We start from the raw sequence: 115,343 nt of genomic DNA, 5'->3' as shown, positions 1-115,343 counted from the left end.
TCCATTTGACCACTAGTAACGTTTAAACTACCGGGAGTGAAGCTCCAATCTATTTTATTCTTGTCAAAATTATAACTACGTGATTGTGCTTCAAACAAAACTTCACTCAAGTACTGATTAATTAAGTTAACTGCATCACCCGAATTCCTGAACCTGTTAAGCTGCGGATGATTTTTATAACCTTTAGTTCTTCCCTCCAAAACATGCTTGGCAAGCAATGCTTCTCTCCACAAAGCAACAAGTCCTTTTGTATCTAAGTATTTTGGGTGTAATGACCATAGTCTCATAAAAGTATGTTTTTACAAAGTTATCTTTTTTCTAAATAATATACTAATCAGCCATCTGTCGTCCTTTATTTAATTTACATTAATTTGAATTTAGTGTAAATCTATTGAAGGACTATTCAAGGGGATTTATAATACATAAGCAATACTTAGTCCAAAGATCGCTTATAGATCACTTATACATGGCTTATATATAGATAAGCCATGTATAAGCGATCTTCATACCAAGTATATGCTAAATAAGAAATAAGTCTCATTTATATCGCCGGAGATAATATTGTGATTTTCAATGCATTGTAAATGCTTGAAATAGAGTTTATAGAGTGTTATGATAGAAAATATATTCAATTTTATAAACATTTTCCAATTTGTTTTGTCTACTTTAGCAGATTAGTTATGATAAAAACAAAGATATTTAACGAACAGAGTAAACCTACAGAGAGAGAAAAAAGTGAAGTTGTCGATTTCTTATTCGATAATCTTCAGCAGTATGGCGACCCAAAAAATCAGATTGAAAGAGCAATAGATTATTCCACAAAAGAGTTTACTTCTTTTGGCGGATTTACTATGGTTCTGAAGGAGGAAGAAGAAATCAGAGCTGCAGTAGTGGTTAACAGGACAGGTATGGATGGTTATATCCCAGAGAATATCCTGGTGTATATAGCTACTGATAAAAACCATCGTGGTAAAGGAATCGGAAAAATGCTTATTGAACTCACTATTGAAAAAACGGACGGAGATATCGCGCTACATGTTGATGCTGATAATCCTGCTAAAAAATTGTATGAGAAATTTGGTTTTACTAATCCTTATCTCGAAATGAGGTTAAAAAAATAATTATGGCTGAACTGGTAATACAGACAGAGAAGATAAAAGAAAATATAAAGAGTTTAAGCGATTTTTTTGAAAAATATAATATACAGTGGAGCCTTGTAACTAAGGTGTTTTCGGGAGATAAAGAGTTTCTGAAACATATACTTACAGATGATGTAATTGAAAAAATAAACTCAGTAGGTGATTCACGATTAACCAGCCTGAGAAATCTAAGAGCAGTTAATCCAAATATGAGAACAATCTACATAAAACCACCTGCTGAGGTTTATGCAGATGAGGTTGTAGAGTATGCCGACATTTCATTGAACTCATCGCTAAGTACGATTATGGCTCTTAATGAAGCAGCCGGAAAACAAGGAAAAATTCACCAGGTTATCATAATGATTGAGCTGGGAGAACTGCGCGAAGGAGTTAATAGAGAAAACTTGATGTCGTTCTATGAAAAAGTGTTCGACCTCCCAAATATTGATGTAATCGGACTGGGTTCTAATCTTGGTTGCATGTATGGCATTGAGCCCAATTACGACAAACTGCTTCAATTATCAATATATAAAGAGTTGATTTCATCACGATTCAATAAAGATTTGAAATTCATATCAGGTGGGTCATCAATTACGCTCCCACTTATTAACCAGGGCACAGTACCCAAAAACATCAACCATTTTAGGATAGGAGAAGCTGCATTCTTTGGGGTCAGCCCTCTTAAGAATGAACAGTTTATGAATCTTCACACCGATACTTTTGAATTTAGAGCAAATATTATTGAGCTGGAGAAGAAAAAGATTGTACCCGAAGGTGTTTTAAGTGATGCTAACATAGGACACACAGCCGATTTTAGCGAAACCGACCGTCACGAAACAACAGTTAAGGCAATACTCGATTTCGGCATGCTTGATGTGGATGACGGAGACCTGACGGCACTTGACTGTGATATAAAATTTGTAGGTATAACCTCCGATATGATGGTTGTGGATTTAGGCTCAAATAAAACCAAAGATGGTAAAAAGAAATATCATGTAGGCGATGAAATAGTATTCAAAACCAACTACATGGCAGTTGCCAGATTACTGAACTCTAAGTTTATCGATAAGAGGTTTGTGTGAGGTGTTCTATACAAACACGACCTGACAGTACACATTTTACAATTGTTTTTCTATTAACTTGAACAATCGGATATCCTGCTTAAATATATTATATTGTGATTTCCATTTAAAATGTCCTATTTTTGTTATGATCTTATTGGAGGATTATTATGAAAGAACTTGAACAGAAACTATTAGACAGGGATATTAAACCAACTGCAGTGAGACTATTGATATTTAAGGCAATGGTGGAGTATCCGCAGGCATTTAGCTTATCAGATCTTGAAGCTGTATTAGAGACTGTTGATAAATCAACAATCTCCAGAACTATTACTCTGTTCCATAACCATCTGGTAATTCACAGTATTGACGATGGCTCAGGCTCAATGAAGTACTCGGTTTGTAATGATGATTGTCAATGCGAATTAAATGAACTCCATGTACATTTTAATTGCACTCATTGTCATAAAACATACTGCCTTGAAAGTGTTTCAATTCCTCCGGTTCAGTTGCCTGAAAAATTCTTGCTTGAGAACATCAATTTTGTTATGAAAGGTCTCTGCGATAAATGCTCCGAATCTTAAGTCAGAGCACAGCATTAGCAATTTGCAACTTGGTTGCGTAATTATCAATTTAACTTTGCTATGTAAATTGATAATTATATGGCACTAGATATCGCTAAAAATATTGAAACCAATTGTAACAATGATGCAGGGCGTTGTTGCGGAGATTTAAATAGAGAATCCTTAGAAAGCAATTCTGATTGGAAAACCTATATACCAATTACAATTACAGTTGTCATTTTCCTTTTTGGAATTGTTCTCGATTACTTTAAAACAGACTTCTTTAAAGGCAATATGCGTCTACTTTGGTATATTGTTGCCTATTTACCTGTTGCTCTGCCATCCTTTAAAAATGCCGGCACCGCTTTAGCTCAGAAGGACTTTTTTAATGAATTTACTCTGATGATAGTTGCCACACTGGGTGCATTCCTTATTGGAGAGTATCCGGAGGCTGTTGCTGTTATGTTGTTCTACACAATTGGTGAGATGTTTCAGAATTCTGCTGTACAGAAAGCCAGAAAGAATATTAAATCTTTACTTGATGTTAGGCCCGATAGTGCATCAGTTATCAGAAACGGATCAATATCAGTAGTTAATCCTGAATCAGTTGCTATAGGTGAATTTGTCCAGGTTAAAGCAGGAGAGAAGATTCCTTTGGATGGTAAAATGTTGACTGCTAAAGGAAGTTTTAATACATCTGCACTAACTGGCGAAAGTGTCCCAAGAACAATACGTGAGGGCGAACCGGTATTGGCAGGGATGGTTAATCTTAACAGTGTTATTGATTTACGGGTGGAGAAAAAATATGAAGATAGCTCACTTGCACGGGTACTCGAAATGGTACAAGAGGCATCGTCACGCAAGTCTAAGACTGAACTTTTCATACGCAGGTTTGCACGAATATATACTCCAATTGTTTTTGCTCTTGCACTTGCAATAACTATTATACCTTCGTTTATTGTCTCTGATTATCTTTTTTCCGACTGGCTATATCGTGCACTGGTGTTCCTGGTAATTTCTTGTCCCTGTGCACTAGTTATATCTATTCCATTAAGTTATTTTGGAGGTATAGGTGCAGCATCACATAATGGAATTCTGTTTAAAGGAGCAAATTACCTCGACTTAATTGCCAAAGTTAATACTGTGGTGATTGACAAGACAGGAACATTAACCGAAGGAGTATTTCAGGTACAGAAAATTGAATCTGTTTATCCTGATAAGGAAAAAATGATTGAGTATGCTGTAGCTCTTGAATCGAAATCGAATCATCCGATTGCTAAAGCCATGTTAGAATACCATCCTGATATTTTACCATATGACTTTAACATAGAGAATGTGGAAGAAATTGCCGGACATGGGATGAAAGGTTTGGTTAATGGGAAAGATGTATTGGCAGGAAATACTAAATTGATGAAACTTCACAAGATCAAATACGAACAGAAAATAGATGATATAAAGGAGACAGTAGTTATTGTTGCCATAAATAAAGAATATGCCGGATTTTTTGTAATTTCTGATAAAGTGAAGAAAGACTCTTGGAATGCAATATCGCGACTGAAGAAATTAGGTATAAAAACTACAGTGATGCTGAGTGGTGATAAAAAGTCGATTGTTGATGATTTAGCAAATGAGTTGAATATTGACTTTTCTTACGGTGATCTACTGCCTGAAGATAAGGTTTATCATATTGAGAAATTGAAGAAAGATTCTGATAACATAGTAGCATTTGTAGGTGATGGAATTAATGATGCACCTGCTTTAGCTATTAGTGATGTGGGGATTGCTATGGGTGGTATGGGTTCTGATGCAGCAGTAGAAATTTCAGATGTTGTGATCCAGACCGATCATCCATCTAAAATTGCCACGGCTATACAGATTGCACGTTCTACTCGTGCAATAGTTATTCAGAATATTGTGTTTGCTTTGGGTGTAAAGTCTCTAATAATGATATTAGGAGCCTTTGGAATAGCTTCAATGTGGGAAGCCGTGTTTGCCGATGTAGGCGTTTCTCTGATTGCTATACTCAACTCAATCAGAATATTAAGAAAAGATTTTAAATAATTTAAACTAACCTCATCACTTTGTCAACAGCATCATCAACCTGATCGATTGACTCTAATCCTAATGTCATGCAGTGCGTGTTGCCGGTGGTTAAGGCATATTTGATAGACTCCTCTCTTTCGTTATCTTTAACATGTCTACCTTCACCAAATATTTTCATGCCAATCACACCAATCCCTTTCGCTTTTGCTTTCCCAAGGAGTTCACTCACCATATAGGGGGTATTGTCCATATGGCTTTGGAATGGATTTATACGTGCTAAAATAATATCAACCCATGGATTATCTACAGCTTCTACCATTGCTTCCCAATTGTGGCATGAGACGCCAACTGCTTTTACGATACCATCTTCTTTTGCCTTGGCTAATCCTTCCATATAATGCTTACGGTTATTGCTCCATCCTGGCTGTATCAGGCAGTGCATTAAGAGAATATCAATATACTCAGTGCCTATTTCTTTGCGATAACGGTCGAGAGATTCACGTACAGGAGCATTCCTATCAGAACCATCTTCATATGTCCATATCTTTGTGAGAAGGGTTATTTTCTCGCGTGGCATGGATTTGATGGCATGCCCTACAAATGGGTGGGATCCATACGAATCAGCCATATCAAAGAATGTGATACCTCTGTCATATGCGTGATGTGCCATAGAAGCAAACTTATCCATTCCCAGTCGAGTCTGATTGGATGATTTGGAGCCACCAACCGATCCTGTGCCTAATGCTATTCTTGAAACAGTGAGTCCGCTGTTACCTAATTTAACTTTATCTATTTTGACTTCGGGTTTTAGATCGATATTAAATGAACCTTTCCCGGCAACCGTGAGACCTGCAAAACCTGCAAACCCGGTGTGAATAAAACTACGGCGAGATATCTTTTTCATTTAATTACAGATTTTTAATTAGAACTATTTTAACAGGACATACTCAAAAGTAGAAAATAATTTCTATAAATCAAGTAGTTGGGTGAAAATTATCCATTTTCATATTTACAATTTAAGTAATTCCTACTTCAACTTATTCACTTCAATCTTAAATTTTATAATTCTTTCAATTAAATCATAAGGAATAGGACATTTAAGAGGAAATTGTACAGATCCTTTGCCTTGTTTATATCCAGATAGTTTCTCTTTAAATTCATCATGTGCTTCAGGTGTAGCATACAAGCCTATGTAATTCTTATATGCTGCAAAGTAGATAAGAGGTCTTTTGTTAGTCTTATATCCAGGCATACCGTAAGCCATTTTTTCTTCTGCACCAGGAGCTAATTCTTTAACCATCCCTCATATTTTGTATAGAATTTCCTGGATTTCATCGGGGAAACTTTGTATGTATTTGTCTATCTCATTCATGTCTTCAAAAGTAGAAAATAATTTCTATAAATCAAGTAGTTGAAGAAAAATATGATATTGATTACCAATCATAATATATTAAGTATTTTCCAGAGGAATAATGTCTTATCTTTGTTGCATGAATATAGAGAATCAACAATCAACTATTTTATCTAATCTGGGTATTAATGCATTGAATAAGATGCAGTTTGAAGCTCAGAGAACGATAATGAATAAGAAAAATATTATACTGCTTTCTCCTACAGGTTCAGGAAAGACACTTGCATTTTTACTGCCGATACTGCAACTGCTTGACGAGAATATAAAAGGAGTGCAGTGCTTGATAATTGCTCCATCACGCGAACTTGCTATGCAAATAGAACAGGTGTGGAAGAAGATGTCGACAAAGTTTAAGGTAAATGTTTGCTATGGAGGGCATTCTATCGAAACGGAGCTAAACAACCTAAGTAATCCTCCGGCTCTGCTTATTGGTACTCCGGGACGACTTACAGACCATTTAGAAAGGGAGTCGTTTGATACGGGCAATATTAGAATATTGGTGCTGGATGAGTTTGATAAGTCACTTCAGCTGGGCTTTTTGGAGGAGATGAATGCTATTTTAAGTAAGTTGTCAAATCTTGAAAAAAGAGTTTTGCTATCTGCTACTTCCGATGTAGAGATACCAGAATTTGTTGGTATGGACTTTCCTGTAACTCTTGATTTTGTACATGAGGTGCAAAATGAGACTCTTTCACTTAAACTGGTAGTATCTCCCGAAAAGGATAAAATAGATACACTTTTTAAATTGCTTTGCAATATAAATTCTGAGGCTGCGCTAATATTTTGTAATCATAGAGAATCAGCAGAAAGAATCAGCAGCGTGTTAGTTTCCAAAGGTATAAATTGCGGATATTATCATGGGGGAATGGATCAGGATGACAGGGAAAGAGTATTAATACAATTCAGAAATGGTAGTCTTAATTTTCTTGTTACAACTGATCTTGGGGCAAGGGGGTTGGATATTCCGGAAATGAAACATGTGATCCATTATCATTTACCGGCAAAAGATGTAGATTTTACTCACCGTAATGGACGTACAGCACGTATGAATGCTTCCGGTACAGCATATATTGTTATATATAAAGAAGAGGCTTTGCCCGAATATATCCCGCAAGGTTTAGATATACTGCAACTGAAAGATGGTGGTCCATTGCCACAGCAACCGGAATACCAGACAATATATATTAGTGGAGGTAAGAAAAACAAAGTTAATAAAGGTGATATTGTGGGATTCTTTCTGCAAAAAGGAAGATTGGATATGTCTGATTTGGGTCTGATTGAAGTGAAAGACTTTGTATCCTTTGCCGCTGTCAGAGCGTCTATGGTTAAAACGCTTTTGAATAACATTAGAAACCAAAAGTTGAAAGGTAAGAAATATAAGATTGAGGTTGCCAGACAGGTAACTATATAAACAAAAAACACCTGCCGAAATATCGATAGGTGTTTTAATTTTTTTTGTGGGCGATGACGGATTCGAACCGCCGACATCCTGCTTGTAAGGCAGGCGCTCTGAACCAGCTGAGCTAATCGCCCTTTTTTTAATAACTGCTTTTCTTAATTTCTCATCTCTTTGAGTAGTTGTTTTCCTGAAAAGCGATGCAAAGATATACTCTTTTTTGAATGTGACAAAATTATTTCAATTATTTTTATCAAAATTTTTAAGACTCTATTATTATCACTATTTTTGTATATCGAAAAGAGGTATATAATATAATGAACATAAACCGACTGACAGCTATTTCACCAATTGATGGTAGATACAGAGATAAAACAGAAGCTTTATTTCCGTTTTTTTCTGAATATGCCCTCATAAAATACCGAGTACAGGTAGAAATCGAATATTTTATTGCTCTCTGCGAAGCGGGTATAAATTCTTTGCAGAATGTTGATGAGAATCAATTTGATCTGCTGAGAGCTATTTACAAAGGTTTCGACGAGGATGATGCTCAAGATATTAAAGAGATTGAAAAGATCACTAATCACGATGTGAAGGCAGTGGAGTATTTCCTTAAAGAGAAATTTGACAAGCTCCACCTTTCTGAACAAAAGGAATTTATTCATTTTGGTCTTACTTCTCAGGATATAAATAATACTGCCACACCTATGATGTGGCGTGATGCTTTGGAAACTGTTTACATCCCAGAGATGGAGCAGTTGATTTCGTTGATTGATGCTTTGGCGGAGGAGTGGAAAGATATTCCTATGCTAGCCAGAACTCATGGTCAGCCAGCATCTCCAACCCGTCTGGGAAAAGAGGTGAAGGTGTTTTCATACAGATTGACTAATCAATTGGAAGTGCTTAAACATATTCCTGCCAAAGCTAAATTTGGTGGAGCAACAGGAAACTTTAATGCTCACCATGTGGCTTATCCCGAGATAGATTGGAAAAAGTTTGGTAATGAATTCCTGTTCGAAAAGTTGAACCTGATCAGGGAGGAATATACTACTCAAATTTCTAATTATGATGCATTCGCTGCATCCTTTGATGCAATGAAACGAATTAATACTATCCTGATTGATTTCAACAGGGATGTATGGCAATATATCTCTATGGAGTATTTCAAGCAAAAAATCAAAGAGGGTGAAGTGGGTTCATCAGCTATGCCACATAAGGTAAATCCTATTGATTTTGAAAATGCTGAAGGTAATCTTGGTATTGCTAATGCACTTCTTGAACATCTGGCGGCTAAATTGCCTGTGTCAAGATTACAAAGAGACTTAACAGACTCAACTGTGATACGAAATATTGGAGTACCTATGGCACATGAGATAATTGCAATTAAAAGTACAACAAAAGGACTTCATAAGTTGTTATTAAACCGTGAGGCGATAGATAGAGATATGGACAATAACTGGGCAGTGGTTGCCGAAGGAATACAGACTATATTGAGACGTGAAGGGTATCCAAAACCATATGAGGCATTAAAAGAACTGACTCGCACAAATAATCATATTACTAAAGATAGTATCGCAGAGTTTATTGATAGATTGGAGGTGAGTGACAGTATCAAAAATGAACTTAAGGGAATTACACCTCAATCCTATACAGGAATTTAAAAAAGAGCAATTATTATTTATTGAATGTAATGTAAATACAAATTAAGGAAAATCCAATGCCGGTTGTTCCATTACATGATGGCCGGTACTGTTTTATTAAAATTGAAAAAAACCGTGAGGTTTAATAATTAAGACAAAACTAAATGCAACAATGACAACAAACAACGAAGAATCGCGCCCTAAAAGAAGTTTCTATAGTGCGCACAATGAGAGACACGCTTCCCCTAACAGAAATAATCAGGGTAATGAGCGAAGAACACAACAGGAGGGGTATCATTCTGAAAGATCCTATAACCAAAACAGAGGAGAACGCCCACAAGGTGGTTCATATGGTAATAGTGAGGGAGGCAATGTAAGAAAAAGACGCCCAAGAGTTGGTGAAAGGGTACAGGCTCAACAAAGAGGCCAAGGTGGTGGCGGTTATGGTAATCGCAGCTGGGGCAATCAATCACAGAGTTCAAATTATAAAACGACTACTAGCTCCACTGGTAAGAAACTTAAAAAGAAAAAACCGTTTAAGCAGATTAAATATAAGGAGAATGCAGATCCAAATGCTCCTATACGTCTTAATAAATTTATTGCTAATGCAGGTATCTGCTCACGTCGTGAGGCTGACGAGTTTATACAGGCTGGTGTGGTAACAGTGAACGGTGTAGTGGTAACTGAACTTGGAACAAAAATTACTCGTTCTGATGAAGTTAAATTCCATAATCAACCTGTTCAGCTTGAAAGTAAGGTATATGTTCTACTTAATAAGCCTAAAGGCTTTGTTACTACAACTGATGATCCTGAGAACCGTAAAACAGTGATGGAATTGGTGAAAAGTGCAGCATCAGAAAGGATTTATCCTGTTGGAAGACTTGATAGGGCTACTACAGGTGTTTTACTCCTTACAAATGATGGCGACTTAGCTTCCAAATTAACACATCCTAAATACGAGAAGAGAAAAATCTATCAGGTTTGGCTTGATAAACCGGTTGCAATGGAGCATATGCAGGCTATTGCAGATGGAATTGAGCTAGAGGATGGAGAGATACATGCTGATGCTATAAGTTACGTTACAGAAGAAGATCTTACTCAGGTGGGTATTGAGATTCATTCAGGTAAAAATCGTATCGTTCGCAGAATTTTTGAAAAACTGGGATATCGCGTATTAAAGCTTGACAGAGTATATTTTGCAGGTTTGACGAAAAAGAAATTATCTCGTGGTAAATGGCGTTATCTTTCAGAACAAGAGGTTAATATGCTCAGAATGGGAGCTTTTGACTAAATATTAATTTATAAATAATAACATTAAAATTTTCTGTCTATTACTGCAGAGATAAAAAATATTTTGCAACAAAATCTCTAATGGGAGATTAATCGTTGATTATGAAACAGATTAAGAGGACAAAAATATCGGAAGCTTTAAAGCTTACCAGTTTCGGAGAAGAGATAAATGTAAAAGGATGGGTTCGTACCCGCAGAGGAAATAAGAACGTAGGATTTGTTGCGTTGAATGATGGATCTACCATTCATAATATACAGATTGTTATAGATATAGCGCAGTTTGGTGAAGAGTTTCTTAAGCCAATCACAACAGGTGCATGTATTAATGTAAATGGCAAGCTGGTTGAGTCGCAGGGAAAAGGACAGTCGGTTGAGGTTCAGGCAACTGAAGTGGAAATTTACGGGCCGGCTGATCCTACTACATATCCATTGCAAAAGAAAGGACACTCTCTGGAGTTTTTGCGTGAAATAGCACATTTACGCCCACGTACAAACACCTTTGGAGCGATCTTCAGAATGCGTCACCACATGTCATTTGCAATTCATAAATATTTTAATGACAGAGGTTTTTACTACTTCCATACACCCATTATTACAGCTTCAGATGCTGAGGGTGCAGGTTCTATGTTTGAAGTAACCACTCTGGATTTTAATAATATTCCCAGGGATCAAGAGGGTAAAGTTGATTATTCACAGGACTTTTTCGGGATGCAGACCAACCTGACTGTTTCGGGACAATTGGAAGGTGAACTTGGTGCAATGGCACTTGGTGGAATTTATACTTTCGGTCCGACATTCCGTGCTGAGAATTCAAATACACCACGTCACCTTGCAGAGTTCTGGATGATTGAACCTGAAGTAGCATTCTATGATATCAACGACAATATGGATCTGGCTGAAGATTTTCTGAAGTACCTGATCCGATATGCACTTGATAACTGCAGGGATGATATAGAATTCCTTGCAAGCATGTATGACAAAGAGCTGGTGGATAGATTGCTATTTGTTGTTGAAAACGATTTCGTGAGACTAACATATACTGAAGGTATAAAAATACTTGAGGAGTCAGGTCATAAATTTGAATTTCCTGTTTTCTGGGGAGCAGACTTGCAATCAGAACATGAGCGTTACTTGGTAGAAAAACATTTTAAACGTCCTGTAATTCTTACTGACTATCCAAAAGAGATAAAATCATTCTATATGAAGCAGAATGATGATGGAAAAACTGTTCGTGCAATGGATGTTTTATTCCCTAAGATCGGTGAAATTATAGGTGGTTCTGAACGTGAAGCAGACTATGATAAGCTGATGAATCATGTCAATAACCTTGGTATGAACACAAATCCAATCTGGTGGTATCTGGAAACCCGTAAGTTTGGTACAGCTCCTCATTCCGGATTTGGTTTGGGTTTTGAGAGGTTAATGCTGTTCATTACAGGAATGACAAATATTCGTGACGTAATCCCATTCCCAAGAACTCCTAATAATGCAGATTTTTAATAATAGATGAAGAATATAAGAAACTTTTGTATCATAGCTCATATTGATCATGGAAAGAGTACTCTGGCAGATCGTCTGCTGGAGTTTACCAAAACTGTTGAAGGTAAAGATCTTCAAGCACAGGTACTTGACAGCATGGATCTTGAGCGTGAACGAGGCATTACGATTAAGAGCCACGCTATACAGATGGACTATGTATATGAGGGTGAGAAATATATATTGAATCTTATTGACACACCCGGACACGTTGACTTTTCGTATGAAGTGTCGCGTTCGATTGCAGCCTGTGAAGGTGCTTTACTCATTGTTGATGCTGCTCAGGGAATTCAGGCTCAGACTATCTCTAATGTTTATATGGCAATTGAGCATGATTTGGAGATTATTCCGGTTATTAATAAAATCGACCTGGATAGTGCAATGCCAGATGAAGTAGAAGATCAGATAGTTGAGCTTTTAGGTACACCCAGAGAAGATATCATTCGGGCAAGTGGCAAAACGGGTATAGGAATTGAAGAGATATTAAAAGCTATAATCAATAGGGTGCCTGCTCCGATTGGAGATTCTGAAGCTCCTCTGCAGGCACTTATTTTTGATTCCGTTTTTAACTCTTTCCGTGGTATTATTGCATATTTCAAGATTGTTAATGGTGTTATCAGAAAGGGTGATTCAGTTAAGTTTATAAATACAGGCAAGGAGTACGACGCTGATGAAGTGGGTATTCTGCGCTTAGGAATGGAGCCAAGAGATGAAGTAAGATGTGGTGATGTAGGGTATATAATTTCTGGTATTAAAACTTCGAAAGAGGTTAAGGTAGGAGATACCATTACTCATGTTAAACGTCCGGCAGATAAAGCGATTGAGGGTTTTGAAGAGGTGAAACCTATGGTTTTTGCCGGTGTATACCCAATCGATAGTGAGGATTTTGAAGATCTGAGATCCTCATTGGAAAAACTTCAGTTAAACGATGCATCTCTGACTTTTCAACCTGAATCATCTGTAGCTCTTGGTTTTGGATTCAGATGCGGCTTCCTTGGATTACTCCATATGGAAATTGTTCAGGAGCGTCTTGAGCGTGAGTTTAACATGGATGTGATAACCACTGTTCCTAATGTTTCATATAATGTTTATGATAAGAAGGGGAACAAAAAAGAGGTACACAATCCGGGTGGACTGCCTGATGTTACTCTGATTGACAGAATCGAAGAGCCCTACATACGCGCATCTGTGATCACATTTACTGAATATATTGGTCCTATAATGACCCTTTGTCTCGGAAAAAGAGGCGAGTTGATAAAACAGAACTACATTTCAGGTAATCGAATCGAGATAATATATGATATGCCACTTGGAGAGATAGTTATTGACTTTTATGATAAATTGAAAAGTATCTCTAAAGGGTATGCATCTTTTGACTATCATATGCATGATTACAGGCCTTCTAAGCTTGTGAAAATGGATATTTTGCTCAATGGCGAACCTGTTGATGCTCTTTCCACTCTTACGCATTTTGACAACGCACAGACCTTTGGTCGCAGGATGTGTGAAAAACTTAAAGAGTTAATTCCACGTCAGCAGTTTGATATAGCCATACAGGCAGCAATAGGTGCGAAGATTATTGCTCGTGAGACGGTAAAGGCAGTTAGAAAAGATGTTACTGCAAAATGTTATGGTGGTGATATATCTCGTAAGCGTAAACTGCTGGAGAAACAGAAAGAGGGTAAAAAGCGCATGAAGAAGGTAGGTAATGTGGAAGTTCCGCAAAAAGCCTTCCTGGCAGTATTGAAGCTTGATTAATTGGGTTTGCCATTATCTGGTTTCAGTAAAATAACTCATGAGTAATCACTGCACTTGAAGATGTTGTTTACTTTTTAATGTAGTTTATAATAATTTGATGTTAGAATCACTTCTGCAAAATTCATATTTTTCAGTTTTCGTAATTATAGCACTCGGTTTTTTACTTGGAAATGTTAAGATAAAGGGTGTTTCACTGGATTCCTCGGCAGTTCTTTTTGTGGCACTGCTGTTTGGTCACTTTGGTGTTGAAATTCCTAAAGTACTGGGCAATTTTGGCCTGGTACTTTTTATTTTTACTATTGGAATTCAGTCGGGTCCCGGTTTCTTTGATTCATTTAAAAAGAACGGGAAAAATATATTTATACTTTCAGTACTTATCATTGCCAGTTCCGGTGCAGCTGGTATAGGATTAGGTTATCTGTTTAATATTGATACAGAGGGCGTTCTTGGTCTGATTTCAGGAGCATTGAGCAGTACTCCTGCTTTGGCTACAGCAACTGATCTTACTGATTCTCCTCTGGTTTCAATCGCATATGGTATTACTTATCCATTTAGTGTAATCGGAATTATTTTATTTGTGAAGTTATTTCCCAGAATATTCAGAGTGGATCTGGCTAAAGAGGCTAAAAAAATTGAAGAGGTAAATAAAGAATTTTATCCTGAAGTTAAACAGGCAGTGTTTAAGGTGAAGAATCCAACTGTGTTTGGTAAAACACTTGCAAAGCTTCAGGTACGTTCTATGACAGGTGCTGTTATTTCGCGTTACTCTCATGAAGGTGTCATTTCTTTAGCAAAAGCTAGAACCAAACTGTATGAGGGGGATCTTATTAAGGCAGTTGGTACAGAAAACTCGTTAAGCCAGCTGGAGCTTTTAATCGGAGAAAAGACAGATATGAAACTGCCTGTAGGAAATAATCAGGTATCGGAATCACTGCTTGTAACTAACAAAAATATAGTGGACCAAACTCTTGGATCATTAAATCTCACTTCTGTTTATAGTTGCAATGTAACTTATATTAGACGTAGTGGGGTAATGCTTTCTCCTTCGCCTGATATTAAAATTAAATTCGGTGACAAGTTGGTTGTAGTAGGAGAGCAGGAGAATGTTAAAGAGGTAGGTATGCTTTTAGGTAATGATGAAAAGAAGCTTTCAAGTACCGACTTTTTTCCTATTGCCTTGGGTATTATTTTGGGTATTCTGGCAGGACAAATACAGCTCTCTTTTTCTGACTCATTCACTTTCTCACTTGGTTTAACGGGGGGTGTTCTTATTGTTGCACTTTTACTAAGTAAGGCAGGAAAAACAGGGAGTATTTTGTGGACTATGTCCGACACTTCAAATCAGTTGTTAAGACAGCTGGGGTTGTTGCTCTTTCTTGCAGAGGTTGGTACAACGGCAGGGGCAACGCTAATTGCCACTTTCCAGACATTTGGTTTACTTTACTTTTTTATTGGAATAGTAATCACACTGGTACCTATGATTCTGTCTGGCATTGTTGGTAAGTATGTACTGAAGTTAAACGCTTTGGAGTTGCTGGGTACAATAATTGGAGGAATGACAAGTACACCCGGTCTGGCAGCTGTGGGTTCAATGACCGATAGTAATGTGCCAAATCTGACTTACGCTTCGGCCTACCCACTAGCAATGGTGTTACTAATAATAATGCTGCAGGTAATTGGATTTATTGCACTATAGAATAAAATAAAAAAAGGCACGCCAATCACTTGGAATGCCTTCTCTTCAAAATAATAAATAAAGTAAATAGGCTGTACACACGCGAGTGTACAGCTTTTTTTATTAGTTAAAAGCTACAGCAGTTGGAATTAATCCTATTGCAGCTATTTTATTTTTTAATTTACCTTCTTTTGTGAAACAGTAAACTGTGCCCGGTGTCTGGTAATCGGTTTCCATGATGATAACATCTCCGGTCTCTTTGTTCACATCAATCCCATGAATTATGCCAACTTCCGTTCCGTCTGTTATGAAATTATCTGATATTACTTGTTCAGTGAGACAGTCATATACTAATACACTGTAAGGATTGCCGTAACTACCCTGAATGATGTATGCTTTATTTTCAAAGATTACGAATTTTCCGGGTGATGTGATCTCTTCAATTGTTGTAACTCTTCCATCTGTAGTAATTTTCTGAAATGAAGCATCTATATCTGTGTAGTTACCAAGTGCTGATATATATATGTTACCTCTGTTGTCTTTACCAATATTTGTTGGGTTTACTGCGACTTCAATCTCTTTTTCTACTGTAAAGCTGGAAATATCTATAATTGAGAGTGTGTTATTATATCCATCTAAAAAGTTTAGTCCTCCTGAATTTGCAACATATATTTTGTTGTTGATTATTTCAATACCATCTGGATCGAGACCTACTTTAACTGTAGCATCTATATCCAGGGAAACTGTATCAATTCGAGTAACAGTATCATCGAATGAGGTTACATATACTTTTCCTTCGTGTGCTATTAGCTGACGAGGCTGTTTGCTGCTCCCATCTTCCATCTTCATTGAAATCTGACGAATTGATTTACCGGTTGAAGCATCTGCAATCTCAATGGTTCCCGACACATTCATAACGATGTATAGCTTTGAACCATATTTTATCATATCATTTCCTACATCACCCAAACCACGCATATTTACTTCACGAAAGAAATCTTTTATGATCGAACCGGTTTCTATATCATACTTAGCTAAAGTGCTGTTGTTTTGATTAAAATTTCCCTCATTAAGTATAAGAATAGTGTTATTATTAATTGGTTTCTGTTCAATTGGATTATTGTTGTCAGAACAAGAAACAAGAATGATTAATCCTGTTAGCGTGAGTGTAAGGAGTAAGTTTTTTCTTTTCATAATTGTATATTTTTATTGTAAGTATGTTTAAAAATTATATGAGATATTCCATCTATATGATCGTCCCGGCATTGGGTAATTTAGTATTATCTCATAGTTATTGTTAGCAAGGTTTAGTATCTCAAAACTTAGGTTGATACTATCTTTTCCTGCTTTTATAATTTTAGATAAAGAAATAGAGTGATCAGTGTATCCATTAACTCGGAATTCTTTACTGTTATATGCGTTTGAATATCTTTGTCCGGACCAGATAAGTGTATATGAAATATCAAGCCATGGGAGGTTTATCAATGCCCTGGATGATCCTGAATGTTTTGGTGTATAAGGAATCTGATGATTCCAGGTGATCTTATTACGGTCAGTTTTATCTATTGCATCTTGGTATGAATATGATAACCCCAACAATAGATCAGCGATATTTGTAATATTTATATTGCTTTCAGCTGAAAAATCAATTCCATTTATATGTACTTTTCCCATATTTAACATTGTCCATTGATGTAGATTACCACTGGGATATGCTATTATTTTATTGTTTACTCGGTTATGATATGCATCCAAGGTAATAGAACCATTTGATTTACCATATGTTACTCCTAAATTGAACTGATGTGCACTCTCAGGCTGAAGATCTCTAAAACCTACTAATGGATAATAGAGGTCGTTGAAGGTTGGCAGTCTGAAACTCTCCTTATAAAAAGCTCTTACTCTAAAATTATTATCGATGAAGGGTTTAGCAGATACACTTAAGTGAGTAGTGAGTTTTCTCCTGTTGCTGGCTGGATCTCCGATATTTACTGACTCAAATGTTTGTGTGTATAGCAGGCTTGATGTTGCCATAATTTGTTCACCAACCCATTTAGCTGCAATAACCGAATGTGATGTTAAGCGTGATGGAGCAGCAAATGATTTCCGGTTGGAAAACATATTAGCATGGGTGATATCACTCGATAAAGAGAAGGAGATATTCTCGAATGCTCTGTATAGTGCCGAAGCTGATCCATATACTTCATTTTGAGTGAAGATATCTTCTATCTTACCATCACCACCCAGGAAAGTGGGGTCGAGATATTTTAAATATCCATTGTTATATTTAGCATTAATCTGAAACAGGAGTTTATTTGAATGTGAGTGCTCGAAATGACCTTGTGTGAAGAAAGTGTTATCCCATAAACGCTGTTTTGAAAAACTATCTGTATTATAGAAAATAGTTGCTCCCGGCAGTCCTCGTTCTGACTGATAATAATATATATTTATATTGGCCTTTGATCTGGGAGAGAAATCTGCAAACAGACCTGTTTCAAGTCGGAAGTTCTTTACATCACTGTTTTCACGATGCTCTACAGATGAACTATCATTACCTGCATCTCCATAATATAAAGTATAAGGGTATTTACCTTTTGCCAATGTTAATTCACTGCTGAAGGTAGCTGCAATTTTATCTGAAAATTTAATGCTGCTATTCATTGCCGGGTTAAATAGACCGAAGGAGCCACCTTTTACAGAAAGACTACCATTTAATTTTTCTTTGTTTTTGAATTCCGGCGTTTTACTATTTATATTTATTCCTGAGGCTGATGCAAAAGCTTTAGCTGGTAGGAAGATATTGTCGTTTTGACCGTTATTAAGTGTTACACTTTCTATATTATCTAGTGAAAAACGACCAATATCTATTTGCCCTGACTGTAAATCTGTTACTTCCAATCCATTGTAGCTTATACCAGTATGACTTGCTCCGAGTCCACGGACAGAGATAGTCTTCAATCCTCCTATTCCACCATAATCTTTCACAGTTACACCTGAAAAATGCTTTACTGCATCGGAAAGCTGTAAAGCATTCAGAGCTTGTATTCTATCATTGGATAGTATCTGAAATGGAGTAGTTGAGCGTATTTCTCTGTCTGCAGTTTTCTCTGTAATTACTATTTCAGGCAGATAGAGTGAGTCAGCAATATTCTGTGCAAATAAATTGTTGATTGACACAATTGCTGTAAATACAAATTGAAATGTAAGTTTTAATAATTTCATCTATACCGAATTAATTTCGGTAAAGCATAATGAAAATGAATCACGTAATAAATAGAGTTTTCGTGTCGTTTTCATGCTTTATTCCCCGAAAGCCATGTAACTATTTTTAAATTATGGGCAGGTCTTCTGACTTACTCCGGTGTCTGAACGCCTTCCCGAACAGTATGTTCAGTGGCAAAAGGTGATATGTTCAGCACGCAAGCGGAGCTTACAGCAGCGGGTCTGTTCAGGATTTACACCTGATTCCCTTTTCATTACCGGTTTCGAAGCCATTTTGAAACAGGTAACACCAATAATTCGGAGGCAAAGTTAGTAATTTTATGACAGTTTACAAGAAAAGCCGATTTTTAATTTTTTTTGCTTTCCAGGTAACGTATTAATACCTCACTTTTTTCTTTTTCAAGTTTTAGTTGCTCGATGCTTAACAGTAGATTTGATAATTCAAAAGATTGTGAAATTCCTTGCTTGGCATCATTTGGTAATGTAGTTGTTATGGTTCTATTTCCGATGAAGTTAACGGTAATTGGTTTATCCCGATTTGTATATATAAACTGTGCCAGGCCATTCTCGTCGTTTCCACTGTATCTAACTATTTCGTATGATTTATCTAATGTGTTAAAACGGTAGTTAAGTCCATCGGAAGTTACAACTCCTGTTTCTGCAAAGGTGTTATCGATAGATATTGCTCTTATTTGATTATGTTTTATAGTAGTTCCGGAAAGAATGCTTTCGATAAATAATAATCCCTTTTCACTTACACCAGATCGAAGGCCATTTCGGTTTAATGAAGCATTATGAGGATAAATCTTTGGATAATATTCTCCAAATTCCTGGTAGCGATCGTCACGTATAAAATCGAACATGGTCAGCATTTCGTTTAACTGCTTATAGTTTTCGCTTAGCATAGAATCGCAAAACTGAATATTCCTTTTATTCTCGGCCATACGTACTTCCTGCATTAAAGAAAACCCTGAATTTATCTCATCAAAAGATTTAGGAAATAGGATTTTTATGCTGTCTATCTTCAACTTAGCCAATTGATAATTACCCTCTTTATATGCTGTCTCAGCTTCTGAAAGATAATCTTTAGCACTTCTGTTACTTCCAAAACATGAAGGTAACATAACGGCTAATAGCATTAAAATTATGGTCTGAACAGAGTATCGCATTATTTATAACATTATACAATTACACAAACTTACGAAATTTATTTATCATAAAAAGCTGTTTTAAGGCTCAATTATTGTAATTTTGCAATTCGTAACAGTAAAATAATTTGTGAATTATGGATATATCTCAAGAAGAGATACGATCGAATTTAAATAAAGATATTTTTAGGTTAATATCACAGACCGCTGATGAAATGAACTTAGAGTGTTATCTCATTGGAGGATATGTTAGAGACTTTTTTCTTTACCGCCGTTCAAATGATATAGATGTTGTGACTGTAGGTAAGGGTATAGAGCTTGCTGAAGCTGTTGCAAAAAGATTGGGTAGAAACACACGAATCAATGTTTTTAAAACTTTTGGTACCGCACAGATTAAATATAAAAATTACGATATAGAGTTTGTAGGTGCAAGAAAAGAATCTTATAGATTTGATTCTCGCAAACCTGTTGTGGAGGATGGTACATTAGAAGATGATCAGAAAAGAAGAGATTTCACCATTAATGCAATGGCATTTTGCCTCAATAAAGAGAGATATGGTGAACTGATTGATCCATTCAATGGGATGCAGGATCTTAAAGATTTAATTATTAGAACTCCACTGGATCCGGATATAACTTTCAGTGATGATCCTTTGAGAATGATGAGAGCGATACGCTTTGCTTCTCAACTTGGATTTGACTTGTATCCCGATACTTTTGATGCTCTGGCACGCAATAAGGAGCGAATTAAGATAGTTTCGAGGGAGCGTGTAGCTGATGAGCTTAACAAAATAATTATGTCTCCTAAGCCATCCATAGGGTTTAAATTGTTGGAAATTACTGGACTTCTTGAAATAATCTTTCCTGAGTTAACTGCTTTGAAAGGGGCTGAAACAAAAGATGGAGTAGGGCATAAAGATAATTTTTATCATACTCTTATTGTATTGGATAATATCTCCAAAGAAACTGATAATATCTGGTTGAGATGGTCAGCTCTTCTTCATGATATAGCAAAACCTGTTACTAAAAGATGGGACCCAAAATTGGGATGGACATTCTATAATCACAACTACATTGGTGAGAAAATGATACCTAAAATATTCCGAAGGATGAAACTTCCTCAGAATGAAAAAATGAAGTATGTGCAAAAAATGGTATCACTACATATGCGACCAATGCAGCTGGTGGAAGAGGAGGTTACCGATTCTGCAGTTCGCAGGCTTCTTTTTGATGCAGGTGATGATATTGAAGATCTGATGACTCTCTGTGAAGCAGATATAACTTCTAAGAATCCTGTAAAAGTAAGACGTTTCATTAATAACTTCGCTATTGTAAGAAGAAAACTTAAGGAAATAGAAGAGAAAGATCGTGTTCGGAATTTTCAACCACCGATTGATGGAAATGAAATTATGGAAATATTCGATCTTCCCCAGGGAAGAGAGGTGGGAATACTTAAAGCAGCTATTAAAGAGGCCATACTTGATGGTATTATTCCTAACGAACATGATGCCGCATATAAATTTATGCTTGAGAAAGCTAAGGAAATGAATCTAAAGACAAGATGAACTTTTCGTTCTGGGCTGTGTTAGATTTCTGTTTTTAATTTCAATAACTTAATATTTTATAATGGAAACTAGTTCCGTTTTTTGGATAGGATTCTTAATCCTAATTGTAGTACTATTAATTCTTGATATGTTTGTTTTTCATAAGAAAGGAGAAATAGTAAGTGTTAAAAAAGCTCTTTGGCTTAGTCTTTTCTGGATTTCTTTAGCATTGATATTCAATGTGATAGTCTATTTTATAATGGGAAAAGAGCTCGCTTTTGAATTTCTGACTGCATATGTGATTGAGAAATCATTGAGTGTAGATAATCTTTTTGTGTTTATCCTTATATTCTCATCATTTAAAATAGATCCAAAGTATCAACATGATGTTCTTTTCTGGGGTATACTTGGAGCTCTTGTGTTCAGAGCTATTTTTATTTTTGCTGGTATTGCCCTGATTGAGAGATTTGCATGGATAATGTATGTTTTTGGAGGTTTTCTTGTAATTACGGGGATTAAGATGGTACTCGATAATTTTAAGGAAAATAAACAGGAGGAGAATGAATCAGCAAAAGATTTAAATCAGAATTTCTTTGTCAGATTAATTAGAAAATATTTTCCAACTACAGATGATATGTCGGATGGAAAGTTTTTCAAAAAAATAAATGGCAGACACTTTGCAACTCCTCTTTTTATGTCATTAATAGTAATTGAACTTACTGACCTGGTTTTTGCTGTAGATTCAATTCCTGCAGTGCTGGCCATTTCTACTAATATGTTTATAGTGTATACATCTAATATATTTGCTATACTGGGACTAAGATCTCTTTACTTTGCTCTCAGGGGAGTAATGGACTATTTCCATTATTTGAAATATGCACTTAGCATAATCTTGGTTTTTATTGGAAGTAAAATGATGATTAACCATTTTGCACATACGCAAAACAGTGAATTTTATATTCCAACCTTAACTTCTTTATTTATCATAATTGCTTTGATAACTGTTTCTATAATAGCATCTGTAATAAGAAGTAAAAAGATGGAGAAAAAGGTGATTGCAGAGCCTATAATAAATACATCAGAGAGAAAAGAGATTTAGGAAAGAGGGAATTTAAGTTTTTTTCCTATAATTATTCACATTTAGCCTGTTTTTATGCAATAAATTTTATTACTTTGCAGATTGTTTGGAAATAGGCTTAGTTCACTTCAACTGTATGTCCGTAAAGAAAAAAGTATCCACCGCCAGGTTTTTAAATGCAAAGATTACATCTACTATCAGCATCTCATTGGTTTTGGTGTTGTTAGGATTAACAATTTTGATACTCTTCATGGGTAACGGTATGTCGAAGTATATCAAGGAGAATATGAGTTTTAGTGTTATGCTTTCTCCCGATATATCTGACACTGAAATTGCAAATATCAGAAAGGATTTGGATTCCAGACCATTTGTGAAATCGTCAAGGTTTATCAGCAAAATAGAAGCCAAGGAGCAGCTTATTAAAGACTTGGGAGAAGATCCTGAAGAGCTTTTAGGTTTTAATCCGGCTCAAGATTGTATCGAGATTTTTTTAAACTCCGATTATGCTAATAATGATAGTATTGCGGTAATAAGTAAACTAATCAGGAGTGATAATAATGTAACAGATTTACTATATCAGCAGGAAGCAATTGATCTGATAAATAATAACCTTTCGAAGGTAATGACTGTTTTGCTTATACTTGCTGTGGTGTTGATGTTTATATCATTCACTCTTATAAGAAATACAATAAGACTAAGTATATATTCTAAAAGGTTTATAATTAACACAATGAAGCTCGTTGGTGCTACTGGTGGTTTTATAAGAAGACCTTTTATTAGAAACAATATTTTTACTGGTGTGATTTCAGGTATATTGGCAAATGGGATAATATTTCTGATGCTTACTTATTTCAGCAGAGAATATGTTGAAATTAAGCCGCTGATTTCTACTACAGACATGATTATGATTTTTGCAATTGTGATCTTACTGGGGGTAGCAATTTCAACAGCTGCTACAGCATTTGCAGTTAACAGGTATGTTAAAATGAAATCGGATCAACTTTACTATGTATAAAAATTAATATTAAGATATGTCTCAAAAAAACATCGCTTTAAGCAAAACAAACTTGATAATTTGTAGTATTGCAGTTATTATTATCATCTTGGGGTTTTTATTAATGACAGGACCTTCAACTACATTTGAAAGTGGATTTGAACAGGATATATTCAGTGCCAGACGTATAAAACTTGCACCTATAGTTTGTTTAATCGGGTTTGTTTTAATGGTTTTTGGTATATTATACCCATCTAAAGAGAAAGAGATAAAAGAAGTAAAAGTAGAAAAATAGTGAAAAGGAATACTTTTAATAAAAATATAATATGAGTGTTCCTGAGGCTATTATACTTGGTATATTACAAGGACTGACAGAATATCTTCCTGTTAGCAGTAGTGGACATCTTACTATTGGATCAGCGCTTTTTGGGATTCACCCAGAAGATAATTTAGTGTTTACAGTGATGGTGCATGTTGCAACTGTGCTGAGTACTTTAGTTATCTTATGGAAAGAGATTGCATGGATTGTTAAGGGTTTGTTTAAATTTGAAATGAATGCCGAAACAAAGTACTCAATCAATATCCTAATTTCTATGATTCCAATAGCTATTATTGGGTTCTTTTTCAAGGATAGTGTAGAGTCAATCTTCAGTTCAGGCGTTCTGATTGTAGGTATTATGTTACTTATAACTGCAGCATTACTTACAATGACTCATTACTATAAACCAAGACAGAAAGAAAATATAAATCATAAGGATGCTTTCATTATTGGTTTGTCTCAAGCAGTAGCTGTAATACCGGGCTTATCTCGTTCAGGCACTACTATAGCAACAGGACTATTATTGGGAAATAAAAAAGCCAATTTAGCACAGTTCTCTTTTTTAATGGTTATTCCACCTATATTAGGAGAGGCTATGCTTGATATATTAAAGTTTAGTCAGGGAGTTGATGTCACTGGTACTATCTCTAATGTTGCTTTAATTTCAGGATTTATCGCCGCTTTTGTTTCTGGATGTATTGCCTGTAAGTGGATGATAAACATTGTTAGAAGAGGTAAATTAATTTATTTTGCAATATATTGTTCAATAGTTGGTTTAGCAACAATACTATTCACTTTATTAGCTTAAATATAATTTAAATGGATTTTATCGAAGGAGAGATATTGCATATCGATAAACCATTACATTGGACATCGTTCCGTGTAGTGAGTGTTGTTAGAGCAAAACTTTGTCGAAGATTGAAAATCAAGAAGCTTAAAGTGGGCCATGCGGGTACCTTAGATCCTTTGGCAACTGGAGTAATGACAATTTGTACTGGTAAAAAAACAAAATCTATTGAAGAGCTTCAATTGCAGACTAAAGAATATGTTGCAGATATAATGCTGGGTGCTACAACTCCATCATTTGACAAAGAAACAGAAATTAATGAGGTATTCCCCACAGAGCACATAACCAGAGAGTTGATAGAGGACAAATTAAAGCTTTTTGTGGGAGAAATTGATCAGGTGCCACCTGTTTATTCTGCTGTAATGGTAGATGGAAAAAGAGCTTATGAATATGCGCGAAAAAATGAAAATATTGAACTAAAACCAAAAAAATTGGTTATAGATAGTATTGAATTGATTTCTTGCAATATCCCGAACATAACAATTAGAGTGGTATGTAGCAAAGGTACATATATCAGAGCGCTTGCCAGAGATATTGGTGAAGCTTTGGGTTCGGGTGCACACTTAACAGGTTTGGTTCGTACAAGAGTAGGGGATATTACTCTTGCTGATTGCTTGAAAATGGATGAGATTGATCGGTTTATAGAAGATCACATAATAATATAATTGATACAGGAATTTTTTTAACGTATGAAACTTTCGCAATTTAAATTTAATTTGCCGGAAGAACTTATCGCGAAATACCCTTCACATCATCGCGATGAGTCACGGCTACTTGTTGTTCACAAAAAATCAAATGAACTGGAACATAAGGTGTTTAAAGATGTTTTGGATTATTTCAATCCAAAAGATTTTTTCATTTTTAATAACACTAAAGTATTTCCGGCTAAACTATTTGGTAATAAAGAGAAAACCGGTGCAAAGATTGAAGTTTTCCTGCTGAGAGAGCTAAACCCGGAACAGCATCTTTGGGATGTTCTTGTTAATCCAGCCAGAAAAATAAGAATAGGGAATAAGCTTTACTTTGGTGATAATGAGGAGTTAGTTGCTGAAGTTATTGACAATACAACATCCAGGGGACGTACATTACGCTTTCTGTATGACGGACCATATGATGAGTTTAAGAAACAGTTGTTTCAGATAGGTGAGACTCCAATACCGGAATATATGGAACGTGGAGCTGAGCCTGAAGATTTTGAAAGATATCAGAATATATTCGCAGAAAAAGAAGGAGCAGTTGTTGCTCCGGCAGCCGGGTTGCATTTTAGTCGTGAATTAATGAAAAGGATGCAGCTGAAAGATATAGAGTATGGTTTCCTTACTCTTCACAATGGCTTAGGCGCTTACCGTATGATTGATGTAGAAGACTTGTCTAAACATAAGATGGAGTCGGAGCAGATCATAATTACTGAAGAACTGTGTGAAAGAGTAAATAAAGCTTATGATGAAGGGCATAATATTTGTGCTGTTGGGACTTCAGTATTACGAACTATTGAAACTACCGTTAGTACTGATGGTCATCTGAAGCCAAGAGAGGGATGGACTAATAAGTTTATTTTCCCCCCATATGATTTTACTCTTACTAAGAGTCTTATAACTAATTTTCATTTGCCATATTCTACATTATTGATGATGACATGCGCATTCGGTGGATATGAAAAGATAATGGAAGTATACGATATTGCTGTAAAAGAAAAATATCGCTTTGGAGCATATGGTGATGCAATGCTTATAATTGACTAACTCTTTACATGGAGGATAAAGAAAATAGGATTTTCTCTGTTTTTCTTTCTCTTGGATCAAATCTGGGTAACAAAGAAAGAAACATTGAATTTGCATACAAAAAAATAGAAGAGCAGATAGGAGATATAAAATCTTCTTCTGCTTTTTTTTATTCTTCACCTGTTGGTTTTATTTCGGAGAATAATTTTGTAAATTCTGTCTGCGAAGTGACATCATATTTAGATGTTGATTCTATATTCGCAACTTCTCAAAGGATTGAGAAAGAGATGGGTAGAGTGGGCAAGAGTCTTAATGGTATTCACTCTGACAGAATCATCGATATTGATATATTGCTGATCAATGATTTGATTATAAATAGACCAGATCTTATTATTCCTCATCCAAGACTTCATGAGCGTAGCTTTGTCATAATTCCCTTAAGTGAAATTGCAGGTGATGTTTTACATCCGGTTCTTAAAAAAACAATCAGAGAGCTAAAAGAGGAGTTTTATAGAAAGTTTCAAATATAAAACTTTAAAAGACATTAATCAAAGCAATTAAAAAGAATATAGATTCAAGAAGTAATAAATGAGATATATATAAAAAAAATGTCATATTTGTATTATTGAATCGGATAAATAAAAAAAATTGATATGGCACTCTTCGGAAAAAGTTATGACCATTATCTGGGCTATGCACTAAGCGGAGGTGGTGCTAAAGGTTTTGCACATTTAGGAGCACTTAAAGTATTGGATAAGTGTGGTCTTAAACCTGATGTAATAGCAGGTACAAGTGCCGGCTCTCTTGCTGGTGTATTTTACGCTGACGGTTATCACCCTGAAGAAATTGAGGAGCTATTTAGGAAGAGAGAATTTAAGGAGTTTATTGAGCTATCAATACCAAAAGCAGGACTACTTAAAAGTACAGGGTTGCATAGTTTTCTAAAAAAGAATCTTAGAGCAAAGAGTTTTGAGGAGCTGAAAATTCCATTCTACGCTATAGCAACAGATTGGAACAGAGCATGTACTGTAGCATTCTCAAATGGTGATGACTTGGTTGATGCAGTAGTTGCATCATGCTCAGTACCAGTAATTTTTAATCCACAGTACATTCATGGGAAACCATATGTAGACGGTGGTTTGTTAAAAAACTTTCCAGTATCTGTTATCAGGAAAAAGTGTAAATATGTAATAGGTTTGAATGTATCACTGATGATACCTCCTCCTGAAAAAAATAATATAAGAACTGTAATGGAAAGAACATTCAACCTGATGGCAAACTCTAACACTATCTTTGATAAAACATATTGTGATATATTGATTGAAGTCAAAGGTATTGAAAAGTATCACATGTTCGACTTAAATAACACGGATACTATCTCTAAGATTGGCTTTCATCATGCAGCAATTAAAATGAGTGAAATGGAATCATGGGATATTGTTGAAAAATGCCACAAACATTATGAGAGAATAAAGCAAATACAGGCTAAAATAGATAGTATCAGAAAAAAAATACATTATTGACGTGAAAAAAAAATACTTCATATATCAGTTGCTTCCAAGACTGTTTGGTAACAGCTCTTCTGCAAATGTTTTTAATGGAACTATTGAAGAAAATGGGTGTGGTAAATTCAATAATATTACGATAGACATTCTAAAGAAAATTAAAGATAACGGATATACTCATGTATGGTATATAGGGATACTTGCACACGCTTCAACAACTGATTACAGTGTATATGGTATACCAAAGGAGTTTCCTGAAATTATTAAAGGGAAAGCAGGTTCTCCATACGCAATTCGCGATTATTATGATGTAGACCCTGATTTAGCTGTTAATGTTCAAGAAAGAATGGCTGAATTCGAACAGTTAATTAAACGAACACATGAGATTGGACTGAAGGTTATAATTGACAATGTACCTAATCATGTGGCCAGAAATTATAAGTCGGTTAGCAAACCTTTAAATATATCAGATTTTGGGGAAAATGATGACGTAACTAAGGCATTCTCTCCCCAAAACAATTTTTATTATCTTCCGGGGCAGCATTTAGAGATAGTGCATCGTCATGGTAATATAAAAGAAAATAAATATGTTGAGTTTCCAGCAAAAGTAACAGGAAATGATAGTTTCACAAACAGACCATCACAAAATGACTGGTATGATACTGTGAAGCTTAATTATGGTGTTGATTATTTAAATAATAATGAAGAGTGGTTTGACCCAATTCCAGATACCTGGTATAAGATGAAAGATATACTAATGTTTTGGGCTGATAAAGGAGTCGACGGCTTCAGATGTGATATGGCAGAAATGGTACCAGTTGCTTTCTGGAGATGGTCTATCCCCCAAATAAAAGCTAAGCACCCAGGTATAATTTTTATAGCAGAAATATATAATCCCTCGATGTACAGGGTATTTATTGATAAAAACTGTTTCGATTTCTTATATGATAAAGTAGGGCTATATGATGTACTTCGAGATGTATCATGTGGCTATAGACCTTCGTCAGATATCTCATTTACATTAAATAATGTTGGTGATATTCAAAAGAATATGCTTAATTTTATGGAGAATCATGATGAGCAGCGTATAGCTTCGGATTATTTTCTGAAAAATGGAACAAAGGGTAAAGCAGCTATGATTGTAACTTCATGCATAAATACTAACCCTGTAATGGTTTATGCAGGTCAGGAATTAGGTGAAAAGGGGATGGATGAAGAAGGGTTTAGTGGAAGAAATGGAAGAACAAGCATTTTTGATTATTGGTCTTTGAGCACTTTGAGGCGCTGGAACAACAACGGTTTGTGGAATGATAACTTATTAACTCAGGAAGAGAAAGATCTTGCCACATTTTATAAGAACTTGATTAATTTATGTAATGATGAAGATGCAATCTCTGGAGGACTTTTTTATGATTTAATGCCGGCTAATTACGAGAATAATGAATTTGACTCTACTCGTTTATTTGCATTTCTGAGAGGATATGAAAAAGATATTCTTTTAGTAGTAGCAAATTTCGATAGTTCAGAAAAAAAGTGTACAGTTGAAATCCCAATGCATGCATTTTCATTTATGCATTTTAATAATAAAAGCGAAGGCTTATTGATCCCTTTATTAAATAAAAGTAGCGAGGATATATCATTTAGAAACGATAAATCTTCAATACTGAAAATTGCTGCTCACTCAGGTGAGATTTACAGGATATCTTTCATGTAAAAAATTATTTATTGCAGTCGATATTTTGTACTTTTGCAAATGTTTTAGACACGTTTATCGATATAATATTAACATAAAACCCCAACTTGTTGGTTTTCACAAAATTACAAAGAATGCAGGATAGACCTTTTAAAATTTTTTCGGGTAACAAATCACGTTACTTTGCCGAAAAGGTGTGCAATAGTTTAAATTGTCCCTTAGGAAATATGATTATTGAACATTTCGCTGATGGTGAATTTGCCGTTTCATATGAAGAGTCCATTAGAGGAAAACAGGTGTTTCTAATCCAATCTACATTTCCTAACTCTGACAATCTAATGGAATTATTACTGATGATTGATGCAGCAAAAAGAGCATCTGCAAAATCAATTGTTGCAGTAATTCCTTATTTTGGATGGGCTAGACAAGACAGAAAAGATAAGCCAAGAGTAAGCATCGGGGCAAAGCTTATTGCAGATATGCTTTCTGCTGCCGGGATCAATAGATTAATTACTATGGACTTGCATGCTGATCAGATTCAAGGATTTTTTAATGTTCCTGTCGATCATCTTTATGCTTCGGCTGTATTTTTAGAACACATTAAACAATTGGATTTGAGCAATATGGTAATCGCTACACCAGATGTGGGAGGAACAAAACGTGCTAGTGCTTACTCCAAATTCCTGGGATGTCCAATGGTGATTTGCTACAAACTGCGTAAGAAAGCAAATGAAATTTCTGATATGCAGATTATTGGTGATGTAGAAGGTATGGATGTGCTATTGATTGATGATATTGTTGATACAGCCGGCACAATCACTAAAGCATCTGACCTGATAATGGAACAAGGAGCAAATTCTGTAAGAGCAATTGCAAGTCATGCTGTAATGTCTGACCCGGCATCAACAAGGGTAGATAGCTCAGCATTAACAGAAATTATTTTTACTGATAGCATTCCATACTCTAAGAAATCTGAAAAAGTAAAAATACTTTCAGTAGCTGATATGTTTGCGGATGCTATTATGAGAGTATGCAACAATGAATCAATAAGTTCACTTTACGTAGTTTAAAATCATGTATTTTTCCTATATCTAAAGCAATAAATTCTTATTTAATTTTTTTTATAGAGTAATTTATTTATATTTGAAAATATATTAAATACTTAACCAAATACTTACAATTAAAAAAGAATACTATGGCTTATAAGATTGAAGAAATAGAAGGTATAGGGACTGTTTATAGTACTAAACTTAGAGCAGCAGGTGTAATTACGGTTGATGATTTACTAGAAAAATGCGCTAGCAAATCAGGGAGAGTTGCATTGGCTAAAGAAACCGGAATTGATGAAAAAGATATTTTAACGTGGACAAACCATGCTGACTTATTCAGAATTGATGGTATCGGACCTCAATTTTCAGAATTACTTGAAGAAGCTGGTGTCGATACAATTAAAGAACTTCGTAATCGTAATGCTGAGAACCTTTATGCAAAAATTAAGGAAGTGAATGAAGCAAAAAAACTAGTAGGACGTCTGCCTTCTTTAGGTCAAATTGAAGAAATGATTGCCACAGCAGGTAAACTTGATCCGAAAGTAACTTACTAAAAAGTTTAGGTTAACAAAAAACGGTTGAATTTTTTAATTCAACCGTTTTTTTATTATATCTTATCGAAATAAAAGTATGGATAAATTTATTATGAATTAATTATTTTATGCATCAGACCTTCACATGCATCCTCCAATAAATCAAGCACTAGTTCGAATCCAGTAGCTCCACCATAGTATGGATCTGGGATTTCATCGTGATTTTTATATTGAATTAAAAAGTCTGTCATTTTCTTTATTTTATCTTCTTGCAGTTTATTACTTGCCAATGACTTTACATTGTTGTAGTTATTATCGTCCATTACAATTATATAGTCAAAGTTATCGAAATCAGATTTTCTGAATTTCCTTGCAAGGCTACTAATATCATATCCTCTTCTTTCCCCGTGGGCACGCATACGCTCATCAGGCAAATCCCCCTCATGCCATCCGGAGGTACCTGCAGAATCAACTTCTATGATGTCATGAAGTCCATTTTTATTTACTAATGTTTGCATAATACCCTCAGCGGCTGGTGAGCGACAAATATTACCGAGACAAACAAAAAGTAAACGGGTTTTCTTATTTTTTAGTGTTGAATCCATAAGCTTTAATGGAGTTTTTATAACCTTAACAATTATACAAAGATAATAGTTATCTACGAAGCTCCCAAATTTAATTAAAGCTATTGACATCAGAATTGTAAGAATTGAATAAATAGCTATCTTTGTATCATAAACTTCACAGTTTCAAGATGAATAAAAATAAAATCGAAAATAAATCTAACTCTATTGAAGTAAGTGTTGCAATTTCTGAGAAAAAGTTAGAATCACAGATAAAAAAGAGTCGCATTATTAGAAGCCTTTATATAATTGGAGGAACCTTATCACTTGCTCTTGCTATTATTGGCATAATTGTTCCGGGACTTCCAACAACTCCTTTTGCTTTACTGTCTGCTTATTTGTATGCAAAGAGTTCAGACAGACTTTACAACTGGCTTTTAAATAATAAGATATTAGGTTCACGTATAAGGAACTATCACAAAAGGAAAGGTGTAACCAGAAAAGGTAAAATAGGTATTATAATATTTATGACCTCAATGGTTATGTTTTCATCTTTTATTGTCATTAAAGATATTACATTAAGAATGGTCATTTTGTCATTAGGTCTGGTAGGTGCTGTTGTAGTATGGTTTTTTGTACCTACAGCTCAGGATAAACCAAAAGATCAATCAGAATAGTGTTTAATACATATATATTCTGCATCTATACTTAGTCCCTTAAATAAGCAAAATAGTGCTTTACTACTTTTTTTGAAAGTAGTTCTATATTCAACATATCCGAAGCTTTTGATATATCCTTTATTGTTCCATCTTTGTATAGTATATCAATACTATCATCTTTCTCATTATACATATCTGTTGTTATGATATCTGAACTAATAAAGTATGATGCTTCATGGGGAGACAGAGAGTATCTTTTTACAAATTTATCCAAAAACAAATCTATTCTATTTTCATCTACTGCATTCTCTGTTATCTCTATCTTAAACAACTTACGATTGATCATTCCATTACTTAGAATTGATAGAACAGTATCCTTGTGATTGGTCCATACTTTCAAAGCTGACCATATATCATTATCATCAAGCTCTATAAATCTACGTAATCCTTCTCCATTATTCTCAAAATCTTCTAAATAGGTTTTTTTTGACAGAAAATATGAAAGTGCAGGTGAGGCAAAAAGTTTTTCACCATCAATTGAAAGTTCCTGTGCTCTTTTTAGCGTATTAATTAGCATTTTCTCAGCTGCCATAGCTGTCTTATGTAAATATACCTGCCAGTACATCAGACGTCGTGACATTAGAAAATTTTCTATTGAGTTAATTCCTTTGGATTCAACTACAATTTTATCGTCTTTAATGTCAAGCATCTTTATTATTCGTGCTGAGCCAATATTACCCTCTACGACACCAGTGAAAAAACTATCTCTTCGCAGATAATCCAGTCTGTCAACATCAAGTTGACCACTTACCAGCTGATGAAGAAATCTCTTCGGATAATTATCTGTGAAGATATCTATGGCAGTTTTTAGCTTACCATCTAATTCTCTGTTCATTTGCTCCATCATGAGGTAAGAAATTGTTTCATGATGAATATCTGTAACCAGGGCATGTTCAAGTACATGAGAAAATGGTCCGTGTCCAATATCATGCATTAATATTGCAGCTAACGAGCTATCCCACTCATCTGCTGTTATTTCATGTCCTTTTTCCTTAAGTGTTTTCAAGGCTTCATCCATTAAAAACATTGCGCCTATTGAATGGTGAAACCTGGTATGCTGAGCACCCGGGTAAACAAATGCAGCAAGTCCTAATTGTTTTATTCGGTTAAGTCTTTGTAGATAAGGATGCTGAATTATATTGTAAATAAAATCATCGGGGATATTTATAAATCCAAATACAGGATCATTTATAATTTTTCGTTTCATTATTTTTTTATACACCTCTGGTTTTTATAAATGGTGCAACTAACCAATTAAATACATAGCAACCGATGCAGATATTTAAGAAAGCCTCAAGTGCGGCACAAAATATTAATATACCCCCTACAACATATGCTCCTGTTATTAAACCCATATATAGTAGTACTGCTATTGTTACAGTAAATAAGAATCCAATTGCAGCTGCAAACTTCTTAGGAGGTGCAAAAATAGGTTTGGGTGTTAAATTGAATGTTCTTGAAATACCTTTTGCATTTAAAGCTAACAGTGAAGGTATTGTTGTAAATGCACGTAATGCAAAATCAATAATTAAAAAATAAGCAAGTATTCTCCACTCTGTAAGCAACAGTAATATGGTAATTAAAACAACCTGACCGGCTACGATACGAACTATCTTTTCATTTACATGATTTTTTGATATACTTTTTTTCATAAATAATAATTTTTATTTGAAATACTATTTATATAACTGAATATAACAGAAAAAAGTTGTATCGTAATATTAAAAAGTATTATCTATTAAAGATATATTTCTAATAAAGCTTTCATTTCCAATTGTATCTTTCTGGCTTCTTTACCTGCAGAAAGAGCAAAATCTTCACTATTATCTGCATAAATTATTCCTCTGGAAGAGTTTACCAAAAGGCCACAGCTCTTATTCATCCCATATTGACAAACTTCCTCTAACGAACCTCCCTGAGCACCAACACCCGGAACTAAAATAAAATGATCAGGAACTATTTTTCTAACATCTTCAAATAATTTACCCTGGGTTGCACCAACAACATACATCATTTGATCTTCTGTTGCCCATTCTTTTGAAACTTTTAGTACTTTCTCAAAAAGTCGTTCACCATTTTCATCTTTTGTAAACTGGAAGTCATGCGATCCACGATTACTTGTAAGAGCCAATAAAATCACCCATTTGTCTCTATAACCTAAGAATGGTTTTACACTGTCTTCACCCATATAAGGAGCCACTGTTACAGCATCCAGATCCATTTCATTAAAAAATGTAGCCGCATACATCTCACTAGTATTTCCTATATCTCCTCGTTTAGCATCAGCTATTATGAACATTTCAGGGTATCTTTGACGAATATATGCAACTGTTTTACTGAATGCTAACCAACCATTAATACCCTCGCTCTCATAAAATGCGAGGTTAGGTTTAAAAGCTACGCAATAGGGAGCTGTAGCATCAATTATTGCCCTGTTGAAAGTGTATATTGGATCTTCATTTTCAAGCAGATATTGTGGTATTTTAGTTAAGTCGGTATCCAGACCAACACACAGAAATGATTGTTTCTTTTTTATCTGATTAAAAATATCTTGTTTAGTCATTTTATTTCTTTTTTGTAGATAGCCCTTAATAATAGTATAAATAGTGGATTAAAATTATAGATCTGCCTCTTTCATTCTTTCGGCATTTTCACTTACCATCAGGTTATCAATAACATCCTGAATATCTCCATCCATGAAAGCTGATAGGTTGTATATGGTATAGTTAATACGGTGATCAGTAATTCGGCCTTGTGGATAATTATAGGTACGTATTTTTGCCGATCGGTCACCTGTTGATACCATTGTTTTTCTTCGAGATGCAATATCTCCCTGGCGTTTAGTAAGTTCCAAATCATATAATTTAGTACGAAGCATTTGCATCGCTAACTCTCTGTTTTGGAGCTGTGAACGGGCCTGCTGACATACAACAACAATACCGGAAGGCTTATGAGTTAGCTGAACTTTTGTTTCCACTTTATTTACATTCTGACCTCCGGCACCACTTGATCGGGCTGTATGGAAATCGATATCTGCGGGGTTCAGTTCAATATCAAACTCTTCTGCCTCAGGTAGTACAGCAACAGTTGCAGCAGAAGTGTGAACTCTTCCCTGGGTTTCAGTTTGCGGTACACGCTGAACTCTGTGAACTCCAGATTCATATTTTAAGGTTCCATATACATCTGCACCTGTAACTTTGAAAATAATTTCCTTGTAACCACCCGAGGTTCCTTCTGTAAAGCTTGTTACTTCGGTTTTCCATCCTTTTGATTCACAGTATTTTGTATACATTTTATATAAGTCACCTGCAAAAATTGAGGCTTCATCACCACCTGTACCGGCACGAATTTCCATTATAACATTCTTGGAATCTTCAGGATCTGACGGAATTAACAGAATCTTTATCTGTTCTTCAAGTTTCGGCAGCTTCTCATTATTTAATAATAATTCCTCATTCGCAAGTTGTCTTAAATCTGAATCTGACTCATTTTCTAGTATACTTTTAGCTTCAGCAATACTGTCTAAAGCATTCTTATACTCATTTCTGACATCAACAATCTTTTGCAGATCACTATATTCTTTATTAAGCTTTACATATCGATCCATATCCGAAATAACTTCCGGATCTGTTATTAAAGTACCTACTTCCTTGAATCTTGATACTAAGTGTTCTAATTTATCTAGTAATGATTTGTCCGACATGTTATGAATAAATAAATTTACCGTGTTCACTTTCTATGATCAGTTCTCTGGTATCAGACTCAGCAACATAGCCTACAATTTGAGCGTCAATGTTAAATGAATGAGAAATATCTATAACCTCTTTAGCATACTGTTCAGGTAAATAAATCTCCATTCTGTGGCCCATATTAAATACTTTATACATCTCTTCCCACTCAGTCTTAGATTGCTCCTGAATTAAATTAAAAAGCAGTGGAGTAGGGAACATATTGTTTTTTACCACTTTGAGTCCTTCACCTAGGAAATGCATAATTTTAGTTTGTGCTCCACCTGAACAGTGGATCATACCATGTATGCAACCTCTTAACTCATTCAATATGAGTGATATAATAGGGGAGTAGGTACGAGTAGGGGATAAAACCAGTTTACCTGCATCTAAACCAAGACTCTCAATTTTATCTGTTAAATTCATTTTACCTGAATAGACCAGATCTTCAGGTATAGAATTGTCATAACTCTCCGGATACTTAGTAGCAAGATAGTTGGCAAACACATCGTGACGGGCAGATGTTAATCCGTTACTGCCCATACCTCCATTATATTCTTTTTCATACGTAGACTGTCCGGTTGATGATAATCCTACAATAACATCACCTGATTGAATATTTGCATTATCAATCACATTTGAGCGCTTCATTCTGCATGTAACGGTACTGTCAACAATAATTGTACGAACAATATCTCCAACATCTGCTGTTTCACCACCAGTTGGATACAGTCTTACTCCTAATTCCGACAACTCTTCACAAAGCTCATTTGTTCCGTTTATAATGGCTGAGATAACCTCTCCGGGAATCAAATTTTTATTTCTTCCAATTGTTGATGATACCAGTATGTTATCTGTGGCACCAACACATAAAAGATCATCAACGTTCATTATTAAAGCATCCTGAGCAATACCTTTCCATACAGACATATCACCAGTTTCACGCCAGTAAAGGTAAGCGAGTGAAGATTTTGTCCCTGCACCGTCAGCATGCATTATATTGCAATATTCAGGATCATTCGCGAGATAATCAGGAATAATTTTACAGAATGCTTTAGGATATAATCCCTTGTCAATATTCTTAATAGCATTATGCACATCTTCCTTCGATGCTGAAACACCGCGTCGGTTATATCGTTGATTATTTGCCATTGGTTTTTTTATTCTCTAAATTTTGAAATACAAAAGTACTAAAAATGTATGAGACGAACATTCAATTAATTGTTGAAGTAATTCTAGATACTAATTTTTACTTGGATAAATATTGTATAGTAAATTAATATAATACCTATTATGTTTAATAGAATGTTTTAAATCAAAATCAATATAAAGAAAAAAGTGGCACCGCTTTTAAAACGATGCCACTCTATTATTTCATGAGAAAAAATGAATTAGTTGAGATTAAGTTCTTTTTCAACTGCTTCCATCTCTTTCGATTTATCAATTCCCATATTACTTAGATTGTAGTAAACATTTCTAAGTTTCAGTAATGCAGATTGCTTTTCAGATTCGTTAGCATTTCTTGATTTAAGCAATTCTGCATATTTTTCTAGTGGAACTAATGATGCTTGATATAATTTAACAGCTTTTTCATCATTAGCAACTTGCTGCTGTCTGTCAGTAATTTGAATTGAAGCTTCCTTTATGTTTTGTGCTTGCAGAATATAGTTTACAGCTAAAGCTTCAAGAGCTCTTTCGCAGTTCGGATCCTGTGATAGCGCTTTATTGTATTCAGCTTCAGCACCTTCATAATCACCTCTTTCTGCTAATAATGCACCCTTCACGCTATTTAAATCACATGCATTAGAAGGGTCATTTGCTATAGCTTGTTCAAGGTATTCTATAGCCTTGTCAGTTTGTCCATCGCGAATGAACACATTTACCAAGTTAGGAATAAAATATTTGCTTTTTGGAAATTTTTCTGCACCTACATAAAGTGTTTCTAAATATTTAGCAGAATCACCCAGATTAATATACTCACTTGCCATAAGTTCATATAAATCACTTTCCTGGTATGAACTATTTTCAATGAATGGCTCTGAAGTAGCACGTTTAAGCATTGCTAACGCTCTTTCATGCTGTTCAGCCTGAATAGCTGTGATGATAGCATAATATTTAATTGTTTGATATGTGCTGTCCAATGAGAAAGTTGATTCTGGCTTTTCAAACAATGGTAATGTTGGGATATTCCAGTATACTTCAAAGAAATCAGCTGCCTTAGAATAATTACCTTGATCGTTATAGTAGACTCCACCATTAATATAAAAAGGATGATTAGCCTGCAAAATAGATGCTATATCTCCTCTTACTCTGTTTCTTACTCTTCCTTTTTCATCAGGAAGCTGAGCTAATGAATCTGCTTTCAGATAAGGAGCATATGACTCCATAAGTCCATCATACATCACTTTATCATTTGCACCCTGACCAAGCATTGCTTTAGTTCTTTCGTTGTCAAATACTTTATTACCTATATCCCCCATGATTTTCCAGGTTTCAGGATCATTAGATGTTTCAGGATTCTGTGCAGCCTGTTGAATGAGAGTTCTTGCTTCGTTAAAATCGTCGCGACCTAATGATCTCTTTGAATCTCTAAGTGCAGATTTTTGTGCGAGTAATGAGCCCGCAGAAATAAAGGTAATAATTGTAAGGAATAGGATTTTTCTCATTACATTCATATTTTTTGTGTTTGAAATAAAATTATTTTCTTATTTGTTTACTTGTTGAATTTGACTGATAAAAATCAAAAAGTTTAATTTGAATCATTTTACTGATTAAAAAACTCATTATTCAAGGTCATTATCAAGATCCTGATCTTCTAAAGGTTCCTGGTCATCATCCACTTCCACATCTACGTCCTGATACTGAACATCAAATGTTTCTATTTCTTCCTTTTTATCGAGTTCCACTATTTCATCATCGGTATCTTCTGAGTCCACCTTACATACTGATGCTATCTGATCGTTTCTTTTCTCCAAATTTATCAGACGAACACCCTGAGTAGCGCGTCCCATGATGCGAATATCGGAAATATTCATACGTATTGTTATACCCGACTTGTTAATAATCATTAAATCGTTGTCTTCTGTAACACTTTTGATTGCAACAAGTTTTCCCGTCTTTTCAGTAATATTCAATGTTTTAACACCTTTACCTCCCCTACGGGTTATACGATATATCGGTTCTCCGTCTTCATCATTTAGCTTAGTCCTTTTACCATAACCCTGTTCAGAAACAACCAGTATAGAATTTTCTGATTGAGGACTCATGCAAATCATTCCAATTACGATATCCTCACCATCCTCGTCAAGAGTCATACCTTTAACACCGGTAGCAGTTCTTCCCATTGGTCTAACATCATTCTCATCAAAACGGATAGCACGACCATTTCTATTTGCAAGTATAATATGCTGATTACCATTAGTTAATCTTACCGAAATTACTTGGTCTCCTTCTTTAATGGTAATTGCATTAACTCCATTCTGACGCGGTCTCGAATAAGCTTCAAGCTGAGTTTTCTTAATAATACCTTGTTCTGTACAGAATATCAAATAGTTCGAATTGATATATTCTTCATCAGTAAGATTATCTACTCTCACAAAAGCTGTTACAGAGTCATCAGGGTCAATATTAAGAAGATTCTGAATTGCACGACCTTTAGAATTTTTAGTTCCTTCAGGTATTTCATATACATGTAACCAATAACATTTACCCTTTTTGGTAAACAGAAGCATATAATTATGCATTGTAGCCGGGTAAATATATTCAACAAAGTCCTCTTCTCGGGTATCTGTGCCTTTAGCCCCTACTCCTCCTCGGTTTTGAGTATGAAATTCAGCAAGTGGTGTACGTTTAATATATCCCAGGTGTGAAATAGTAATGATCATTTCATCATCAGAATAAAAATCCTCCATGCTCATCTCCTCTGCAGAGAAAATTATTTCAGAACGACGCTCATCGCCATATTTCTCACGGATTTCAATCAGTTCATCTTTAATAACCTGCATCAGAACATCCTCATTATTAAGGATTTCATTTAAACGGGCTATCAGTTTTTGTATCTCTTCATATTCAGAACGTAGTTTATCCTGTTCTAAGCCAGTCAACTGTCTTAACCTCATTTCAACAATTGCACGAGCTTGAATTTCAGAAAGTTCAAACCTCTCCATCAAACTTTGAATTGCTGTTTGAGGACTAGAAGAACTACGAATAATTGATATTACTTCATCAATATTATCTGAAGCAATAATTAATCCTTCTAATATATGAGCTCTCTCTTCTGCTTTACGTAATTCAAATTGAGTGCGACGTGTGACAACATCATGACGATGATCAACAAAATATGAGATCAACTGCTTAAGATTCAACAGTTCAGGTTTGCCATTTACCAGAGCAATATTATTTACACTAAATGAAGATTCAAGAGCAGTAAACTTATATAGTTTGTTTAATACTACATTTGCATTACCATCACGTTTGATGTCAACAACAATTCGCATTCCACGCCTGTCAGACTCGTCATTAACATTAGAAATTCCTTCAATCTTTTTATCTGCAACAAGGTCAGCTATATTCTTAATTAGTGCTGCTTTGTTTACCAGATATGGAATTTCTGTAATAACTATTTTATCATGTGTCTTACCAGATTCAATATCTGCTTTACCGCGCATGACAACACGTCCTCTACCAGTCTCAAATGCATCTTCAACACCCTTATACCCATAAATATAGGCACCGGTAGGGAAATCAGGGGCTTTGATATATTTCATCAAACCCTTTATGTCTATATCTCTGTTGTCTATATATGCAATAATACCGTTAATACATTCTGTAAGGTTGTGAGGGGCCATATTAGTAGCCATACCAACAGCAATACCTGAAGATCCGTTGATCAGCAAATTAGGTATTCTGGATGGTAATACTGTGGGTTCTGACAAAGTATCATCAAAGTTGAGCTGAAAATCAACTGTATCTTTGTCAATATCACGCAACATCTCTTCAGCAAGCCTATTTAATCTTGCTTCAGTATATCGCATAGCAGCAGGACTATCTCCGTCAACACTACCCATGTTACCCTGTCCGTCTATCAGTGTATAACGCATATTCCACTCCTGGGCCAGACGCACCATAGCGAAATATACAGATGAGTCACCATGAGGGTGATATTTACCCAATACCTCACCCACAATTCTTGCTGATTTTTTATGCGGTTTATCAGGAGTATTTCCAAGTCCTGACATTCCAAATAGTATTCGTCTGTGTACCGGTTTAAAACCATCTCTTACATCCGGCAATGCACGAGACACAATCACTGACATCGAGTAATCGATGTACGATGATTTCATTTCATCTTCGATATTAATCTTGATGATTCTATCTTCCTGATCAATCATATTTGAATGTGATTTTTCGTTCTAGAAAAAAACTTTATGTAGTTATATTTCATCTGAATAACTAATTTCAGATACCTTTTTTTTAACCAGACTAAAGTACTACTTTTCTTTGATTTTAACAAAAAAAACAGGGGTTATTTTAACCCCTGTCACGCTATTTTAGTACTTTACAGATAACTTATTTACCGTGGCAATTTTTATATTTCTTTCCACTACCACATGGACATAACTCATTTCTTCCAACCTTTTTCTCAACCCTTACTGGTTCAAGTTTTTGCTTTTGACGTTGAGGATCATCCTCTCCACTATTCTGGTTGCTAGAGCTGGTTATAGCTTCCATTTCATCTTTTTGAGTACGATATTTACTGTAATCAGTTTTTGTTTCCGGTGCTGCTTTTCTTACACTACCCGGATCTTGTACAGGAATTTGTCCACGCATCAATACGGATACCGATTTTGAGTTTATATTGTTAATCATTGTTCCAAATAGGTTGAATGATTCAAGCTTATAAATCAAAAGAGGATCTTTCTGCTCATAGCTAGCTGTTTGAACTGAGTGACGCAATTCATCCATTTCTCTAAGATGCTCTTTCCAGTTTTCATCAATTGTATGCAGCAATATCGATTTCTCAAATGCTCTCACCAGAGCCTTTGAGCCAGTTTCATATGCTTCTTTCAGATTACATGCAATGTTATATACCTTCTTTCCGTCAGTAATTGGAATAAGTATATTTTCATACATTGCACCTTGATTTTCATACACCTGTTTAATAACCGGTTGTGCAATCTCGGCAAGTCGCTCTGTCTTACGTTTAAATGTTTCAAATGCTCTCTCTTTAACAGCTTCCACCATTTCAGCAGTGCGCATTTTTTTCATATCCTCCTCTTTAAAAGGAATATCGAGAGCCATTACACGAAGAAGTTCCAGCTTCATGTTTTCGTAGTCATCTTCATACATTTCAACTATATTCTTCGATGTATCAGAAATCATGTTAGCAACATCATTATCGATTCTTTCACCCATCAAAGCATGTCTTCTACGTTTGTAAACTACTTCACGTTGTGAGTTCATCACGTCATCATATTCAAGAAGACGTTTACGAATTCCGAAGTTATTCTCTTCAACCTTTTTTTGTGCACGCTCTACCGACCTGCTCAACATGCTGTGTTCCAGAACATCACCTTCCTCAAAACCCATTCTATCCATTAGGCCTGCAATTTTTTCTGTTGCAAACAGGCGCATAAGATCATCTTCAAGTGATACAAAAAATACAGAAGATCCAGGGTCTCCCTGACGTCCGGCACGACCTCTTAACTGTCTGTCAACTCGTCGAGATTCATGTCGCTCAGTACCAATAATAGCAAGACCTCCCGCTTCTTTCACTTCAGGAGTCAGCTTAATGTCAGTACCACGACCAGCCATATTGGTTGCAATAGTTACAACGCCTCTTTGACCTGCATTTGCCACAATTTCTGCTTCACGCTGATGTAGTTTTGCATTAAGTACGTTATGTTTAATCTTACGAAGAGTAAGCATACGACTTAACAGCTCAGAAATCTCAACTGAGGTTGTACCCACAAGTACGGGGCGACCATTATTGATCAGCTTTTCAATTTCTTCTATAACAGCATTATATTTCTCTCTTTTAGTTTTATAAATCCTGTCGTTCTGGTCATCCCTAATAATCGGTTTATTTGTTGGGATTACTACCACATCCAGTTTATAAATATCCCAAAATTCCCCTGCTTCTGTCTCAGCTGTACCAGTCATACCTGCCAGTTTGCTGTACATCCTGAAGAAGTTCTGTAAAGTGATTGTTGCAAATGTTTGAGTAGCAGCTTCCACCTTTACACGCTCTTTGGCTTCAATTGCCTGATGGAGTCCATCTGAATATCGACGGCCTTCCATAACACGACCAGTTTGCTCATCTACAATCTTAACCTTATTATCTATTACCACGTACTCATCATCCTTTTCAAAAAGTGTATAAGCCTTCAATAACTGATTGATGGTGTGAACACGTTCTGATTTGATTGCATAGTTCTGTAATAACTCATCTTTTTTCGCAGCTTTATCATCATCAGACATATTTGCATTCTCCAGTTCAGAAAGCTGAGATGCAATATCCGGAAGTATAAAAAACTGTGGGTCATCAGATTTACCTGTCAGCAAATCAATTCCCTTATCGGTTAATTCGATACTATGAAGCTTTTCATCAATTATAAAGTAAAGTGGGTCAGTTACAATATGCATATTGCGATTCTGCTCCTGCATATAATAAGCTTCTGTTTTTAGCATGGCCGCTTTAACACCCTGCTCACTAAGATATTTAATTAGAGGTTTATATTTTGGCATACCTTTATATGATCTATACAAAAGTAGTGCTCCCTCTTCCTGCTCTTTAGGATCACTTGAAGCCATTTTTGACTTTGCTTCAGCAAGTAATTGAGTAGTCAGTTCTCTTTGTGCCTTTACAATCATCTCAACACGTGGTCGAAACTCATCAAAAAGCTGATCATCACCTTTTGGTACCGGGCCAGATATAATTAATGGAGTACGGGCGTCATCAATTAAAACTGAGTCAACCTCGTCAACAATTGCGTAATTATGCTTTCTCTGTACAAGATCTTTCGGAGAAACAGCCATATTATCTCTCAGGTAGTCAAAGCCAAACTCATTATTTGTACCGAAAGTAATATCTGCTTCGTATGCTTTACGGCGTGCATCGGAGTTTGGCTCATGTTTATCTATACAGTCAACCGACAGCCCATGGAACATATACATTGGTCCCATCCACTCAGAGTCACGTTTGGCCAAATAATCATTCACAGTTACAACATGTACACCCTCATGAGTAAGTGCATTCAGGAAGACAGGAAGTGTGGCAACTAATGTTTTACCCTCACCTGTTGCCATCTCAGCAATTTTACCTCTATGTAAAACAACTCCACCGAAAAGCTGTACATCATAATGGATCATTTCCCAGGTAATTTCATTACCACCGGCTATCCATCTGTTCTGATAAATTGCCTTATCACCCTCAATTCTCACAAAATCGTGACTGGCAGCCAGATTTCTGTCAAATTCAGTAGCAGTAACAACAATTTCATTATTTTGTGTAAACCTTCTTGCTGTATCTTTCATTATTGAAAATGCTATAGGAAGTATTTCATCCAGCACTTTCTCATATTTCTCATTAATCTCTTTTTCTATCTTATCTATTTGATTCCAGATTGGTTCACGCTTGTCAAGTTCAACTTCCTCTAAACCTGCTTTAAGCTGTTCAATCTGCTGTTTCTCTTCAGCAACATAATCACGTATCTGTTTTTCCAGATCTTTCGTTCTGTTTCTAAGTTCATCATTAGAAAGCTTCTCAATCTCAGGGTATACCTCTTTTATTCTTTTCACAACAGGATTGATTTCATTCAAATCTCGTTGTGCTTTATTACCAAAAATTTTTGATATTATTTTGTTAAATCCCATAGTAGTATATTGATTTTTATTTTTTATTACCTGTAGGTTAAAATAATAACCTTAAAAAAGTTCTTCCAGTATTTCACCCACAGATGCATTTGGCGAACGTATACGCAATCTGTATGCAACGCTTGGCGCTATATCTGTTACCTCAATTGTACGGTTTATTTTCTGGGGTTTTATATCCTTACCAAAAAATATAGCCGGTGCATTAATTGCATTATTTCTTACTCTTTCATGATCATCAGAACCTTGTTCTACAACCTGCCATCCAGGTTGGAGCTCCAGGAAAAGATCACCTGAGATTCCCTTATAATAACTGTTTCTATAATATTGAACATTTTGGTTATACGCACCATGCAGCATTTGGTAAGAAGTGATAACATCCTGAACACCTGCCGACTGTACAAGGAACTCTGCAGCTTTCTGCTGAAGTTCTATCAGGTCGATTTTCTTATCCTCAATAAGCTTTCTATCAAAAAAGAACTGTTTATTATAGTATTTCTTAATCCATTGCTCTCTGCCATACAGAGCCATCAGATACATATTTAATAATGCCTGACTCCTGTCCGGATAGAAAGTTCCACCTGAAGTAACCATTCCCTCAGGGATAATCTCATTTTCATCAAAATAGCCTGTAGATACAACAAATATAAGAGTGTTATTTAGTCCTACTAATTCATCAATTTTATCCAGTAATCTTGCTAACTCCTGGTCCAATCTATAATAAGTATCCTGAATCTCAATAGAGTAGTTTTTATCAAGAGCCCCGGAGAAGTTTCCTGCATAAAATGTAACAGCCAGGTAATCAGGATTCATTCTTGTTCCTAAAGAACTTGACTCCAATACTCTAATAGCCATATCATTAACCTCTTTGTTAACGTAGGGCGATTCCTTAAACTTCTTTACATTGTCTTTGATATTGTTTGCAAAGAAATGCTGAAAATTATACCTGTTTTTAGTATATGGGAATGCTTTATAATTTTCAATTGGAAGTGCAGGCTTCCAGGAAATACTATTTATTGTATAAGTAAGTGATTGCTGACTGCGGTTAAATTGCTCTACGACCGGCTGTCTTGTTTTATAAAATGTAGTTGTTGCCCATTTGGCATCTTCATTCTCAATCCAGTAGGCACCACTTGCTGCATGTCCTCCTGCAGCCATAGCCTGAGATGCATCTGGAGCAAAAGCAAAAATATCAGATTGTCCACCCGAAGCTATCTTAAGTTCATCTGCAATTGTTGAAACTTTTATTGATAATGGTGATAATTTTTCGGTCGTGAAATTTCCCAGGTAGTTATCATCATGAAAACTGGAAATTTCAATATTATTGGCAAGTAAAAATTTTTTTTCTGCAGTAATACCATGATAAGATGGATTTGCTCCCGTGAAAATCGATGTTATTGTTGAAGCCTTATCCAGATACGGGAAGTCATAATTCACATTCTTATATACTAACCCGTTGTTTAGTAGCCTGTTAAAACCTTTGTTGCCAAAAGTGCTCTTGAACATCTCAAGGTAATCTCCCCTAAGCTGATCAATAGTAATACCGACTACTAATTTTGGTACCTCACCTGTGGGATTTTGTGCAAATATCGCTGTAATAGAGAAAAAAGCGACAATTGAAGTTATTATTCTAAACATTTAGCAATTATTGACCTAATCTGAATTAATTATTGTCCCCAACCCGCCTTCATATATCTGCTGGAGGTAAAGCGACTGTTTACTCGTCTCTTTTTATTTAACAGCAGTGCATTTACTCCTGATCTTCCCCATAAACACAATGAAAATAGTATTGTTTCATAAGGTAGATGTTGTGGTAAAAACCACCAGGATAAAAGAAAAAGAGTTAAGACTACAAAGTTAATGAAATGATAGAAATAAACGATGTTCTTTGCCGGTTTAACCCAAAATAAAATAGCAGCAAAAAGGGCAAATATATTTAACCATGCAAAATTCCAGTTGGGATTGGTTGCAGGATGTTCTGAAAAATACATCAGAACAAATATAATAGTACCCGCTGCTCCTGCAATTCCAAAAAGTATGGTATCAAATATTCGCGGTATTCTGGTCTTGTTTAATTTGTATATTTGGTTTATACTCACAAAGATTGTAAGCAAGAGCAAAAATAAAGCTGCAACTAAAGGTGTAAAGAATGTTTTTTTGCCCGGATTATTACGTTCTGCATTATGTTCCAATAAAATTTCAGTATTGCCTACAAGATTATTGCTTGCAGAATCATTGCTCTGAAATAGTGCACCTTCAAATGAATCCATCAGGTATGAAGGGATAAACATCTTTTCTCTAACATTAATTATTCTATCTGCATCACTGCCAATCAGCAAATCTATACCAAATTCAAACCATGGATAATCTATAAGACACTCATGAACCAGGTCGCGATATGTTTGCTCTTTGCTTGTTTCTGGATAAATAATTTGTGATTTTGAGTATTTTTCAATCATATCCCTTGGTCGTGTAGCACAATTATCATAAAAATAATTGTATCTATAACCCCTGTTTTCAGGTAAAGAATTAATGTATAAAGCGTTGTAAAGTTGCTGTTTTTCAGCTGCTGAGAGATTCAAAATTTGCTTTGTTACTTTTTGGCCTTTATATGAGTATTCAGCAATAAATTGATCATAAAAATCAACTCCCAATATATAATCTGTTTTACCCCTTATAAAATTATATATGAAGTTGGGCTGAGTAGGATCAAAGTAGCCATAGTTAAAGACTGCATCAACTCCGGTTGAATCGTCATGTATGTAAATTGCAGTGTGACCAAAAAGAGCATAAACTGCTCCATTCCATGGAGAGGCAGTCAGAAGACTTACTTCTGCATCTTCATGAAGTGTAATTTGTGATTTTGCCTGATTACTGATAAAAAAAAGTGTAATCAAAAGCATTATAGTGAAGTTTATTTTTTTCATTGTGCAGATCTATTATCCATTATACATTGATTTATCCACATATCTATGGCAAAACCAGTGCAGATGACAAAAATAGATAAATTTGCTTTAAATCACACATAAATACAAAAAACAAATAGCGGTGGCCTTTTTAGACCACCGCTATTCAGTTTCGTAAAATTGTGACCGGTTTTATTTATTCTTATTACGATTACCGTAACGACTCATAAATTTATCAACACGTCCGGCTGTATCCACCAATTTTTGTTTTCCTGTGTAGAAAGGGTGAGAAGAACTTGTGATCTCAAGTTTTACTAGTGGATATGTAACTCCGTCAATTTCTATAGTTTCTTTTGCATTAACTGTTGAGCGAGAAATAAAAATCTCTTCATTCGACATATCTTTAAAAACTACGGGACGATAATTATCGGGATGAATCTCTTTTTTCATTTTTACCTTCTGTTTTTATGATTGGCAATTTTCGGATGGCAAAGATACAATAAACTGTTTTATAAAAAAAATAAACAGACTCCTTTTTTCTTTTTCTGAAATATAATAACTTATTTTGCGTTCATTATGATAGATAAATTCATATGAAGAGTGAAATTATTACTATTGGAGATGAGCTTCTTATAGGTCAGATTGTGGATACAAATGCTGCTTGGATGGCAAGAGAGTTAACTCAAAGCGGATTCGATATAGCAGCAATAACTTCTGTTGGTGATCAATCAGACAGTATTGTTAAAGCAATTGACAATGCATTTGAAAGAGCTGAAATCCTTCTACTTACCGGGGGCGTAGGACCAACAAACGACGATATAACCAAACATACTCTGTGTCAATATTTTCATACTGCATTAGAATTCAACGATGAAGTCTTGCAGAATATTGAAACTATTTTTTTAGGAAAAATATTCCTCTGAATCAGCTTACCAGAAAACAGGCCTATGTTCCTGCAAATTGCACTGTTATACAGAATAAGTTAGGTACAGCTCCTATATTATGGTTTGAAAAAGATGGAAAAGTTTTGATATCCATGCCGGGTGTTCCTTTTGAAATGGAAAATGCAATGTGTGATGAGATAATACCGCGACTTCAGGAAAGATTTCAGATCACAGAATATCTTAGCCGTTCTTGCATAGTAACCGGTATAAGTGAGTCCGCTCTGGCAACTCAACTTGCAGAATATGAACTAGAGCTGCCTAAAGGTTTTTCCCTAGCCTATCTGCCCTCACTTGGTTATATAAGGCTGCGATTATCTGTATGGGGAGAAGAACATAAAGTGGAGTTAAAGCTGCAGGCACGAAAATTAAAGAAATTACTGGGTTTAAATATTGTGTCAAAAGGAGCTAAAATGCCTGAAGAAATACTTGGAGGTAAACTAAGAAAAAAAAATCTTACCCTATCCACTGCAGAAAGTTGCACAGGTGGATTCATCTCACATAAAATTACAACCGTTCCCGGTTCATCGCAATATTTTGAGGGTAGTATTATTTCATATGACAGTCTCATAAAAGAAGAATTGCTTGATGTAGACAGGGATTTGATAGAAACTTATGGTGTTGTAAGTGGCGAAGTTGTTGAACAGATGGCTCGTACAGTGGCTAAAAAACTTCATACCGACTGCAGTATAGCTGTGTCCGGTATTATGGGGCCTGATGGTGGTACAAAAGAAAATCCCGTTGGCACAGTTTGGATTGCAACACAATACAATGATAAGATCATTTCTAATAAGTACAATGTGGGTCGCAGTCGCAGAGAAAACGTCGAAAGAACAGCAAATACAGCAATGCTCCAGCTTCTGCAAATGTTGAAAAGCTAGAGCATCACAAGTAGTTTATTTATAAATCTATTTAGTCTATAATATCAAATCCGCAATATGGTACCAGTACTTTAGGAATTCTAATACCTTCAGACGTTTGATTATTTTCCAGCAATGCCGCTAATATACGTGGCAGTGCCAGTGCGCTTCCATTTAGTGTGTGACAAAGTTGTGTTTTGCGGTTTTCATCACGATAACGACATTTCAGTCGGTTTGCCTGATAGCTTTCGAAGTTTGAAACAGAACTTACTTCAAGCCAGCGTTCCTGAGCTGCTGAATATACCTCGAAGTCGAATGTAAGTGCTGAAGTAAAACTCATATCACCACCGCATAAACGAAGTATACGCCATGGCAGTTCAAGTTTTTCAACCAGTGTCTGCACATAAGAAACCATTTCGTCCAGTCGCGCATATGAGTTTTCAGGTTTATCAATACAAACAATTTCAACCTTATCAAACTGATGCAGACGGTTAAGTCCACGTACATCTTTACCATAAGAACCGGCTTCTCTTCTGAAGCATGCTGAATATGCAGTGTTTTTTACTGGCAGATCCTTGTCTTCAAGGATTACATCTCTGTAAATGTTTGTAACAGGGACTTCAGCTGTAGGAATTAAGTAGAGGTCATCAAGTCCAACATGATACATTTGCCCCTCTTTATCAGGTAGCTGACCTGTACCGAATCCTGAATCACTATTTACAACATAGGGTGGTTGAACCTCCATAAACCCTGCATCACGTGCATTATCCAGGAAGAAATTGATTAAAGCCCTCTGTAGTCTTGCACCCTTTCCTTTATAAACAGGAAATCCTGCACCAGTAATCTTTACGCCAAGCTCAAAATCAATCAGATCATATTTCTTGGCCAGATCCCAGTGAGGTAAGGCATCTTTCTCTAATGATGGCATTACACCACCATTACGTTCAATCAGATTATCTTCAGCACTTTTACCCTCCGGAACTGATTCATGCGGCAGGTTAGGAATTGTAACTAGTAGCTCTTCTATCTTATCCTGTGCATCTTTCAAGGTTGCTTCAAGCTCTTTAGAAGATTCTTTAAGAGTGGCTACTTTCTCTCTGGCCGAAGTAGCTTCATCTTTCTTGCCCTCTTTAATAAGCGATCCAATAGATTTTGATATCGAGTTTATTTCCGATAAAACTCCATCAAGTGAAGTTTGACTGTTCCTTCTAATAGCATCAAGCTCAATAATCTTCTCAACAATCTCTTTAGCGTCGAAGTTTTTTTTCTTAAGACGACTTATAACCTCCCCGGGATTTTCGTTTATTACTTTAAGTGTAAGCATACAATTTTAGCTGATTTCTCAATAATCAGATTTTTACTTTTAAAAATTTGCAATTATAATCCCACAAAGGTACAAAAATACCTCAATTTTAATAATCAGCAGGTATAAAATAATGTAGATTCAATTGGTTATCAGAATAGCTGAAAATGGAGGGATTCGCGTGCCTCTCTATTTTTTTGTTTTTTCTGACGATAATAACGGGCTACATAATAGGCTACACCGGCAAGTGCTCCAAGCATTAAAAGGTCTTTAACTGTATTATTTTTCATATATAAATTTTGTATTTAATTTTTGTTTACATGTGTATCTTAATAGATAGATGCAAGAGAAGCAAAAACGTTGCTTTAATTAACTTTATTTATCAACATATTCAATTATGAAAATGTTTTTACTTTCATCTGTAATTTTATATCTATTGTCAGAACGTTCATTTACAATCCAGACAATGTTTTCTCCCGAAAGAATTACCCATGCCTCTTTTTTGTCTTTCAAGCTAAATTTGCGGTCTGTAAAATAATCACTCAACTTCTTTTTCCCGTTCATGCCAAAGGGAATAAACCAATCACCCGCTTTCCATCTACGCATTATCAGAGGAAATTTAAGTTTATCCGCATCAGCATATAGAATATTTTTTTTCTTCTCTATTTTGACAGGTGTTTTCTCTTTTCTTAAATTAAAACGTACAGGAAAAGTGATCTCTTTTGATTCTTCTTCTATAAGGTAGTGTTCGTCTGAGATGATATCAGACGTTATTTTTTCCAATATAAAATCAGATCGGTCTTTTATTACTCTGTATCTATCTGACAAAAAAACTTTTCCAGGTGTTGAATCCATACTCTGAAATATATCTTCTATAGTTGAAGAAGTGAATCCCAAAGGTGACAGCAGCTCAAACAATACAGATTGAGGTGAAGCTGTTTTCTTTAGCATTGGAATGTTAATCTTATCATTAATGAAAACTACATCTATATATTCTCTAATAGATTCTGAATATATTTTTTCTGCTTCGGATATATTTTTTGAAGTTCTGATGATTGATTCTTTTACAGAAGGATTAACCACTTCAAGCTTAGGTATGACATTTAATCTCAGATAATTGCGTAAATATATATCCTGATCATTTGTACTATCGGTTACATATGGTAATTCTCTCTCAATTATATAATCTTCAATTTCTGAGCGTGATACAGTAAGCAGTGGTCTAACAACATATCCATTCCTGGGAGAAATACCACTCAATCCTTTAATTCCAGTACCTCTTATCAAATTTAGCAGAACTGTCTCTACTGAATCATCCCTGTGATGAGCTACTGCAATAGCGTCGGCCTCATATTGTTTGCGTAAAATCTCGAACCACTCATAACGCAATTCACGTGCTGCCATCTCTATAGATATTTTTCTGTCTTCTGCGTAACCGGTTGTGTCAAAATCAATACTTGTAAAAGGTATATCAGTATTCTTACACCATTTACGTACAAAATCTGCATCTCTGTCAGATTCAGCTCCTCTTAAATGAAAATTACAGTGTGCAGCAATACACCTATATTCAAGCAGAACAAGTAAGTCCAGCAATACCATAGAATCCATACCCCCACTTAGCCCTACAATAACTTTGGCATTGTGTGGCAGCAGTTTCTCGCTTTGTATGAATTTCTGTACTCTGTCTATCATTTTTTGATCTAATTGTTAAAACAAATGTACTATAAAAAACTCATTTTGGCTCTCATATTAAATCTTTAGAGTCAAAAATCTGCATATATCGCAATAAAATCAGTAATTTTGCACAAGTATTAATTTATAATTAATAACAGAAAATGATAGATAAGATTGAAGCACTTCTCTCAGAAGTAGAGCAAATGTCAGCTAATAATACCGAAGAGCTGGAGGCGTTACGAATTAAGTTCCTAAGTAAAAAAGGGGTTATACCATCATTGATGGACGATTTCAGAAACGTTCCCTCAGAGCAGAAACGTGAAATTGGAGTGAAAATTAATGAATTAAAGCAGAGGACAACAGAAAAAATAAATCTGCTGAAAGATCAATTTGAAAATAAGGACTCAGGTTTTATGGATATTGATCTTACTCGCACTGCTTATCCCATTTCATTAGGGTCCAGACATCCTATTTCCATTGTAAAAGAGGAAATAAATGATATATTTAAAAGACTGGGATTTTCAATTTCGGAGGGACCTGAGGTTGAGGACGACTGGCATGTGTTTTCTTCTCTTAATTTTGCTGATGATCACCCGGCCCGCGATATGCAGGATACTTTTTTCATACAGAATGATCCTCAGATAGTTCTTCGCACACATACTTCATCTGTTCAAACCAGAGTAATGGAGCACACACAGCCTCCAATCAGGATAATTTGCCCGGGACGTGTATACAGAAACGAGGCTATTTCTTATAGGGCACACTGTTTTTTCCATCAGGTAGAAGCTCTGTATATCGATAAAGATGTCTCTTTCGCAGATCTAAAACAGGCTCTTCTATTCTTTGCAAAGGAGATGTTTGGGGAGGATACAAAAATCAGATTGAGACCTTCATACTTTCCTTTCACAGAGCCAAGTGCCGAAATGGATATCTCATGCAATATCTGCGGAGGTAAAGGGTGTCCGTTCTGCAAGCATACCGGATGGGTAGAAATACTTGGTTGTGGTATGGTAGATCCTAACGTGCTTGAAAATTGTGGTATTAACAGTAAGGTTTACTCAGGATATGCTCTTGGAATGGGTATAGAACGTATTACCAATCTTAAATATCAGGTAAAAGATCTTAGAATGTTCTCAGAAAATGATGTACGCTTCATCGAACAGTTTAAGTCGGCAAATTAATTCATTTCTCATTGTCTGAAATATTAATTATATTTACATTAACGTGAGAACAAATAATCTTGAAAAACTATAAATAATGATGAGAGCAAAATATTTTATTCTTCCCCTGTTGCTTATTATATCATACTGTGCTTTTGCTCAGAAAACTACTAGAGTGAACGCTATAAAAGCAAATGATTATGGAGTAGTATATTCTTTGCCCAAAACATCATTTGTGGTTGAGTTTCTGGTAAAAAAGACAACATATCAGAAAGGAGATTTTTATCCGTATGCCCAGCGTTATCTGGCAGTAGATAATCCTGTTACCGAAAACAGAGTTGTTCATACTCTGGAGGGAATTGAAGTGATTAACAAAGGTATCCCTGACAAAACCAACTCTTTTATGGTTGAATTCAGATCAAGGACTATTGAACCTTTTGTATATCTTAGGGAGGATGGACTGATTGCTGCTATAAATGCTGAACCTGAAGATGAAACAGTACCTAAGTTGATTATCCCTGCTAGTGAGACTGCTTCTGAAAATCCTCGTCGCTACTTCTCACAGGAGACTTTAATGGCGGGTTCAACTGCAAAGCAGGCTGAACTTGTTGCCAGACAGATTTTTGATCTTCGTCGTAACAGAAATGATATTCTTTCGGGTGAAGCAGTTAATATGCCCCCCGATGGAAATGCATATAATGTTGTTATGCAAGAGATTAATCGTCAGGAAAAAGCTTTGACTGAGCTATTCTCCGGTAGTGTTACAACTGAATATTTTACTGTTACATATCAGATTATTCCTGAAACAGGAAATATTAATCGGGAGGTACTGGCTCGCTTTTCTGAGAAACTTGGTCCGCTTGATGCCGATAATCTCGCTGGTGAGCCTATCTATTTTTCACTTGTACGCAAAACACCTGAGGTGACAATGCAGCTTTCTGATCGTGATCTGCAAAGACTGGAATCTAAACTGACACAGGGTGTTGTTTATAATATCCCGGGTAAAGGTGAATTAACTATTGAGTTTGGTAATAGAACATTAAAGTCAATAGAGGTGGATGTGGTTCAATTCGGTTCACAGGATGTACTTGTAAAGCAGATGTTCGATAATAACAAGCAACCTATAAAAGTTTACTTCTATCCCGAGTTAGGGGCTATTAAGCAGATTATCCAGTAACGATAAAAATATACATTATATGAGAATTTGGAATTTAAAAACTGTTGTCTTTCTGGCTCTGTCATCAATAATATTGTTGTCATCATGCAATAAAATGGGAAAAGGCAGATCAGCAGAGATATTGTACGACAGCATTGTTATCCATAAAGAGGTTCCATTATTGTCGGTAAATGATACTACTTTGCCTTATGCTGATGTAAATATTTCTTTTACTTATCCTGTTAGATTTCGTGATGCAGAAAGCACAGAAAGACTACAACAGATTTTTAAAGGTACATTCTTTGGAAATACTGATTTCGACTCCATGACACCTGACGCTGCTGTTGAGAAATATCTTGATGAGTATACCGAAAGATACCAGTCGCTCTCAAATATGTTTTATGAAGATAAGTCGCGGTTGGATGGCAAAACACCTGTTTGGTACTGGTATTATATGAACACAGTCAACAAAATACTTTTTCAAAACGACTCTCTTTTAAGCTATGCAGTTGAGTATAGTGATTATGAGGGTGGCGCTCATGGTTCATACCGTATAACATACACAAATATCAACCTGATCGATTTGGTAACTATATCTGAAGAGGATCTGTTTATTCCGGGTTATTATAATAAGCTAACAGAGAAGATTGTAGAGAGTTTGATGAAAGACTTTAATGCAGAAATTCCTGACTCACTTCTTATGAGAGGTTTTTTTACAATTGATGATATTGTTCCAAATGAGAACTTCTGGCTTAGCGAAAAAGGTATACATTACTCATATAATCAATATGAAATTGCTCCCTATGCAATGGGTGTAATTGATGTTACTGTTCCCTATTCTGAGCTCACAGATATTTTATTGCCTGAAAGTATTGTTGCAAAACTTTTTTTGAATAAAAAGTAGTCAAGACAACATATAAACATTAAAAAATAAGGGCCGGAAAATATCCGGCCCTTATTTTTTATCTTTTCTCAAAATTAAGATAGTTACTCTTTCTTGAATTCAAGGTAAATAACTATGTGTACATCTTTTCCTATACCTGCAGCATCAGGGTCATATGCAACATTGTAATCAAGACGATTAATGGTGTTCTTGGCAGTAAAACCAATAACTTCAGAACCATTCTGACCTTTAACTGAACCACCGTAGTCCACGTCGAAAGTAACATCTTTTGTTACATCTTTTATCTGAAGTTTTCCGTTAAGTTTGTACTTATTATCTGAAACTTTCTCAATAGAGGTGCTTTCGAATGACATTGAAGGAAATTTTTCAACCTCAAAGAAATCTGCACTGCGTAAATGATCATCACGCATTTTAACACCGGTGTTTACACTTGCCACATCTACATTAAAGAAGATACGCGCTTGTTCTGCATTATCCATACTACCGATAATACCACCATCGAATTTCTCGAATTTACCACTAACAAAGGTGATCCCACTATGTTTTACTTTGAAATTTACCGAAGTATGGGCCGGGTCAACCTTATATTGAGACTGGGCTAGTAAGCTAAAGCCCGTTATTACTGCTACAAATAATAGTAATACTTTTTTCATATACATAATTTTTTTGATTTATATTTGCACTCATTTAACATTTAAAGATAGTTGTTTGTTCACTGATTATAAGTTATGAAAGATTATTTGCGAAAAAGCTATATCTTTGCATAAACAAAACTTATAATTGGTTGTTTGGGATTGTATGGAGAATATTATTGTTCGCCAATATAATATAAAGTGGTTTCTTTAAAACTATAATTAAAATGCAAGAACTAGATCAAGATCAAATATTAACTGAATTAACCACCCAGGACTATAAATATGGTTTCACCACAGATGTCGAAACCTATGTTATTGATAAAGGGCTGGATGAGGATGTTATTAGACATATTTCAGAGCAGAAGGAAGAACCAGAATGGTTACTTGAATTCAGATTAAAATCATATCGTCACTGGCTAACAATGGAGATGCCCGACTGGGCACACCTGAATATTCCTGAAATTGACTATCAGGACATGATTTATTATGCTGATCCTTCAAAAAAGAAAAATCCTAAGAGCTTGGATGAAGTGGATCCTGAACTTCTGAAAACGTTCGAGCGTCTGGGTATCCCGCTGGAAGAGCAAAAAATGCTTACTGGCGTTGCTGTGGATGCAGTAATGGATAGTGTATCTATAAAAACTACCTTTAAAGAGGTGCTGGCTGAAAAAGGAATTATTTTCTGTTCGTTCAGCGAAGCTGTAAAACATCATCCTGACCTGGTAAGAAAATATCTGGGTAGTGTGGTTCCTTATAAAGATAACTTTTTTGGTGCACTTAATTCTGCTGTATTCAGCGATGGTTCTTTTGTTTATATTCCCAAGGGTGTTCGCTGTCCGATGGAGTTGTCAACATATTTCCGTATAAATACTGCAAATACAGGGCAATTTGAACGTACACTTATTATTGCTGATGATGACTCATACGTTAGCTACCTTGAGGGCTGTACAGCTCCTATGAGGGATGAAAACCAGCTGCATGCGGCTATTGTGGAGATTATCGCACTTGATAATGCCGAGGTGAAGTATTCAACTGTGCAGAACTGGTATCCGGGAGATAAAGACGGAAATGGTGGTGTATATAATTTCGTAACTAAGAGAGGTATCTGTAAGGGTGTAAATTCAAAGATTTCTTGGACGCAGGTTGAAACAGGATCAGCAATTACTTGGAAATATCCTTCATGTATACTTGCAGGAGACAATTCAGTTGGAGAATTCTACTCTGTTGCAGTTACAAATAACTACCAGCAAGCTGATACCGGTACCAAAATGATTCATATCGGAAAAAATACACGAAGCAGAATCGTTTCTAAAGGTATTTCAGCAGGTCATAGTCAGAATAGTTATCGAGGACTGGTTAAGGTTACTAAGAAGGCTGAAAATGCTCGCAATCACTCGCAATGCGATAGTTTACTGCTTACTGATCACTGCGGTGCCCACACTTTCCCATATACGGATATTCAGCACCCAAGTGCTGTTCTTGAGCATGAGGCTACTACCTCAAAGATAAGTGAAGATCAGATTTTCTACTGCAACCAGAGAGGTTTGGGCGAAGAAGAGGCTATTGGCCTTATCGTTAACGGTTATGTAAAAGAGGTGGTTAATAAACTACCTATGGAGTTTGCCGTTGAAGCTCAAAAGTTATTGCAGATATCACTTGAAGGTAGTGTTGGATAATCAGGAGAGATAATTTCCTTTAATTTATAAACATACAGTTAAAACCCTATGGACTGGATTACCAGTTAATAGGGTTTTTTCCGTTTGCTATAAGATATTTGTTTGCTGTGCTGAAATGTCTGTTTCCGAAGAAACCTCTATGAGCAGAAAGCGGCGAAGGATGTGGTGATGTTAATATTAGATGCCTATTCGCATCAATTGATGCCCCTTTTCGCTGTGCATATGATCCCCAAAGCATAAAAACCAAATGGTCCGATTCTCTGGATAATTTATTGATTACAGCATCTGTAAACACTTCCCAGCCTCTGTTCTGATGAGATCCTGCCTGATGTGCTCTTACAGTAAGAGTAGCATTAAGCAAAAGTACTCCCTGTTTTGCCCACCTCTCCAGATTGCCTGAATATGGAATCTCGATACCTAAATCATCACGTATCTCCTTGTAAATATTTATAAGAGAAGGGGGAATCTTTATCCCATCATTTACAGAAAAAGATAATCCATGAGCCTGACCCGGGGCATGATAGGGATCCTGACCAACAATTACCACTTTTACCTCATTAAATGGGCAAGAATCAAAGGCATTAAATATTAATTTAGCAGGAGGATAAACAGTAGTTGAACTATATTCCTTCCTGACAAATTCGGTTAATCGTTGAAAATAAGGTTTGTCAAATTCTTCTTTTAACTGTTCTCCCCAGCTTTTTTCAATTCTTACTTGCATGAACAAAAATGATTCTATATCAGGAACACGCCTCTTTTACGTGCCTCTTCTTTCATTTCCTGAGGCCAAATACTTGACTGTATTTCACCTATATGTGCCTTGCGAAGGTAATACATACATAAACGTGACTGACCAATACCACCTCCTATCGACAATGGAAGTTCATTGTTCATCAATCGTTTATGGAAGTAGAGTGAAAGTCGGTTTTCCTGTCCAAGTGATTTCAGCTGTCTCTCAAGCGATTCAGCATTTACCCTGATACCCATGGAAGAAAGTTCAACAGCTTTCTTTAAAACAGGATTCCAAACAAGAAGATCACCATTTAAACCTTTATAACCATCATCGTTAATTGTGCTCCAGTCATCATAATCAGCAGCACGTCCATCATGTGGCTTTCCGTTTGAAAGTGGTGCTCCAATACCTATAATAAATACAGCACCATACTCCTTTGTAATGGCATCTTCACGCTCTTTTTCATTCAATTTGGGATACTTTTGAAGCAACTCCTCTGAATGAATAAAGGTTATTTCTGAAGGTAGCTGTGGTGTAATAGATGGGAACAGCTCATAAACCAGATATTCAGTGCGAAGCATTGCTGCGTATATCCTTCTGACAACCTGCTTCAGGTATGCAATATTTCTGTCTTTTTCACCAATTACAAGCTCCCAGTCCCACTGATCAACATAAAGTGAGTGGATATTATCAAGTTCTTCATCCGCACGGATTGCGTTCATATCCGTATAAATCCCAAAACCTTCCTCTATTTCATAGTCGGCTAATGTTAGCCTTTTCCACTTAGCAAGTGAATGAACGATTTCTGCACTTTTATCATCCATATCTTTAATGGGAAAGCGAACAGGACGTTCAATTCCATTAAGATCATCGTTTATACCAGTTCCACTTTCTACAAAAAGAGGAGCAGTTACACGACGCAACCTTAATTCTGAGGAGAGGTTTACCTGAAAAAAATCTTTTATATTCTTTATGCCCAGTTCGGTCTGCTTTAGATTAAGAATCGGAGCATAGTCAATTGGGATGTGCAAATTTGGCATAGCCTGTATTGTCATATTGTTGAAAAATGTCTGATTTGATGAGCAAAGATACAATATATTTTCATTTTGTCAAACAGATCACTAAACAATAATACAATTTGATAGTATTTTAGTTAATATTGAATCACTTATAACAAAGTTTGAAGTTTTATATGCGCATTTGACCAACAAGGTCTGTAACTGATGTAATTCGATGTCTGTCAAGATATTCTTCTATACCTTCTATTATTTTTACTGATGCTGTTGGATCTATAAAATTGTATGTACCTACCTGAATTGCTGTTGATCCTGCTAATATAAACTCAATTGCATCCTGCCAGTTGCTAATACCACCCATTCCAATAATGGGGATCTTTACAGTATTATATACTTCCCAAACCATTCTCACTGCTATTGGTTTAATGCATGGTCCTGATAAACCTCCGGTTATTGTTGACAGTTTTGGCTTTTTGCTCTCAATATCAATAGCCATTCCAAGAAAAGTATTCACAAGCGAAACAGAATCAGCTCCTGCACCTTCAACAGCCAGGGCAATTTCACTTATACTGGTTACATTAGGAGATAACTTAACAATCAAGGTTTTGGGAAATACGTCTCGAACTGCACGGGTAACCTTTGCAGCTGACTCACATGAGACCCCAAAAGACATTCCTCCCTCTTTTACATTTGGGCATGAAATGTTTAACTCAATTGCAGGCATTTTATCCAGATCTGCAAGTTTTTCCGCAGTGGTTACATAATCTTCAATTGTAGAACCTGAAACATTTACGATGATATTAGTGTCATAATCTTTAATTTCAGGATAAAGATGGTTTATGAAGTAGTCGACACCCTTGTTTTGAAGGCCAACCGCATTTAGCATTCCTGAAGGCGTTTCAGCCATTCTGGGATAATCATTACCCTGTCGTGGTTCAAGTGTTGTGCCTTTAACAAAAATCCCTCCCAGAGCTCCTAAATCAATAAAATCTTTGTACTCTGTTCCATATCCAAATGTACCCGATGCTGTTGTCACCGGATTTTTGAATTTCAGATCACCTATTTGTACTTCTAATCCAGCCATGTTAATTCTTTTATATTGAAAACGGGACCTTCTGTGCATGTGCAAATGTTGCCTCTAACTGTTTTTTCTATACAGCAGAGACAGGCTCCAAAGCCACAGGCCATGAGGTTTTCTAATGAAGCTTCGCACTCAATTCCTTTGCTGACGGCATATTTTGCTACGGCTACCATCATTGGTTTGGGTCCGCATGTATATATGAAATCAAATTTATTGTTTTGTAATATAGTGTGATCGGTAACAAACCCTATTTCACCAAATGAACCATCTTCGGTTGTACAGTAAACATTCCCATATTTCTCAAAATCAGTTATCTGCAAAATATCCGATGCAGTTCGTCCACCCAAAAGGAAATTGACATTGTAACCCTTTTCTGAAAGTTTTTTACCAAGAAAAAGCATTGGAGCAGTACCAACTCCTCCTCCTATAAGCAGTGTAGTGCATTTTTCTTCCGGAATTGTGAATGAATTACCCAAAGGAAATATAAGGTTCATTATATCACCAGTAGATGACTTGCAAATTTTTTCCGTACCTTCTCCAACTCGTTTAACCAATAACCACAACTCGTTATTAGCTAAATCGACATTGTTTATTGAAACTGGTCTTCTCAGGAATACATTTGGTGAGTTTTTGACAAGGATCTGCACAAACTGACCCGGAAACATCTCCGGCATTGGCTCATTGTTAGCCGGAACAACTTTTATCAGATGATTTTGGTCGTTTAGTGGTTCATTGGAGCAGACAATAAAATCGAGTACCTTCATCGTAAATTATATATTATTCATCACAAAAGTACATCTTAATTTTTAATTCAGCAATGTTGAGAATGTTTAGTAAATAGTATTAGTTAGTTACAAATCATGTCCGAACCGAGTACTAATCTAACCGTAAATAGTTATAAAGAAAGTACATACAAAGTATGATCTTAGTAACTGAAAAGTTCCTACCAACTCCTGAACATCCTCATGATTGTATAAGTTATTTAAGGAGCTGGTAAGAACCAGGTAAGAAGCAGGTAAGATTTAATCACCTGAATGATATGGAATATTTGTAGGTTTATCTATTTCTTTTCAGGGATGATCCATAGATAAACATTTCTGCCATCAATGGTTATGCTCTTATCCGGCTCCCAGTCACCCATATTGAAAGCGTGAGAAACAACACGGCTTCCGGGTTTCATTTCTGCCAGAATCTTAGGCTTCAGTTTGAGATTTACGTCAGGGAGCAGATAGAGAGTTAAAACATCTGCTTTGCTAAAATCGAAGTTAAACAGATCTCCTTCGTGGAATGTTACCTTATCTGTTACTTTTGCTTCAACTGCATTGGCATTTGCTTCTTCAATCCTTTCGGGATTTAGATCAACACCTATACCGGTTGCACCAAATTTTTTAGCGGCAGTTATAACTATGCGGCCATCTCCACAACCTAAATCATAAACAACTTCTCCCTTTTTTACATCAGCAAGCTCCAGCATGCCGTCTACTACTTCCTGGGGTGTTGGTACATAGGGAACATCCAATACGAGCTGTTGTGCATTTAACTGCATACCACCCAATACTAAAAAAGAAATAAACAGGTAATTGATTAGCTTCATACTTTTTTATTTTAGAGTTATAAGGGGTTATATACTTTATATTTTACTTGATAGTAGTTAAGCTGATTTTATTGATATATTTGATAAACAGATGTTTGATCTAATATGTTCTGTATGATGTTAGTTTTTTTGTTTTCTTATTCTGAAGAATAGAGAGAAAATCCAGCCGGAAAGCAGAATTGCAACACCAATTAATGAACCTATGCCTGTGTAGGTCAGACTTGAATATAGCATGTAGGCACAAAAAATGATGAAAATGGCTGGTGTAATTGGATATAGTGGAACCTTAAAGGGTCTTGTTGTGTATGGATATTTCTTTCTTAGGATGAAAAGACTCATTCCGGTAAATAAAAAGAAAAACCAGAAAACGGGTGCGGTGAAGTCTACCATCGATTCAAAACCTCTTCGTGTGAATGCGCCTAATATTACCAGGGCAATTGATATTATTCCCTGTAGTATTAGAGAGTTTATGGGAGCAGACTTCTGACCGTTCCATTTCCCAAGGAATGAGAGTGTTTTGAAATCTTTGCCGAGTGCATAGTTAGCTCGTGCTCCTGTAAATATTGTTGTGTTTATAGAAGAGAGGGCTGAAAATATTACAAGCGTGCCAATTAGAATAACCCCTTTTTCGCCAATTGTTGCTCTCATCATATCAACACCTACTGCATCTGAAGAGGAGATGCCATCTAAGCCCAAAATTCGTAGAAATGCCATATTAATGAGCAGATATAAAGATGTTATTATAACTATGCTTACAATCAGAACAAGCGCCATATTCTTGCTTCCGGTTTTTAACTCGGAAGATATGTAAGCAGCTTCATTCCATCCTCCAAATGTAAGTAAAACGAATATTAATGCTAAACTGACTGAGGCTGTTGGGGATATAGCTGATTGAGTTTGCAGTTCATTTAAAGCAATTGTTTCTGCTGGTGTCCCAAACAGACCTGCGGAGACAATAATCAGTATGCCAATAACCTGTAACGATAAAAGAAATTTTTGTACTCCTGTTCCAAATTGAATTCCAAGAATATTGAATAGTGTAAGGATAAAAATAATGATAATGGAGTAATAGGTAGAGGAGTAAATGCCAAGGGAAAACAGTTGTGTAAGATAATCACCTGCTATATAGGCTAGAATTGCGATGGAACCGGTTTGTGTTATTGTTGCTCTGGACCATGCAAACAGGAATGAGAAATCTTTACCATATGCAAGCTTCAGAAAATGATAATCTCCTCCGGCATTTGGAAATGTACTGCTTAATTCGGAATAACATAATGCTCCAATCAGGGAGATTAATCCTCCTAAAACCCAAACCATTAAAAACCAAAAATCATCTGGGGAATTTGATGCTACTACAGAGGGGGTTCTGAAAATGCCTGCTCCTACAACAATTCCAATAATAAGGACAATAGCATCTATTAATCTTAAAGTAGGCTTTGGGGCTGAATTGGTATCAAGCATAATGATTTTAGTTTTAATTGGTACTCAAGTAAAGACCCTAAAATCAAAGATATTAAATATAAAGCCAACTATTTCTCTTATTTCTTATTGTTTAACGTTTTTATACTATTCTTTTAAAAATGATAAAGAAAGAAAATATATTTAGTATGGATTAAATCTCTCGAAAGTGTTATCGTTATAATAAATAATTATCTGAGTAATTTTTTTTTCAGGCTTTGAAACAGATGCAACCTGTTTATTTTCTGTATGTTGAGTGCTGACTTCCTGGTTGTTTAAGCTCGTATCCTCGTGATTTTCTGCGCTTCTCTTACTTTCACCCGGAAATATTTCACGCTGATTGAATAAATCGGGCTCTTTACGAATTGATTCAGGATCTATTCCATTTTTATACATGTTGCCTGTACCATTAATTAGCCATTCAGGATTAATGTAATCTAAATCTCCCAGAATTTTAGTTACTACGTCGAGACTAGGGTTGTTTCTGCCATTTAATATATGAGAGATAACAGCTCTGTTAATACCTAACATGTCGGCAAATTTAGCCGGAGTAAGGTTCTCTTTTTCCATTATAAGTCTAATTCGATCTTTCATGTTGAATACTCAATTAAATTAACCCGATACATTAGCCTACTATTTACAACAAATGTTGAGTCACAAATGTAAAAAACTTTATTTACAAATGAAAACCATTGATGTATATATTTGTAAATTACATTTGGTGACCTTTATGGATACATTTGTAATAATAGTGCCGAATCAAGTCAAATTACTATATAAAATAGATTAAACTAAAAGTTGCTATTTAAATTATATTGAACTGATATATAGATATTTAATCATATAAAATGTGGTTATTTTAACTTAATAAACAGAGGTATGATCTGTTTAGATTATAATTATGATCCTTTAATCTACATTATATCTATATATCACTGATATTTAGTATTGTTTGCATCATAAAACAATCCTGCAACAGTATGTTAAAACGATAAATGTATAATTGTATTGACTCTACACAAACATAAATTCCACTAGCTAAAACATTTGTAACTTATGTCAAGTATACATATGTTACTATACTTTTTAAGCAAATGTAAATTATAAATGTAAATTATTTAAACAATTTTATATGGATATAGAAATATTAAACGCGGGATTATTTACATATCAATTAAAATACAATCGTTGAATTAATATTGTTTACTTGACCTTCCAGACCGTTAACTTCATTTCCTGGCCATAGATCAAAAAAAATAATTTCCTGGCTTAAATAATGAACAGATTTAAGTTTATACTGTTTAATCATAGTCAAGCAACTAAAACTAAAACATTTAATATATTATTCATATGAAACTTTCTATAAGACCTTGGCTTGTGCTGTTACTTACTTTCGTAGCTCTACAATGCGTAGGGCAAAACAAGCAGAATCAGAATAATAGTAAAAACAGTAATATGCAAACAACACAAACATTTCATGATTTCACTGTAAAGGATATTGATGGTAAAGAATTCGACCTTGCCTCTTTGAAAGGAAAGAAGGTATTAGTAGTGAATGTAGCTTCAAAATGTGGACTCACTCCTCAGTATGAAGATTTGCAGGCACTATATGATAAGTATAAAGATAGAAACTTTACTGTAATAGGTTTTCCTGCGAATAATTTTGCCGGACAAGAGCCTGGCACGAATGCTCAGATTAAGGAGTTTTGCACTTTAAATTATGGAGTAACTTTTCCAATGATGGATAAAATAAGCGTTAAAGGTAAAGACCAGGCTCCGGTGTATAATTGGCTTACACATAAATCTGAAAATGGTAAGATTGATCAGGAAGTAACCTGGAACTTTCAGAAGTTTATGATTGATGAAGAGGGTAATCTTGTTGATGTTGTGCAACCTAAAGAAAGCCCAATGAGTGAGAAAATCATTAAGTGGATTACCGGAGGATAATCAATGCATTATCTTATAAATAAGTACTTTCAGCAGCTCACCATGAGTTGCTGAAATGTTATCTATACCCTTAGAAGCAGCATCAACAGTTCTTAGCTCAGAGATGATATTCATTACCTTTGTCGCATTATAATTTCTAATCCCATCCATATAATCACGTGCGAAAAATGAGGATCTTATGTTTAATGCTGCCATAACAGAGACTTCATCTTTCTTTGGTAACCAAAAGCATTCAAGTAAATTACTGAAATAATTGAATAGCACTGCAACAGTGGCCATAATTGGGTTTTCCTTTGGATTTTTACTGAAATAGTCAACTATCCTGCTTGCCGATGCTATATCTTTCTTGGCGACCGCCTTCACCAGCTCGAAATTATTGTAATCCTTGCTTATGCCTACATTCCTCTCGATCATTTCGGCAGTAATTCGTCTGTGTGTAGACTCCGGAGGCAGTGATACCTCAAGTTTTTGGAGCTGCGGTATGAGCTTACTAATATCATTTCCTACAAAGTCAGAAAGCATTTGAGCCGACTTACCATCTATGCCTATATCTCTTGTTTTAAGATAAGTGGTAATAAAGCCCGGTATTTGGTTGTCATATAATTTTTTAGACTCAAACACTACTCCTACCTTGTCTATTTTTTTTATTATTGCCTTACGCTTATCTACGGTTCCATGCTTATAACTGATAACCAAAATTGTTGTTGGCATTGGATTATTAGCGTAGACTTCGAGCAACTCAAACTTATCCAGATTTTGTGCCTCTTTAATGATAATAAGCTGATATTCAGCCATCATCGGGAAGCGTCGGGCTGAAGCAATTATCTCGTTAACATCAGAATCCACACCATAAAATATCTGCATATTGAAGTCCTTTTCAGACTCAGTAAGCACGGTTTCAGACAGCAGCTCAGTCAGTTCATCAATAAAATAAGACTCATCACCCATAAAAAGATAAATGGGTTTAAAACGCCGGTTAACTATATCATTTTTAATTGCTTCGTAACTATTCTTTGATGATGGAGCTGCCATTTATATATTTAGTATGATTATGTATGGATTAATAATATGAAAAAATGATCTTTATAAGGGCTGATTAATCACCAATCAAACCTTAGATGTTTAATAGTGGAACTGTTATGAATTATAGATGAAAGAGACTTTATACCAATCTTAACATGCTCTTCCACAAACTTTTCTGTAACTAGTTTATCACTCTCCTCTGTTTTAACACCACTGGAAATCAGGGGTTGATCTGATACAAGAAGCAGAGCTCCGGTTGAAATATGATTTGCAAAACCACATGTAAATAGAGTAGCTGTCTCCATATCCACAGCTAAAACCCTGATTTGTCTCAGATAGCTTTTAAACTCATCATCATATTCCCATACACGCCTGTTGGTTGTATAAACTGTACCAGTCCAGTAATCTCTGCCAAAGTCTCTAATATTTGAAGATACCGCACGCATAAGGCTAAATGCCGGAAGAGATGGAACCTCGGGAGGGAAATAGTCATTTGATGTACCCTCACCTCTGATTCCAGCAATTGGTAATATATAATCACCAAGTTCACTGCTTGCTTTAAGTCCGCCACATTTGCCCAGAAACAGAACTGCAGTAGGTGCAACTGCACTTAACAAATCCATTATCGTGGCAGCATTAGCACTACCCATACCAAAATTGATAATAGTTATACCTTCTGCCGAAGCATTTGGCATATTAGCATTAGCACCTACTATTGGAACATTAAAATGTTCAGCAAATATTTCCACATATTTTTGAAAATTGGTAAGCAGGATATATTTTGTAAAATCTTTCAATGGTCTACTCGTATATCTTGGTAGCCAATTCTCCACAATTTCCTGTTTTGTTCTCATAAAAAAAGTCTATTTTTGTCTTCCGCAAATCCCATTTGAAGCAAAGATACAATATGTACTCATTAAACTTACCAACATACGAAGCAAAAATAAGAAAAAACAGTAACGGATTAGAAATATTTGATCCATTGCGTCGTAAGTATATTGCTCTTACCCCTGAAGAATGGGTGCGTCAGCATTTTGTCAACTATCTGATTAATTATAAAAATTATCCTGCTTCTTTAATGGCTAATGAAGCAGGGATAAAGCTCAATTCTCTAACACGCAGATGCGATACTGTAGTATATAATAATCAGTTAGAGCCTTTAATGATAATCGAGTACAAAGAGTCAAAAGTACAAATCACACAAAATGTATTTGATCAGGTAGTAAGATATAACACAGTTCTGAAAGTTCCTTATATTGTAGTATCCAATGGTATTTCACACTACTGCTGCAGAATGAATTATGAAGATCAATCATTCGAATACCTTACAGATATACCTGAATATCAAAGTCTGCGATAATTTCCTAATGAATTGAATAAATATTTCAATCGTTGTTCAATTGAATATAAACCACTATTCAACCGTATTTCAATAACTTTCGTCAGCTGATGGGAAATCTGAAGATTTAACATCTTCGATATAACTCTGTACAGCTTCAATTATAACGTCATACAAGTTAGCATAACGTCTAAGAAATTTAGGTGAGAATCCTTTATTCAGACCAAGCATATCATGCATAACTAAAACCTGACCATCAACGAAAGGACCTGCACCTATACCTATGGTTGGTATGTTTAATTCTTCGGTTACTTTTTTTGCCAATTCTGTCGGTATTTTCTCTAAAACAACACTACAACATCCGGTATCTTCGAGCAGTTTAGCATCGCTAATAAGTTTATCAGCCTCTGCACTATCCTTCGCTCTAAGAGCATATGAACCATATTTATTAATCGACTGAGGCATTAGTCCTAAATGTCCCATAATGGGAATACCGGTAGCCAAAATAGCTCTTACAGAATCGATTATCTCTACTCCACCCTCAAGTTTAAGGCAGTCAGCTCCTGTCTCACGCATTATCCTTACAGCATTTGTAACAGCTTCCTGCGTACTTGCATGATAACTGCCGAAAGGCATATCTACAACCACCATAGCTTTTTCTACTCCGTTTGTAACAGATTTTCCGTGATGTATCATCTGATCAACAGTCATTGGCAGAGTAGTTGCATTCCCCACCATTACGTTAGAAGCAGAATCACCCACTAATATTACATCCATCCCGGCTTTATCAATTATTGAAGCCATTGAGTAGTCATATGCAGTAAGCATGGAAATTTTTTCACCATTTTGCTTCATTTCAAGAAGTCGGTGAGTAGTTACTTTCTTTCTATTTTCATTCGAGAGGTACCCCTTTTGCTGAGACATTTCTTATAAAAATTTTTGACTTAATTAAATTTGATATGCAAAGTTAATCCTTTTTGTCGAAATAAGATAAAAAGAAAGCCGGGAACTAATCCCGGCTAACTTATGATATATTCAATTTATTACTTAAAACTTATACCCAAGAGTAATCAAACCTCTGAATGAATTGTTTTTCAATTCAAATGGATTTGCGTCGATCACAAGCTCAGTTCTGTTATCTGTATATAGATTTGGGAATGGATACAAGTCATCCGTTTGAGTCTTGTATACTAAAGCAAAATCAAGAAAGAAACTCTGGTTGAATCTATAACCGATTCCTCCTGTGAAATATTTAGCATCACCCTCCATCCTGTATACAGTGTTAGAATTTGGAATAAAGGCATCCCCACTCTCTTTAAACTCTGTTTCGTATGGATTTTGAATCCAGGCATAACCTAATCTGCCGTAGAACTTAGGTGTAAAACGATACTCTGTACCAACTTTTACGGTAGATGCATTCTTGAAATCAGTTGATATATAACCGTTATCAACCTCATACCAGTCTTCATCATCCATTGAATTTGAAGGTATCATCAACTTCATCTTACTATAGTCAACCATCTCATAATCAACACTAAGTATGAATCTATTCCCTAAGACAGCTGCAGCACTTGCTACAATCTTTCCCGGAGTTCTAAGATCATAATCATTAGAAAATCGTCTTGAGTTGGTTGTACCCTTTTCGTAATTGGGGTCAGAAACATATGCACCCATATTATCCTCTAATTCAGCCTCATAAGTTTCTGTCATTGCATAATATGTAGGCGTATGATATGAGATTCCAAATCGTAATTGATTAACTGGTCTGTAAATAGCTCCAATCTTGGCACTAACACCTGCACCATCAGTTGTCAGCCAGTTAGTCAACCTATAAGAACCATCTGTATAATCTTCCCAGAAGTCAGATGTCAGACGATAAGTTATATCTTTAATAGAAAGCGAAAGTCCAAGATTCAATACATTATTTATTGTCGTTCCTACTGTAAAATCATAATTATCGATATATCCACTCTCACGTGTTTTAATCTCGTTTCCTATTGCACCTGGGGTATTTAACGGAGTATAATAGTAACCCTGTGCATCCTGATGATCATCAATTAACCATGAGTTATAACCCAACACAGTTAACCAAGGCTGTGATTCGAAAGGATCTGGCAAATCATCTCCCATATATAAATTTGTTGGATTTATGCCCGTACTCCTGTCAGCTATATAATCGAGCATAGAATTACCCGGTACACCTACAGCATCAACATTTTTATTAAATGATTTAAGTTTATTATAAGAAAATCCGAAGTTAATATGAGGCATAATATCATTTCTCAATGGAAAGTAACCTACAAAACCAAGGTTATCCATATTGAAATTACTCTTTTTTGCATCATAATTACCTACAGAAGAGCCTTCAATTGATAAGTTAACTGTTCCGACAACTTCTGAACTTCTGTATACAGCTATTCCGGCTGGGTTAATATTAACGCCGGTAAGATCACCTCCTAATGCCCCAAAAGCTCCACCCATAGCCATAGATCTGGCAGTTCCATAAAGATCTTCTCTGGAAAATCTCAATGCATCAACTTCACCTTGTGCAGACAATGGTAGAGACAATATAAGCATAGAAGCCAATATGTACGTGATTTTTTTCATATTTATAATATTATATTGAAATTATCTTCTTCCACCACTTGAGCGACTACTGCTGCTACTGCTTGAGCTACCACTTGAACTTCTACTACTGCTACCACCAAATGATCCACTGCTTGAAGAACTTCTGCTTGGAGTGGAGATTGTAGAACTTCTATTTGTGCTTGAACTCCTTTGTGGAGTTGAGTAGGTGCTTCTATTCGGAGTAGTATTACTGCTCCTTTGGTAAGTAGAACTATTTCTTGTTGGAGAGGTTGTAGAACTTCTCTGATATGTTGTGCTGCTGCCCGAGCGAGTAGGCTGAGTTGCTCTGTTTACAGAACTTGATCTAGTAGATGTTGCAGTACGATCAACTACACGTCCTGTTCTTGAATCAATTGCTCTGCCTGAGCTGTCAATAATTCTAGTTCTTGTAGTGTTGGTAGAACTTCTGCCTGATACAGCTGAACGAGTGCTTGAAGATGTACTTCCTCCAGATAGAGCTGAGCGTGTTGCGGTTCTGCTTGTAGAGCTTCTACCTGATAAACCGGCGGTTGCAGATGAAGAGGTGTTAGCTAAGCTTCTTCTGTAAATACCTGAACTTCTGCCTGAACGGTTTCGAGTCAGACTACTGTAGTAGCCATCATAAAATCCATGAGAGTATCCTCCATAGTAACCGTAATAACTGCCATAATACCATGGATCGTACCAACCACCGTAATACCATGGGTTGTACCATCTGCTCCAGCCACCATACCATCCAGCGTATCCGTAATACCATGGGTCATACCATCTTCCATAGTACCATGGTGAATACCAGCGACTGTAATACCATGGATTATACCATGGGTCATACCATGGATAGAATGAGCTCCAACCCATTCCATAATAGATATTAGTATTCCATCCCCTGTTATTATATCCTTCGTAGATATCATCACCTACATAAACTATTACTTCATCAGCACCTGTTATTCTTATGCTTGATTCAGGCTCGTGAAACCTTACTATTCTATCTGTATACTCATACTCTGTATAATCATCAGATTTTTCGGTATAACCTAGCTCGTTTATTGTATCAGTATTATTGCCACGGCGATTATATTCGTCAATATCCCTGCCATTCGCAGTTACTTCCATATTTGAAACATCACCCTGAACAATTACTACTCTTTTTTTCTGTTGTTCTGGTTCTTCGTACTTACGAACTTTTTCAGTTTCCTTTTGAGAAGGATCAGCATAGATATCATCCCATTCCTGAGCGAAACCTAATAGAGGTATAGTGACCAATAAAACCGAAAGTAAAAAATTTTTAGTTTTCATTGTCTCTTCCTTTTTATATTGTTGCTTTATTTGTTTCTATCACTGTATTCGACTAATTTACCTATCGATAGTTTAATCTAAAACCATATAATATAATAGGTTTACATACAAATATACAAGTAAATAGGGTATTCTACTATCTAAAAGATGCAGAATATGAATAAACGCTGCATTATCTTTGGTTAAAAAACATCAATCTTAAGACCATCGTAGGCAAAATAGGTGTTTTGAGGCAGTTCTTTTTCTATTTTACCATGCAACCCCATTTCATGACTCATGTGAGAGAAGTAGGTCCTTTTTGCTGCAATTCTTTTTGAAATATTCAATGCTTCACTCAGAGACTGGTGCGAAATATGTTCTGTTTTTCTAAGCGCACTTATTACAAGAGTATTCAAACCCGTTAATTTGGAATATTCACTTTCAGGAATCGATTTAACATCAGTAAGATATGCAAAATCCTTTATCCTAAACCCCATAATTGGAAGCTTGTAATGCATAACTCTTATTGGGGTAATTTTTAATCCTTCAATATCAAAACTATCATACTCATTAATCCGCTTGATTTCTATGTCCGGTACACCTCCATATTTCTTTGGATTAAAACAGTATGGCAATCGTTCCCTGATGACATTCTCCAGGTGTTCTTCCATATACAGTTTTACTGAGCCAAAAATTGAAAAAGGTCTTAGATCATCAATTCCACCAACATGATCGTAATGCTCGTGTGTCAAAAGCATGCCGTTAATTTTACCGAAAGGCATTCCCATCATTTGTTGTCTGAAATCTGGAGTACAATCAATAATTAGTACTTTACCATCAACTTCAATCCTTACAGAAGAGCGTAATCTTTTGTCACGACTGTCATCTGATGTGCATACATCGCAATTGCAACCTATTTGAGGAACTCCTGTTGAAGTTCCTGTACCTAAAAAAAGTACTTTCATATGATACTTCTTAATAAAAAAAAGCTACTCCATTAGCGGGTAGCTTTCTTTTTCCTTTATGAAGTTATTATTAATAATCTCTCTCCAATATCCAAAGGTCATTGAAAGGTACCCCGTAAGTTCTCCTTAGATAGTCGGTATCCCCTTTTGCAGTATAAGTACTGTATATTTCGTTTCTTTTTGCAGCAGCTTGTTCTTTTGTGTCGTAGCTTGCTACAATCACTCTATACATACCTTGCTCATTCTCAGCCAGAATAACTTTGTGACCCTCGTTTTCCATTCTGCTTTTAAGTGACTCAGCATTAAGTTTTACACTTAGAGAAGCAATCACAACGTTAAATCTTTTTAGTCCTGCAGCATCAGTTGCATAAACCGGTTCAACTTTTTCTTTTCTAACAGATACTTCAACCGGAGGTAATGGACTTGCATCCTTTACAACTGTTGTTGGTTGAGATGCAGATTGCTGAATTTCTCTTTCTTTGGCAGCTTCATATACTTGTTTATATGCACTCTGTTTTGGTTTACAAGAGGTACCCAAAACCAACAATCCTGCAAAAAATAAAATTAAATGGAATTTTTTCATGTAAGTTGAGAATTTATTAATGTACGTAATAATCTAAATTTAAACGGTTATCGCAAAGATAGTAAAGAAGGTTATCTTTCTATTATTAGTCGTGTGAAAATAAATTAAAACTTGACCCTATGGTGCATCAAAAACAAGTCTGATTGGTCTCGGTGTTAGCTCAAGTTTTTGTCCATATGATAAAGTGTCGGTAAATACAGTATCTCTATAATTGGATTCCGGGTTGGCAATTAAATAAATATCCCATGCTCCCTCGTTAAGGCCAAAAAAATAGAACATTCCGTCAGGATCAGGGAAAGTAAAAAAGGTATCAGTTTCCTGGATAATGGCTACATATGGATTAGCCTCGATTGGTGCCACATAACCTTTAATAGATGCACCATAAGTTTCGGGGAAAGCCCTTGCTGAAGGCCTCAGAAACCAGTTTCCATTAATCTCTCTTATAGAAAGTGCTGCATTTATATCAATAATTATACTTGATATAACATTGGTCGCAAGATCAGCATTTATGTTTTCAATAACTACACCATCAATAATCTCAGGTGAGAGCTGCAATGGTACTGGAGCATCAGTAATAGTTACAATCCTATTGTTATTTCCAAGTATAATCTTTATTTTTTCAATCTTCTTGTATGATGGAAAGTACTGATCCACAAGTTGTACTGTTTTTCCGTTCAATAAGGTCAGCAGATTGTACTCCCCACCTGAATAATCAAGTGTTATCCATTCCCCTTCAATATTTGTAGAATCGGTTGCAAAAATAGAAATCTCATTAATATCTACATGAAGCTCTTTTAAAGTTAAAGATGTCGCATCTGTCAGTTTGATTCTTAACCTGGCTGCGTTTTCACTTACATCTTCTATATTGCAACCTGTAAACAGAATAATAGTTAATATTATTAAATAGTATGTATAAAAATTTGATTTCATTCTGTTGTATCTGTTAATTGATTGACAAAAATACATAATTCCAATTATCTTTGAACATCTAAATTAATTATATTCATCGAGTGCCCTATTAACAATACATTTAAACAATACTTTAACAAATATGTTATAAAATATATTTGAATAAATCGAAACAAACTACAATGAAACAGTTTATCTACTTTCTTAGCATCTCACTCCTATTAATAGGTTTGAATGCATGTAATCATCAAAAGGACAACAATTCGAATCAAAATAGTGAAGGTTACTCAGAGGCTTCAAATCCCACCACTGTTCAAAAAATTGATGCGACATTGTTACACGACAAATTAATGTCCAGCTTCAGTGACGACTGGATTGAAAGAGAGTCCGATCCTGATTTGTATCCTGAATATTATGGAGGTTCATATGTAGACAACAATGGAAATTTCGTAATTGCTGTTACAGGAAATGCTGATAGAAACAGAGAAGCTCTGAAAGAAATCCTGAATACAGAAAATTTCAGGATAGAAACTGTTAGTTACTCTTACCGACAGATGATGAAAGTTATGGACGAAATTGATAATTTTCTTGTAAGTAGCAATATACCTGACAACCATCCGATGCTGGAAAAATTTGCCGGTGCTTATCCTGATGTTATGGATAATAGGGTTAAGGTACTTCTTACAGAGATCAATAATGATATTATTAATTCATTCAAGAGAGATGTAACAAATTCCCCCTTGATCGTATTCGAACAAGGGGAAATTCCTGAATTATATTAATTTATCCTGCTTTAGGATTAGTTCTCATCTGTAGCAGGTAAACTAGATACCAGATTTCTGTCACCGAATGCATTATCTACACGTGCAACATTAACCCAGAATTTATTTTCTCTGACATAAGGAAGTGGATAAGCTGCTTTGCTTCTAGTGTAACTGTGCGTCCATTCATCAGCAGTAATCTCATACTCGGGGTGAGGGGCATTTACAAGAACATTATCTTCTTTGCTATATTCACCTCTTGAAACTTCAATTATCTCCTCATGGATCTCTATCATAGCATCAACAAAACGATCAAGTTCTGCTAAACTTTCGCTCTCTGTTGGTTCTACCATTAGAGTTCCATGAACCGGGAACGATAAAGTTGGTGCATGATAGCCATAATCAATAAGACGTTTTGCAATATCTGTTTCAGTAATACCTGATACATCCTTCAGACCACGGCAATCCAGAATCAGCTCGTGCCCTACTCTTCCCTCTGAGCCGCGATATACAATTCCATATGAATCATCGAGCTTTTCAGCAAGATAGTTTGCGCTCAAAATTGCTACGGCAGTTGCTTCCTTCAACCCTTGTGCACCCATCATCCTGATATACGCATAAGTAATTTCCAAAACTCCAGCACTTCCATAAGCTGCTGATGATACTGTATTCACATCAGTGCTGAATGAAACGGGATGTCCCGGAAGGAAAGGAACCAGATGTTCAGCAACACAGATTGGACCAACTCCCGGGCCTCCTCCACCATGAGGAATTGCGAATGTTTTATGAAGATTCAAATGACATACATCGGCACCAATTGTACCCGGATTAGTGTATCCCACCTGTGCATTCATATTTGCACCATCCATATACACCTGTCCACCAGCCTCATGAATCAATCTGCACATCTCTTTAATTTCAACCTCAAATATTCCATGAGTTGAAGGATATGTAATCATAAATGCTGCCAGATTATCTCTGTGCTGATCTATCTTCAAGCGTAAGTCATCCATGTCAACATTGCCCTTAACATCAGATAGCACGGTAACCGGGGTGAAGCCTGCCTGAACAGCACTTGCAGGATTAGTACCATGAGCAGAAGCAGGAATCAATACAATATTTCTGTGCCCCTCTCCCTTACTTTCAAGGTAGCTAGCAATAGTTATCAACCCTGTATACTCACCTGCTGCACCTGAATTCGGCTGCAGGCTTGTAGCTGCAAAACCGGTAATTTCTGCAAGCATCTCTTCAAGTTCATCAATAATTTGCCTGTATCCTTCGGCTTGTTCAACCGGTGCAAAAGGATGCATCCTCTGTAAACCGGCCATACCCAATGGGAGTAGTTCAGATGCTGCGTTAAGCTTCATAGTACAAGAACCTAAAGAAATCATAGAATGAGCAAGTGATATATCCTTGCGTTCCAGACGTTTAATATAACGCATCATCTCAGTCTCTGTATGATATTTATTAAAGACAGGATGTTTGAGGAATGATGATTTTCTCTGCTGATAATCCTTGAGAGATGTTTTTTCAGGAAGGTCATCAATCATAAATACCTTAGAACTACCAGTAGTCATTGCGAAAACAGCAAGCAGTTCATGAACCCTGTATGCATTAGTTGTTTCATCTATACTTATTCCTATTTCACCAGTTTCGAAATAGCGTAGATTAATAGATCTCATCTCAGCATTCTCACGCACATCTTTTGTAGTAATGCCTTCAGGTAATCTTATTTTTAATGTATCAAAGAAACTCTCATTCAACTGTTTGAAGCCCATTTCTTTGAGTTCTTCGCTTACATAAGTAGCAATTGAATGAATTCGTGAAGCAATCTTTTTTAGTCCTTCGGGACCATGATAAACTCCATAGAATGAAGCCATTGTTGCTAGTAATGCTTGCGCTGTACAAATATTTGAAGTAGCCTTCTCTCTTTTTATATGTTGCTCACGAGTCTGAAGCGCCATTCTCAGTGCAACTTTCCCATGTGCATCTTTTGATATCCCTATAATTCTCCCCGGTATGGAACGTTTGTATTCATCTTTAGTTGCAAAAAAGGCTGCAGATGGACCTCCATAAAACATGGGAACTCCAAATCGCTGACTGCTACCAAAAGCAATATCTGCACCCCACTCACCCGGAGGAGTAAGCAGAACTAAAGACATAAGATCTGTTGCAACCGCAACTTTACAATTAACACTATTTGCTTTCTTCACAAACTCACGATAATCTTCAACGCTACCATCACCATTAGGATATTGAAGAATTGCTCCAAAATATGATTCATCAAAAGTGACAGCTTTATAATCACCCACAACCATCTTTATACCTGAATAGCGCATGCGAGTATTTAAAACAGCAAGAGTCTGTGGAAATATGTTTTCATCAACGAATAGAGTATCAACATTATTTTTAACCTGATCTCTACTTCTCAGTCCGTACATCATCGTTGCTGCTTCAGCTGCTGCAGTAGCTTCATCAAGTAGTGAGCTGTTTGCAAGTGGTAAAGCAGTAAGTTCACTTATAATTGTCTGGAAATTCAGTAAAGCTTCAAGTCTCCCCTGCGAAATCTCTGCCTGGTAAGGTGTATAGGAAGTATACCATACAGGGTTCTCGAAAACATTACGATATATTACTGCAGGTGTTATTGTATCATACCAACCCATACCGATATAAGATGCAAATATTTGGTTTTGAGAAGCAATACTTGCAATTTCCTCAGCATATTCCTGCTCAGAAAGAGGTTTTGGTAATGATAATGGAGCTGAAAGACGAATATCTGAAGGAATAGTTTGATCAATAAGTTCATCTATTGAATTTAAACCTAACGTTTCAAGCATCTTTTGCTTATCATCATCATTGATACCAATATGCCGATTTTTAAATTGTTCCATTTCAATCATATTGAGCTCTTATTTTTTTTCAGTTTTATATTATTATGAAATATTGTTTGATGTTCCGACAAAAGGATTATTCTTTTTCTCGTAACCAATTGTTGTTGTGGGTCCATGACCCGGATATACTATAGTCTCATTTGGCATTACAAATAACTTAGTTCGTATGCTTTCAACCAGCTCATCAAAATTACCACCTGTAAGATCTGTTCTTCCTATACTTCCTCTGAATAGCACATCACCACAAAACACACTACCCGATTCTTCATTATAAAAAATAATACTTCCAGGAGAATGTCCGGGTGCATGAAAAACCCTAAGTGCTTGATTACCAAAATTTATCACATCACCTTCATTTAGCCAGTTCCCAATTTCAGGTTTATAATCGCTGTCTGAGCCGGGAATACCAAATAATCTCAACTGATCAGAAATATTTTCCAGTAAAAATTCATCATCTTTATTACACTCCAGTGAAAGACCAAAATGTGATGTCAGATAATTTACTCCAAAAATATGATCAAAGTGTAAATGTGTATTTATTATATGCTTTACCACTAAATCATGATCAATTATATAATTTAAAATGAGAGCTTTTTCATCTGCATAAAAACATGCAGGGTCAATTACAACACACTCATTTGTTTCGTCAGCTAAAAGGTATGTATTTACACCAAGAGGGTTAAATTCAAAAGTCTTAATTTTCATTGAGGAAAATAATTTTATGCGAGTAATCAGTAAAAACAAATTACAAAATTACCACTACAAAATTAGCAATTTATTTTAGTTAACCGGCAGGTATACCAGCTTTTTCGTTTGGAAAAAGGGTTCCGAAAAGTATTCCGAAAGTGACACTATATCCACAATGTTTTTGAAACTCTTGGTTTCGGAAGTGATATCTCCACCTTTAAGACATATAACTCCATTTGGAATTGAGTTATTTTGCTCGCGAGATATATTTTTATTTATAATTTTAACAAGTTCAGGTAGAAGCATTACGGCGCGGCTTACTATAAAATCAAACTTGCGCTTTTCATCTTCTGCTCGTGAATGTTTAACTTCAACATTTTCTAACCCTATAGCTTTAGCAATATCTCCGGCCACACGCACCTTTTTACCGATACTGTCCAAAAGAAGAAATTGCACTTCAGGAAAAAATATTGCAAGAGGTATTCCGGGAAAACCTCCTCCGGTTCCTACATCCATAACTTTTGTACCGGGAGCAAAAGATACATACTTAGCAATTGCTAATGAATGCAGTACGTGATGCAAATAAAGGTTCTCTATATCCTTTCGTGAAATTACATTTATCTTATTGTTCCAATCTAAATAAAGATCGAATAGAGCTTTAAACTGACTCTTTTGGAGTTCAGTTAGTTTTTGAAAATAGTTTTCTATCACTTTCACTATAAATCAGCCAGTTTACTTACAATAGTATTTTCTCTTAAAAGCGAACGTATTACGTTATATGGTATAAAAACCTGAGGAGCAGTTAACTGATATGCCGAATACTCACCTTTATTGTATGTATATATTATACCTTTATCATTCAGTAAAAAGTTTTTATTTGGCACAATTTCATTTATTCCAAAGAAACCCAAATCTTCCAGCTCATCTATGGTTTTGACCCCATTCTGCTCTAGTAAAGATGTAATAATCAGCCCCTGCAATGCTTTATCATAACCTGCATTAAAAATATCATATTCAGTAATCTGATCCCCTGTGTTCAAGTTAATTACATGGTTTGAGTATGATACGTAGTAAGAGGCTGACTCACCTTTGCTATTTGATTGTTTTATCTGAAATGATAAAATACCATGTTGATTAAACGTTATGGAGTCGGACAAGCTTTCATAATAAGAATAGAACAATTTATCAACTTCATGTTCACTATCGTCAACATCTATACCCGGAATAAGTGCATTTAACTCTTCCATATCTGACACAGATTCGCTGTACGTATAAGCATCATGCGAATAATTATCGATATAATTGCTTATATATGCTTCAACTGCAGCCAATGGTTTAAGATCCTCAAATGAAGGTCCAAACATGTTACTTACAAAAAAACGTTGTAAAGTATCCAGATTTGTTTTTGCACTCTTAACAGGATATACAAAATTCACACTTATATCACAAAATGGTCTGGTACTGTCATTATCAAGATGCTGACGTTTGTTTATACTTATTGTATCAAAGCTGATTTCGTTCTCTGCCTTGATTTTGCTGCTACCACTATTACCACACGATACCATTAACATGATAACAAGCAATAACAGGCTGAAAATCAATTTTCTGATTGTCACCTCCATAGAGAAAAAGTTTTTAAACAATCACAAAATTACGCTTTTTTTCGGTAATACCTCGTTAAAGGTCCAATTTTAGTAAGTGTGTCCGTCGTTTTCAAGTTCGTCAAGACCCAGCTTCTTCTTCTCAAGAGATCTCCATGCAAATATTATATATCCTAAAACAATTGGCACAAAGAATGAGACAACAGACATAACTGAAAGTGTAAAAAAACTGGATGAAGAATTGAATATTGTCAATGAGCTCTCTAAATCCACCGATGAAGGATAATATGCTGTATTATTAAGTCCACTAACCAATAACAGCATCATTACTGTAACAACTGTTCCCGGACCTGCATACCAAATTCCATTCTTGAATTTTGAGGTTGCAATAGTTCTAATTATTCCATATAATACTGAAACAACACCAAGGACAAACAAAATACCAACAACAGGCATTTCAATTAAGTTGTTCAGGTATTTCATTTTCTCAAGATAGATGTTACCGGATTCAGGATCAACTGCATACCCTTCAGCCACAAGTGTCCATATAAGGAATATCAGGAAAAACACAACAAAAGGTGCACCGTTATAATGAACGAACTTACGGGAACGTTTAACCAGGTCTTCATGATTGAGTCTATTTATAAAGAACAGACTCGCTAAAGTTCTTGCAAGGAAAAATACAGCAAGGCCAAGAGAAATATTTCTAAGATTGCCTATTAACTCAAGCCCCATGAGCGGGTTCTGCCACTGACTAATAACAAGTCCAGCTTCACCTAAACCAACTATATTACCTTTACCCACTGTGAATTCAGAACCGGTGAAAAAACTTGCCACAACAATACCTAAAAGGAATGTGCTTATCAGACCATTTAAAAACAGTAATGCACGATAGGTACCCTGACCTAACAGGTTGCCCGGTTTAGATTGAAATTCATATGATACTGCTTGTGCTACGAAACTAAAAAGCATAATCATCCAAACCCAATAAGCACCACCAAAGCTAGTAGAATAGAACAGAGGAAAGGCTGCAAAGAATGCTCCTCCAAATAAAACAAGAGTAGTAAATGTATACTCCCATTTACGTCCTAATGTATTTACCAGTAGTTTTTTCTCATCTTCTTTACGTGATAATGAAACCAGTAACGATTGTCCACCTTGAACAAACATAAGAAATACAAGTAGTCCACCCAAAAGAGACATTATAACCCACCAGTATTTTTGTAGAAATTCATATGTAATCATTGCGATTGAATTTTTTAGTTAAACCTTACTTTTCGTTGCCAATTTCAGTGGCAACCTCCTCAGGACCCTTTTTAATCTGCTTCACCATAATTGTTACTTCAGCAATCAGAAGTACAGTGAAAATAACGGCAAACATAACGAATGTAGTTATTACATGTCCCGGAGACAGTGCCGAAGCGGCAACTTCCACAGGTAGAATATCCTGGATAGTCCAAGGTTGTCTTCCCACCTCTGCTACAAGCCAGCCCAGCTGTCCAGCAATATAAGAAAGAGGAATACTCCATAAGGCTATATATAGAAGCCATTTGGTACTACGTAGATCTTTTTTGTATTGGAAAAAAAGAATAACCATGAAGAAGAGGATGAAATACATCCCTATCATCACCATCAGGTGGAAACTATAGAATGTGAGTGGTACATCAGGAACCAGATCTTCGCCTGTTTCAAGATACCCATAACCAAAATGTTCATAGTTCTCTCTCAAAATAGTTTCATAATTTGCAGCCTCTGATGCAGCAATATTTGCAGCCTCTGAATTGCCGGCTGCTATAGCTTCACTTTCAGCTTTTTTAGCCATTTGATAGTCGGCCAGTGCCTTTATTGCCAGTTCTCCCCTAGCCTTCCTTTCCTCAAAAGAGAGAGCTGTAGAACCATCCTGCAAAGTATATCCACCGTCTATAATATCTTTAATACCTGGTACAAACGCATTTATATCTCTATAACCCAGAAGAGACAAAAGTTTAGGTATTTCCATCTTAAACAGGTAAGGGTCAGCATCATCGTTGTATACTTTCTTTGAAGGATTCAGCATTCCAATCATTACAAGTCCTGCCCCCTCTTTACCCTCGTACAAACCTTCCATAGCCGCAAGCTTCATTGGCTGTTTTTGTGATACCTCATAGGCAGAACCATCACCGGTAAAAGCCAGCATCAGGAAAGTGATCAGACCTACAATAGATGCCAGCTTTATACTTTTAAGAGCAAAATCGATATGCCTGTTTTTCAGTAGATACCATGCAGAAACACCCACAACAAACGATGAGCCAACTGCAAGACTTGCAAACACAGTATGCAAGAACTTGTTTATTGCCACCGGAGAAAGTGCAACGGCCCAGAAATCAACCATCTCATTTCTGACTGTATCAGGATTAAACTCCATACCAACAGGATGTTGCATCCAGGCATTAGCCACAAGAATCCAAAGTGCCGATAATGTTGCTCCTAAGAAAACCATCCACGTAGAAAGAAGATGAACTCCTTTACTCACCCGGTTCCAGCCAAAGAACATAATAGTAACAAAAGTAGCTTCAAGGAAGAAGGCTACAATCCCCTCAATTGCCAGTGGGGCACCAAATATATCTCCAACAAACCAGCTGTAGTTAGACCAGTTTGTTCCAAACTGAAACTCCAGAATTATACCTGTAGCTATACCAATAGCAAAGTTAATACCGAAGATTTTTTGCCAGAATCTTGATATATTTTTCCATTTTTCATCACCTGTTCTTACATAAATAGACTCCATTATTGCCATTATGAGAGCCAAACCTATTGTAAGAGGTACGAAAATCCAGTGATACATTGCTGTAAGAGCAAACTGTCCTCTGGACCAGTTTACAGTAGCTGCATTTAAAAGAAAATCCATAGGATAATATTTTTTTACTTAATTATTTTAACATTTATGCATGGCCTACTCCACCTATAGGAGGTAAAAAACCGGGATTATTCTGTCTGCGGATAGTCCCATTTTGTTGCTCAAATTTATCTATGTTATCCTCCAGTGCATGTAGTAGTCTCTTCGCATGCTCAGGTGTAAGAATAATTCTCGACTTCACCTTAGCCTTTGGTATACCCGGCACAATACGAATAAAATCTATAACAAACTCCGTAGAAGAGTGAGAGATAACAGCCAAATTTGAATAAATACCCTGTGCAATTTCGTCACTAAGCTCAATTTGGATTTCGTTTTCTTTATTGATATTTTCCATTCGCTGAATCATTAAAATGTTTTAAACAAAGAAAAATAAATTTATCCAATCTACAAAAGAATCAGAGCCAATACTTGAAATATTTCTTTATTTAAAATCTATGAATAATCAATTAAATCTATCAATTAACGACGCAACAGTTTCTTTAGCATCTCCCAACAATAAATATATCCCCTCTTTCCGCTTGTATAAAGGATTGTCAACTCCTGCATAACCAGGATTTAAGTCGAAGTTGCAAATAAAAATCTCTTTGGCTTTATCAACATTCAAAACAGGCATTCCATATATAGGTGTGTCTTTGGCATCGCGTGCAGCAGGGTTAATTACATCGTTTGCACCAATAACAATAACTACATCTGTCTCTTCAAACTGTTTATTAACATCATCCATCTCATACAGCTTATCATAAGGAACATCTGCTTCAGCAAGCAATACATTCATGTGTCCGGGCATACGACCGGCAACAGGATGTATAGCAAACTTAACCTCTGCACCATTTTCTTCAAACTTATCAGCCAATGTACGTACAAGATGCTGAGCCTGAGCTAATGCCATGCCATAACCCGGAACAATGATCACTGATTTAGCAGCTCTTAGAACCTCACCTTCATCTCTCTTGAAAATGAGCCTATTATCCTCTGTTTGCTGAACCTCTTCTACAACCTTATCTCCAACTTTTTCTATGGTATCATCTGCTTCTGCTACCACTTCTTTTGGGGACTTCTTTTCAACAGAAGTTTTACCCAATAGTATATCACTCAAACTCCTGTTCATCGCTTTACACATTATCTGAGTTAGAAACAATCCGGAAGCACCAACAATACCTCCAATGGAAACAAGCATCAGATCATTAACTGCCATACCTGCTATTGCGCCTGCAACACCGCTCAGAGAGTTAAGGAGCGAAATAGTAATAGGCATATCTGCTCCCCCTACCCGAATTGCGAAAGCATAACCAAACAGAGAGCTGAAAACAACACTAATGGCCAGTACAATCAACGTATTACTTGTAAAAGCAGAATAGATAATCGTAGAAATTAGGATTATGATAAAACCTGTGACGATAGTAGAATGTTTTTTCCATACAACCGGCTTTTGTGGCAATATCTTATGTAGCTTACCTGCAGCAACAAGACTGCCAGAAAGAGTTATAAGTCCCACCACAATCGCAAGTACAGATGTAACATTAACAAATATAGGATACTCATTAATTACAACACCAATACCTATGAGAGATAAAACTCCAACCAATGCTGAAGCGAGTCCACCCACCCCATTTAGCAACGCTACCAATTGCGGCATTTCAATCATCTTCACTCTGTATGCAAAAGTTGATCCTATAAGAATACCTAAAAGCATAAAGATATAGATAGTCCATCCCGAAAACAGCTCCTTATATAAAAGTGTGATCACAATGCCCAGTAATACACTTACAGCACTTAAAAGATTACCGGCTACAGCTGTTTTAACCTTGCTCATTAGGGAAATACCAGACAGTACAGCAACAGACAGTATAATGCAAATAATATAATATAGTGTTTCACTCATGATTTAGACTGTTTCTTCTTTTTATCAAACATTTTCAGCATTCTGTGGGTCACTCCAAAGCCTCCAACCACATTAACAGATGCAGCAATAACAGCTATTCCGCCAAATATTTGACCTAATAACATATGATTACCCTCTACTGCAAAAAGTGTAATTCCAACAACAACAATAGCCCCCAACAATGTAATCCCTGACAAAGCATTCATACCCGACATTAGTGGTGTATGAAGTAAGCTGGGAACATTCTTAATTATAAAATAGCCAACAACTGAAGTGACTATAAAAACAGCAACTAAAATTAATGGATTCATAAGCCCATAGCCTCTTTGGCACCTGCATGAACAATCTCTTTGTTGTTCGTTACAAGTATAGATTTAATAATTTCATCATTCAGATCCAGTTCAATTTTTCCATCTTTTACAAGATAATTAACCAGATTATACATGTTCTGAGCAAACATCCAGGTTGAGCTTGTTGGAATTAGTCCTGGAATATTTTTAATTCCTCCAATAGTAACATTATGTTTAACCTCCTTCTTTCCCGGAGTAGTGATCTCGCAATTACCGCCCTGGTCGATAGAGACATCCACTATAACTGAACCATTTTTCATATCCTTAACCATATCTTCTGTGATAAGTATGGGAGCCACCTTGCCTGGCACTAATGCACTAAGGAACACAATATCCATATCCTTTATCACACCCTTAAGATGCTCTCTCTCTTTCTGTATCCATTCATCCGGAAGCTTATTTGCATAACCCCCTTCACCTACTGCTATTTCTGCGGGAACGCCTGAGTCAATTACTTTGGCACCTAGACTTTTAGCCTGTTCTACTGCATCGGGACGAATATCCATTGCATAAGTCACTGCACCAAGCCTTTTTGCTGTTGCCAGAGCTTGCAGACCGGCCACTCCTACACCAATAACCAATACATTAGCAGGTTTAAGCATACCAACAGCTGTAAACATCTGTGGCATGAAAAAAGAGAGATCATTTGCAGCCATTATCATACCTTTATAACCTGCACAAGTACTCATAGAAGTTAAAGCATCCATATTTTGAGCACGAGATATACGTGGAATTCCGTCTAAAGTGAGACCTATAACACCTGCAGCAGCCAATTTTTTTACCATACTGTGATTACCCGGTGAAGCCGGATGTATAAAGGTGATGAGATATTGACCCTCATGCATCATGTCAATCTCATGCTTATCTTTTGATTCATTATATTGTGGCTCCTTTACCTTAAGGATCAGATCAGACCTTCTATAAAGTTCTTCCGGATCATATACCATCTCCGCACCCATATTTCTATACTGATCATCATAATAGTGAGATTTTTCTCCGGCACCAGATTCAACTAAAATGATTATACCATCTTTACAAAATTTCTTAACTGTTTCAGGAGTTGCAGCAACACGAGCTTCACCCTGCATAATTTCTTTTGGTATTCCAATTATCATAGCAATAATTTTAAGTTATAAATGTGTTTTATATGATTTAATAAGTAAAACTCAAAGTATTTAATAAGTAAAACTCAAAGTTAATATAAATTCCTGTTTTTTTATTATTTTGAACCTTTTTAAAGATTAAAAGTTTACAGAGTTTTTGGATAATGACAACCCTAACATTACACGAAGATATCAAGGTTAAATAAACTACATATTCTCTATTATTTTTATTCTAAAATGTTGTTAATAATAACATAACACTCTATCTTCACAATCAAATATTTAACTATAAGAACAATGAATTGGGAACCATGGACAGGTTGTTATAAAGTAAGTGATGGTTGTACTTACTGCTATTACTATGGACTTTTCTCAAAGCGATACGGACAAAACAGAGTATATAAAACTCCAGAATTCGATAAACCTATAGCTAAAACATCAAAAGGAAAAGATAAAATTCAGAGTGGGAAAATTGTTGCTACATGTTTTGCTTCCGATTTTTTTATTAAAGAAGCTGATGCTTGGCGCACAGAGGCGTGGGCAATGATAAAGAGTCGGCCCGATCTCGAATTCATGATATTGACAAAACGAATAGATCGCTTTTACGTTTCTCTACCCAACGACTGGGGCGATGGTTACAACAATGTGAACATTGGGTGTACAGTAGAGAATCAAGCGACAGCCGATTATCGTCTCCCACTGTTTCTATCCTATCCGATTAAAAGAAAGTTCATAGCAGCTGCACCTCTTTTAGGCCCAATAGATTTATCAAACTATCTAAGAGGAGTAGATCATGTAACAGCAGGAGGTGAAACAGGTAGAGAAGCCCGTATTTGTGATTACAACTGGATATTAGATATCAGGGAACATTGTGTAAAAGCTGGAATAACCTTCTGGTTTAAAAATACAGGTACATTTTTCAGAAAAGAAGGAAAAGTACATAAGATCAATCCTTACAAGCAGAACAGCATTGCAAAGGAATTTGGAATTAATATTTCAGACGGTAAGAGGTTATTCTAATGAGTAAAGCAATATGAAGTCACTCGAGAAATCTGTAAAAGCAGCAATGGATGTTACTGACAAAGAACTCCTGCCGTACTTGCCATACATCCTTCAAGACTTTTGGGAGATGGGATCCGACTAAAGAATACAGGTTAAGTCACCTATGCAGTTTTGAAACAGGAGATATCAGAAAAAAAATCAAGGAGCTTAACAACTTTGATATAATTATACTTGGAGCAATTGGTCAAGTGTTTGGAGATTATTTTACAACACTCACAATTTTAGACCGCTGTCTGAAAAAAACGGTATCATTATTATTGACGATGGGTTGGTGCTTTCATAGATAGTATATTGTTCTAAATAGAAGAGATACTATTAGATTAGAATCATATAAAATATTGTTAAATATAGTTATATTACTCACTTTTTTTGTCACCAAATTTTGATAGGCTGCGTCATACTATTGAACAATTTAAAAATCAGTGTGATGAAAAAAATTATTTTTACAATGCTTTTAGTCGGGATAATACTCCCAGTGAGCGCTCAAATTAAGGGTAAAGTGACAGACATCTACAACAATCCAGTCAAGAATGCCAAAGTGGCTATCTACTCTCTGCCAGACTCAGTACAGATCGCCGGAACCACTGCAAATGAAAGGGGTGAATTTATATTCCCCAATTATCACAGTGTGAATAAATTGATAAAAATATCCTATACAGGATACCAGCCTACATTGTTCCGTGCACTACCGGAACAGCGCGTAAAACTAAGAGATGAGCTTACCTTACCGGAAAACCTGGCTTTAAAAAGACCAAGTAATTTGCTCACTGGAAAAAAGGAAGATATGATAATTGCAAGAACCGACCTGTTCTGATATATCTTCAGATTTAACCGTCTCATGTATCATGGGACGGTTTTTTTGTTTTATGTATTAGTAATATATATGCATTTTACTATATGTTACTTTTTATTCGGGTTAAAGTGAAAAGACTCCCCCCAGGTCATTATTACTTTAGAGAATGGCACATCCCAGCGTGAATAATTCAATGCATATGCTTCACGATGATCGATGGAGTGCCCTAACTCGTTTTCGTGAGCCGGAATAATAATCTGTGGAGCAAAACCATTGGCTGTTCTAAGAGGGTCTGTTGTCCAACAATTAGGAATCAACATATCAACACTATATTTTTTAGCCACCTCATCTATCCATGAGAAGTCATCCCTATTAGACTGATCACCGGTATGGCAAACATTATATCCATCGGGAGTAAATACAAGCACCACGTTATTCAGAAGATCGACGCCTTGATGACCCGGATATACAACCACATCAAGATTAAGTTTCTTATTATCCAACCAAACTCGCTGCAACTCATGCGCTTTTCTTTCCATGTGTATAATGTGATTGTATCGTAAAGCTTCCAGATCATCATGCCATTTTTAACTTCGCTTTTTTGCAATTCATTAATAATAGAGGAGATTTGTTGATGGTGGAATTCCTGCACAGAGTTCCTGTGTGGCGCTCCTTCATCGTGAAAAACAGCATCGAGCATTACCAATGCCATCTGTCGTTCTTGCGGTTCAATAACCTGAGGAGGATATACTGAGATGATTGATCTGACTATATTTAACAGTGATGCCGACTGCCAGTCGAGATACTCAGCCGGTTTATCAAAGAAGTCTGCAGGTGCATCCGATGCAATAAAAACAGCAGCATTCTCAGTAGTAGTGGTTCTATCGTTGCATGAAGAGGCACTAAGCAGACAAATAACTGCAAGGAGTGGAAACAGAGCTTTTTTGTTTCTCATAGTAATAAAATTATTATGTTACAAAATAAAATATCTTTGGTGTAGTTTGAATGTGCAAGTTAGTAATTTATGTAATTATTAAACGATCTCTTATCATTCTTTTCACAAAGTTTTTAAGTATTTATCCTGACTAACAAGATTATAGAAAACATTGAATCTGGTTTGTATAGTTTCAAGGAGGTTATGGAGACGTTAAATGGAAGATCGGATGAGTGAAATCCAACTTCTATTTAATTAAAGATCATTATTACAAATAGCTGTTTTTTTCTTATATATTTCTTTAATTGCAGATAAAAAGCTATTTTTGTAACAGTATTCTAGGATTATCAGTAAATTAAAATAATTAAGAAGATGGTAAGTTACAAAGAACTGGGTTTAGTAAACTCAAAAGAGTTATTTAAGAAAGCAATCGAAGGTGGCTATGCTATCCCAGCTTTCAATTTCAATAATTTGGAACAATTACAGGCTATTGTTTCTGCTTGTGTTGAAACAAAATCTCCTGTAATAATGCAGGTGTCAAGTGGTGCACGTAAATATGCTAACCAGACACTTTTAAGATATATGGCTCAGGGAGCTGTTGAATATGCAAAGGAACTTGGTTATGAAATTCCTATTGTTCTTCACCTTGACCATGGCGACAGCTTTGAACTATGCAAGAGCTGTATCGACAGCGGATTCTCTTCTGTTATGATCGATGGTTCTCATCTTCCATACGAGGAAAACGTTGCATTGACTAAAAAAGTTGTTGAATATGCACATGCACATGATGTAACTGTTGAAGGCGAATTAGGCGTTCTTGCAGGTGTTGAAGATGATGTACAGGCTGAGCACCACACTTATACTGAACCTGATGAAGTTGTAGACTTCGTTACTCGTACAGGTGTTGATTCACTGGCTATCTCTATAGGTACTTCTCATGGTGCTTACAAATTCACTCCAGAACAGTGCACACGTGACGAAAACGGCGTATTGGTTCCACCAACAATCCGTTTTGATATTCTTGAAGAGATTGAAAAACGTATCCCAGGTTTCCCAATCGTACTTCACGGTTCTTCTTCTGTTCCACAGCAATATGTTGAAACAATCAACAAGTATGGTGGTAAACTGAAAGACTCTATCGGTATTCCTGAAGAGTGGCTGCGTAGAGCTGCAAGTTCTGCTGTTTGCAAAATCAATATCGACTCAGATGGTCGTCTTGCTATGACTGCTGCTGTTCGTGAAGTATTTGCTAAAGATCCTGCAGAATTTGACCCACGTAAATACTTAGGTCCTGCACGTGAAGAGCTGAAGAAACTTTATATGCACAAAACTATAAATGTATTAGGAAGCGCCGGTAAAGCGTAATCACTAAACAATAAAAAAGTAAAAAGCTGTCTGAATAATCAGACAGCTTTTTTTGTTCCTGAAAAAAGTAATTCAGGAACTACACACTCACACTACCACACATTTTCTTTATTTTGTTGTTTAACTCAGTTTCGCTTAACAGCTGCTCCATAGGTATGTGCATCCTGTAATTCCAGTAGTGCTCTGAATTTGCCGGAACGTTGATGCGTTCCGACTCAATATCTTTATTACGGAGTTTATTATCGATCGACAACCAGTCTTGCCATGGCAGTATTACCCACATAGCGGCAGATCTGAGGTGTCGTTCTATTATTTGTTTACATAGCTGGGGACTACACTCTTCGGGTGCTTCGCCTTCATATTTTAATACTTCGTTATAGTATTGCTGTGTAATGTTTCTGTTTTCTGTCCACCATAATCGTATGGGCGACATGTCGTGCGTTGATGTTGTGCATACGGATAGGTATGGGAGGTTGTCGAGATCAGTGAACTTGTAGTTTGAACTCTTCGGCATTCTTTCGATCTCGAGGCTAAGTATACTCAGCTCATACATGGCGGAAGGAACGCAATCGGGCACCATTCCCAAATCTTCACCGCATACCATCATTTTTGTTGATGAGATCAATGGAGGCAGCTTTTTCATGGCCTGATCGCGCCAGAAGTAGTTGTGCCGATTGAAAAAGAAATCATCATACATCTTGTTAAATGCTGCTTTAACATGATCATCCAGGTATCGGTACGAATGGGTATACTGTGCTGTTATTCTTGGATGAAACCTGTTATATTCATTTGGATCACGTACGAATAGCACTTCTGCGCATAGAGATAATAACCCTTCGCAAATAGTAACATCTTTCTTACTCTTCTTATTATCAAAGTGTAGCGCTATTTTTCTCTGTGTATTGCAGAATGGTTTAAGCCTGTATCTTTGCCAGCTGATTACATCGAGATATTTGCCCTTTACCTCCTCTGTATAGTCACCAAATATATCTTTTAGGTAATCTTCATGAATGAATGGATTAACCATTCTCTCTTCATCAAATGGTATGCCGGCCCTGCTGATCTCTTCTGACCAGTAAGGAAGTGCTGGATTAAAATGTCCAAGAAGTCCCTGAACCGCATCCAGTGGTATCTCCCAGATACGGAAGAAGCCCAGAATATGATCAATTCTGTATGCATCGAAATAGTCGGCCATCTTTGTAAAGCGACTCTTCCACCACTTGTAATGATCCTCTTCCATTGCTTTCCAGTTATATGTAGGGAATCCCCAGTTCTGACCAAAGTATGAGAAATCATCAGGTGGCGCTCCCGTCTGCGTATCCATATTAAAGAGATGTGGCGAGCTCCATGCATCTACACTGTCGCGATCTATTCCAATTGGTATATCTCCTTTTAGTGTAATGCCTTTGTGGTGGGCATAGCTACTTACTTCTGAGAATTGTTTGTGAAGGAGATACTGAACGAAATAGAAATAGTTGATCTCACCTCTCACTTCAGGAGATTCTTCGATCATCCGTTTCAGTTTTACTTCATCATATTTATTGAAATCGCCCCACTCCCTGAAGTTTGCTTTTCTGTTTTTGTCTCTCAAATAGCAATAGCATGAATATGGAAACAGCCAGCTGCTGTTTTTTTCAAAGAACTCTTTGTACTCCTTCGATGCAAGTACCTCTTCACCATTCTGCAGATAGAGGTCGCGACTATATTCATATTTCAGCTGCAATACTTTTTCGTAATCAATTTCAGGCAGCGTGTTCAGTTTCTCAGCTTTATCCAGATATGAGATGTATTTCTTCTTATCTTTTAGTTTTTGTTCTTTGCAGCCTAAGTAGATTGGATGAAGTGCGTATATAGAGATAACACTATAGGGATAAGAGTCGCGCCATGTTTTTGTTGTGGTTGTATCATTAACCGGCAGTAGCTGAATAAGCTGCTGACCGGTCACAGCAGCCCAATCTATCATCTTTTTAAGGTCGGTAAAGTCTCCTATTCCAAAACTATCTTCTGTTTTTATTGAAAAGAGAGGGATTGAGGTTCCAACACCTTTATATGTGAAGCTGTTATGATGAAACTGCAGAGCCATCTCTGCATAAACTGTTTCCAGTTCTTTTGCTTTTGAAGCATCGAGCAGACGGTTATCACCATCTTCCCATTTTATAACATCGCCACTTATCTTGTCAATTATCAGAAACTTATAGAATGTTTGCAGAGGCAACTTATCAGCATCAAGCAGTATCTGCCATTCGCCATCACCTACACAAACAAGTTGTTTTGCCTTTACCGTATCCCAGTTACCCAGTTCTTCACAATCACCTGCTATACAAAGTTTTTGCTCTTTATTTACGAAAGGACAGATTACATTTAGCAGTATAGAGCTGGAGTAGTATTCAGTTGGCATATTAGCTTTATCATGTCTGAATATACTTTTTGTGAAAACCGATGAGTATAGATATGAATGGAAAGGAATATCCTTCCAAAGATCATTAATAATATATTGCTTTTTATCGGGCGATATGTAAAGTTTTCGTTTACTGCCCCACTCTCTTCTTATTACTCCTGCACCCTGACGGATCAGGTAATAATATTGAATATTCTCTGTATCTTCAACCTCGATTTCTGCATACCAACTATCACCATCATTTGATAAAACCAAAGCTTTTGATTCGTCAAATTGTCCCAGTTCAGGTAAAGAACCTGACAGGCATACTTGTTGTCCCCACGTTGTGTGATAATCAATTTGGAAAGTTAACACAGTCATATAGATTCTCTTATAAGTTAATCTTGTCTCAATAGAAACCAGTTGCAGGGTTACTATTTACCAGGAACAAAACTACAATGATTTATTTACTAACAAAGTGTACTTAAGCAACTTCTGTTGTGAAATATATGCAAACGATTGCGATGATACAGTTCCCATTATCAGAGGAAAATCAGAATCATTAACTGTGCAGTGATTACCCTCAGGAACATCGTCAACGGATATACTGTGGCGTAGCCTACTGCAGGAACATCATTTCCGGCAAGTGTATTTGCAAAAGAAAGAGCCGGAGGGTCGGTCATACTACCCGCTATAAGTCCCATCAGCGTATAATAATTCAGCTTGCAAACCTTACGTCCGATAATTCCCATTGTAAGAATTGGTATAACAGTAATTATAACACCATAACCAATCCATTTGTATCCACCGCTTATAATAGTCTCAACGAAACTGCCACCCGCTTCCAATCCCACACACGCGAGGAACAGAGCAATACCTATCTCTCTGAGCATCAGGTTTGCACTCATGGTAGTATAAGTAACAAGTTTAAATTTGGGACCAAATTTACTGATAAGAATAGCAATGATAAGTGGACCACCTGCAAGTCCAAGTTTCACCGGCTGCGGTATACCCGGGAACATGATTGGAATACTTCCTATAAGAACACCAAGCGCGATACCAATGAAGATTGAGATCAGGTTAGGCTCTCTTAAACGTCTCATAGAATTACCCATATACTTTTCAACGCTTGCAATAGCGTCCTCAGATCCAACAACTGTGACACGGTCGCCCATCTGCAGCTTCAGTCGGGTATCCGCAATAAGATCAACCCCTGCACGGTTTACTCTGGTTATATTTACACCATAGTTGTTTCTTAGTTTCAGATCACCCAGTGAGCGTCCGTTAATTTCTGATTTAGTAATAGCAATTCTTCTTGAAACAAGCTGTGAGTCGAGTTTATTCCACTCCTCCCTGTTCATATCAAGTTGTTTCCCAATCAATGTCTCAATAATCTCGATATTATTAAGATTGGTAACTACCAGAACCTTGTCATTCTCATTTAATACAGTATTTGTTTGAGGAACCTCCAGGACACCTGAATTTGTATGCAGCACTCTCGAAATTACAAACTCCTTCTCGATAAGTGATTTTATAAACTTTATATCCTTACCAAATATTGAAGGATTCTTTACCTGTAAAGAGAACATCTGCGCTTCTGCTTTTTTTGATTCATCATCCTCTTCGAGCAATAAATTCTCATTTTCCTTATTTATCTTGAAGATATATCTGAATAGTACCAGTGTTAGGATGATACCTACAACTCCCAGTGGGTAGGCAACAGCATATGCAGTGGCAATTGTTGGATCTGAAGCACCGGTGATATCGGTGTATGTTTGCTGAGCAGCACCAAGACCCGGTGTATTAGTTACAGCACCTGAAAGCACCCCTACCATAGTCGCAATTGGAGTATTGGTTACCAGGTGAATAATATATGCGGTTATAACTCCCAGCAATACAACTCCTGAAGCAAGCAAGTTTAGAGTAATTCCACCTTTTTTGAATGATGAAAAGAAACTTGGTCCCACCTGCATACCTATAGAATATATAAAAAGTATCAATCCGAACTCTTTCATAAAGTGAAGTACATTATGATCGATATCGAATCCAAGATGACCAAGAAAAATTCCACAGAATAGAATCCATGTGATTCCGAGTGAGATACCAAAAACTTTAATCTTTCCTAATAAAAGCCCGGCTGATATGACTAAAGCCAGTGTTAAAATTGAATGTGCGACGCTTGATCCGGTGAGAAGTTGTATTAACCAATCCATTTATAAATAACCTAATATTAATGTTTCTGAAAAACGGTGCAAAGGTAATTCTTATTTATGTACTTGCAAAAAAGGTGCACTCAATTTATCATCTCGAAAAAAAAAGTAAAAAACCATTACAGAGCTGCTCTTATTTGTTTACTTTTGTTACAAATAGGGCTATTTAAAAGCAATAAGAATATCAAATTGCATTTTTTGTTTTACTTTTATCTGGTCAAAAAATATTATGATGAAGAAATTAATACTATTAATCTCACTTTTAGTTACTATCTCAACAGTTGGATTGCACGGTCAGACAAATAATGCTCAGGAGCTTATAGAAGAAGGTGTTAGTTTGCATGATGAGGGTGAATATGAGGAGGCTATAGAAAGATACAACGAAGCGCTTGAACTGGATTCTACTCTTATAAATGCAGTTTATGAGATGTCTTTATCTTACCTTGCATTGAAAGATTTTGAAAACGCTTCTATATATAGTACAGATGTTATAAACTCAGATAACGAAGCTCTCGCCATTGGTGCTTACGCGGTGAAAAGTGAGGCACTGGCAGAGATGGACAGTGTTGACAAAGCAATTGAGATTCTTCACGAGGGATTAGAAAGATTTGGGGATGACTATCTTCTGAATTTTAATTTGGCAATTAACTTCTTCAAAACAGGTGATATTGATAAAACACTTCAGTTTGTAAAGAAAGCAATAGACCTTGATAAGTCGCACAGCGGTGCTTTCCTTTTATATGCATATGCGCTTAGCGATAAAGGATTATGGGTGCAGAGTATATTATCTTTTCAGATGTTTCTGCTCCTGGAACCGGATACAAGACGTTCGAAGAATGCTTTTGATGAAATGCTGCAGTTGATGTGTATTAAAAAGTCTGAAGAACCGGTAGAGAGATCTTTCATTCAACAGCAGATGAGCAGACGCAGTGCAACTGAGCCAACAGATAATACTCCACCATTGAGTGTTGAAAATGGACTGAACAGAAGTTATGTTTACGAGGCTATTACTAATTCTTTAGACTCATTAATAAATTCTGGAGAAGAGGTTAATGAATTTACAACTTTCAAAACCGTGAACATGGAGATTATGAAAGTTCTTGATAGAGAAAGCGTTGGGCCGCGTGAAGGTATCTTCTGGACATTCTATATTCCTTTCTTCTCTCATATAGCTCACTCAAGCTATTACGATGCTTTTACACGTTATATCAGTGTGTCCTATTTTCCTGAATCTTTTGAATGGTGGGAACAAAACCCTGAATCAGCCATAAATTTTGTAATGTGGTTTGAAAATGGTGACGATAACTGATAAAGTTAATATAAAATAAATTACCTTTGTCTTGAAACCCAATTCCACAGAAATGATCGACGAGGAACAATTACTTAAAGAATTACGCAATCCGCAAACTGTTCGCAATGGTTTTGCAAAGCTCGTTTCGGAATATAGCGAAAGATTGTATTGGCAAATAAGGAAAATGGTTCTTTCTCACGATGATGCTAATGATGTATTACAAGATGTGTTTATTAAGGTGTGGACTAATCTTGATAATTTCAGAGGGGAATCAAAATTGTCGACCTGGCTATACCGTATTGCAATTAATGAGAGTATTACTTTTATTAACAAAAAACGAACTCAAAACAATATTTCTTTAGATGAGGATGATTCTTTCCTTATCCATACGCTTGAGAGTGATACATATTTTGATGGTGACGAAGCACAATTGAAGCTGCAGAAAGCTATCCTGACGTTGCCAGAAAAGCAGCGACTTGTATTTCAGATGAAATATTTTGAGGAGATGAAATATGATGATATGTCTGAGATCCTTGGCACCTCTGTTGGTGCTCTTAAAGCATCCTATCATCATGCTGTCAGAAAGGTTGAAAAATATTTAGAGGAACCTCTTTAAACCTTTATGTCAACTTATCGTCTACGCATTGTAGACATATCGTCAACACATTAGAATGGTGCAAATAATGAAGGTATGAAAACCAAATTTAACAAGTTAGAAGAAATAGATAAGAGCAATAATCCCTTTAAAGTCCCTGATAATTATTTTGCTCAGTTCAATGAGGAAATAATGAATAGGCTTCCTGAAAAGGAGTTTTTTGCACCCAAAACTGTTCCACTATGGGAAAAAGTTAAGCCTTGGGTATATCTAGCAGCAATGTTTATCGGAATGTATGTAACGATAAATTTTCTAATTTCAAGGGGCGATAATATTGGCAGTGAGCCTCAGGCACTAGTCTCTGAACAGCTGTCAACAAGCTCCAAAGGAACTGAAAATTATTGGTCGACTGTACAAATCAGCGAGGAGGAGTTTTATCAATACCTCGAAGATCAGCTTGTGGATGAGGTCTACTTTGATTATATGTATAATCATTTTTATTTGAACTAAAACATCAGATATCTTTTAAAAGTAACTTAAAATGAGAAGATTTACAACTTTATTATTGTTTACTCTCCTACTATCAATGTTCACATCTACCCTTACGGCACAAAACAGGAGCAGAAGAATGAATATTGAAGACTATGAGAAAAGAAAAATGGAGTTTATAAAAACTCAGGCTGGTCTTACTAATTCAGAAGCTGAAAAGTATTTCCCTTTGAACAGTGAGTTAACTAAAAAGAAATTTGATTTACGCATTCTTCATAGAGACAAAGTACAGAAGATAAAAGACAACAGCAATCTGTCAGATTCAGAATACAGAAAACTTCTTGAGGATGATATGGAAGTTAAACTACAGGAAGCTGCACTTGATAAGGAGTATGCTGAAAAGTTTGAGAAAGTGCTGTCTCCCGAGAAACTATACAGAGCACAACAGGCCGAAAGAGAGTTTATGCAGAGGGAGGTAAGTAACTTCAGAAGCGGACAGGCAAATAGAAGAAGATAGGTATTACAGATTTGTAATATTATTATAGGAAAAACACGGAATTTGATAATACAAACTCCGTGTTTTATTATTTAAATAATTATGAGAAGCCTATCTGATGATACGAAAAAAACAGTCAATAGCAAAATTATGCATAAACTGTCTGTTAATTGTGGAGCTGGAGGGATTCGAACCCTCGTCCAAACGAGGAAGCAATCTGCTTTCTACATGCTTAGCTTCATTTTAATTGTCGGGAAAGAGCGCGATTGAAGCCACCAAACTCAATCCTTATCTTCTTAATTTCGGTGAGGAGCCGAAGCCTCTCCTAACCTATCTCCGATTTACCTGCACCACCGTATCGGATCGCTTCGAAGCCACAGCATCCGGGTGATGTCTTGTTCCGCCACCTGGTGGCAGAATTAAGCGTTAACCTACTGTACTTCGGTTACGCAGCAAGAGCGTAATTATTATTGCCAGTTAAAGCTTTGCCGTTTGAGATTAAAGTGCAAACCGACAACGCACTGCATGCTTACAAACCTCTTCTACTCGCTGTCAAAACCGGTCAACCCCATTAATATAAAGAACTCTTCTTTATATTCGTATGACACAAAATTAAACAATTGGTTTAATTTTTCCAAATCTATACTAAGTTCTCTCTATAAATTGGATAAATCTGTTCTTTTCTTCTTCAAATGAAAGCTTAAAAGTATGTTCAACTTCAAGGCTCTTTTTGAGAATATTACCCAGTTCGTTTTTATCATTATAAAACAGTGCCGGATAATCAAAGCCCTCTATTCCTCGGAAAATTTCATGACACAATAGAGAGACATTGTAGGTTAATGATAGTGGGAACATTCCTGATATTTTATTTTTCGTGTAACTGTCAGCTCCTTCTGTTTCAGGATGTATTAAGGGAAGCAGACAATCAGCTTTTCTTAAATAGCTATGAAAAATACTGTTGGGAATGAACTTATCAAAATATGTGAAGTTGCGTTCTAACTTATACTTCTTTATTTTATTTATGATATCGGGACCTTCATTTTTACTGCTATTTCCAAGCAGGATGAAGTTCAGTTTATCATCATTATACTCCTTTAGAAAATCAAAGAGAAAATTGTAATCTCTTCTTTTATATTCCAGAGCTCCGGGAATTGCAACCCATAACTTATCGTCCTTTAATTCAGTCAGGTTATCTAAATTATAATCCGAAAAGAATGATGGATTGAAATAGCTAAAAGAATATTTGTATCTGCCTAATGTATGCAGATATTGATATCTTGATAGTACAAAATATGATCTTATTTTACGGGATATAAGCTTCTGTCCAAAACTTGATTCCAGTTTACCCGTGTTGTGAATTACCCCAAAGAAACGGATCTTTCGGGGGAATGGCAGCATCATGAACTTGAGAGGGATATTACCCTGAGCTGTATTGAGAACTGCCCTATCGATCTTTTGCCTGATTAATAAAGACCTTGCTCGAATTAATGATGAGAACTTACTAAAATCAAAATAGTGAGTGTCTGTATTCAGATTGAAGTCGGAGATTATATCCCTGACTCTATTATTACAAATTAGTGTAACTTGATAACCTGCTTCCTGTAGAAATAATATTTGTGAATAGAGACATTCTGTGTGAAACGTATTAAACTCGATAAGTGCGATTTTTTTCATATCATCCTCGTAATACTAGATAACTCTTTAACTTAAAGAGTGATGTCTGCTCTTCGTAATAGCCTATATGTGTCTGATTATCGGGTTCGAACATTTTCATTGCCTTTGATTGTTTAATCTTTGTTCCAGGTAGATGAAAACGTTTTTCTTCATAACGGATATAATGTATCTTCTGACGAGGCACCTTTATGAAGTCCTTAACTGTTTCAGGTTCATTCGCCGCATAAACATACTTCTCATAATCAAGCGCGTTCTTTTGTACATGCACATTTTCCGGTTTGAACCAATTTATTATCCTGTTTATCACACTTGAGTAGGTGCGCTGATAATATAATTTCCCATTCAGCTCCTTGTAGAATAATGGTTTATGACGAGCATTTAAAGCATCTATTATATTTTTGTGCAGATGACGTGTCTGAACTCTTTTAGAATTTGATCTTACACGATAGTAAAGGCCTACTATAGGGAGTCTTACAAATTCTCCCCCTGTTTCGAAAAGTGATAGCCAGAAATCCCAGTCCTCACGACCCAAAATTTCGTTACAGTAGCCACCAACCTTCTCCCAGTCGATCTTTCTATACATAGCGCAGTTATCAATTAGATTTCTCCTGCATAGTTTATTAATACTGAAAGGTTTAAATTCCCATTTTCCGCTTTTTTCTCCTATAAACCTGGCTTCACAGCTTACAAGTTTAACATTATGGTTATTATCTAAAACTTTAACTGCTTCACCTACATAGTCGGGAGAAATACAGTTATCTGAGTCCAAAGGCAATATGTACTCACCTTTTGCTTTACTTATAGCGTGATTTCTAGCTGCTGAAGCACCTGCATTTTTTTGATAATAGCTTCTGATTACAGAATTCTCAGATACCATTTTGTTGATGATTGACTGAGTGTTGTCAGTTGAACCATCATTTACAATTACAATTTCAAAATTTGAATATTTGGTAGATAAAGCTGATTTTATCGATTCTTCGATATATTTTTCAGAATTATAAGCAGGTATAATTATGCTTACTAATTTTTGATTCATACTAATATTATATTTTATCCAAACCTTTAAATAGCTTCCTGAAATAGTAGAGAAACGGGTTTCTGTATTTAAGCTTCTTCCAGGGCCTGCTTGAGTGCGGTTGGTGAATAACCCTGCAGGTTGTGTCCAAATAGTTGAAGAATCCCAACTCTATGGCTTTATGGCTTATAAAAACATCATACCACGATTTCTCAGGATTTAGTTTATTAAAATCATAAGAACTCAGAAAAGCGTTTGATAAAAGAGTGCAGCAAAAGCTCAAATGTTTTTTTACAGATGTGACACCTAAATTTAAATCAGCTGCAAACAGATATGGATAGTTTATTATATCCTTCTCATCAGTAGTTACAGCCGCAATTAATCCTGGATTATCAAGATTATTTACACTATTATAAAGTTTGATTATCGTATCTTCATTTACAGTAACATCCGACTCAACTATTACAATATGTGCTCCACTGCTAACTGCCTTTGTTTGTGCCATCTGCAGAACAAGACGGTAGTTAGGCGACGGGTTGGCAGTTACTTCCGATAAATGGACAACTTTGAAGTTATACTTCGAAGCCAGTTTATCAAGCATATCTGCCGTTTCTTTTTCACTAAAATCATCATAAACCGTTAGTTCAAAGTCTATTTCAGATTTTGAATTTATAACAGCTTCTATAGTCAGACTTGTCGATTCCGGAGAGTTTTTCACCGGAATAACAATGTGTAAAGGTGTGGTCCTCACAATTAATACTATTAAACAACTCGCAAAGGTACATATTTTTTTAATGTGACGAAATGGAGGTAATAATTTGTATATTTTTGATTACTTTTGTATGTTAAATAAAAATCAATGGAAGAGAATAAAAATCATCTTTTTAATTACGCTACAAATGCTGCTTTCACCCTTGGATTATTTTGGGTATTAAAATATCTGCTGGTTATTTTAGGTAGGGATATGGTTATATTAAGCTATCTGAATAACCTGCTGAGTATAGGAACACCAATAATTTTATTTTATTTTCTTGTTAGATATAATTCAGGGTTAGTAGAAAATAAAATGTCTTTCTGGCATGGTATACAATTTTCGATTATACTTTTCTTTTTTGCATCTATTTTTGAGGCAGTGATCGTATTTATACATGTAAAATGGCTGGATCCTGCTTTTATTTCAAATTTATACAGCAACCTGATTGAAATTGCACAATCATTGAAACTGAGCCAGGCATTGACTGCTCAGATGATGAAGCAACCACTGCCAAGCACATTCTCATACGTATTTAATAACGTTATAATGGCTGATGTTTTTATAGGTTTATTACTTTCGCTTGTTTTAGTGCCAGTTGCAAGAAAATATAAGCCTAAACAAGAATTATAGTTTATTTATAGAGATAGAAATGGATATATCAGTTGTAATACCATTGTATAATGAGGAAGAGTCGCTATCCGAACTGCACAACCGGATTAAACAGGTTATGGAGGACAACGGTTTTTCATACGAAATAATATTTGTTGATGACGGAAGCACCGATGGTTCGTGGGATATTATCAAAAGTCTGAAGAGCTCTTCTGAACATGTTAAGGCAATAAAATTCAGACGTAATTATGGTAAATCTCCTGCTTTGCATTGTGCTTTTCAGAAGGCACAGGGCGACGTTCTGATAACAATGGATGCTGACCTCCAGGATAGTCCCGAAGAGATCCCAGAGCTTTACAGAATGATTAAGGAGGAGAAATATGACCTGGTTTCCGGCTGGAAGCGAAAAAGGTATGATAATAAGCTGACAAAGAATTTACCTTCCAAACTTTTTAATGCAACTGCCCGAAAGGTATCGGGGATTAAGCTGCACGACTTCAATTGTGGATTGAAGGCTTACCGTAAATCTCTGGCTAAGAGTATTGAGATCTATAACGATATGCATCGATATATTCCTGTATTGGCAAAATATGCAGGATATACAAAAATTGGAGAAAAAGAAGTGGTACACAGTCCACGCAAATATGGTAAAAGCAAATTTGGATCACGCAGATTCTTAAATGGTTATCTCGATCTTATAACGCTCTGGTTTTTAAATAAGTTTGGTAAAAAACCGATGCACTTTTTTGGCCTTTGGGGCACTGTTATGTTCATTATTGGATTTATTGCAACTATTGCTGTTGGCGTAATCAAGATTTATGATATGAATCATGGCAACCCCTATCGCCTGGTTACTGAGTCGCCATACTTTTATATATCTCTCACAATGATGATTCTTGGTACACTGCTCTTCCTTGCAGGTTTCCTCGGGGAACTTATCTCGAGAAATTCTCCTGAAAGAAATCATTACAGGATTGAAGAGAATATTGATTAGCTAAGGAAGTATCTGCTGTAAACATATTAAGAAAACTTGTAACACTAAAAACATGACTTCAAAATACTCAAACAAGAGTCTCCAAATATTACTGTCTCTTTTTTTAATTTCTGCTTTTACTGCCTGTAATTCAGACAGTAAGAAAAATGAAAACCTACAGTATTTTCAGGAGCATGGTGAGATATTTACTACCGGATATAGTATAAAATATGAGTATTCCAGGTCGCTGAGTGAAGAAATTAAATCAGAACTCGACAGATTTGATCTCTCGTTAAATCCTTTTAAAGATAACTCAATAATAACGAAGGTAAACAACAATGAAGAGGTTGAGCTCGACTCCTTTTTTATAAAGGTTTTCTATAAATCGATGGAGATTTCGCAAAACACTAACGGGTATTTCGATATTACTGTTTCTCCTCTAATAAATGCATGGGGGTTTGGTTTCCAGAATATGGATAATGTTACTCCTGAAATAATTGACAGTCTGGAGGAGTTTGTCGGTTATGAGAAGATAAAAATTGAAAATGGGAAGGTGGTGAAAGCTGATCCTCGTGTGGAGTTAAATACATCGGCAATTGCCAAAGGTTACTCATGCGATGTGGTTGCAGACCTACTTGAGAGTTTTGGAATTGAGAACTACATGGTAGAAATTGGTGGTGAGATAAGTGCCAAAGGGGTTAATGAAAAGAACAATTGCTGGAGAATAGGTGTGGATAAACCTAATGATTTTATTTTAGTTCAGCATGAGCTTCAGACTGTCTTATCGCTTTGTGATAAATCACTTGCTACTTCTGGTAACTATAGGAATTTTTATGTAAAGGATGGTAAAAAATATACTCATACAATTGATCCGCATACAGGATATCCCTCCGAAACTGATATATTGAGTGCAACTGTTATTGCTGATGACTGTATGACTGCTGATGCATATGCAACTGCTTTTATGGCAATGGGTATTGATAAATCAATTGAAGTGGCTAAAATAGTTCCGGGTCTGCATTACTATTTTATTTATGATAATGAGACTGACGGATCGTTTGCGGTTAAACATTCAGAGGGTTTTGAGCAGTTTTTTGCAAATAACAGATAAACAGGGCCTAAATTACTAACTAAAATAGTATCAGGATTATGAGCAATCAAGAAAGACAAAGCAGATACAAAATAATTCCAATAACGGTTGATGATGAGAAGAATCTGACAATTAGATATGATTCTTTTGACTCAATCTACGGGCATATTTTTGTTGCTGCAACTGATAAAGGTATATGCTACTTGGGCATAGGAGATGAGCCTGAGATGCTTGAAGAGCTGAAAAAGAGATTTCTGAATGCTGTTTTAGTTAAGCAGAAAAATCAGATGATCAAAGATGCAGTTACACAGGTTTCAAATCCAAATGCAACTACTGAAATTACTTTCCATCTGAAGGGAACTGAATTTCAACTGAATGTGTGGGATGAGCTGTTGAATACTAAAGTTGGTGAAACCTGCAGTTATATGCATATAGCAGAAAAAATAGGCAGACCAAAAGCTGTACGTGCTGTTGCATCAGCTATTGGACAAAACCCTGTTACTTTTTTAATTCCTTGTCACAGGATTATTCGCTCTGATGGCACTCTTGGTGGATATTACTGGGGATTGGATATTAAAAAGAAAATACTTAAGCATGAATCAACTATATAATTATGACAGAAGTTATCTGAAATATTTTCAAATAAATAAATATATGAGAACAAACCTACTACTATTGATTTTTGGGTTTTTAATTACTACTACGATGATCGCACAAAACACGGTCACCTACCCTAGTTTTAAGATAGATGGAACATTAAAAAACAAATATGAATATGCTCCTGAAAGTAATATGTCTCGTTTTTCTATACGAAATACTCGTTTAGGAGTAAAGGGAGATATAAATTCTTTTTCATCATACAGAGCACAGGTGGAGCTTAGTGATGAAGGTAAATTTAAGGTACTTGACCTTAGTGGAACAATTACTCCTGTTAAAGGACTCTCTTTTACTATGGGACAGACAAGTATACCATTATATAACTCTTATGTTGTGAGTCCTTCCGATATGATGTTTGCTAACCGTGCTTTTCTTGGAAAATATTTTATCAGTACACGTGATTTAGGAATTCTGGCTAAGTATAAATTTAACGTGGGAGTTGTTCCTGCGGGACTGGAATTTGGTGTATATAACGGTAATGCAATTAATGATCCTGTATGGAAACAGAATTTGTCTACTGGTGGTCGCATCGAGTTAGGTAGCATGAAGGGTTTAAGGTTTACTGCCAAGGCTTATGATTATCAGAACAATGACTCAACACACGTCCTGTTTTATGGTGCCGATCTCAGATATGAGATTAATAACTTTAAAGTGGAAACTGAAATAATGAAGAAAGACAGCAAAACTGATCTTTATAGCGATATGCTTTCTTATTATGTGCAGAGTGCCTACCGTTTCCCAATCAAAAGCAAATTCTTCGACTATGTACTTCCTGCAGTAAGATGGGATGCTATAGATGAGCAGCTTGATGAGAAAGGTTTTGATACTAACAGATTGACAGCAGGAATCGGCTTTGGCTTCAAGGAAGAAAGGTTTTCATCAATAATCAGACTGGATTATGAGTGGTACTTTATAAATAATAGCATGTCGATCTTTAGTAAAAATCCTCAGATGGATGCAGATAAGCTTACTGTGGAATTATTATTTACATTCTAATATCATACTCTGTAAGAATGTCCTTTAATTTTAAATTTATAAATATGAATAAGGTAGTATTATTTCTAAGCATTCTTTTAATGGGAATTTACTCCTGTACCGGAGACAATTCACCTAAATCACTGTTTAACGGTGAGAATACAGATCAGTGGGAAACACAAGGCAATGTGGCAGTAGAAAATGGCATCATTACAGTTAATAATGGCGCTGCTTTAGTATTGAAAAAAGGTAATTACAGTGACTTTATCCTAAAGGTAAAAGCACGTACTGTAGGTAATGGAAAAGGATTTATTGCTTTTCATACAGATAATGCAGCAGATGGATACAGAGTTGCATTAAACAACGATCTTGAAAGTGCTGAATGGTGGACAAAAACAGGCAGCTTGCTTTCTGTAAGAAACTTAGCTAAATCAACAGTAAAAACAGATGAGTGGTTTGATATGGATATTCAAGTTGAAGGCAAAGCAATTACTATATCGGTTAATGGAAATCCGGTTGTTGAGTATATCGAACCAACTGCTCCTTATCGTACAGCTGAACATTCATCTAAACTGCTATCAAGCGGTAAATTTGCTATTCAAAGCAGTGAAGGTACAATAGAGATTGAGTCGATTGAGGTGACTCCTTTAAAAACTAATCCGGACATTGCTCAGCAGCAGCTGCTTGCTATCGATGAAACAACTGATCATATCATTAAACTTCATCAGGATAATTTCCCAGTGCTTGACTACCATGTTCATCTTAAAGGAATTACTGCAGACGAAGCAGCTAAACAGTCTCGTAAATATGGTATTAACTACGCATTAGCACCTAATTGCGGAATAGGTTTCCCAATTACTAATGATGAGGAGGTTATTGAATATATTAAAGAGATGGAGGGACAACCATTCATTCAGGCAATGCAGGGTGAAGGTCGTGAATGGCCACAAACATTTTCTGCTGAAGTAAGAGAAAAATTTGATTATGTTTTTACTGATGCTTTAACATTTACTGATACAAAAGGAAGACGTACTCGTCTATGGATTCCTGAAGAGGTTTATATTGAAAACGAACAGGAATATATGGATCTGATTGTACAGAAGATTGTAGATGTAATGCAGGAACCAATGGATGTGTATGTCAATCCAAATTTTCTTCCTGATGTAATGAATGACAGATATGATGAATTCTGGACAGAAGAAAGAATGGATAAGGTAATTAAAGCTTTGGTGGAAACAGACAAAGTTCTTGAAATAAATAACAGGTATGAAATACCTAATAAGGCATTTATACTTAAGGCAAAGGAAGCGGGACTGAAATTTACTTTCGGTACCAACAACGGTGATGGTGATTTTGGGAAGCTTGAATACTGTATTCGCATGAAAGAAGAGTGCGGTATTACTGCTGAAGATATGTATAAACCAAATATGACAATATGAATAATAGAGTAACACCCTCATTTATTTCCGATCTGGAAGAGAACGAGATTTTTGTATTTGGAAGTAATCTGGAAGGAATTCATGGGGGTGGAGCTGCTGAAACAGCTTACGAGAAATTTGGCGCTGTATGGGGACAGGGAGCCGGCTTGCAGGGCAGCTCATACGGAATTCCCACTATGCATGGCGGAGTTGATGAAATAAAACCATATGTGGATAAGTTTATTGAATTTGCAAAATCAAACCCGAAGCTAACATTTTTAGTTACCCGCGTGGGATGTGGCATTGCAGGGTTTCATGATAAAGAGATTGCTCCACTTTTCTCGGAAGCTGTTAATATTTCAAATATCTTTCTTCCGGAAAGTTTTTGGGAAATCATCAATAAGAAATGATAATATAGTAATGAATAAAATTGTAGCTAAAGAGTACCTTTCAGAAAGAGTAGTAAAATTTGAGGTTGAAGCACCTCTTATCGCGAAAAGCAGGAAAGCAGGACACTTTGTAATTGTGAGAGTTGGTAAAAAAGGAGAAAGAGTTCCATACACTATTGCCTCTGCTGATATAAAGAAGGGTACTATCACACTTGTGGTACAAAGAGTAGGCAAATCGTCAGAAAAGCTGTGTAGTCTTGAGCCGGGAGAATATATAACTGATATGGTGGGGCCATTAGGTAAGGCCACACATATAGAGAACTTTGGAACAGTTGTTTGTGCAGGTGGTGGTGTTGGAGTTGCTCCTATGCTTCCTATCATTGAAGCAATGAAAAAAGCCGACAACAGGGTAATATCTGTTCTTGCAGCCCGCACAAAAGAGTTGGTTATTCTAGAAGAACAGGTTCGTCAGTACTCTGATGAAGTGGTAATAATGACTGATGACGGTTCTTATGGCGAAAAAGGTTTGATTACTGATGGAGTAGAAAATGTAATCAAGAGAGAAAAAGTGGATCTGTGCGTAACAATAGGTCCTGCTATTATGATGAAATTTGTTTCTAAACTGACGGAGAAATATGATGTGCCGACAGTTGCCTCTCTGAATACTATCATGGTGGACGGTACTGGTATGTGTGGTGCCTGCAGAGTTACCGTGGGAGGTGAAACAAAATTTGTATGCATCGACGGACCGGAATTTGATGCACACAAAGTTGATTTTGATGAGATGCTGATGAGACTTAAAGCATACAATTAATAAAACAAACTATCTATCAATATATGAGCGAGTATTTAAAAGCAGAACGGGCTGTTGCATGGCGTGAAGAGTTGCGTAAATCGATGAAAAATAAAGATCGAATTGCAATTCCAAGAGTAGTAATGCCTGAAGTGGACCCGGATATAAGGAGTCATAATTATGATGAGGTTAACTTGGGACTAACTGAAGAGATGGCTGTAAAAGAATCTCACAGGTGTCTGGATTGTGTTGATCCAACATGTATTTCGGGCTGCCCTGTGGAGATAAATATACCAAAATTTATAAAGAACATAGAACGAGGTGAATTTCTGGAAGCTGCTAAAACATTAAAGGAAACAAGTGCTTTACCAGCAGTTTGCGGAAGAGTTTGTCCACAGGAACGTCAATGTGAAAACAGCTGCTTTTACACTCAAAAATTAAAGAAAGAACCTGTAGCAATTGGTCATTTAGAACGTTTTGCTGCAGATTTCGAACGTAATAGTGGCAATATTTCAATACCTGAAATTGCCCCCTCAAATGGAATTAAGGTTGCTGCAATTGGATCTGGTCCAGCCGGACTTGCTTTTGCAGGCGATATGGTAAAACTTGGTTATGATGTAACTGTTTTTGAAGCCCTTCATGAGCTTGGTGGGGTCTTAAGATATGGAATTCCGGAGTTCAGACTTCCAAACGATATAGTTGATGTTGAGATTGATGGCCTGAAAAAAATGGGTGTTAAATTTGAGACCAATTGTATTGTAGGAAAAACTATCTCTCAGGAAGATCTGAAAGAGGCCGGCTTCAAAGGTATATTCGTGGGAAGTGGTGCTGGTTTGCCTAATTTTATGAATATTCCGGGAGAGAATCTTATAGGGATAATGTCTTGTAATGAATATCTAACCAGAGTGAACCTTATGGATGCAGGTGATCCTGATAGTGACACTCCCGTTTACAAAGGCAAGAAAGTTGCTGTTATAGGCGGTGGAAATACTGCAATGGATGCTGTGCGTACTGCTCGCCGACTGGGAGCTGAGAGGGCTGTAATTGTATACCGCAGGTCGGAAGTTGAAATGCCTGCTCGTATTGAAGAGATAAAACATGCTAAGGAGGAAGGCATTGAGTTTTACACATTACACAATCCACTCAGATATGAAGGAGATGAAAGAGGTCGCGTGCAAAAGATGCTGCTTCAGAGAATGGAACTAGGTGAGCCTGATCAATCAGGACGACGTCGCCCTGTACCGGTTGAAGGAGCCACTGAATGGATGGAGGTTGACGAAGTAATTGTTAGTGTGGGTGTATCCCCTAACCCACTTATTCCACAATCATTCTCAGGCTTAGAGATAACCTCATGGGGAACTATTGTAGTTAATAATGATACAATGCAGACTGCCGATGATTTTATATTTGCAGGTGGCGATATTGTACGTGGTGGTGCAACGGTTATCTTGGCAATGGGTGATGGAAGAAGAGCTGCAAAATCGATGCATGAACATTTGAGTAAATGAAAATATTAGCTGATTCACATATACCATTTCTAAAGGGAGTGGCAGAACAATTTGGTGAAGTTGAATACCTCCCGGGAAATCAATTTACCCGTGATGCTATCAAGTTGAAGGATGCCTTGATAGTGAGAACTGTTACTCACTTCGGTTATGATATCCTGCATGGAAGCAGTGTAAAGCTTATTTGTTCGGCTACAATAGGTTATGATCATATAGATACTGAATATTGCGATTCACATGGCATAGCATGGCGTACAGCACCAGGGTGCAACGCTTCGTCAGTGGAGCAATATATAACAGCATCATTACTGTTTTTAGCCAGGAAATATAATTTCAATCTCAAGGAAAAAACTATAGGCATTGTTGGGGTTGGTAATGTTGGTAGCAAAGTTGCAGTTGCATGCCGAAAATTAGGAATGAATGTTCTGCTTAATGACCCTCCAAGAGAAAAAGCTGAGGGCAGTAATAGCGAAACAGAATTTGTTAATATCAGAACTATTCAGCTGGAAGCAGATATAATCACTTTTCATACCCCATTGACTAAAGTAGGTGAACATAAAACATTCCATCTGGTCGACAACTCTTTTTTAAATTTTCTTGAGCGTAAACCTTTTATCATAAATGCTGCTCGTGGAGCTGTTACAAGTAATCAATCATTGAAAAAAGCTCTGAACAATGGTAATATAAGCGGTGTTGTGCTTGATTGCTGGGAGAATGAGCCTGAGATTGATGCTGAATTATTAAGTATGGCTGAAATTGCAACACCGCATATAGCAGGCTACTCAGCTGATGGTAAATGGACAGCAACAAAAATGAGTATTGATAATTTAAAAGATCACTTCGGTTTAGATATAACGCCAGTTTATCAACCTATTCCGGAACCTAAAGAACCGGTAATTGATCTAAAAGGAATAGCACCTGAAGATCAGTTGGCACATGCTGTTTGGCACAGTTATAATCCCATGCGCGAAACTGAACTTTTAAAAACATCCCAGGAGAAATTCTATTGGTTCAGGTCGAATTATCCACTCCGAAGAGAATATCATGCATTTACTGTTATTAATTCTCATAATTCAGTTCATCAAACACTCAAAGATTTAGGGTTCAATATAATTTAGACAGTAATTATTTCTCTAAATTTATATTTTAAAACTAACTATTATTGATAGGTAATTCTGCAGTATGAATTATCTATCATTTAATATTATAAAGCTTATATATTTAATTGAAAATAGTAAATATCATAAGATTGTTTTTTTGTAAATCAGACTAAAAAAGGTAAATTTGTCTATCTGTATAAATCAATGAAACAACCTTCTTTTTAGCGTATTAATTTATTGAATAATTATAATTTTCTCAACATGAAAAAGATCTCTCGTTTTTTATCACTATTTGTGGTGATTAGTGTAGCAATTCTTGCTACTTCGTGCAGCAGCAAATTAAAGCCGCTATCACAGAACAATTTCAATGTAACTCCTACCCCACTAGAAACTGTAGGAAATCAAATTCCTGTAACCATTAGCGGAACTTTCCCCGAAAAATGGTTTAACAAGAATGCGATTGTTACAATTACTCCGGTTCTTAAATATGGCAACAACCAGGAAATTGTAGGTACACCTTACAGCTTCCAGGGAGACAATATTTCAGGCAACAGAGTAACAATCAGTCAGAGCAGAGGTGGTAATTTTACAATGAATTCCACATTTCCTTTTGAAGATGCAATGCGTTCTTCAGAACTGTATCTAAGATTTGACGGAAGAATTAAAAACAAACGCTCTGCACTACCTGACCTTAAGGTAGCTGACGGTGTAATAGCAACTTCAGCACTTGCAAGTGTTACAAATACAACTCCTTCTGTTGCACCTGACGGATTCCAAAGAATTATACAGGAAGCTCAGGAAGCAAATATCATGTTCCTTATTGAACAGGCAAATCTTCGTCAGTCTGAACTAAATAAAAGCGATCTGGCTGCTTGGAAAAAACGTGTTGAAGAAGCTTTTAATGATCCAAAACAGAACGTTAATGTAGAAGTTTCAGCTTATGCTTCTCCTGATGGAGGCTTATCTCTAAATGAGCGTCTTGCAGCACAGCGTGAAAAGAACACTTCAAACTATCTGGAATCAGAACTGAAAAGACGTAATATCGATACTGAAGTGTTTGCACATTATACAGCTGAAGACTGGGAGGGTTTCCGTCAATTGGTTGAATCTTCAAACCTTCAGGATAAACAACTTATCCTTCGTGTATTAGAAATGTATCCAGATTCTGAGACACGTGAAAGAGAAATCAAGAATATCTCTTATGTATTTGAGGATCTTGCAGAAACTATTCTTCCACAATTACGTCGTTCACGTATCATTGCAAACATCGAAATTATTGGTAAGTCTGACGAAGAAATCATGACTGCCTGGAAAAACAATCCTAAAGAACTATCAGTTGATGAACTGCTTTATGCTTCAACACTTACAGATGAAGAGAGCGTTAAAGAAGCTGTTTATCAATACGTAACTGCCAACTTTACAAATGACTACAGAGGTTGGAACAACATTGGTACAATGTATTTCAAACAGGGCGATTATGCAAAAGCTGAACAGGCATTTAACCGTGCAGCACAAGTAAATCCAAACGCACCTGAAGTAAACATGAACAAAGCTCTTTTAGCAATCTTGAAAAATGATTTAAGTACAGCTAATGAACTACTTGGAAGATCTGCTGGTGCTGCATCTCTTGACGAAGCAATGGGTCTTTTAAATCTTTTACAGGGCAACTACAACCAGTCAGTTAGCGCTTACGGTAACAATAAAACAAACAATGCTGCTTTAGCTCAGCTTTTAGTATCAGATTACAACAAAGCTAAACAAACATTAGAGTCAGTAGAAAAACCTGATGCAACTACAGCATATCTGTTAGCAGTAATTGCTTCAAGAACAAACAACTTTAATGATGTTGTTTCTAACCTGCGCACTGCTATCGGTCGCGACAGAACAATGGTTGCACAAGCTCTTAATGATCTTGAATTTGCTAAATATCGTACAAACAATGAATTTATGTCATTGCTAAAATAACAGGATAAGATATCTAATAAAAAAGTGGGCCAAATTGGTCCACTTTTTTTATTTATATATACAAAAAGGAAAGTGAATCAGCACGATCCACTTTCCCACGTCACTGCCTCACTACTTGTGAGACATTTTAAGAGATTCAAACCGAACCTCTTATTTCCTTAGGCGTTAAACCGGTTCTTTTCTTGCAGAAGTTATTAAAGTGTGACAGGTTTTTAAACCTTAACATAGAACTGATACGTTCATAAGAGTAAGTAGTCTCTTTAAGCAACATTATCATTTCCTCCTGCTTCATGTTTAAAACCCATTGCTTGGGAGTCTCGTTAAAGTGTTTGATAAAATGTCTTGAAAATGTTTTTGCACAAGAGTACCCACATAATTTGGCAAACTCCGGTAATGTTTCAGCACTCTTATAGTGTTTCATTACAGCTTCATTTAGTGAAATGAAGTCAGACTCGTTTAGTAAAACACTTACTATAAGGCTCTTTTTTCCACCTCCCGAAATGTTCACCTTCTTACCATCCACAAAACTAAGTGTACAAGACGAAATATTTGCATAAACCGATGATGCCTTAGTTGTTTCTTTCATATTTTTTCACCTCTTCTTTTTTATCCTTCATATCATATTTATTTCCGGACTTGATTATAATGTTTTTAGTAGTTATTTATTTTTTAGTTTAGTTCTGTACCCTACCACCATTACTTCTTAATTGCATATATTGATTGCTTCGTAATGCACCTACAGTAGTATTTACGTAATAATCAGTATTATTGGTCCTATATGTCACTATAATGGTTGCACTATCTGCTGCTGTTCCAGGGATATTTAGCTGATAACATTGAGTGTCTATCATTACTCCAGTAGCGCCAGCCGTTCCTGTAACTGTAAGTGTAGCATAATTTGGAACATTTTGAAGATTATTATAATTATTATTTGTACTTGTAGTGTATCGTATTCTTCCGGTGACAATGAATCTATCTATTACTAAATTCAGATCACCATTATCATACATGTGTCCAATTGTTGTTGTTGTTCTATAATATTCATGAAATGATTGTCTGATATTACTATTAGTGTTCCAAGCAACTTGATTTTCATATTCTAGGTTTACCGATGTATTGAGATTATAACTGGACGGTGGAGCATAACTATATGTGCCAGTAGAAGGAATTGTTAATGATCCGATGCTTGCTGATACAGTTGCATTGTTTGGTACATTAACATTGTTACCATAGCTGATATTTCCTCTAAAAGCAACAAATGAGTTATATGCTATAGATCCATCAGCAAAATAATCGGCTTTAATAGCAACTGTTTCTGCATTACCAGACTTATTAGTTTTGAAATTAATTGTCTGTATTCCTCTCTGTGTTGCTCTATATATGTAGTGAATCTGACTACCTTCAACCACCATCTCCAATCCGGTTGATGCAGGATATAGTCCATTCGTGTAAATTCTTATAGGTAATGGAAATAAGTCGTCTGGAAAATCTTCAGGAATATTAAATTTTAGGGCCACTCCCATGCTCTGACCATCAGGAACTAATCCTGGATTCTGATCATTAATTGTAATAGGGTCAAAAGAGAATGGATTTCGTAAAACAACTCTAATTGTTCTTGCAAGATCTCCTTTAGTCACTACAATACGTGCATTACCGGGTTCCTCAGGTATCTGACTCAATCCTGTTGCAGTAATATTTCCAGTTGTGGGATTAAAATTAAGTGAACCTCCTACTATTGAAGTATTACCAGATTGCAATGTAACCGATACTCCACTGTTATTAAATGTAGTATTACTAATTTCAGGAAAATACTTAGCCCATACACTGAATTGTTGATTGGGTTTAGTAA

106 protein-coding genes, 1 tRNA gene, 1 other RNA gene and 1 riboswitch (2 of these 109 running past the window's edge) are annotated in these 115,343 nt (G+C 36.1%); of the genes, 50 read left to right on the top strand and 58 right to left on the bottom strand.

Translation table 11 applies throughout. The features are described 5' to 3' along the window. Nucleotides 1-287, bottom strand: the 5' portion of a protein-coding gene (locus tag BN1354_RS04490) for a pyrimidine dimer DNA glycosylase/endonuclease V (RefSeq protein WP_053826332.1). It extends 142 nt beyond the left edge of the window; only the first 287 of its 429 coding nucleotides appear in the window; its start codon is at nucleotides 285-287; its stop codon lies off the left edge, out of view. Between the two features lie 393 nt (nucleotides 288-680). On the opposite strand from BN1354_RS04490, the gene BN1354_RS04485 reads away from it, so the two are divergent. The 4 genes from BN1354_RS04485 (at nucleotide 681) to BN1354_RS04470 (ending at nucleotide 4,824) form a co-directional block, all read left to right on the top strand. Beyond that, entirely contained in the window at nucleotides 681-1,121 is a 441-nt protein-coding gene (locus BN1354_RS04485) for a GNAT family N-acetyltransferase (RefSeq protein WP_045089520.1), read from the top strand. 2 nt (nucleotides 1,122-1,123) lie between these two features. Continuing rightward, nucleotides 1,124-2,221, top strand: a complete 1,098-nt coding sequence (locus BN1354_RS04480; protein WP_053826331.1) for an alanine racemase — start codon at nucleotides 1,124-1,126, stop codon at nucleotides 2,219-2,221. Between the two features lie 149 nt (nucleotides 2,222-2,370). Beyond that, nucleotides 2,371-2,784: a Fur family transcriptional regulator gene (locus tag BN1354_RS04475; protein ID WP_045089522.1), complete on the top strand. Its 414-nt coding sequence runs from the start codon at nucleotides 2,371-2,373 to the stop codon at nucleotides 2,782-2,784. 78 nt (nucleotides 2,785-2,862) lie between these two features. Next, nucleotides 2,863-4,824 (top strand): heavy metal translocating P-type ATPase, encoded by a 1,962-nt coding sequence (locus BN1354_RS04470; protein WP_053826330.1) that lies wholly within the window; start codon nucleotides 2,863-2,865, stop codon nucleotides 4,822-4,824. A 1-nt stretch (nucleotide 4,825) separates the two neighbouring features. On the opposite strand, the gene BN1354_RS04465 is transcribed toward BN1354_RS04470, so the two are convergent. Together BN1354_RS04465 and BN1354_RS04460 are read right to left on the bottom strand one after the other, a co-directional pair. Further along, a complete protein-coding gene (locus BN1354_RS04465) occupies nucleotides 4,826-5,710 on the bottom strand; it encodes an aldo/keto reductase (protein WP_231623071.1) in 885 nt (294 codons plus the stop codon). A gap of 123 nt (nucleotides 5,711-5,833) precedes the next feature. Then, the gene (locus tag BN1354_RS04460) at nucleotides 5,834-6,106 is read right to left on the bottom strand and encodes an iron chaperone (protein WP_197271972.1); all 273 of its coding nucleotides are present in this window, start codon (nucleotides 6,104-6,106) and stop codon (nucleotides 5,834-5,836) included. A 190-nt stretch (nucleotides 6,107-6,296) separates the two neighbouring features. Between BN1354_RS04460 and BN1354_RS04455 the strand changes: the two genes are divergently transcribed. After that, nucleotides 6,297-7,628 (top strand): DEAD/DEAH box helicase, encoded by a 1,332-nt coding sequence (locus BN1354_RS04455; RefSeq protein WP_053826329.1) that lies wholly within the window; start codon nucleotides 6,297-6,299, stop codon nucleotides 7,626-7,628. A 47-nt stretch (nucleotides 7,629-7,675) separates the two neighbouring features. Here BN1354_RS04455 and BN1354_RS04450 read toward each other — a convergent pair. Continuing rightward, a tRNA-Val gene (locus BN1354_RS04450) sits at nucleotides 7,676-7,750 on the bottom strand. Between the two features lie 180 nt (nucleotides 7,751-7,930). Between BN1354_RS04450 and purB the strand changes: the two genes are divergently transcribed. The 5 genes from purB to BN1354_RS04425 all read left to right on the top strand — a co-directional run bounded on the left by purB (nucleotide 7,931) and on the right by BN1354_RS04425 (nucleotide 15,533). After that, complete coding sequence (gene purB, locus BN1354_RS04445; RefSeq protein ID WP_053826328.1) at nucleotides 7,931-9,274, top strand: adenylosuccinate lyase; 1,344 nt, start codon at nucleotides 7,931-7,933, stop codon at nucleotides 9,272-9,274. Between the two features lie 151 nt (nucleotides 9,275-9,425). Continuing rightward, on the top strand, nucleotides 9,426-10,544 hold the full coding sequence (locus BN1354_RS04440; protein ID WP_053826327.1) for a pseudouridine synthase: 1,119 nt from the start codon (nucleotides 9,426-9,428) through the stop codon (nucleotides 10,542-10,544). A gap of 101 nt (nucleotides 10,545-10,645) precedes the next feature. Beyond that, nucleotides 10,646-12,043, top strand: coding sequence for an asparagine--tRNA ligase (asnS, locus tag BN1354_RS04435; protein WP_045089527.1), 1,398 nt, complete (start codon nucleotides 10,646-10,648; stop codon nucleotides 12,041-12,043). Nucleotides 12,044-12,049: 6 nt separating this feature from the next. After that, a complete protein-coding gene (lepA, locus tag BN1354_RS04430; protein ID WP_053826326.1) occupies nucleotides 12,050-13,837 on the top strand; it encodes a translation elongation factor 4 in 1,788 nt (595 codons plus the stop codon). A 97-nt stretch (nucleotides 13,838-13,934) separates the two neighbouring features. After that, on the top strand, nucleotides 13,935-15,533 hold the full coding sequence (locus tag BN1354_RS04425) for an aspartate:alanine exchanger family transporter (RefSeq protein ID WP_045089529.1): 1,599 nt from the start codon (nucleotides 13,935-13,937) through the stop codon (nucleotides 15,531-15,533). A gap of 102 nt (nucleotides 15,534-15,635) precedes the next feature. Here the strand turns inward: BN1354_RS04425 and BN1354_RS04420 are convergent, their stop codons facing one another. The 3 genes from BN1354_RS04420 to BN1354_RS04410 form a co-directional block, all read right to left on the bottom strand. Further along, complete coding sequence (locus BN1354_RS04420; RefSeq protein ID WP_053826325.1) at nucleotides 15,636-16,706, bottom strand: DUF5074 domain-containing protein; 1,071 nt, start codon at nucleotides 16,704-16,706, stop codon at nucleotides 15,636-15,638. Between the two features lie 27 nt (nucleotides 16,707-16,733). After that, nucleotides 16,734-18,734 (bottom strand): TonB-dependent receptor plug domain-containing protein, encoded by a 2,001-nt coding sequence (locus BN1354_RS04415; protein ID WP_053826324.1) that lies wholly within the window; start codon nucleotides 18,732-18,734, stop codon nucleotides 16,734-16,736. A gap of 99 nt (nucleotides 18,735-18,833) precedes the next feature. Then, a riboswitch (cobalamin riboswitch) is annotated at nucleotides 18,834-19,043 on the bottom strand. Nucleotides 19,044-19,081: 38 nt separating this feature from the next. Continuing rightward, nucleotides 19,082-19,903, bottom strand: coding sequence for an outer membrane protein assembly factor BamD (locus tag BN1354_RS04410; protein WP_053826323.1), 822 nt, complete (start codon nucleotides 19,901-19,903; stop codon nucleotides 19,082-19,084). A gap of 116 nt (nucleotides 19,904-20,019) precedes the next feature. Here BN1354_RS04410 and BN1354_RS04405 point away from each other — a divergent pair, with 116 nt between their 5' ends. The 12 genes from BN1354_RS04405 (at nucleotide 20,020) to BN1354_RS04350 (ending at nucleotide 31,186) form a co-directional block, all read left to right on the top strand. Further along, complete coding sequence (locus BN1354_RS04405) at nucleotides 20,020-21,447, top strand: CCA tRNA nucleotidyltransferase (protein ID WP_045089533.1); 1,428 nt, start codon at nucleotides 20,020-20,022, stop codon at nucleotides 21,445-21,447. A gap of 61 nt (nucleotides 21,448-21,508) precedes the next feature. Continuing rightward, the gene (locus BN1354_RS04400; RefSeq protein WP_045089534.1) at nucleotides 21,509-22,525 is read left to right on the top strand and encodes a TerC family protein; all 1,017 of its coding nucleotides are present in this window, start codon (nucleotides 21,509-21,511) and stop codon (nucleotides 22,523-22,525) included. A 115-nt stretch (nucleotides 22,526-22,640) separates the two neighbouring features. Further along, complete coding sequence (locus BN1354_RS04395) at nucleotides 22,641-23,519, top strand: cell division protein FtsX (protein WP_045089535.1); 879 nt, start codon at nucleotides 22,641-22,643, stop codon at nucleotides 23,517-23,519. A gap of 16 nt (nucleotides 23,520-23,535) precedes the next feature. Next, a complete protein-coding gene (locus BN1354_RS04390; protein WP_053826322.1) occupies nucleotides 23,536-23,793 on the top strand; it encodes a DUF3098 domain-containing protein in 258 nt (85 codons plus the stop codon). Between the two features lie 31 nt (nucleotides 23,794-23,824). Beyond that, nucleotides 23,825-24,625 (top strand): undecaprenyl-diphosphate phosphatase, encoded by an 801-nt coding sequence (locus BN1354_RS04385; RefSeq protein WP_045089537.1) that lies wholly within the window; start codon nucleotides 23,825-23,827, stop codon nucleotides 24,623-24,625. Nucleotides 24,626-24,636: 11 nt separating this feature from the next. Continuing rightward, nucleotides 24,637-25,329 (top strand): tRNA pseudouridine(55) synthase TruB, encoded by a 693-nt coding sequence (gene truB, locus BN1354_RS04380; protein ID WP_045089538.1) that lies wholly within the window; start codon nucleotides 24,637-24,639, stop codon nucleotides 25,327-25,329. Nucleotides 25,330-25,353: 24 nt separating this feature from the next. After that, nucleotides 25,354-26,406 carry a tRNA preQ1(34) S-adenosylmethionine ribosyltransferase-isomerase QueA gene (queA, locus tag BN1354_RS04375; RefSeq protein WP_045089539.1) on the top strand — a complete coding sequence of 351 codons (1,053 nt, stop codon included), beginning with the start codon at nucleotides 25,354-25,356 and terminating at the stop codon, nucleotides 26,404-26,406. Nucleotides 26,407-26,414: 8 nt separating this feature from the next. After that, the gene (gene folK / locus BN1354_RS04370) at nucleotides 26,415-26,915 is read left to right on the top strand and encodes a 2-amino-4-hydroxy-6-hydroxymethyldihydropteridine diphosphokinase (RefSeq protein ID WP_053826321.1); all 501 of its coding nucleotides are present in this window, start codon (nucleotides 26,415-26,417) and stop codon (nucleotides 26,913-26,915) included. A 123-nt stretch (nucleotides 26,916-27,038) separates the two neighbouring features. Continuing rightward, complete coding sequence (locus tag BN1354_RS04365) at nucleotides 27,039-27,908, top strand: patatin-like phospholipase family protein (protein ID WP_053826320.1); 870 nt, start codon at nucleotides 27,039-27,041, stop codon at nucleotides 27,906-27,908. Beyond that, complete coding sequence (locus tag BN1354_RS04360) at nucleotides 27,904-29,604, top strand: alpha-amylase family protein (protein ID WP_074010707.1); 1,701 nt, start codon at nucleotides 27,904-27,906, stop codon at nucleotides 29,602-29,604. The genes BN1354_RS04365 and BN1354_RS04360 overlap by 5 nt, the downstream gene beginning before the upstream one ends. A 113-nt stretch (nucleotides 29,605-29,717) precedes the next feature. Next, nucleotides 29,718-30,653 carry a ribose-phosphate pyrophosphokinase gene (locus BN1354_RS04355; RefSeq protein WP_045089543.1) on the top strand — a complete coding sequence of 312 codons (936 nt, stop codon included), beginning with the start codon at nucleotides 29,718-29,720 and terminating at the stop codon, nucleotides 30,651-30,653. A 125-nt stretch (nucleotides 30,654-30,778) separates the two neighbouring features. Then, a complete protein-coding gene (locus BN1354_RS04350; RefSeq protein WP_053826319.1) occupies nucleotides 30,779-31,186 on the top strand; it encodes a DUF4332 domain-containing protein in 408 nt (135 codons plus the stop codon). An 89-nt stretch (nucleotides 31,187-31,275) separates the two neighbouring features. Here BN1354_RS04350 and BN1354_RS04345 read toward each other — a convergent pair whose 3' ends face one another. Further along, a complete protein-coding gene (locus BN1354_RS04345; RefSeq protein ID WP_053826406.1) occupies nucleotides 31,276-31,770 on the bottom strand; it encodes a low molecular weight protein-tyrosine-phosphatase in 495 nt (164 codons plus the stop codon). Nucleotides 31,771-31,919: 149 nt separating this feature from the next. Here BN1354_RS04345 and BN1354_RS04340 point away from each other — a divergent pair, with 149 nt between their 5' ends. Continuing rightward, the gene (locus BN1354_RS04340; RefSeq protein WP_052673140.1) at nucleotides 31,920-32,405 is read left to right on the top strand and encodes a YbaN family protein; all 486 of its coding nucleotides are present in this window, start codon (nucleotides 31,920-31,922) and stop codon (nucleotides 32,403-32,405) included. A gap of 31 nt (nucleotides 32,406-32,436) precedes the next feature. Here BN1354_RS04340 and BN1354_RS04335 read toward each other — a convergent pair whose 3' ends face one another. The 11 genes from BN1354_RS04335 to BN1354_RS04285 form a co-directional block, all read right to left on the bottom strand. After that, the gene (locus BN1354_RS04335; RefSeq protein ID WP_053826318.1) at nucleotides 32,437-33,654 is read right to left on the bottom strand and encodes an HD domain-containing protein; all 1,218 of its coding nucleotides are present in this window, start codon (nucleotides 33,652-33,654) and stop codon (nucleotides 32,437-32,439) included. Between the two features lie 7 nt (nucleotides 33,655-33,661). After that, nucleotides 33,662-34,099: a DUF4395 domain-containing protein gene (locus tag BN1354_RS04330; protein WP_045089547.1), complete on the bottom strand. Its 438-nt coding sequence runs from the start codon at nucleotides 34,097-34,099 to the stop codon at nucleotides 33,662-33,664. Between the two features lie 86 nt (nucleotides 34,100-34,185). Further along, nucleotides 34,186-35,010, bottom strand: a complete 825-nt coding sequence (gene pyrF / locus BN1354_RS04325) for an orotidine-5'-phosphate decarboxylase (RefSeq protein WP_053826317.1) — start codon at nucleotides 35,008-35,010, stop codon at nucleotides 34,186-34,188. Nucleotides 35,011-35,064: 54 nt separating this feature from the next. Further along, complete coding sequence (gene prfA / locus BN1354_RS04320; RefSeq protein WP_053826316.1) at nucleotides 35,065-36,150, bottom strand: peptide chain release factor 1; 1,086 nt, start codon at nucleotides 36,148-36,150, stop codon at nucleotides 35,065-35,067. 1 nt (nucleotide 36,151) lies between these two features. Beyond that, entirely contained in the window at nucleotides 36,152-37,327 is a 1,176-nt protein-coding gene (locus BN1354_RS04315) for an AIR synthase related protein (protein WP_045089550.1), read from the bottom strand. 239 nt (nucleotides 37,328-37,566) lie between these two features. After that, the gene (locus BN1354_RS04310; RefSeq protein ID WP_082331540.1) at nucleotides 37,567-38,841 is read right to left on the bottom strand and encodes a tetratricopeptide repeat protein; all 1,275 of its coding nucleotides are present in this window, start codon (nucleotides 38,839-38,841) and stop codon (nucleotides 37,567-37,569) included. A 117-nt stretch (nucleotides 38,842-38,958) separates the two neighbouring features. Beyond that, nucleotides 38,959-41,565: a DNA gyrase subunit A gene (gyrA, locus tag BN1354_RS04305; protein WP_053826314.1), complete on the bottom strand. Its 2,607-nt coding sequence runs from the start codon at nucleotides 41,563-41,565 to the stop codon at nucleotides 38,959-38,961. A 178-nt stretch (nucleotides 41,566-41,743) separates the two neighbouring features. Beyond that, nucleotides 41,744-45,049, bottom strand: coding sequence for a preprotein translocase subunit SecA (secA, locus tag BN1354_RS04300; RefSeq protein WP_053826313.1), 3,306 nt, complete (start codon nucleotides 45,047-45,049; stop codon nucleotides 41,744-41,746). Nucleotides 45,050-45,100: 51 nt separating this feature from the next. Next, a complete protein-coding gene (locus BN1354_RS04295) occupies nucleotides 45,101-46,684 on the bottom strand; it encodes an alkaline phosphatase family protein (RefSeq protein WP_045089554.1) in 1,584 nt (527 codons plus the stop codon). Between the two features lie 29 nt (nucleotides 46,685-46,713). Then, a complete protein-coding gene (locus BN1354_RS04290) occupies nucleotides 46,714-47,973 on the bottom strand; it encodes a lipoprotein N-acyltransferase Lnb domain-containing protein (protein ID WP_045089555.1) in 1,260 nt (419 codons plus the stop codon). Nucleotides 47,974-48,144: 171 nt separating this feature from the next. Continuing rightward, entirely contained in the window at nucleotides 48,145-48,402 is a 258-nt protein-coding gene (locus BN1354_RS04285) for a type B 50S ribosomal protein L31 (protein WP_045089556.1), read from the bottom strand. Nucleotides 48,403-48,545: 143 nt separating this feature from the next. On the opposite strand from BN1354_RS04285, the gene BN1354_RS12120 reads away from it, so the two are divergent. Beyond that, nucleotides 48,546-48,875, top strand: a complete 330-nt coding sequence (locus tag BN1354_RS12120) for a molybdopterin-binding protein (protein WP_231623070.1) — start codon at nucleotides 48,546-48,548, stop codon at nucleotides 48,873-48,875. Nucleotides 48,876-48,988: 113 nt separating this feature from the next. Beyond that, nucleotides 48,989-49,774, top strand: coding sequence for a nicotinamide-nucleotide amidohydrolase family protein (locus BN1354_RS12115; RefSeq protein WP_231623069.1), 786 nt, complete (start codon nucleotides 48,989-48,991; stop codon nucleotides 49,772-49,774). Nucleotides 49,775-49,805: 31 nt separating this feature from the next. Here BN1354_RS12115 and serS read toward each other — a convergent pair whose 3' ends face one another. From serS to tilS, 3 genes are all read right to left on the bottom strand, one after another. Then, complete coding sequence (gene serS / locus BN1354_RS04275) at nucleotides 49,806-51,077, bottom strand: serine--tRNA ligase (protein WP_045089558.1); 1,272 nt, start codon at nucleotides 51,075-51,077, stop codon at nucleotides 49,806-49,808. Nucleotides 51,078-51,208: 131 nt separating this feature from the next. Then, the gene (locus BN1354_RS11980; protein WP_157360182.1) at nucleotides 51,209-51,346 is read right to left on the bottom strand and encodes a hypothetical protein; all 138 of its coding nucleotides are present in this window, start codon (nucleotides 51,344-51,346) and stop codon (nucleotides 51,209-51,211) included. Nucleotides 51,347-51,431: 85 nt separating this feature from the next. After that, nucleotides 51,432-52,748, bottom strand: coding sequence for a tRNA lysidine(34) synthetase TilS (gene tilS, locus BN1354_RS04270; protein ID WP_045089559.1), 1,317 nt, complete (start codon nucleotides 52,746-52,748; stop codon nucleotides 51,432-51,434). A 143-nt stretch (nucleotides 52,749-52,891) separates the two neighbouring features. On the opposite strand from tilS, the gene pheS reads away from it, so the two are divergent. From pheS to BN1354_RS04255, 3 genes are all read left to right on the top strand, one after another. Further along, on the top strand, nucleotides 52,892-53,911 hold the full coding sequence (pheS, locus tag BN1354_RS04265) for a phenylalanine--tRNA ligase subunit alpha (protein WP_053826312.1): 1,020 nt from the start codon (nucleotides 52,892-52,894) through the stop codon (nucleotides 53,909-53,911). 76 nt (nucleotides 53,912-53,987) lie between these two features. Then, complete coding sequence (locus tag BN1354_RS04260; RefSeq protein WP_052673142.1) at nucleotides 53,988-55,067, top strand: DUF4831 family protein; 1,080 nt, start codon at nucleotides 53,988-53,990, stop codon at nucleotides 55,065-55,067. Between the two features lie 19 nt (nucleotides 55,068-55,086). Continuing rightward, entirely contained in the window at nucleotides 55,087-55,950 is an 864-nt protein-coding gene (locus BN1354_RS04255) for a DUF3298 and DUF4163 domain-containing protein (protein ID WP_053826311.1), read from the top strand. Between the two features lie 83 nt (nucleotides 55,951-56,033). Here BN1354_RS04255 and BN1354_RS04250 read toward each other — a convergent pair whose 3' ends face one another. Then, complete coding sequence (locus tag BN1354_RS04250; RefSeq protein ID WP_045089562.1) at nucleotides 56,034-56,603, bottom strand: YceI family protein; 570 nt, start codon at nucleotides 56,601-56,603, stop codon at nucleotides 56,034-56,036. Between the two features lie 206 nt (nucleotides 56,604-56,809). Between BN1354_RS04250 and sufB the strand changes: the two genes are divergently transcribed. Beyond that, complete coding sequence (gene sufB / locus BN1354_RS04245) at nucleotides 56,810-58,261, top strand: Fe-S cluster assembly protein SufB (RefSeq protein ID WP_053826310.1); 1,452 nt, start codon at nucleotides 56,810-56,812, stop codon at nucleotides 58,259-58,261. A 58-nt stretch (nucleotides 58,262-58,319) separates the two neighbouring features. Here the strand turns inward: sufB and ung are convergent, their stop codons facing one another. The 7 genes from ung to BN1354_RS04210 all read right to left on the bottom strand — a co-directional run bounded on the left by ung (nucleotide 58,320) and on the right by BN1354_RS04210 (nucleotide 64,737). Continuing rightward, nucleotides 58,320-58,982, bottom strand: coding sequence for a uracil-DNA glycosylase (gene ung, locus BN1354_RS04240; RefSeq protein ID WP_045089564.1), 663 nt, complete (start codon nucleotides 58,980-58,982; stop codon nucleotides 58,320-58,322). A 14-nt stretch (nucleotides 58,983-58,996) separates the two neighbouring features. After that, nucleotides 58,997-60,034, bottom strand: a complete 1,038-nt coding sequence (gene asnA / locus BN1354_RS04235) for an aspartate--ammonia ligase (RefSeq protein ID WP_045090879.1) — start codon at nucleotides 60,032-60,034, stop codon at nucleotides 58,997-58,999. Between the two features lie 148 nt (nucleotides 60,035-60,182). Beyond that, entirely contained in the window at nucleotides 60,183-61,094 is a 912-nt protein-coding gene (locus tag BN1354_RS04230) for a dihydroorotate dehydrogenase (RefSeq protein WP_045089565.1), read from the bottom strand. Then, the gene (locus BN1354_RS04225) at nucleotides 61,082-61,855 is read right to left on the bottom strand and encodes a dihydroorotate dehydrogenase electron transfer subunit (protein ID WP_045089566.1); all 774 of its coding nucleotides are present in this window, start codon (nucleotides 61,853-61,855) and stop codon (nucleotides 61,082-61,084) included. Before BN1354_RS04225 ends, BN1354_RS04230 begins: the two co-directional genes overlap by 13 nt. A 296-nt stretch (nucleotides 61,856-62,151) precedes the next feature. Beyond that, complete coding sequence (locus tag BN1354_RS04220; protein ID WP_045089567.1) at nucleotides 62,152-62,685, bottom strand: SAM-dependent methyltransferase; 534 nt, start codon at nucleotides 62,683-62,685, stop codon at nucleotides 62,152-62,154. Nucleotides 62,686-62,805: 120 nt separating this feature from the next. Beyond that, nucleotides 62,806-64,146 carry an APC family permease gene (locus BN1354_RS04215; RefSeq protein WP_053826309.1) on the bottom strand — a complete coding sequence of 447 codons (1,341 nt, stop codon included), beginning with the start codon at nucleotides 64,144-64,146 and terminating at the stop codon, nucleotides 62,806-62,808. A 141-nt stretch (nucleotides 64,147-64,287) separates the two neighbouring features. Continuing rightward, on the bottom strand, nucleotides 64,288-64,737 hold the full coding sequence (locus tag BN1354_RS04210) for a helix-turn-helix domain-containing protein (protein WP_074010706.1): 450 nt from the start codon (nucleotides 64,735-64,737) through the stop codon (nucleotides 64,288-64,290). A gap of 861 nt (nucleotides 64,738-65,598) precedes the next feature. On the opposite strand from BN1354_RS04210, the gene BN1354_RS04205 reads away from it, so the two are divergent. Further along, nucleotides 65,599-66,090, top strand: a complete 492-nt coding sequence (locus tag BN1354_RS04205; protein WP_045090880.1) for a glutathione peroxidase — start codon at nucleotides 65,599-65,601, stop codon at nucleotides 66,088-66,090. Here the strand turns inward: BN1354_RS04205 and holA are convergent, their stop codons facing one another. Beyond that, on the bottom strand, nucleotides 66,091-67,122 hold the full coding sequence (gene holA / locus BN1354_RS04200; protein WP_053826307.1) for a DNA polymerase III subunit delta: 1,032 nt from the start codon (nucleotides 67,120-67,122) through the stop codon (nucleotides 66,091-66,093). 68 nt (nucleotides 67,123-67,190) lie between these two features. Then, nucleotides 67,191-67,967, bottom strand: a complete 777-nt coding sequence (locus BN1354_RS04195) for an AMP nucleosidase (RefSeq protein ID WP_045089571.1) — start codon at nucleotides 67,965-67,967, stop codon at nucleotides 67,191-67,193. A gap of 53 nt (nucleotides 67,968-68,020) precedes the next feature. Between BN1354_RS04195 and BN1354_RS04190 the strand changes: the two genes are divergently transcribed. After that, a complete protein-coding gene (locus BN1354_RS04190; RefSeq protein WP_053826306.1) occupies nucleotides 68,021-68,473 on the top strand; it encodes a type I restriction enzyme HsdR N-terminal domain-containing protein in 453 nt (150 codons plus the stop codon). A gap of 69 nt (nucleotides 68,474-68,542) precedes the next feature. Here BN1354_RS04190 and panB read toward each other — a convergent pair whose 3' ends face one another. The 6 genes from panB to BN1354_RS04160 form a co-directional block, all read right to left on the bottom strand. Next, the gene (gene panB / locus BN1354_RS04185) at nucleotides 68,543-69,376 is read right to left on the bottom strand and encodes a 3-methyl-2-oxobutanoate hydroxymethyltransferase (RefSeq protein ID WP_053826305.1); all 834 of its coding nucleotides are present in this window, start codon (nucleotides 69,374-69,376) and stop codon (nucleotides 68,543-68,545) included. A gap of 123 nt (nucleotides 69,377-69,499) precedes the next feature. Beyond that, on the bottom strand, nucleotides 69,500-71,059 hold the full coding sequence (locus BN1354_RS04180) for an OmpP1/FadL family transporter (RefSeq protein ID WP_053826304.1): 1,560 nt from the start codon (nucleotides 71,057-71,059) through the stop codon (nucleotides 69,500-69,502). 21 nt (nucleotides 71,060-71,080) lie between these two features. Beyond that, nucleotides 71,081-72,358 (bottom strand): hypothetical protein, encoded by a 1,278-nt coding sequence (locus tag BN1354_RS04175; RefSeq protein WP_053826303.1) that lies wholly within the window; start codon nucleotides 72,356-72,358, stop codon nucleotides 71,081-71,083. A 182-nt stretch (nucleotides 72,359-72,540) separates the two neighbouring features. Next, the gene (locus tag BN1354_RS04170) at nucleotides 72,541-73,302 is read right to left on the bottom strand and encodes an MBL fold metallo-hydrolase (RefSeq protein WP_045089575.1); all 762 of its coding nucleotides are present in this window, start codon (nucleotides 73,300-73,302) and stop codon (nucleotides 72,541-72,543) included. 70 nt (nucleotides 73,303-73,372) lie between these two features. Continuing rightward, nucleotides 73,373-73,885 (bottom strand): SPOR domain-containing protein, encoded by a 513-nt coding sequence (locus BN1354_RS04165; RefSeq protein WP_045089576.1) that lies wholly within the window; start codon nucleotides 73,883-73,885, stop codon nucleotides 73,373-73,375. A gap of 117 nt (nucleotides 73,886-74,002) precedes the next feature. Continuing rightward, entirely contained in the window at nucleotides 74,003-74,815 is an 813-nt protein-coding gene (locus BN1354_RS04160) for a DUF4382 domain-containing protein (protein ID WP_053826302.1), read from the bottom strand. 161 nt (nucleotides 74,816-74,976) lie between these two features. Here BN1354_RS04160 and BN1354_RS04155 point away from each other — a divergent pair, with 161 nt between their 5' ends. Continuing rightward, nucleotides 74,977-75,576 carry a hypothetical protein gene (locus BN1354_RS04155; protein WP_053826301.1) on the top strand — a complete coding sequence of 200 codons (600 nt, stop codon included), beginning with the start codon at nucleotides 74,977-74,979 and terminating at the stop codon, nucleotides 75,574-75,576. Between the two features lie 17 nt (nucleotides 75,577-75,593). Here BN1354_RS04155 and gcvP read toward each other — a convergent pair whose 3' ends face one another. From gcvP to BN1354_RS04105, 10 genes are all read right to left on the bottom strand, one after another. Then, the gene (gene gcvP / locus BN1354_RS04150) at nucleotides 75,594-78,455 is read right to left on the bottom strand and encodes an aminomethyl-transferring glycine dehydrogenase (protein ID WP_231623068.1); all 2,862 of its coding nucleotides are present in this window, start codon (nucleotides 78,453-78,455) and stop codon (nucleotides 75,594-75,596) included. Nucleotides 78,456-78,488: 33 nt separating this feature from the next. Further along, nucleotides 78,489-79,151, bottom strand: coding sequence for an MBL fold metallo-hydrolase (locus BN1354_RS04145; RefSeq protein ID WP_045089579.1), 663 nt, complete (start codon nucleotides 79,149-79,151; stop codon nucleotides 78,489-78,491). 75 nt (nucleotides 79,152-79,226) lie between these two features. Next, a complete protein-coding gene (rsmG, locus tag BN1354_RS04140) occupies nucleotides 79,227-79,850 on the bottom strand; it encodes a 16S rRNA (guanine(527)-N(7))-methyltransferase RsmG (protein WP_053826300.1) in 624 nt (207 codons plus the stop codon). Beyond that, nucleotides 79,850-80,755 (bottom strand): RsiV family protein, encoded by a 906-nt coding sequence (locus tag BN1354_RS04135; RefSeq protein WP_053826299.1) that lies wholly within the window; start codon nucleotides 80,753-80,755, stop codon nucleotides 79,850-79,852. The genes rsmG and BN1354_RS04135 overlap by 1 nt, the downstream gene beginning before the upstream one ends. A 69-nt stretch (nucleotides 80,756-80,824) precedes the next feature. Continuing rightward, nucleotides 80,825-81,979: a cytochrome d ubiquinol oxidase subunit II gene (locus BN1354_RS04130; RefSeq protein ID WP_053826298.1), complete on the bottom strand. Its 1,155-nt coding sequence runs from the start codon at nucleotides 81,977-81,979 to the stop codon at nucleotides 80,825-80,827. Between the two features lie 25 nt (nucleotides 81,980-82,004). After that, nucleotides 82,005-83,621 carry a cytochrome ubiquinol oxidase subunit I gene (locus BN1354_RS04125; protein WP_045089583.1) on the bottom strand — a complete coding sequence of 539 codons (1,617 nt, stop codon included), beginning with the start codon at nucleotides 83,619-83,621 and terminating at the stop codon, nucleotides 82,005-82,007. Between the two features lie 34 nt (nucleotides 83,622-83,655). Further along, nucleotides 83,656-83,964 (bottom strand): DUF3467 domain-containing protein, encoded by a 309-nt coding sequence (locus BN1354_RS04120; protein ID WP_045089584.1) that lies wholly within the window; start codon nucleotides 83,962-83,964, stop codon nucleotides 83,656-83,658. Nucleotides 83,965-84,072: 108 nt separating this feature from the next. Next, entirely contained in the window at nucleotides 84,073-85,512 is a 1,440-nt protein-coding gene (locus BN1354_RS04115) for an NAD(P)(+) transhydrogenase (Re/Si-specific) subunit beta (protein ID WP_053826297.1), read from the bottom strand. Beyond that, a complete protein-coding gene (locus tag BN1354_RS04110; RefSeq protein WP_045089585.1) occupies nucleotides 85,509-85,823 on the bottom strand; it encodes an NAD(P) transhydrogenase subunit alpha part 2 in 315 nt (104 codons plus the stop codon). The genes BN1354_RS04115 and BN1354_RS04110 overlap by 4 nt, the downstream gene beginning before the upstream one ends. Beyond that, the gene (locus tag BN1354_RS04105) at nucleotides 85,820-86,977 is read right to left on the bottom strand and encodes an NAD(P) transhydrogenase subunit alpha (protein ID WP_053826296.1); all 1,158 of its coding nucleotides are present in this window, start codon (nucleotides 86,975-86,977) and stop codon (nucleotides 85,820-85,822) included. The genes BN1354_RS04110 and BN1354_RS04105 overlap by 4 nt, the downstream gene beginning before the upstream one ends. Nucleotides 86,978-87,262: 285 nt before the next feature. Here BN1354_RS04105 and BN1354_RS04100 point away from each other — a divergent pair, with 285 nt between their 5' ends. Continuing rightward, a complete protein-coding gene (locus tag BN1354_RS04100; protein WP_045089587.1) occupies nucleotides 87,263-87,985 on the top strand; it encodes a DUF5131 family protein in 723 nt (240 codons plus the stop codon). 469 nt (nucleotides 87,986-88,454) lie between these two features. Beyond that, nucleotides 88,455-88,841, top strand: coding sequence for a carboxypeptidase-like regulatory domain-containing protein (locus tag BN1354_RS04095; RefSeq protein WP_053826295.1), 387 nt, complete (start codon nucleotides 88,455-88,457; stop codon nucleotides 88,839-88,841). 86 nt (nucleotides 88,842-88,927) lie between these two features. Here BN1354_RS04095 and BN1354_RS04090 read toward each other — a convergent pair whose 3' ends face one another. Then, entirely contained in the window at nucleotides 88,928-89,323 is a 396-nt protein-coding gene (locus tag BN1354_RS04090) for a hypothetical protein (protein WP_231623067.1), read from the bottom strand. Beyond that, on the bottom strand, nucleotides 89,257-89,775 hold the full coding sequence (locus BN1354_RS04085; RefSeq protein WP_045089589.1) for a hypothetical protein: 519 nt from the start codon (nucleotides 89,773-89,775) through the stop codon (nucleotides 89,257-89,259). The genes BN1354_RS04090 and BN1354_RS04085 overlap by 67 nt, the downstream gene beginning before the upstream one ends. Before the next feature lie 351 nt (nucleotides 89,776-90,126). Between BN1354_RS04085 and BN1354_RS04080 the strand changes: the two genes are divergently transcribed. After that, nucleotides 90,127-91,119: a class II fructose-bisphosphate aldolase gene (locus BN1354_RS04080; protein WP_045089590.1), complete on the top strand. Its 993-nt coding sequence runs from the start codon at nucleotides 90,127-90,129 to the stop codon at nucleotides 91,117-91,119. Between the two features lie 79 nt (nucleotides 91,120-91,198). On the opposite strand, the gene BN1354_RS04075 is transcribed toward BN1354_RS04080, so the two are convergent. Together BN1354_RS04075 and BN1354_RS04070 are read right to left on the bottom strand one after the other, a co-directional pair. Further along, nucleotides 91,199-93,877: a 4-alpha-glucanotransferase gene (locus BN1354_RS04075; RefSeq protein ID WP_053826294.1), complete on the bottom strand. Its 2,679-nt coding sequence runs from the start codon at nucleotides 93,875-93,877 to the stop codon at nucleotides 91,199-91,201. Between the two features lie 161 nt (nucleotides 93,878-94,038). Next, entirely contained in the window at nucleotides 94,039-95,709 is a 1,671-nt protein-coding gene (locus BN1354_RS04070) for a putative transporter (RefSeq protein WP_053826293.1), read from the bottom strand. Nucleotides 95,710-95,935: 226 nt separating this feature from the next. Here BN1354_RS04070 and BN1354_RS04065 point away from each other — a divergent pair, with 226 nt between their 5' ends. From BN1354_RS04065 to BN1354_RS04050, 4 genes are all read left to right on the top strand, one after another. After that, on the top strand, nucleotides 95,936-97,015 hold the full coding sequence (locus tag BN1354_RS04065; RefSeq protein WP_082331531.1) for a tetratricopeptide repeat protein: 1,080 nt from the start codon (nucleotides 95,936-95,938) through the stop codon (nucleotides 97,013-97,015). 52 nt (nucleotides 97,016-97,067) lie between these two features. Then, nucleotides 97,068-97,613, top strand: a complete 546-nt coding sequence (locus tag BN1354_RS04060; protein WP_045089594.1) for an RNA polymerase sigma factor — start codon at nucleotides 97,068-97,070, stop codon at nucleotides 97,611-97,613. Nucleotides 97,614-97,688: 75 nt separating this feature from the next. After that, a complete protein-coding gene (locus BN1354_RS04055) occupies nucleotides 97,689-98,102 on the top strand; it encodes a hypothetical protein (protein ID WP_045089595.1) in 414 nt (137 codons plus the stop codon). A gap of 31 nt (nucleotides 98,103-98,133) precedes the next feature. Beyond that, complete coding sequence (locus tag BN1354_RS04050; protein ID WP_154904821.1) at nucleotides 98,134-98,598, top strand: hypothetical protein; 465 nt, start codon at nucleotides 98,134-98,136, stop codon at nucleotides 98,596-98,598. A gap of 149 nt (nucleotides 98,599-98,747) precedes the next feature. Here BN1354_RS04050 and ssrA read toward each other — a convergent pair. The 4 genes from ssrA to BN1354_RS04035 form a co-directional block, all read right to left on the bottom strand. Further along, nucleotides 98,748-99,147: a transfer-messenger RNA gene (gene ssrA / locus BN1354_RS11815) on the bottom strand. Nucleotides 99,148-99,222: 75 nt separating this feature from the next. Next, nucleotides 99,223-100,251: a hypothetical protein gene (locus BN1354_RS04045; RefSeq protein ID WP_045089597.1), complete on the bottom strand. Its 1,029-nt coding sequence runs from the start codon at nucleotides 100,249-100,251 to the stop codon at nucleotides 99,223-99,225. Between the two features lies 1 nt (nucleotide 100,252). Beyond that, nucleotides 100,253-101,287, bottom strand: a complete 1,035-nt coding sequence (locus BN1354_RS04040; RefSeq protein ID WP_053826290.1) for a glycosyltransferase family A protein — start codon at nucleotides 101,285-101,287, stop codon at nucleotides 100,253-100,255. A gap of 7 nt (nucleotides 101,288-101,294) precedes the next feature. After that, a complete protein-coding gene (locus BN1354_RS04035; RefSeq protein ID WP_231623066.1) occupies nucleotides 101,295-102,017 on the bottom strand; it encodes a glycosyltransferase in 723 nt (240 codons plus the stop codon). A 108-nt stretch (nucleotides 102,018-102,125) separates the two neighbouring features. Here BN1354_RS04035 and BN1354_RS04030 point away from each other — a divergent pair, with 108 nt between their 5' ends. From BN1354_RS04030 to BN1354_RS03980, 11 genes are all read left to right on the top strand, one after another. Further along, the gene (locus BN1354_RS04030; protein WP_045089599.1) at nucleotides 102,126-102,650 is read left to right on the top strand and encodes a DUF4199 domain-containing protein; all 525 of its coding nucleotides are present in this window, start codon (nucleotides 102,126-102,128) and stop codon (nucleotides 102,648-102,650) included. 19 nt (nucleotides 102,651-102,669) lie between these two features. Further along, nucleotides 102,670-103,623: a glycosyltransferase family 2 protein gene (locus BN1354_RS04025; RefSeq protein ID WP_045089600.1), complete on the top strand. Its 954-nt coding sequence runs from the start codon at nucleotides 102,670-102,672 to the stop codon at nucleotides 103,621-103,623. Nucleotides 103,624-103,675: 52 nt separating this feature from the next. After that, nucleotides 103,676-104,713, top strand: a complete 1,038-nt coding sequence (locus BN1354_RS04020; RefSeq protein ID WP_053826288.1) for an FAD:protein FMN transferase — start codon at nucleotides 103,676-103,678, stop codon at nucleotides 104,711-104,713. A 38-nt stretch (nucleotides 104,714-104,751) separates the two neighbouring features. Further along, nucleotides 104,752-105,303, top strand: a complete 552-nt coding sequence (locus BN1354_RS04015) for a methylated-DNA--[protein]-cysteine S-methyltransferase (protein ID WP_045089602.1) — start codon at nucleotides 104,752-104,754, stop codon at nucleotides 105,301-105,303. 43 nt (nucleotides 105,304-105,346) lie between these two features. Next, nucleotides 105,347-106,345: a porin gene (locus BN1354_RS04010; RefSeq protein WP_154904820.1), complete on the top strand. Its 999-nt coding sequence runs from the start codon at nucleotides 105,347-105,349 to the stop codon at nucleotides 106,343-106,345. 44 nt (nucleotides 106,346-106,389) lie between these two features. Then, entirely contained in the window at nucleotides 106,390-107,763 is a 1,374-nt protein-coding gene (locus tag BN1354_RS04005; protein ID WP_045089604.1) for a DUF1080 domain-containing protein, read from the top strand. Further along, nucleotides 107,760-108,152 (top strand): A1S_2505 family phage non-structural protein, encoded by a 393-nt coding sequence (locus BN1354_RS04000; protein ID WP_045089605.1) that lies wholly within the window; start codon nucleotides 107,760-107,762, stop codon nucleotides 108,150-108,152. The genes BN1354_RS04005 and BN1354_RS04000 overlap by 4 nt, the downstream gene beginning before the upstream one ends. 10 nt (nucleotides 108,153-108,162) lie before the next feature. Continuing rightward, complete coding sequence (locus BN1354_RS03995) at nucleotides 108,163-108,945, top strand: sulfide/dihydroorotate dehydrogenase-like FAD/NAD-binding protein (protein WP_053826286.1); 783 nt, start codon at nucleotides 108,163-108,165, stop codon at nucleotides 108,943-108,945. Between the two features lie 23 nt (nucleotides 108,946-108,968). Beyond that, entirely contained in the window at nucleotides 108,969-110,432 is a 1,464-nt protein-coding gene (gene gltA, locus BN1354_RS03990) for an NADPH-dependent glutamate synthase (RefSeq protein WP_045089607.1), read from the top strand. After that, nucleotides 110,429-111,547, top strand: coding sequence for a 4-phosphoerythronate dehydrogenase PdxB (gene pdxB, locus BN1354_RS03985; RefSeq protein WP_053826285.1), 1,119 nt, complete (start codon nucleotides 110,429-110,431; stop codon nucleotides 111,545-111,547). The genes gltA and pdxB overlap by 4 nt, the downstream gene beginning before the upstream one ends. 243 nt (nucleotides 111,548-111,790) lie before the next feature. Next, on the top strand, nucleotides 111,791-113,494 hold the full coding sequence (locus tag BN1354_RS03980) for a tetratricopeptide repeat protein (RefSeq protein WP_053826284.1): 1,704 nt from the start codon (nucleotides 111,791-111,793) through the stop codon (nucleotides 113,492-113,494). A 136-nt stretch (nucleotides 113,495-113,630) separates the two neighbouring features. On the opposite strand, the gene BN1354_RS03975 is transcribed toward BN1354_RS03980, so the two are convergent. Both BN1354_RS03975 and BN1354_RS03970 read right to left on the bottom strand, forming a co-directional pair. Continuing rightward, entirely contained in the window at nucleotides 113,631-114,080 is a 450-nt protein-coding gene (locus BN1354_RS03975; RefSeq protein WP_053826283.1) for a helix-turn-helix domain-containing protein, read from the bottom strand. Nucleotides 114,081-114,168: 88 nt separating this feature from the next. Beyond that, nucleotides 114,169-115,343, bottom strand: the 3' portion of a protein-coding gene (locus tag BN1354_RS03970; protein WP_053826282.1) for a hypothetical protein. It continues 988 nt past the right edge of the window; 1,175 of the gene's 2,163 nt are visible here — the last part of the coding sequence; its start codon lies beyond the right edge, outside the window; the stop codon is at nucleotides 114,169-114,171.

Origin of the sequence: Lascolabacillus massiliensis, assembly GCF_001282625.1 — a bacterium.
Classification (GTDB): domain Bacteria; phylum Bacteroidota; class Bacteroidia; order Bacteroidales; family Dysgonomonadaceae; genus Proteiniphilum; species Proteiniphilum massiliensis.
Note: the sequence above shows the minus strand (reverse complement) of the source record. Positions and strands in the feature narration are given on the sequence as shown.

Bases quoted from the DNA above. Each gene is read 5' to 3' on its own strand.
- BN1354_RS04460 (WP_197271972.1), bottom strand. From the start codon at position 6,106: ATGGTTAAAGAATTAGCTCCTGGTGCAGAAGAAAAAATGGCTTACGGT.
- BN1354_RS04345 (WP_053826406.1), bottom strand. From the start codon at position 31,770: ATGGATTCAACACTAAAAAATAAGAAAACCCGTTTACTTTTTGTTTGT.
- BN1354_RS04330 (WP_045089547.1), bottom strand. From the start codon at position 34,099: ATGAAAAAAAGTATATCAAAAAATCATGTAAATGAAAAGATAGTTCGT.
- BN1354_RS04365 (WP_053826320.1), top strand. From the start codon at position 27,039: ATGGCACTCTTCGGAAAAAGTTATGACCATTATCTGGGCTATGCACTA.
- BN1354_RS04470 (WP_053826330.1), top strand. From the start codon at position 2,863: ATGGCACTAGATATCGCTAAAAATATTGAAACCAATTGTAACAATGAT.
- BN1354_RS04440 (WP_053826327.1), top strand. From the start codon at position 9,426: ATGACAACAAACAACGAAGAATCGCGCCCTAAAAGAAGTTTCTATAGT.
- BN1354_RS04115 (WP_053826297.1), bottom strand. From the start codon at position 85,512: ATGAGTGAAACACTATATTATATTATTTGCATTATACTGTCTGTTGCT.
- BN1354_RS04005 (WP_045089604.1), top strand. From the start codon at position 106,390: ATGAATAAGGTAGTATTATTTCTAAGCATTCTTTTAATGGGAATTTAC.
- BN1354_RS04175 (WP_053826303.1), bottom strand. From the start codon at position 72,358: ATGAAAACTAAAAATTTTTTACTTTCGGTTTTATTGGTCACTATACCT.
- BN1354_RS04040 (WP_053826290.1), bottom strand. From the start codon at position 101,287: ATGAATCAAAAATTAGTAAGCATAATTATACCTGCTTATAATTCTGAA.
- BN1354_RS04095 (WP_053826295.1), top strand. From the start codon at position 88,455: ATGAAAAAAATTATTTTTACAATGCTTTTAGTCGGGATAATACTCCCA.
- pheS (WP_053826312.1), top strand. From the start codon at position 52,892: ATGATAGATAAGATTGAAGCACTTCTCTCAGAAGTAGAGCAAATGTCA.
- BN1354_RS12120 (WP_231623070.1), top strand. From the start codon at position 48,546: ATGAAGAGTGAAATTATTACTATTGGAGATGAGCTTCTTATAGGTCAG.
- purB (WP_053826328.1), top strand. From the start codon at position 7,931: ATGAACATAAACCGACTGACAGCTATTTCACCAATTGATGGTAGATAC.
- BN1354_RS04355 (WP_045089543.1), top strand. From the start codon at position 29,718: ATGCAGGATAGACCTTTTAAAATTTTTTCGGGTAACAAATCACGTTAC.
- BN1354_RS04475 (WP_045089522.1), top strand. From the start codon at position 2,371: ATGAAAGAACTTGAACAGAAACTATTAGACAGGGATATTAAACCAACT.
- BN1354_RS04125 (WP_045089583.1), bottom strand. From the start codon at position 83,621: ATGGATTTTCTTTTAAATGCAGCTACTGTAAACTGGTCCAGAGGACAG.
- BN1354_RS04075 (WP_053826294.1), bottom strand. From the start codon at position 93,877: ATGACTGTGTTAACTTTCCAAATTGATTATCACACAACGTGGGGACAA.
- tilS (WP_045089559.1), bottom strand. From the start codon at position 52,748: ATGATAGACAGAGTACAGAAATTCATACAAAGCGAGAAACTGCTGCCA.
- BN1354_RS04290 (WP_045089555.1), bottom strand. From the start codon at position 47,973: ATGAAAAAAATAAACTTCACTATAATGCTTTTGATTACACTTTTTTTT.
- BN1354_RS04000 (WP_045089605.1), top strand. From the start codon at position 107,760: ATGAATAATAGAGTAACACCCTCATTTATTTCCGATCTGGAAGAGAAC.
- BN1354_RS04195 (WP_045089571.1), bottom strand. From the start codon at position 67,967: ATGAGAACAAAACAGGAAATTGTGGAGAATTGGCTACCAAGATATACG.
- BN1354_RS04230 (WP_045089565.1), bottom strand. From the start codon at position 61,094: ATGGCTGGATTAGAAGTACAAATAGGTGATCTGAAATTCAAAAATCCG.
- BN1354_RS04250 (WP_045089562.1), bottom strand. From the start codon at position 56,603: ATGAAAAAAGTATTACTATTATTTGTAGCAGTAATAACGGGCTTTAGC.
- BN1354_RS04205 (WP_045090880.1), top strand. From the start codon at position 65,599: ATGCAAACAACACAAACATTTCATGATTTCACTGTAAAGGATATTGAT.
- BN1354_RS04025 (WP_045089600.1), top strand. From the start codon at position 102,670: ATGGATATATCAGTTGTAATACCATTGTATAATGAGGAAGAGTCGCTA.
- BN1354_RS04455 (WP_053826329.1), top strand. From the start codon at position 6,297: ATGAATATAGAGAATCAACAATCAACTATTTTATCTAATCTGGGTATT.
- BN1354_RS04100 (WP_045089587.1), top strand. From the start codon at position 87,263: ATGAATTGGGAACCATGGACAGGTTGTTATAAAGTAAGTGATGGTTGT.
- BN1354_RS04315 (WP_045089550.1), bottom strand. From the start codon at position 37,327: ATGGCAAATAATCAACGATATAACCGACGCGGTGTTTCAGCATCGAAG.
- BN1354_RS04015 (WP_045089602.1), top strand. From the start codon at position 104,752: ATGAGCAATCAAGAAAGACAAAGCAGATACAAAATAATTCCAATAACG.
- BN1354_RS03995 (WP_053826286.1), top strand. From the start codon at position 108,163: ATGAATAAAATTGTAGCTAAAGAGTACCTTTCAGAAAGAGTAGTAAAA.
- folK (WP_053826321.1), top strand. From the start codon at position 26,415: ATGGAGGATAAAGAAAATAGGATTTTCTCTGTTTTTCTTTCTCTTGGA.
- BN1354_RS04415 (WP_053826324.1), bottom strand. From the start codon at position 18,734: ATGAAATTATTAAAACTTACATTTCAATTTGTATTTACAGCAATTGTG.
- BN1354_RS04400 (WP_045089534.1), top strand. From the start codon at position 21,509: ATGGAAACTAGTTCCGTTTTTTGGATAGGATTCTTAATCCTAATTGTA.
- asnS (WP_045089527.1), top strand. From the start codon at position 10,646: ATGAAACAGATTAAGAGGACAAAAATATCGGAAGCTTTAAAGCTTACC.
- BN1354_RS12115 (WP_231623069.1), top strand. From the start codon at position 48,989: ATGCCGGGTGTTCCTTTTGAAATGGAAAATGCAATGTGTGATGAGATA.
- BN1354_RS03980 (WP_053826284.1), top strand. From the start codon at position 111,791: ATGAAAAAGATCTCTCGTTTTTTATCACTATTTGTGGTGATTAGTGTA.
- BN1354_RS04160 (WP_053826302.1), bottom strand. From the start codon at position 74,815: ATGAAATCAAATTTTTATACATACTATTTAATAATATTAACTATTATT.
- secA (WP_053826313.1), bottom strand. From the start codon at position 45,049: ATGGGATTTAACAAAATAATATCAAAAATTTTTGGTAATAAAGCACAA.
- BN1354_RS04145 (WP_045089579.1), bottom strand. From the start codon at position 79,151: ATGAAAATTAAGACTTTTGAATTTAACCCTCTTGGTGTAAATACATAC.
- pyrF (WP_053826317.1), bottom strand. From the start codon at position 35,010: ATGACTAAACAAGATATTTTTAATCAGATAAAAAAGAAACAATCATTT.
- BN1354_RS04310 (WP_082331540.1), bottom strand. From the start codon at position 38,841: ATGAGAAAAATCCTATTCCTTACAATTATTACCTTTATTTCTGCGGGC.
- prfA (WP_053826316.1), bottom strand. From the start codon at position 36,150: ATGTCGGACAAATCATTACTAGATAAATTAGAACACTTAGTATCAAGA.
- lepA (WP_053826326.1), top strand. From the start codon at position 12,050: ATGAAGAATATAAGAAACTTTTGTATCATAGCTCATATTGATCATGGA.
- BN1354_RS04220 (WP_045089567.1), bottom strand. From the start codon at position 62,685: ATGAAGCTAATCAATTACCTGTTTATTTCTTTTTTAGTATTGGGTGGT.
- BN1354_RS04405 (WP_045089533.1), top strand. From the start codon at position 20,020: ATGGATATATCTCAAGAAGAGATACGATCGAATTTAAATAAAGATATT.
- BN1354_RS04410 (WP_053826323.1), bottom strand. From the start codon at position 19,903: ATGCGATACTCTGTTCAGACCATAATTTTAATGCTATTAGCCGTTATG.
- BN1354_RS11980 (WP_157360182.1), bottom strand. From the start codon at position 51,346: ATGAAAAATAATACAGTTAAAGACCTTTTAATGCTTGGAGCACTTGCC.
- BN1354_RS04485 (WP_045089520.1), top strand. From the start codon at position 681: ATGATAAAAACAAAGATATTTAACGAACAGAGTAAACCTACAGAGAGA.
- BN1354_RS04085 (WP_045089589.1), bottom strand. From the start codon at position 89,775: ATGAGAAACAAAAAAGCTCTGTTTCCACTCCTTGCAGTTATTTGTCTG.
- BN1354_RS04465 (WP_231623071.1), bottom strand. From the start codon at position 5,710: ATGAAAAAGATATCTCGCCGTAGTTTTATTCACACCGGGTTTGCAGGT.
- BN1354_RS04210 (WP_074010706.1), bottom strand. From the start codon at position 64,737: ATGAAAGATCGAATTAGACTTATAATGGAAAAAGAGAACCTTACTCCG.
- BN1354_RS04065 (WP_082331531.1), top strand. From the start codon at position 95,936: ATGATGAAGAAATTAATACTATTAATCTCACTTTTAGTTACTATCTCA.
- BN1354_RS04030 (WP_045089599.1), top strand. From the start codon at position 102,126: ATGGAAGAGAATAAAAATCATCTTTTTAATTACGCTACAAATGCTGCT.
- BN1354_RS04080 (WP_045089590.1), top strand. From the start codon at position 90,127: ATGGTAAGTTACAAAGAACTGGGTTTAGTAAACTCAAAAGAGTTATTT.
- BN1354_RS04255 (WP_053826311.1), top strand. From the start codon at position 55,087: ATGAGAATTTGGAATTTAAAAACTGTTGTCTTTCTGGCTCTGTCATCA.
- sufB (WP_053826310.1), top strand. From the start codon at position 56,810: ATGCAAGAACTAGATCAAGATCAAATATTAACTGAATTAACCACCCAG.
- asnA (WP_045090879.1), bottom strand. From the start codon at position 60,034: ATGCCAAATTTGCACATCCCAATTGACTATGCTCCGATTCTTAATCTA.
- BN1354_RS04395 (WP_045089535.1), top strand. From the start codon at position 22,641: ATGTCCGTAAAGAAAAAAGTATCCACCGCCAGGTTTTTAAATGCAAAG.
- queA (WP_045089539.1), top strand. From the start codon at position 25,354: ATGAAACTTTCGCAATTTAAATTTAATTTGCCGGAAGAACTTATCGCG.
- BN1354_RS04055 (WP_045089595.1), top strand. From the start codon at position 97,689: ATGAAAACCAAATTTAACAAGTTAGAAGAAATAGATAAGAGCAATAAT.
- BN1354_RS04420 (WP_053826325.1), bottom strand. From the start codon at position 16,706: ATGAAAAGAAAAAACTTACTCCTTACACTCACGCTAACAGGATTAATC.
- panB (WP_053826305.1), bottom strand. From the start codon at position 69,376: ATGTCTCAGCAAAAGGGGTACCTCTCGAATGAAAATAGAAAGAAAGTA.
- BN1354_RS04045 (WP_045089597.1), bottom strand. From the start codon at position 100,251: ATGAAAAAAATCGCACTTATCGAGTTTAATACGTTTCACACAGAATGT.
- BN1354_RS04105 (WP_053826296.1), bottom strand. From the start codon at position 86,977: ATGATAATTGGAATACCAAAAGAAATTATGCAGGGTGAAGCTCGTGTT.
- BN1354_RS04130 (WP_053826298.1), bottom strand. From the start codon at position 81,979: ATGATTACATATGAATTTCTACAAAAATACTGGTGGGTTATAATGTCT.
- BN1354_RS04285 (WP_045089556.1), bottom strand. From the start codon at position 48,402: ATGAAAAAAGAGATTCATCCCGATAATTATCGTCCCGTAGTTTTTAAA.
- BN1354_RS04110 (WP_045089585.1), bottom strand. From the start codon at position 85,823: ATGAATCCATTAATTTTAGTTGCTGTTTTTATAGTCACTTCAGTTGTT.
- BN1354_RS03975 (WP_053826283.1), bottom strand. From the start codon at position 114,080: ATGAAAGAAACAACTAAGGCATCATCGGTTTATGCAAATATTTCGTCT.
- BN1354_RS04165 (WP_045089576.1), bottom strand. From the start codon at position 73,885: ATGAAAAAATTCCATTTAATTTTATTTTTTGCAGGATTGTTGGTTTTG.
- BN1354_RS04295 (WP_045089554.1), bottom strand. From the start codon at position 46,684: ATGTTTAGAATAATAACTTCAATTGTCGCTTTTTTCTCTATTACAGCG.
- BN1354_RS04340 (WP_052673140.1), top strand. From the start codon at position 31,920: ATGAATAAAAATAAAATCGAAAATAAATCTAACTCTATTGAAGTAAGT.
- BN1354_RS04135 (WP_053826299.1), bottom strand. From the start codon at position 80,755: ATGGAGGTGACAATCAGAAAATTGATTTTCAGCCTGTTATTGCTTGTT.
- BN1354_RS04425 (WP_045089529.1), top strand. From the start codon at position 13,935: ATGTTAGAATCACTTCTGCAAAATTCATATTTTTCAGTTTTCGTAATT.
- gyrA (WP_053826314.1), bottom strand. From the start codon at position 41,565: ATGATTGATCAGGAAGATAGAATCATCAAGATTAATATCGAAGATGAA.
- pdxB (WP_053826285.1), top strand. From the start codon at position 110,429: ATGAAAATATTAGCTGATTCACATATACCATTTCTAAAGGGAGTGGCA.
- BN1354_RS04120 (WP_045089584.1), bottom strand. From the start codon at position 83,964: ATGGAAAATATCAATAAAGAAAACGAAATCCAAATTGAGCTTAGTGAC.
- BN1354_RS04350 (WP_053826319.1), top strand. From the start codon at position 30,779: ATGGCTTATAAGATTGAAGAAATAGAAGGTATAGGGACTGTTTATAGT.
- BN1354_RS04190 (WP_053826306.1), top strand. From the start codon at position 68,021: ATGTACTCATTAAACTTACCAACATACGAAGCAAAAATAAGAAAAAAC.
- BN1354_RS04060 (WP_045089594.1), top strand. From the start codon at position 97,068: ATGATCGACGAGGAACAATTACTTAAAGAATTACGCAATCCGCAAACT.
- BN1354_RS04225 (WP_045089566.1), bottom strand. From the start codon at position 61,855: ATGAAGGTACTCGATTTTATTGTCTGCTCCAATGAACCACTAAACGAC.
- BN1354_RS04050 (WP_154904821.1), top strand. From the start codon at position 98,134: ATGAGAAGATTTACAACTTTATTATTGTTTACTCTCCTACTATCAATG.
- BN1354_RS04480 (WP_053826331.1), top strand. From the start codon at position 1,124: ATGGCTGAACTGGTAATACAGACAGAGAAGATAAAAGAAAATATAAAG.
- BN1354_RS04390 (WP_053826322.1), top strand. From the start codon at position 23,536: ATGTCTCAAAAAAACATCGCTTTAAGCAAAACAAACTTGATAATTTGT.
- BN1354_RS04020 (WP_053826288.1), top strand. From the start codon at position 103,676: ATGACTTCAAAATACTCAAACAAGAGTCTCCAAATATTACTGTCTCTT.
- BN1354_RS04260 (WP_052673142.1), top strand. From the start codon at position 53,988: ATGATGAGAGCAAAATATTTTATTCTTCCCCTGTTGCTTATTATATCA.
- BN1354_RS04180 (WP_053826304.1), bottom strand. From the start codon at position 71,059: ATGAAAAAAATCACGTACATATTGGCTTCTATGCTTATATTGTCTCTA.
- BN1354_RS04010 (WP_154904820.1), top strand. From the start codon at position 105,347: ATGAGAACAAACCTACTACTATTGATTTTTGGGTTTTTAATTACTACT.
- gltA (WP_045089607.1), top strand. From the start codon at position 108,969: ATGAGCGAGTATTTAAAAGCAGAACGGGCTGTTGCATGGCGTGAAGAG.
- BN1354_RS04385 (WP_045089537.1), top strand. From the start codon at position 23,825: ATGAGTGTTCCTGAGGCTATTATACTTGGTATATTACAAGGACTGACA.
- ung (WP_045089564.1), bottom strand. From the start codon at position 58,982: ATGCAAGTAAGAATTGAAAAAAGCTGGGGAGAACAGTTAAAAGAAGAA.
- serS (WP_045089558.1), bottom strand. From the start codon at position 51,077: ATGCTTACACTTAAAGTAATAAACGAAAATCCCGGGGAGGTTATAAGT.
- BN1354_RS04070 (WP_053826293.1), bottom strand. From the start codon at position 95,709: ATGGATTGGTTAATACAACTTCTCACCGGATCAAGCGTCGCACATTCA.
- holA (WP_053826307.1), bottom strand. From the start codon at position 67,122: ATGGCAGCTCCATCATCAAAGAATAGTTACGAAGCAATTAAAAATGAT.
- BN1354_RS04155 (WP_053826301.1), top strand. From the start codon at position 74,977: ATGAAACAGTTTATCTACTTTCTTAGCATCTCACTCCTATTAATAGGT.
- BN1354_RS04170 (WP_045089575.1), bottom strand. From the start codon at position 73,302: ATGAAAGTACTTTTTTTAGGTACAGGAACTTCAACAGGAGTTCCTCAA.
- gcvP (WP_231623068.1), bottom strand. From the start codon at position 78,455: ATGATTGAAATGGAACAATTTAAAAATCGGCATATTGGTATCAATGAT.
- BN1354_RS04215 (WP_053826309.1), bottom strand. From the start codon at position 64,146: ATGCTTGATACCAATTCAGCCCCAAAGCCTACTTTAAGATTAATAGAT.
- BN1354_RS04335 (WP_053826318.1), bottom strand. From the start codon at position 33,654: ATGAAACGAAAAATTATAAATGATCCTGTATTTGGATTTATAAATATC.
- truB (WP_045089538.1), top strand. From the start codon at position 24,637: ATGGATTTTATCGAAGGAGAGATATTGCATATCGATAAACCATTACAT.